The sequence below is a fragment of the Pseudomonas sp. EYE_354 genome, from assembly GCF_023148575.1.
Lineage (GTDB): Bacteria > Pseudomonadota > Gammaproteobacteria > Pseudomonadales > Pseudomonadaceae > Aquipseudomonas.
On record NZ_JAHXNQ010000002.1, the window covers coordinates 1 to 113,069 of the forward strand.

Annotated in this window: 107 protein-coding genes, 6 tRNA genes and 2 pseudogenes (1 of these 115 running past the window's edge); 48 read left to right on the forward strand and 67 right to left on the reverse strand. The window is 61.0% G+C overall.

Annotation, left to right across the window (positions count from 1 at the left end; translation table 11 throughout):
- Positions 1-387: 387 nt before the first annotated feature.
- The 6 genes from KZX66_RS02635 to KZX66_RS02660 form a co-directional block, all read right to left on the reverse strand.
- Positions 388-463: transfer RNA gene (locus KZX66_RS02635), tRNA-Gly, on the reverse strand.
- A 3-nt stretch (positions 464-466) separates the two neighbouring features.
- Positions 467-542 (reverse strand) — tRNA-Glu (locus tag KZX66_RS02640).
- Between the two features lie 103 nt (positions 543-645).
- Positions 646-721 (reverse strand) — tRNA-Gly (locus KZX66_RS02645).
- 3 nt (positions 722-724) lie between these two features.
- Positions 725-800 (reverse strand) — tRNA-Glu (locus KZX66_RS02650).
- Positions 801-904: 104 nt separating this feature from the next.
- Positions 905-980: transfer RNA gene (locus KZX66_RS02655), tRNA-Gly, on the reverse strand.
- Between the two features lie 3 nt (positions 981-983).
- A tRNA-Glu gene (locus KZX66_RS02660) sits at positions 984-1,059 on the reverse strand.
- 370 nt (positions 1,060-1,429) lie between these two features.
- On the opposite strand from KZX66_RS02660, the gene KZX66_RS02665 reads away from it, so the two are divergent.
- Complete coding sequence (locus tag KZX66_RS02665) at positions 1,430-2,188, forward strand: hypothetical protein (protein ID WP_248076045.1); 759 nt, start codon at positions 1,430-1,432, stop codon at positions 2,186-2,188.
- A 115-nt stretch (positions 2,189-2,303) separates the two neighbouring features.
- A complete protein-coding gene (locus KZX66_RS02670; protein WP_248076054.1) occupies positions 2,304-3,116 on the forward strand; it encodes an alpha/beta fold hydrolase in 813 nt (270 codons plus the stop codon).
- 36 nt (positions 3,117-3,152) lie between these two features.
- Here the strand turns inward: KZX66_RS02670 and KZX66_RS02675 are convergent, their stop codons facing one another.
- The 3 genes from KZX66_RS02675 to KZX66_RS02685 form a co-directional block, all read right to left on the reverse strand.
- A complete protein-coding gene (locus tag KZX66_RS02675; protein WP_248076065.1) occupies positions 3,153-5,120 on the reverse strand; it encodes a methyl-accepting chemotaxis protein in 1,968 nt (655 codons plus the stop codon).
- A 115-nt stretch (positions 5,121-5,235) separates the two neighbouring features.
- Entirely contained in the window at positions 5,236-6,648 is a 1,413-nt protein-coding gene (locus tag KZX66_RS02680; protein WP_248076067.1) for a PLP-dependent aminotransferase family protein, read from the reverse strand.
- Between the two features lie 201 nt (positions 6,649-6,849).
- On the reverse strand, positions 6,850-7,611 hold the full coding sequence (locus tag KZX66_RS02685; RefSeq protein ID WP_248076070.1) for an SDR family oxidoreductase: 762 nt from the start codon (positions 7,609-7,611) through the stop codon (positions 6,850-6,852).
- A gap of 227 nt (positions 7,612-7,838) precedes the next feature.
- Here KZX66_RS02685 and KZX66_RS02690 point away from each other — a divergent pair, with 227 nt between their 5' ends.
- Positions 7,839-8,846, forward strand: a complete 1,008-nt coding sequence (locus KZX66_RS02690) for an NADP-dependent oxidoreductase (RefSeq protein WP_248076073.1) — start codon at positions 7,839-7,841, stop codon at positions 8,844-8,846.
- A gap of 40 nt (positions 8,847-8,886) precedes the next feature.
- Here the strand turns inward: KZX66_RS02690 and pyrF are convergent, their stop codons facing one another.
- Positions 8,887-9,585 (reverse strand): orotidine-5'-phosphate decarboxylase, encoded by a 699-nt coding sequence (gene pyrF / locus KZX66_RS02695; protein WP_248076075.1) that lies wholly within the window; start codon positions 9,583-9,585, stop codon positions 8,887-8,889.
- 259 nt (positions 9,586-9,844) lie between these two features.
- On the opposite strand from pyrF, the gene KZX66_RS02700 reads away from it, so the two are divergent.
- Both KZX66_RS02700 and KZX66_RS02705 read left to right on the forward strand, forming a co-directional pair.
- A complete protein-coding gene (locus KZX66_RS02700; protein WP_248076076.1) occupies positions 9,845-10,609 on the forward strand; it encodes a response regulator in 765 nt (254 codons plus the stop codon).
- The gene (locus KZX66_RS02705; RefSeq protein ID WP_248076100.1) at positions 10,609-11,649 is read left to right on the forward strand and encodes an ATP-binding protein; all 1,041 of its coding nucleotides are present in this window, start codon (positions 10,609-10,611) and stop codon (positions 11,647-11,649) included. The genes KZX66_RS02700 and KZX66_RS02705 overlap by 1 nt, the downstream gene beginning before the upstream one ends.
- Here KZX66_RS02705 and KZX66_RS02710 read toward each other — a convergent pair.
- The 9 genes from KZX66_RS02710 to KZX66_RS02750 form a co-directional block, all read right to left on the reverse strand.
- Positions 11,646-12,707 carry an AI-2E family transporter gene (locus KZX66_RS02710; protein ID WP_248076106.1) on the reverse strand — a complete coding sequence of 354 codons (1,062 nt, stop codon included), beginning with the start codon at positions 12,705-12,707 and terminating at the stop codon, positions 11,646-11,648. The two genes, KZX66_RS02705 and KZX66_RS02710, sit on opposite strands and share 4 nt — an antisense overlap.
- Before the next feature lie 72 nt (positions 12,708-12,779).
- Positions 12,780-13,598 carry a DUF4892 domain-containing protein gene (locus KZX66_RS02715; RefSeq protein ID WP_248076109.1) on the reverse strand — a complete coding sequence of 273 codons (819 nt, stop codon included), beginning with the start codon at positions 13,596-13,598 and terminating at the stop codon, positions 12,780-12,782.
- Positions 13,599-13,712: 114 nt separating this feature from the next.
- Entirely contained in the window at positions 13,713-14,567 is an 855-nt protein-coding gene (locus KZX66_RS02720; protein ID WP_248076112.1) for an alpha/beta fold hydrolase, read from the reverse strand.
- The gene (locus tag KZX66_RS02725; RefSeq protein ID WP_248076115.1) at positions 14,564-15,367 is read right to left on the reverse strand and encodes an alpha/beta hydrolase; all 804 of its coding nucleotides are present in this window, start codon (positions 15,365-15,367) and stop codon (positions 14,564-14,566) included. The genes KZX66_RS02720 and KZX66_RS02725 overlap by 4 nt, the downstream gene beginning before the upstream one ends.
- Before the next feature lie 97 nt (positions 15,368-15,464).
- Entirely contained in the window at positions 15,465-15,908 is a 444-nt protein-coding gene (locus KZX66_RS02730) for a hotdog fold thioesterase (protein WP_248076127.1), read from the reverse strand.
- Positions 15,909-15,938: 30 nt separating this feature from the next.
- Complete coding sequence (locus tag KZX66_RS02735; RefSeq protein WP_248076130.1) at positions 15,939-17,591, reverse strand: AMP-binding protein; 1,653 nt, start codon at positions 17,589-17,591, stop codon at positions 15,939-15,941.
- Between the two features lie 84 nt (positions 17,592-17,675).
- Positions 17,676-18,125 carry a phosphohistidine phosphatase SixA gene (gene sixA / locus KZX66_RS02740; RefSeq protein ID WP_248076145.1) on the reverse strand — a complete coding sequence of 150 codons (450 nt, stop codon included), beginning with the start codon at positions 18,123-18,125 and terminating at the stop codon, positions 17,676-17,678.
- The gene (locus KZX66_RS02745; RefSeq protein WP_248076147.1) at positions 18,122-18,469 is read right to left on the reverse strand and encodes a DUF4389 domain-containing protein; all 348 of its coding nucleotides are present in this window, start codon (positions 18,467-18,469) and stop codon (positions 18,122-18,124) included. The genes sixA and KZX66_RS02745 overlap by 4 nt, the downstream gene beginning before the upstream one ends.
- A gap of 10 nt (positions 18,470-18,479) precedes the next feature.
- Positions 18,480-19,505: an NAD(P)H-dependent glycerol-3-phosphate dehydrogenase gene (locus KZX66_RS02750; protein ID WP_248076155.1), complete on the reverse strand. Its 1,026-nt coding sequence runs from the start codon at positions 19,503-19,505 to the stop codon at positions 18,480-18,482.
- A gap of 195 nt (positions 19,506-19,700) precedes the next feature.
- On the opposite strand from KZX66_RS02750, the gene KZX66_RS02755 reads away from it, so the two are divergent.
- The 5 genes from KZX66_RS02755 (at position 19,701) to fabB (ending at position 26,647) form a co-directional block, all read left to right on the forward strand.
- Positions 19,701-21,821: a TonB-dependent receptor gene (locus tag KZX66_RS02755; protein WP_348983786.1), complete on the forward strand. Its 2,121-nt coding sequence runs from the start codon at positions 19,701-19,703 to the stop codon at positions 21,819-21,821.
- Position 21,822: 1 nt separating this feature from the next.
- Complete coding sequence (locus KZX66_RS02760) at positions 21,823-22,752, forward strand: ABC transporter substrate-binding protein (RefSeq protein ID WP_248076157.1); 930 nt, start codon at positions 21,823-21,825, stop codon at positions 22,750-22,752.
- Positions 22,749-24,650, forward strand: coding sequence for an ATP-binding protein (locus tag KZX66_RS02765; protein ID WP_248076163.1), 1,902 nt, complete (start codon positions 22,749-22,751; stop codon positions 24,648-24,650). Before KZX66_RS02760 ends, KZX66_RS02765 begins: the two co-directional genes overlap by 4 nt.
- Before the next feature lie 249 nt (positions 24,651-24,899).
- Positions 24,900-25,415, forward strand: coding sequence for a 3-hydroxyacyl-[acyl-carrier-protein] dehydratase FabA (gene fabA / locus KZX66_RS02770; RefSeq protein ID WP_010211704.1), 516 nt, complete (start codon positions 24,900-24,902; stop codon positions 25,413-25,415).
- 11 nt (positions 25,416-25,426) lie between these two features.
- Positions 25,427-26,647, forward strand: a complete 1,221-nt coding sequence (fabB, locus tag KZX66_RS02775; protein WP_248076179.1) for a beta-ketoacyl-ACP synthase I — start codon at positions 25,427-25,429, stop codon at positions 26,645-26,647.
- 145 nt (positions 26,648-26,792) lie between these two features.
- Here the strand turns inward: fabB and KZX66_RS02780 are convergent, their stop codons facing one another.
- A complete protein-coding gene (locus tag KZX66_RS02780; protein ID WP_248076191.1) occupies positions 26,793-27,815 on the reverse strand; it encodes an amidohydrolase family protein in 1,023 nt (340 codons plus the stop codon).
- A 140-nt stretch (positions 27,816-27,955) separates the two neighbouring features.
- Here KZX66_RS02780 and KZX66_RS02785 point away from each other — a divergent pair, with 140 nt between their 5' ends.
- Positions 27,956-28,372, forward strand: a complete 417-nt coding sequence (locus tag KZX66_RS02785; RefSeq protein WP_248076193.1) for an OsmC family protein — start codon at positions 27,956-27,958, stop codon at positions 28,370-28,372.
- 63 nt (positions 28,373-28,435) lie between these two features.
- Complete coding sequence (locus tag KZX66_RS02790; protein ID WP_248076203.1) at positions 28,436-29,302, forward strand: pirin family protein; 867 nt, start codon at positions 28,436-28,438, stop codon at positions 29,300-29,302.
- Positions 29,303-29,357: 55 nt separating this feature from the next.
- Here KZX66_RS02790 and KZX66_RS02795 read toward each other — a convergent pair whose 3' ends face one another.
- From KZX66_RS02795 to KZX66_RS02810, 4 genes are all read right to left on the reverse strand, one after another.
- Positions 29,358-30,086, reverse strand: a complete 729-nt coding sequence (locus KZX66_RS02795; RefSeq protein ID WP_248076207.1) for a dienelactone hydrolase family protein — start codon at positions 30,084-30,086, stop codon at positions 29,358-29,360.
- A 66-nt stretch (positions 30,087-30,152) separates the two neighbouring features.
- A complete protein-coding gene (gene htpG, locus KZX66_RS02800) occupies positions 30,153-32,057 on the reverse strand; it encodes a molecular chaperone HtpG (protein WP_248076210.1) in 1,905 nt (634 codons plus the stop codon).
- Between the two features lie 89 nt (positions 32,058-32,146).
- Entirely contained in the window at positions 32,147-32,599 is a 453-nt protein-coding gene (locus KZX66_RS02805; protein ID WP_248076213.1) for a PaaI family thioesterase, read from the reverse strand.
- Positions 32,596-33,072 carry a PaaI family thioesterase gene (locus KZX66_RS02810; protein WP_248076215.1) on the reverse strand — a complete coding sequence of 159 codons (477 nt, stop codon included), beginning with the start codon at positions 33,070-33,072 and terminating at the stop codon, positions 32,596-32,598. Before KZX66_RS02810 ends, KZX66_RS02805 begins: the two co-directional genes overlap by 4 nt.
- Positions 33,073-33,229: 157 nt before the next feature.
- Here KZX66_RS02810 and KZX66_RS02815 point away from each other — a divergent pair, with 157 nt between their 5' ends.
- Entirely contained in the window at positions 33,230-33,481 is a 252-nt protein-coding gene (locus KZX66_RS02815; RefSeq protein WP_010211724.1) for a hypothetical protein, read from the forward strand.
- A 104-nt stretch (positions 33,482-33,585) separates the two neighbouring features.
- Here KZX66_RS02815 and KZX66_RS02820 read toward each other — a convergent pair whose 3' ends face one another.
- The 11 genes from KZX66_RS02820 to sdhC all read right to left on the reverse strand — a co-directional run bounded on the left by KZX66_RS02820 (position 33,586) and on the right by sdhC (position 47,613).
- On the reverse strand, positions 33,586-34,323 hold the full coding sequence (locus KZX66_RS02820; protein WP_248076217.1) for a DUF599 family protein: 738 nt from the start codon (positions 34,321-34,323) through the stop codon (positions 33,586-33,588).
- A gap of 228 nt (positions 34,324-34,551) precedes the next feature.
- Positions 34,552-35,865 carry a branched-chain amino acid transport system II carrier protein gene (gene brnQ / locus KZX66_RS02825; protein ID WP_248076219.1) on the reverse strand — a complete coding sequence of 438 codons (1,314 nt, stop codon included), beginning with the start codon at positions 35,863-35,865 and terminating at the stop codon, positions 34,552-34,554.
- 363 nt (positions 35,866-36,228) lie between these two features.
- Positions 36,229-37,110, reverse strand: a complete 882-nt coding sequence (gene sucD / locus KZX66_RS02830; RefSeq protein ID WP_084381139.1) for a succinate--CoA ligase subunit alpha — start codon at positions 37,108-37,110, stop codon at positions 36,229-36,231.
- Entirely contained in the window at positions 37,110-38,276 is a 1,167-nt protein-coding gene (gene sucC, locus KZX66_RS02835; protein ID WP_003233235.1) for an ADP-forming succinate--CoA ligase subunit beta, read from the reverse strand. The genes sucD and sucC overlap by 1 nt, the downstream gene beginning before the upstream one ends.
- 204 nt (positions 38,277-38,480) lie before the next feature.
- Positions 38,481-39,917, reverse strand: coding sequence for a dihydrolipoyl dehydrogenase (lpdA, locus tag KZX66_RS02840; protein ID WP_248076221.1), 1,437 nt, complete (start codon positions 39,915-39,917; stop codon positions 38,481-38,483).
- A gap of 108 nt (positions 39,918-40,025) precedes the next feature.
- Positions 40,026-41,246, reverse strand: coding sequence for a 2-oxoglutarate dehydrogenase complex dihydrolipoyllysine-residue succinyltransferase (gene odhB, locus KZX66_RS02845; RefSeq protein WP_248076223.1), 1,221 nt, complete (start codon positions 41,244-41,246; stop codon positions 40,026-40,028).
- A 44-nt stretch (positions 41,247-41,290) separates the two neighbouring features.
- Complete coding sequence (locus KZX66_RS02850) at positions 41,291-44,122, reverse strand: 2-oxoglutarate dehydrogenase E1 component (protein ID WP_248076225.1); 2,832 nt, start codon at positions 44,120-44,122, stop codon at positions 41,291-41,293.
- A 262-nt stretch (positions 44,123-44,384) separates the two neighbouring features.
- Positions 44,385-45,089 (reverse strand): succinate dehydrogenase iron-sulfur subunit, encoded by a 705-nt coding sequence (locus KZX66_RS02855; protein ID WP_003172807.1) that lies wholly within the window; start codon positions 45,087-45,089, stop codon positions 44,385-44,387.
- A gap of 11 nt (positions 45,090-45,100) precedes the next feature.
- On the reverse strand, positions 45,101-46,873 hold the full coding sequence (gene sdhA, locus KZX66_RS02860; protein WP_248076227.1) for a succinate dehydrogenase flavoprotein subunit: 1,773 nt from the start codon (positions 46,871-46,873) through the stop codon (positions 45,101-45,103).
- Positions 46,874-46,876: 3 nt separating this feature from the next.
- Entirely contained in the window at positions 46,877-47,245 is a 369-nt protein-coding gene (sdhD, locus tag KZX66_RS02865) for a succinate dehydrogenase, hydrophobic membrane anchor protein (protein WP_044273013.1), read from the reverse strand.
- Positions 47,239-47,613 carry a succinate dehydrogenase, cytochrome b556 subunit gene (sdhC, locus tag KZX66_RS02870; protein WP_003172804.1) on the reverse strand — a complete coding sequence of 125 codons (375 nt, stop codon included), beginning with the start codon at positions 47,611-47,613 and terminating at the stop codon, positions 47,239-47,241. Before sdhC ends, sdhD begins: the two co-directional genes overlap by 7 nt.
- 365 nt (positions 47,614-47,978) lie before the next feature.
- On the opposite strand from sdhC, the gene gltA reads away from it, so the two are divergent.
- Complete coding sequence (gene gltA / locus KZX66_RS02875) at positions 47,979-49,268, forward strand: citrate synthase (RefSeq protein WP_034137560.1); 1,290 nt, start codon at positions 47,979-47,981, stop codon at positions 49,266-49,268.
- A gap of 183 nt (positions 49,269-49,451) precedes the next feature.
- Here the strand turns inward: gltA and KZX66_RS02880 are convergent, their stop codons facing one another.
- From KZX66_RS02880 to KZX66_RS02890, 3 genes are all read right to left on the reverse strand, one after another.
- Complete coding sequence (locus KZX66_RS02880; protein WP_248076229.1) at positions 49,452-51,110, reverse strand: cation acetate symporter; 1,659 nt, start codon at positions 51,108-51,110, stop codon at positions 49,452-49,454.
- Entirely contained in the window at positions 51,107-51,418 is a 312-nt protein-coding gene (locus tag KZX66_RS02885) for a DUF485 domain-containing protein (protein ID WP_003190001.1), read from the reverse strand. Before KZX66_RS02885 ends, KZX66_RS02880 begins: the two co-directional genes overlap by 4 nt.
- Before the next feature lie 216 nt (positions 51,419-51,634).
- Positions 51,635-52,486, reverse strand: a complete 852-nt coding sequence (locus tag KZX66_RS02890; RefSeq protein ID WP_248076230.1) for a glycine betaine ABC transporter substrate-binding protein — start codon at positions 52,484-52,486, stop codon at positions 51,635-51,637.
- A gap of 331 nt (positions 52,487-52,817) precedes the next feature.
- Here KZX66_RS02890 and KZX66_RS02895 point away from each other — a divergent pair, with 331 nt between their 5' ends.
- Positions 52,818-54,371: a glycosyl hydrolase family 17 protein gene (locus KZX66_RS02895; RefSeq protein ID WP_248076232.1), complete on the forward strand. Its 1,554-nt coding sequence runs from the start codon at positions 52,818-52,820 to the stop codon at positions 54,369-54,371.
- Positions 54,372-54,414: 43 nt separating this feature from the next.
- Here KZX66_RS02895 and KZX66_RS02900 read toward each other — a convergent pair whose 3' ends face one another.
- Positions 54,415-54,783 carry a hypothetical protein gene (locus KZX66_RS02900; protein WP_248076234.1) on the reverse strand — a complete coding sequence of 123 codons (369 nt, stop codon included), beginning with the start codon at positions 54,781-54,783 and terminating at the stop codon, positions 54,415-54,417.
- A gap of 237 nt (positions 54,784-55,020) precedes the next feature.
- Here KZX66_RS02900 and KZX66_RS02905 point away from each other — a divergent pair, with 237 nt between their 5' ends.
- Both KZX66_RS02905 and KZX66_RS02910 read left to right on the forward strand, forming a co-directional pair.
- Positions 55,021-56,319 carry a serine/threonine protein kinase gene (locus KZX66_RS02905; RefSeq protein ID WP_248076237.1) on the forward strand — a complete coding sequence of 433 codons (1,299 nt, stop codon included), beginning with the start codon at positions 55,021-55,023 and terminating at the stop codon, positions 56,317-56,319.
- Positions 56,312-57,100: a VacJ family lipoprotein gene (locus KZX66_RS02910; RefSeq protein WP_248076240.1), complete on the forward strand. Its 789-nt coding sequence runs from the start codon at positions 56,312-56,314 to the stop codon at positions 57,098-57,100. The genes KZX66_RS02905 and KZX66_RS02910 overlap by 8 nt, the downstream gene beginning before the upstream one ends.
- Before the next feature lie 54 nt (positions 57,101-57,154).
- On the opposite strand, the gene KZX66_RS02915 is transcribed toward KZX66_RS02910, so the two are convergent.
- On the reverse strand, positions 57,155-58,069 hold the full coding sequence (locus KZX66_RS02915) for a DUF808 domain-containing protein (RefSeq protein WP_248076243.1): 915 nt from the start codon (positions 58,067-58,069) through the stop codon (positions 57,155-57,157).
- Positions 58,070-58,204: 135 nt separating this feature from the next.
- On the opposite strand from KZX66_RS02915, the gene KZX66_RS02920 reads away from it, so the two are divergent.
- Positions 58,205-58,810 (forward strand): TetR/AcrR family transcriptional regulator, encoded by a 606-nt coding sequence (locus tag KZX66_RS02920; RefSeq protein ID WP_248076245.1) that lies wholly within the window; start codon positions 58,205-58,207, stop codon positions 58,808-58,810.
- Between the two features lie 67 nt (positions 58,811-58,877).
- Here the strand turns inward: KZX66_RS02920 and KZX66_RS02925 are convergent, their stop codons facing one another.
- Positions 58,878-59,318: a heme-binding protein gene (locus tag KZX66_RS02925; RefSeq protein ID WP_248076247.1), complete on the reverse strand. Its 441-nt coding sequence runs from the start codon at positions 59,316-59,318 to the stop codon at positions 58,878-58,880.
- A gap of 267 nt (positions 59,319-59,585) precedes the next feature.
- Here KZX66_RS02925 and gcl point away from each other — a divergent pair, with 267 nt between their 5' ends.
- The 9 genes from gcl to KZX66_RS02970 all read left to right on the forward strand — a co-directional run bounded on the left by gcl (position 59,586) and on the right by KZX66_RS02970 (position 70,350).
- Positions 59,586-61,361, forward strand: coding sequence for a glyoxylate carboligase (gcl, locus tag KZX66_RS02930; protein WP_248076249.1), 1,776 nt, complete (start codon positions 59,586-59,588; stop codon positions 61,359-61,361).
- 10 nt (positions 61,362-61,371) lie between these two features.
- The gene (hyi, locus tag KZX66_RS02935) at positions 61,372-62,154 is read left to right on the forward strand and encodes a hydroxypyruvate isomerase (protein WP_248076250.1); all 783 of its coding nucleotides are present in this window, start codon (positions 61,372-61,374) and stop codon (positions 62,152-62,154) included.
- A 177-nt stretch (positions 62,155-62,331) separates the two neighbouring features.
- Positions 62,332-63,222, forward strand: a complete 891-nt coding sequence (locus KZX66_RS02940) for a 2-hydroxy-3-oxopropionate reductase (protein WP_248076252.1) — start codon at positions 62,332-62,334, stop codon at positions 63,220-63,222.
- A 117-nt stretch (positions 63,223-63,339) separates the two neighbouring features.
- Positions 63,340-64,620 carry a glycerate kinase gene (locus KZX66_RS02945; protein ID WP_248076254.1) on the forward strand — a complete coding sequence of 427 codons (1,281 nt, stop codon included), beginning with the start codon at positions 63,340-63,342 and terminating at the stop codon, positions 64,618-64,620.
- Positions 64,610-66,025: a pyruvate kinase gene (gene pyk, locus KZX66_RS02950; protein WP_248076256.1), complete on the forward strand. Its 1,416-nt coding sequence runs from the start codon at positions 64,610-64,612 to the stop codon at positions 66,023-66,025. Before KZX66_RS02945 ends, pyk begins: the two co-directional genes overlap by 11 nt.
- A 50-nt stretch (positions 66,026-66,075) precedes the next feature.
- Positions 66,076-66,951 (forward strand): urea transporter, encoded by an 876-nt coding sequence (locus KZX66_RS02955; RefSeq protein ID WP_248076258.1) that lies wholly within the window; start codon positions 66,076-66,078, stop codon positions 66,949-66,951.
- A gap of 31 nt (positions 66,952-66,982) precedes the next feature.
- The gene (locus tag KZX66_RS02960) at positions 66,983-67,807 is read left to right on the forward strand and encodes an ion transporter (protein WP_248076260.1); all 825 of its coding nucleotides are present in this window, start codon (positions 66,983-66,985) and stop codon (positions 67,805-67,807) included.
- A gap of 95 nt (positions 67,808-67,902) precedes the next feature.
- Positions 67,903-68,907, forward strand: coding sequence for a sulfate ABC transporter substrate-binding protein (locus tag KZX66_RS02965; protein ID WP_248076262.1), 1,005 nt, complete (start codon positions 67,903-67,905; stop codon positions 68,905-68,907).
- Between the two features lie 246 nt (positions 68,908-69,153).
- Positions 69,154-70,350, forward strand: a complete 1,197-nt coding sequence (locus KZX66_RS02970) for an MFS transporter (protein ID WP_248076263.1) — start codon at positions 69,154-69,156, stop codon at positions 70,348-70,350.
- Positions 70,351-70,371: 21 nt separating this feature from the next.
- Here KZX66_RS02970 and KZX66_RS02975 read toward each other — a convergent pair.
- Positions 70,372-70,707 (reverse strand): annotated as a pseudogene (locus tag KZX66_RS02975) (type II toxin-antitoxin system HicB family antitoxin); the annotation flags it as partial.
- Between KZX66_RS02975 and KZX66_RS02980 the strand changes: the two are divergent.
- Positions 70,707-70,901 (forward strand): annotated as a pseudogene (locus tag KZX66_RS02980) (LysR family transcriptional regulator); the annotation flags it as partial. The pseudogenes KZX66_RS02975 and KZX66_RS02980 overlap by 1 nt on opposite strands.
- A 24-nt stretch (positions 70,902-70,925) precedes the next feature.
- On the opposite strand, the gene phnN reads toward KZX66_RS02980, so the two are convergent.
- On the reverse strand, positions 70,926-71,498 hold the full coding sequence (phnN, locus tag KZX66_RS02985; RefSeq protein WP_248076264.1) for a phosphonate metabolism protein/1,5-bisphosphokinase (PRPP-forming) PhnN: 573 nt from the start codon (positions 71,496-71,498) through the stop codon (positions 70,926-70,928).
- A gap of 428 nt (positions 71,499-71,926) precedes the next feature.
- On the opposite strand from phnN, the gene KZX66_RS02990 reads away from it, so the two are divergent.
- A complete protein-coding gene (locus KZX66_RS02990; RefSeq protein ID WP_248076265.1) occupies positions 71,927-72,202 on the forward strand; it encodes a DUF6124 family protein in 276 nt (91 codons plus the stop codon).
- A 205-nt stretch (positions 72,203-72,407) separates the two neighbouring features.
- Here KZX66_RS02990 and KZX66_RS02995 read toward each other — a convergent pair whose 3' ends face one another.
- The 10 genes from KZX66_RS02995 to ccmA form a co-directional block, all read right to left on the reverse strand.
- A complete protein-coding gene (locus tag KZX66_RS02995) occupies positions 72,408-72,803 on the reverse strand; it encodes a hypothetical protein (protein ID WP_248076266.1) in 396 nt (131 codons plus the stop codon).
- A 15-nt stretch (positions 72,804-72,818) separates the two neighbouring features.
- Positions 72,819-74,003 carry a c-type cytochrome biogenesis protein CcmI gene (gene ccmI, locus KZX66_RS03000; RefSeq protein ID WP_248076267.1) on the reverse strand — a complete coding sequence of 395 codons (1,185 nt, stop codon included), beginning with the start codon at positions 74,001-74,003 and terminating at the stop codon, positions 72,819-72,821.
- The gene (locus tag KZX66_RS03005; protein WP_248076268.1) at positions 73,996-74,469 is read right to left on the reverse strand and encodes a cytochrome c-type biogenesis protein; all 474 of its coding nucleotides are present in this window, start codon (positions 74,467-74,469) and stop codon (positions 73,996-73,998) included. The genes ccmI and KZX66_RS03005 overlap by 8 nt, the downstream gene beginning before the upstream one ends.
- Positions 74,466-75,002: a DsbE family thiol:disulfide interchange protein gene (locus tag KZX66_RS03010; RefSeq protein WP_248076269.1), complete on the reverse strand. Its 537-nt coding sequence runs from the start codon at positions 75,000-75,002 to the stop codon at positions 74,466-74,468. The genes KZX66_RS03005 and KZX66_RS03010 overlap by 4 nt, the downstream gene beginning before the upstream one ends.
- Positions 74,999-76,987: a heme lyase CcmF/NrfE family subunit gene (locus KZX66_RS03015; protein ID WP_248076271.1), complete on the reverse strand. Its 1,989-nt coding sequence runs from the start codon at positions 76,985-76,987 to the stop codon at positions 74,999-75,001. Before KZX66_RS03015 ends, KZX66_RS03010 begins: the two co-directional genes overlap by 4 nt.
- 3 nt (positions 76,988-76,990) lie before the next feature.
- Positions 76,991-77,446, reverse strand: a complete 456-nt coding sequence (gene ccmE / locus KZX66_RS03020) for a cytochrome c maturation protein CcmE (RefSeq protein WP_248076273.1) — start codon at positions 77,444-77,446, stop codon at positions 76,991-76,993.
- Positions 77,443-77,619: a heme exporter protein CcmD gene (gene ccmD / locus KZX66_RS03025; protein ID WP_248076275.1), complete on the reverse strand. Its 177-nt coding sequence runs from the start codon at positions 77,617-77,619 to the stop codon at positions 77,443-77,445. The genes ccmE and ccmD overlap by 4 nt, the downstream gene beginning before the upstream one ends.
- The gene (locus KZX66_RS03030; protein ID WP_248076277.1) at positions 77,616-78,371 is read right to left on the reverse strand and encodes a heme ABC transporter permease; all 756 of its coding nucleotides are present in this window, start codon (positions 78,369-78,371) and stop codon (positions 77,616-77,618) included. Before KZX66_RS03030 ends, ccmD begins: the two co-directional genes overlap by 4 nt.
- Positions 78,372-78,455: 84 nt before the next feature.
- The gene (gene ccmB / locus KZX66_RS03035) at positions 78,456-79,124 is read right to left on the reverse strand and encodes a heme exporter protein CcmB (RefSeq protein WP_248076281.1); all 669 of its coding nucleotides are present in this window, start codon (positions 79,122-79,124) and stop codon (positions 78,456-78,458) included.
- Positions 79,121-79,756 (reverse strand): cytochrome c biogenesis heme-transporting ATPase CcmA, encoded by a 636-nt coding sequence (gene ccmA, locus KZX66_RS03040; RefSeq protein ID WP_248076283.1) that lies wholly within the window; start codon positions 79,754-79,756, stop codon positions 79,121-79,123. The genes ccmB and ccmA overlap by 4 nt, the downstream gene beginning before the upstream one ends.
- Before the next feature lie 199 nt (positions 79,757-79,955).
- On the opposite strand from ccmA, the gene KZX66_RS03045 reads away from it, so the two are divergent.
- A complete protein-coding gene (locus KZX66_RS03045) occupies positions 79,956-81,533 on the forward strand; it encodes a flagellar hook-length control protein FliK (protein ID WP_248076287.1) in 1,578 nt (525 codons plus the stop codon).
- Positions 81,530-81,859: an EscU/YscU/HrcU family type III secretion system export apparatus switch protein gene (locus KZX66_RS03050; RefSeq protein ID WP_248076289.1), complete on the forward strand. Its 330-nt coding sequence runs from the start codon at positions 81,530-81,532 to the stop codon at positions 81,857-81,859. The genes KZX66_RS03045 and KZX66_RS03050 overlap by 4 nt, the downstream gene beginning before the upstream one ends.
- Positions 81,860-81,869: 10 nt before the next feature.
- On the opposite strand, the gene glp is transcribed toward KZX66_RS03050, so the two are convergent.
- Both glp and moaB read right to left on the reverse strand, forming a co-directional pair.
- On the reverse strand, positions 81,870-83,096 hold the full coding sequence (gene glp / locus KZX66_RS03055) for a gephyrin-like molybdotransferase Glp (RefSeq protein ID WP_248076292.1): 1,227 nt from the start codon (positions 83,094-83,096) through the stop codon (positions 81,870-81,872).
- Entirely contained in the window at positions 83,080-83,619 is a 540-nt protein-coding gene (gene moaB / locus KZX66_RS03060; protein WP_248076294.1) for a molybdenum cofactor biosynthesis protein B, read from the reverse strand. Before moaB ends, glp begins: the two co-directional genes overlap by 17 nt.
- Positions 83,620-83,695: 76 nt before the next feature.
- On the opposite strand from moaB, the gene mobA reads away from it, so the two are divergent.
- A complete protein-coding gene (gene mobA / locus KZX66_RS03065; RefSeq protein ID WP_248076296.1) occupies positions 83,696-84,298 on the forward strand; it encodes a molybdenum cofactor guanylyltransferase MobA in 603 nt (200 codons plus the stop codon).
- An 80-nt stretch (positions 84,299-84,378) separates the two neighbouring features.
- Complete coding sequence (locus KZX66_RS03070) at positions 84,379-84,600, forward strand: YgdI/YgdR family lipoprotein (RefSeq protein ID WP_010211805.1); 222 nt, start codon at positions 84,379-84,381, stop codon at positions 84,598-84,600.
- A gap of 55 nt (positions 84,601-84,655) precedes the next feature.
- Here KZX66_RS03070 and KZX66_RS03075 read toward each other — a convergent pair whose 3' ends face one another.
- From KZX66_RS03075 to KZX66_RS03085, 3 genes are all read right to left on the reverse strand, one after another.
- The gene (locus KZX66_RS03075) at positions 84,656-85,546 is read right to left on the reverse strand and encodes a pseudouridine synthase (protein WP_248076914.1); all 891 of its coding nucleotides are present in this window, start codon (positions 85,544-85,546) and stop codon (positions 84,656-84,658) included.
- Positions 85,547-85,618: 72 nt separating this feature from the next.
- Positions 85,619-85,954, reverse strand: coding sequence for a hypothetical protein (locus tag KZX66_RS03080; protein WP_010565034.1), 336 nt, complete (start codon positions 85,952-85,954; stop codon positions 85,619-85,621).
- Between the two features lie 74 nt (positions 85,955-86,028).
- Positions 86,029-86,265 (reverse strand): glutaredoxin family protein, encoded by a 237-nt coding sequence (locus KZX66_RS03085; protein ID WP_248076299.1) that lies wholly within the window; start codon positions 86,263-86,265, stop codon positions 86,029-86,031.
- A gap of 143 nt (positions 86,266-86,408) precedes the next feature.
- Between KZX66_RS03085 and KZX66_RS03090 the strand changes: the two genes are divergently transcribed.
- Entirely contained in the window at positions 86,409-88,145 is a 1,737-nt protein-coding gene (locus KZX66_RS03090; protein WP_248076301.1) for a monovalent cation:proton antiporter-2 (CPA2) family protein, read from the forward strand.
- On the opposite strand, the gene KZX66_RS03095 is transcribed toward KZX66_RS03090, so the two are convergent.
- The gene (locus KZX66_RS03095) at positions 88,132-89,340 is read right to left on the reverse strand and encodes an ammonium transporter (protein WP_248076303.1); all 1,209 of its coding nucleotides are present in this window, start codon (positions 89,338-89,340) and stop codon (positions 88,132-88,134) included. The two genes, KZX66_RS03090 and KZX66_RS03095, sit on opposite strands and share 14 nt — an antisense overlap.
- A gap of 346 nt (positions 89,341-89,686) precedes the next feature.
- On the opposite strand from KZX66_RS03095, the gene KZX66_RS03100 reads away from it, so the two are divergent.
- The 8 genes from KZX66_RS03100 (at position 89,687) to KZX66_RS03135 (ending at position 98,473) form a co-directional block, all read left to right on the forward strand.
- Positions 89,687-90,001 carry a YqjD family protein gene (locus tag KZX66_RS03100; protein WP_248076305.1) on the forward strand — a complete coding sequence of 105 codons (315 nt, stop codon included), beginning with the start codon at positions 89,687-89,689 and terminating at the stop codon, positions 89,999-90,001.
- A gap of 4 nt (positions 90,002-90,005) precedes the next feature.
- The gene (locus KZX66_RS03105) at positions 90,006-90,395 is read left to right on the forward strand and encodes a phage holin family protein (protein ID WP_248076308.1); all 390 of its coding nucleotides are present in this window, start codon (positions 90,006-90,008) and stop codon (positions 90,393-90,395) included.
- Complete coding sequence (locus tag KZX66_RS03110) at positions 90,392-90,733, forward strand: hypothetical protein (RefSeq protein WP_248076310.1); 342 nt, start codon at positions 90,392-90,394, stop codon at positions 90,731-90,733. Before KZX66_RS03105 ends, KZX66_RS03110 begins: the two co-directional genes overlap by 4 nt.
- A gap of 92 nt (positions 90,734-90,825) precedes the next feature.
- Positions 90,826-91,989 (forward strand): EAL domain-containing protein, encoded by a 1,164-nt coding sequence (locus KZX66_RS03115; protein ID WP_248076312.1) that lies wholly within the window; start codon positions 90,826-90,828, stop codon positions 91,987-91,989.
- A gap of 71 nt (positions 91,990-92,060) precedes the next feature.
- Positions 92,061-93,392, forward strand: coding sequence for a deoxyguanosinetriphosphate triphosphohydrolase (locus tag KZX66_RS03120; protein WP_248076314.1), 1,332 nt, complete (start codon positions 92,061-92,063; stop codon positions 93,390-93,392).
- A 169-nt stretch (positions 93,393-93,561) separates the two neighbouring features.
- Positions 93,562-93,963, forward strand: a complete 402-nt coding sequence (locus KZX66_RS03125; protein ID WP_248076316.1) for a response regulator — start codon at positions 93,562-93,564, stop codon at positions 93,961-93,963.
- Between the two features lie 248 nt (positions 93,964-94,211).
- Positions 94,212-94,829, forward strand: a complete 618-nt coding sequence (locus KZX66_RS03130; protein ID WP_248076318.1) for a response regulator transcription factor — start codon at positions 94,212-94,214, stop codon at positions 94,827-94,829.
- An 8-nt stretch (positions 94,830-94,837) separates the two neighbouring features.
- Positions 94,838-98,473: a transporter substrate-binding domain-containing protein gene (locus KZX66_RS03135; protein WP_248076320.1), complete on the forward strand. Its 3,636-nt coding sequence runs from the start codon at positions 94,838-94,840 to the stop codon at positions 98,471-98,473.
- A gap of 29 nt (positions 98,474-98,502) precedes the next feature.
- On the opposite strand, the gene KZX66_RS03140 is transcribed toward KZX66_RS03135, so the two are convergent.
- Positions 98,503-98,985 (reverse strand): GAF domain-containing protein, encoded by a 483-nt coding sequence (locus KZX66_RS03140; protein ID WP_248076322.1) that lies wholly within the window; start codon positions 98,983-98,985, stop codon positions 98,503-98,505.
- On the reverse strand, positions 98,982-99,872 hold the full coding sequence (locus tag KZX66_RS03145) for an ATP-binding protein (RefSeq protein ID WP_248076324.1): 891 nt from the start codon (positions 99,870-99,872) through the stop codon (positions 98,982-98,984). The genes KZX66_RS03140 and KZX66_RS03145 overlap by 4 nt, the downstream gene beginning before the upstream one ends.
- Before the next feature lie 162 nt (positions 99,873-100,034).
- On the opposite strand from KZX66_RS03145, the gene KZX66_RS03150 reads away from it, so the two are divergent.
- Complete coding sequence (locus KZX66_RS03150) at positions 100,035-102,344, forward strand: response regulator (protein WP_248076327.1); 2,310 nt, start codon at positions 100,035-100,037, stop codon at positions 102,342-102,344.
- On the opposite strand, the gene KZX66_RS03155 is transcribed toward KZX66_RS03150, so the two are convergent.
- The 3 genes from KZX66_RS03155 to msrB all read right to left on the reverse strand — a co-directional run bounded on the left by KZX66_RS03155 (position 102,298) and on the right by msrB (position 103,776).
- Positions 102,298-102,774: a MarR family transcriptional regulator gene (locus KZX66_RS03155; RefSeq protein ID WP_248076330.1), complete on the reverse strand. Its 477-nt coding sequence runs from the start codon at positions 102,772-102,774 to the stop codon at positions 102,298-102,300. The genes KZX66_RS03150 and KZX66_RS03155 overlap by 47 nt on opposite strands.
- Positions 102,771-103,256: a glutathione peroxidase gene (locus KZX66_RS03160; protein WP_248076333.1), complete on the reverse strand. Its 486-nt coding sequence runs from the start codon at positions 103,254-103,256 to the stop codon at positions 102,771-102,773. The genes KZX66_RS03155 and KZX66_RS03160 overlap by 4 nt, the downstream gene beginning before the upstream one ends.
- A 127-nt stretch (positions 103,257-103,383) precedes the next feature.
- Positions 103,384-103,776, reverse strand: coding sequence for a peptide-methionine (R)-S-oxide reductase MsrB (msrB, locus tag KZX66_RS03165; RefSeq protein WP_248076335.1), 393 nt, complete (start codon positions 103,774-103,776; stop codon positions 103,384-103,386).
- Between the two features lie 202 nt (positions 103,777-103,978).
- Between msrB and KZX66_RS03170 the strand changes: the two genes are divergently transcribed.
- Positions 103,979-105,190: a pyridoxal phosphate-dependent aminotransferase gene (locus KZX66_RS03170; RefSeq protein WP_012723006.1), complete on the forward strand. Its 1,212-nt coding sequence runs from the start codon at positions 103,979-103,981 to the stop codon at positions 105,188-105,190.
- Positions 105,191-105,493: 303 nt separating this feature from the next.
- Positions 105,494-106,381 (forward strand): protease HtpX, encoded by an 888-nt coding sequence (gene htpX, locus KZX66_RS03175; protein WP_248076337.1) that lies wholly within the window; start codon positions 105,494-105,496, stop codon positions 106,379-106,381.
- 138 nt (positions 106,382-106,519) lie between these two features.
- Here the strand turns inward: htpX and KZX66_RS03180 are convergent, their stop codons facing one another.
- Positions 106,520-107,191, reverse strand: a complete 672-nt coding sequence (locus KZX66_RS03180; protein ID WP_248076339.1) for a thiopurine S-methyltransferase — start codon at positions 107,189-107,191, stop codon at positions 106,520-106,522.
- Positions 107,192-107,296: 105 nt separating this feature from the next.
- On the opposite strand from KZX66_RS03180, the gene KZX66_RS03185 reads away from it, so the two are divergent.
- Entirely contained in the window at positions 107,297-108,064 is a 768-nt protein-coding gene (locus tag KZX66_RS03185; protein WP_248076341.1) for a class III extradiol ring-cleavage dioxygenase, read from the forward strand.
- A gap of 70 nt (positions 108,065-108,134) precedes the next feature.
- Here KZX66_RS03185 and KZX66_RS03190 read toward each other — a convergent pair whose 3' ends face one another.
- On the reverse strand, positions 108,135-109,808 hold the full coding sequence (locus KZX66_RS03190; RefSeq protein ID WP_248076343.1) for a DEAD/DEAH box helicase: 1,674 nt from the start codon (positions 109,806-109,808) through the stop codon (positions 108,135-108,137).
- A gap of 422 nt (positions 109,809-110,230) precedes the next feature.
- On the opposite strand from KZX66_RS03190, the gene KZX66_RS03195 reads away from it, so the two are divergent.
- Entirely contained in the window at positions 110,231-111,022 is a 792-nt protein-coding gene (locus KZX66_RS03195) for a crotonase/enoyl-CoA hydratase family protein (RefSeq protein WP_248076345.1), read from the forward strand.
- Between the two features lie 51 nt (positions 111,023-111,073).
- Here the strand turns inward: KZX66_RS03195 and KZX66_RS03200 are convergent, their stop codons facing one another.
- Positions 111,074-111,829: a spermidine synthase gene (locus KZX66_RS03200; protein WP_248076348.1), complete on the reverse strand. Its 756-nt coding sequence runs from the start codon at positions 111,827-111,829 to the stop codon at positions 111,074-111,076.
- Between the two features lie 123 nt (positions 111,830-111,952).
- Between KZX66_RS03200 and KZX66_RS03205 the strand changes: the two genes are divergently transcribed.
- A protein-coding gene (locus tag KZX66_RS03205) for a 3-deoxy-7-phosphoheptulonate synthase class II (RefSeq protein WP_248076350.1) crosses the window boundary here: on the forward strand, positions 111,953-113,069 show its 5' portion. It continues 230 nt past the right edge of the window; only the first 1,117 of its 1,347 coding nucleotides appear in the window; the start codon lies at positions 111,953-111,955; its stop codon lies beyond the right edge, outside the window.

A 113,069-nucleotide genomic window follows, 5' to 3' on the forward strand; every position in this document is an offset into this window, starting at 1 on the left:
GGGATATCAGCCATTTTTTGATGCACCGATACAACTGGATTCGACCGCACCAATTTAATGGTGGGCTGCCACCGGCTCAGGCCGAAAAAAAACTTAACGTCGTGTCCGGGATTAGTTGACCACTACAATTCGGGCGTGCCGAACTGTCGTTTCTGAGAGTGCCATCGCGAGCTCCTGAACAGAGTCAGGGCCACATGCTCATCTCGTTGCGCAAACTGCTCCAGCATCAAACCGATTCGGTACGCGTCAGGATTCTGGACTCAATCCTGGACTTAAAAGCACCGGATATTGCTGGATTTCAGTGGTTCCCGCCGGAACGAAAAAAGGGCCTAAAGGCCCTTATTTCAATCACTTACAGAATTCAGTGGAACTCTGTAGCGCAATATTTGGAGCGGGAAACGAGACTCGAACTCGCGACCCCGACCTTGGCAAGGTCGTGCTCTACCAACTGAGCTATTCCCGCATATGGCGTCCCCTAGGGGACTCGAACCCCTGTTACCGCCGTGAAAGGGCGGTGTCCTAGGCCACTAGACGAAGGGGACACGCTACTGAAATACATGGTGTGTATTTCAGTGCCCAGAGACCGCATCCGAAGACATGGTCCTGGTTTCACTCAATGCCGCCCGAAGGCAACACTGCTTAAAATGGAGCGGGAAACGAGACTCGAACTCGCGACCCCGACCTTGGCAAGGTCGTGCTCTACCAACTGAGCTATTCCCGCAAATGGCGTCCCCTAGGGGACTCGAACCCCTGTTACCGCCGTGAAAGGGCGGTGTCCTAGGCCACTAGACGAAGGGGACACGCTACTGAAACACATGGTGTGTATTTCAGTGCCCAGAGGCCGCATCCGAAGACGTGGTCCTGGTTTCACTCAATGCCGCCCGAGAGCCACACTGCTTAAACTTGGAGCGGGAAACGAGACTCGAACTCGCGACCCCGACCTTGGCAAGGTCGTGCTCTACCAACTGAGCTATTCCCGCATATGGCGTCCCCTAGGGGACTCGAACCCCTGTTACCGCCGTGAAAGGGCGGTGTCCTAGGCCACTAGACGAAGGGGACACACGTACAACATTCACTACTCAAGGCGTTTCGCTGTGTGCTTTACGCTTTAAGTGGCGCGCATTCTATGGATGGATTGGGACATCGTCAACCCCCAAGGATAAATTTATTAAAATCAATGACTTCCCCCGGGTTTACTGGCCTGCCTGGGCATTCTGCACGCCCAGGCCCTGGCGCCTATATTCTGGCGCCCGACAAGACGCTATAGTTCGCCCCGGCAAATGATGGCAATGTGCATCTACGCAGGGATCGCCTACTAATATAGAAGAAACTACCTGGGCAACTGGTCGATCGGTCCTATCCGATCGCCGGTCCAGTCACTACACTCCACTGTAAACCCTACAAAGAGGTCACACCGGTGACACCACTCATGATCACCCTGCTGGTAATAGCCGGGATTGCAATACTGATCGCCATTGGCTACATGAACCACGTGGTGGAAAACAACAAGCTGGAAAAGCAGCGCACTCAGATCGAACTCCATGATCGGATGCGTCGTTGCGGTGAAATCACCGAGACCTTTCCAGGCCAGTTGATGACGCCGGCACTCAAATTGTTGCTGACCCGCCTGGAGCTCAACGTCAACCAGCGCTTATTGAACCTCAACAAAAACAGCGCGCCGCTCAAGGCACGGATCACTGAGCTCAATACGCTGGTGGCTCAGGGCGAATCCATTCCGGTGAACAACCCGCCGGCGCCGATTCAGACCGAAGCCAAGGCCAAGGACGTGCGCTTCCTGCTCGAAGCCTTGCACGGCCAGGTCACCCGCGCTGCCCAGGACGGCTTCCTGCCCTCCAACGAAGCCAAGCATTGGATCAAGGAAATTCGCCATATCCTGGTCCTGCTGCACATCGAGTTCTTCAACAACCTCGGCCAGCACGCCCTGCAAGAAGGCCAGCCGGGCCAGGCGCGCCTCGCTTTTGAACGTGGCGTACAGTACCTGCGCAAACAAACCGAGCCGGTGCTGTACAGTGCACAACTGCAGTTGCTCGAAGGCCAACTGGCCCGCGCCAACTCCACGGTTCTGGCCAACAGCAAACAGGCAGTCGAAGAGGTCAGCGAACTGACCGAGGGCATGAAGGCCGCTGACGCCGACGCTGAGTGGAAAAAGAAAGTCATCTACGACTGATCAGCACCCCTCCTCTGGCGAACGCTGTTCGCCAGATGCCATCACTTTGCACCTATCCCCCCGCCCGCGACTCGCGTAAAAAAGTGCCCTCACTCCGTGAAGTTAGAGGCTTGCCATGCCTGTCGTCATGATTGATGGACAACCGCTGCATTACGTCGACCAGGGCACCGGCCCGGCCGTCCTCCTGGGCTCCAGCTACCTGTGGAGCCGCGATATGTGGGCGCCTCAAATTGAAGCCCTGGCGCAACAGTACCGTGTGATCGTGCCCGAGTTGTGGGGCCATGGCGAATCAGGCCCGTTGCCCTCGCAAACCCGCTCCCTCGACGACCTTGCACGCCAGGCACTGGCCCTGCTGGACCAACTGGACATCGCGCAAATCAATCTGGTGGGGCTCTCGGTCGGCGGCATGTGGGGCGCACGCCTGGCGCTGCTGGCGCCTGAGCGGGTCAACAGCCTGGTGCTGATGGACACCTACCTCGGGGCCGAGCCCGACGAGACGCGCCACTACTATTTCTCACTGTTCAAGACTATCGAAGACGCCGGCGCCATCCCCGAGGCATTGCTGGACGTGATCGCGCCGATCTTCTTCCGCCCCGGCATAGACCGCGAATCGGCGCTGTATCAGGATTTTCGCCGGTCCTTGCAGGGCTTTCCCCGAGACCGCCTGCTCGACAGCATCGTGCCATTGGGCCGATTGATCTTCAGTCGCGAGGATGTACGGGAGCAACTGCCGCGCCTGGACACCGATACCACATTGGTGATGTGCGGCGAGCAGGATAAACCCCGCCCACCGGCCGAGTCGCAGGAGATGGCCAACTTGATTGGCTGCGCACTGACGCTGATCCCGGACGCGGGGCACATCTCAAGCCAGGAAAACCCGGACTTCGTCAACGAAGCCTTGCTGACGTTCCTCGCCAACCACGCCTGACCGCCCTCCCCTGTGATCGCCGCGCCTTCGCGGCCGTCACAGGCGGAAGTGCCCCACCATGCCCTTGAGCTCTGCTCCCAACTGCGCCAACTGGATGCTCGACGCGGCATTGCCCTGCATGCTCAACGCCGACTGATCGGCGCTGGCACGGATACTGGTGACGCTGCGGTTGATTTCCTCAGCCACCGAGCTTTGCTCCTCGGCAGCGGCGGCGATCTGCTGATTCATCTGCTGGATCAACGACACTGCCGCGGCGATGCTGCCCAACGCACTTTCGGTTTCCAGCGCATCACTGACCGCCAGCTTCACCAACTCGCCACTTTGTTGGATCTGCTGCACCGACGACTGCGCCGCGCTGCGCAAAGTGCTGACCAGCCGTTCGATTTCTTCGGTCGATTGTTGAGTACGCTTGGCCAGTGCCCGCACTTCATCGGCGACCACAGCAAAACCACGGCCCTGCTCACCGGCACGGGCGGCTTCGATGGCGGCGTTCAGCGCCAATAGGTTGGTCTGTTCGGCCACGCTTTTGATCACGCCCAACACGGTGCCGATGTTCTGGATCTCGGCGCTGAGGCTCTCGATGCTCGCACTGGCACTGCTGCTGGAATTGGCCAGCAACTCAATGCGCTGCAAGCTCTGGCGCACCACCTGCTGGCCGCTGTCGACCTTGTCGTCCGCCGTCTGCGCGGCCTGCGCGGCTTGTTCGGCGTTGCGCGCCACGTCGTGCACGGTGGCGGTCATTTGGTTCATCGCCGTGGCCACCTGCTCGGTTTCTTCCTTTTGGCTGCTGACCTCGACATTGGTCTGTTCGGTGACGCTGGACAGCGAATGCGCCGAGCTGGCCAGTTGCTCGATACCGGCTTGCAGCCCGCTGACCATCTGGCTCAAGCCGTTGCCCATCTGCTGCATCGCGTGCATCAACTGGCCGATTTCATCAGTGCGACTGACCTCCATGCGTCCGCTCAGGTCACCGGCGGCAATGTGCTGCGCGACCGCGATCACGCTGCGTAGCGGCGCAACGATCAGACGTGTGATCACCCAGGCCGCCATCAGCCCAACCAGCAGTGCCAAGGCCGACGACCCGATGATCAACATCGCGCTTTTTTTCAGTTGCGCCTGCATCGACAGGTCTTCAGCCTCATAGGCCTGACTGACCCGACTGACCACCTGCTCCGCCCGGTCATGCAATTGCTTGTAGACCACTTTCTCTTGCGCCAACAGGCCGGTGTATTCCCCCAGTTTCTCGCCGAAGGCGGCGATATGCCCCGAGACTTCGTTGAGCACCGTCTGGTAGCCAGGATCCTTCACCGCCGTCTTCAACTGCTCGACCTGCGCCAGCGCCTGGTCGGCCTGCTCGATCTTGCCTTGCTCGGCCTCTTGCGCATCTGCCCTGCGGCTCTGGTTCAGACGCACATGGGCCTCGTTCATGGCCTGCAACATCAAGCGTGAGACCTGACTGACCTGCCCCGCTTGCTCGATAAACTCAGCGCCTTCCTTGCCCTGGCTCTCCTTGAGGCCATAGGTGCCATCATCCGCCAGCCCAGCCTGCAACACGTCGAGGTTATTGGCCACGCTGGACACCGACCAACTGGCCATTTCCAGCGCCAGGTCCTTGGTCTGGCTCAACTCCACAAACTCATCGAACGCCTTGCGGTACGCAGCCAGGGCCTGTTCGACCTCGGCCATCACCGGGCCATTCGCAGCAGACTGGACCTTGAGACTGGCTGCCTGGGCCGCCAGGGCGTCCACGCTTTCATGCAGCGCATCGACCGCCTTGGGGTCGGCATGCAACGCATAGTCCTGCTCGATCAGGCGCACCTTCATCAAGCCGCTGCTGAGCGCGGACATGGCCTTGAGGCCTTCGAAGCGCTGACCAACGGTTTGCAGGGACCACACGCCGATCGCCGCGACCAAGGCCGTCAAAAGCAGCACCAAGGTGAAGCCCAAGCCCAGTTTTTTTGCCATACCGAGGTTGGCAAAACGTCGTTGCACGCCCGAAATCATTGCACTTGACCCCTCTTGCAATGGCAGATGCCATCAAGCCCGATAGACAAGACACGAGATTCGCAACGACCAGCCCCTGAGCACAAGGCGTTGACGCCGCAATAACGGCAAAAAGCTACACGCTCGTCGTTTTCAGAATGGTCGAGGTCGATCTGGCGGGTCCCATGGTCCGGAACAGTTCCAAGGCCCGCTGATCAGTAGCATAGGCCACATTGATGCGCAGCCACTGGCTGGGTTCGCCGGTCGGACTGAATAACGCCCCAGGCGATAACAACACCCCCAGTCGCCGGGCACACGCTTGTAGACGCGAAAGCTCGCCCCCAGGGGGTCGCGCCCACACCAGCATGCCGCCGGCCGGTACAGCAAAGACCTCCCACTCTTCGTCATCGAGCACCTGCAAGGTAGCAGCCATGTCCGTACGCAGCCGTTTACGCAGGCGCTGCACCCATTTGCGGTACGTGCCATTGGCCAGCAGCGTGGCGACCACCGCCTCGGCAAACCGCGAGGTACCGAAGCCGGTCAAGGTCTTGAGGCTGACCAATTGGGTGATAATCGCCGTGCTCGCGCAGAGATAGCCGACGCGCAAGGCACTGCTCAAGGTCTTGGAAAAACTCGCGATATAGATCACACGATCGTCCTGGGCCAGCGCCGACAGCCGCGTGCAACTGGCGTGCTGCAAATCACCGTAGACGTCCTCTTCAATGATCAGGAAGTTATCGCGACGCGCCAGCTCCAGCAAACGCTCAGCGACCGCGCGACACAGGCTGGTCCCGGTAGGGTTGTGATAAAGACTGTGGATGAACAGACATTTGGGCCGATGCTGCTGCAACAGTGCCTCCAGCACCGACAGGTCCGGCCCGCCTCGGGTGCGCGGCACTGACAAGAGGTGCACGCCCTGGAACGTCAGTTGCCGATAGAGGTTGCCATAGCCCGGGGTTTCAACCACCACGCTGTCACCCGCTCTGAGTAACGTACGTATCAGCAGGTCCTGAGCATGGCTGGCACCTGCGGTAGTGAGGATGCGGTCCAGGCTGGTGGCGATGTGAATCCGGGTCAGGTGCTTGAGCAGTTGCTCGCGCAGCACCGGCAGACCCAGGGGGGTGCTGTAGTTGAACAGCCCAGCGGTGTCGGAACGGGCCACTTCACGGATGGCGTAGCGGATGTCATCGCTTTCATGCCAGGCATCCGGCAACCAGCCGCAGCCAAGTTTCAACTCTCCCAACGGGTTATCGGCAAAGGCGCCCCACTCCCGTTCCGCGCCTTCGTACCAGTGGCCCTCGGTCTGGACCGACGGTTGGGCCACCACAAACCCCGCCCCCGGCCGCGGAGCCAGCAGCCCCTGGGCAACCATCCGTTCAAATGCCTCGATCACGCTGGATTGACTGAGCAGGTTATCCAGCGCCAACTGCCGGATGGACGGCAAGCGAGTGCCGGGGCTCACCCCGTCCTTGCGAATCCACTCCGCCACTGCACTGACGATTTGCTGCACCACCGGTACAAGGGCTTGTCGATCAATCCCTAAATCCATGAGCCACTCACTTCAACTGTCTGATTTCAACCCGAAGAGTTAAGCACAGAAGCCCGTGGAGACCGCTGGTGAAAACTTATTAAATTATTGATTTTATTGAGTTATTTACCTGGTGATACACATTCGATCGCAGCGTTTTGCCAGCTTTGGAAACGCCCCACAGCACGCCAATCCTTTTCGAATGGTGTGGGGCGCAAGGTCCTAGATCGCCGTCGCACCACCGTCCACCGCCAGGGCATGCCCAGTGGTAAACGCGGCCCCGTCGCTGCACAGATACAGCACGGCACTGGCGATTTCCTCGACCTTGCCGATCCGCCCAACCGGGTGCATGGCTGCGGCGAACTCGGCCTTGCGCGGGTCCGCTTCATAGGCGCGGCGGAACATATCCGTGTCGATCACCGCCGGGCAGACGGCGTTCACGCGGATCTTCTTCTTTGCGTACTCGATAGCCGCCGACTTGGTCAGGCCGATCACTGCGTGCTTGGAGGCCGCATAAATACTCATCTTCGGCGCAGCCCCCAGGCCGGCCACCGACGCCGTGTTGACGATGGCACCGCCGCCTTGGGCGAGCAGCAGCGGCAGTTGGTACTTCATGCACAACCACACCCCCTTGACGTTGACGCCCATGATCGCGTCGAACTCATCCAGGCTGCCGTCCGCCAGCTTGCCCTTCTCGATTTCTATCCCCGCGTTATTGAACGCGTAGTCCAGGCGACCGTAGGCACTGAGCGTCTGAGCCATCATTTGTTGCACATCCGCCTCCAGGGTGACGTTGCAGCGCACAAACAGCGCCTCGCCACCGGTTTGCTGGATCATTGCGACGGTGCCTTCGCCCCCCGCCACATCCAGATCAGCAACCACGACCTTCAGGCCTTCAGCGGCGAACGCCAACGCAGTGGCGCGGCCAATACCGGCAGCAGCGCCAGTCACCAGGGCGACCTGGCCGGAAAACGTCATGCTCATGGGGGATGTCCTATGGAGGAAAGTGCGGTGGATCGAGTCTAGCCAACGTCGGGACGCGCGCGTCAGCACTATCAAAAGGCCAGTTAGCGTTGTATGAATGGGAGTGATAAGGCTACCCGGCTCACTATCAACGGGGCCTATCGACCAGCATTCGCCCCTTGCACTGACCTTGCTCAGCGCTCCGTGAAGGTCTATCACTCATGACTCATTTCTAAAGAGTCGCTGCCATGACCGCCCAGACCAACCGCCAATTCCTGCTCGCCAAACGCCCGGTCGGCGCGGCCACACGGGATACCTTCACCTACCAGGAAGTGCCGGTCGGCACGCCACAGGATGGGCAGGTGCTGGTACGCAACGAATATCTGTCACTCGACCCGGCCATGCGCGGCTGGATGAATGAGGGCAAGTCCTACATCCCGCCCGTCGGCCTTGGCGACGTGATGCGTGCGCTGGGGGTAGGCCAAGTGATTGCCTCCAAAAACCCGGCATTCGCGGTCGGCGACTACGTCAACGGCGCCCTCGGGGTGCAGGATTACTTCGTGGGTGAGCCGCGCGGTTTCTACAAGGTCGACCCGAAACTGGCGCCTCTGCCGCGCTACCTGTCGGCATTGGGGATGACCGGCATGACCGCCTACTTCGCGCTGCTGGAAACCGGCGCACCCAAAGCCGGCGAAACGGTGGTGATTTCCGGCGCGGCCGGAGCCGTCGGCAGCATTGCCGGGCAAATCGCCAAGCTCAAGGGCTGCCGCGTGGTCGGCATTGCCGGTGGTGCGGACAAGTGCAAGTTCCTGGTCGATGAACTGGGCTTCGACGCAGCCATCGATTACAAGAGCGAAGACGTGCCCGCCGCCCTCAAGCGCGAATGCCCTAAAGGGGTGGACGTGTATTTCGATAACGTCGGTGGCGACATCCTCGACGCCGTGCTCAGCCGTCTGGCGTTGAAGGCACGGGTGGTGATTTGCGGTGCCATCAGCCAGTACAACAACAAGGAAGCGGTGAAAGGCCCGGCCAACTATTTGTCACTGCTGGTGAACCGTGCGCGGATGGAAGGCTTCGTGGTGATGGACCACGCGGCGAACTTTGCCGCTGCCGGGCAGGAAATGGCCGGCTGGATGGCGCAAGGCAAGCTCAAGAGCAAGGAAGATATCGTGGAGGGGCTGGAGACGTTCCCGGAGACGTTGATGAAGTTGTTCAACGGCGAGAACTTTGGGAAGTTGGTGCTGAAGGTCAGCTAAACACAGCCAATGTGGGAGCGGACTCCCACATTGTGCTTGATCAGGCGATCTCGGCCACGACTGCCGCCAACGCCTTCGCCGGATCCGCTGCCTGGCTGATCGGACGGCCGATCACCAGGTAGTCGGAGCCTGCGTCCAATGCCTGGCGCGGGGTCAGAATACGGCGCTGATCATCCTGGGCGCTGCCCGCCGGACGGATCCCCGGCGTCACCAGTTGCAGCGATGGATGGGCGGTTTTCAACGCCTGCGCTTCCAACGCCGAACACACCAGGCCATCCAGGCCGGCTTTTTGCGCCAGGGCCGCCAAGCGCAGCACCTGCTCCTGGGGTTCGATGTCCAGGCCGATGGCGGCCAGGTCTTCGCGCTCCATGCTGGTCAGCACGGTCACACCAATCAGCAGGGGCTTGGGGCCGCTGCGCTGTTCCAGCACTTCGCGGCAGGCAGTCATCATGCGCAGGCCGCCGGAGCAGTGCACGTTGACCATCCACACGCCCATCTCGGCGGCCGCCTTGACCGCCATCGCGGTGGTGTTGGGGATATCGTGGAATTTGAGGTCGAGGAACACCTCGAAGCCTTTGTCACGCAGGGTGCCGACGATTTCCGCGGCACAACTGGTGAACAGTTCCTTGCCGACCTTGACCCGGCAAAGCTTGGGGTCCAACTGGTCAGCCAGCTTCAGTGCGGCGTCACGGGTGGGGTAATCCAGGGCGACGATGATAGGAGTCTGGCAGACGGACATTGGAATGGGCTCTCAGGCAAGTCGAAATCGGCGCGGATTGTAGCGCAAGCGGCGCCGTTGCGGGATCCGATGATCGGTAAATACTGACCAACCGCCATCAGGCCTGTATTTATAACAATTATTTCAAAGCCGATACATTCACGACATCCCCCCAACACGCACGAACGCTAGCCTCCCTGGCACGACCCACCGACCAGCACTTCCAGCCATGGGGCTGGGCGCCTATGCTGACCGCAACAATCAGGCAGATGATCGCACTATGCAGACCCCTCTTGTCCCAGTGAAAGACGAGCAAAAAGGCGCGGTAATCGCCGATGACAAACGCTGGAACACCCGTGCGCTGATCGTCGATGACGATGTGCCGATCCGCGAACTGCTGATCGACTACCTGGCCCGCTTCAATATTTTTGCCACGGGCGTGACCGACGGCGCCGCGATGCGCCTGGCCATGCAAGCCGACACTTTTGATGTCGTGGTACTCGACCTGATGCTGCCGGGCGAAGACGGCCTGTCGATATGCCGCTGGCTGCGCGCGGAGTCGGACATTCCAATCCTGATGCTCACCGCCCGCTGTGAGCCCACCGACCGCATCATCGGCCTGGAGCTGGGCGCCGACGACTACATGTCCAAGCCGTTCGAACCGCGCGAGCTGGTGGCACGCATCCAGACCATCCTGCGCCGCGTGCGCGATGACCGCACCGAGCAACGCGCCAACATCCGCTTCGATAATTGGCGCCTCAACAGCGTGCTGCGCCAGCTGGTGGCCGACGATGGCCTGGTGGTGCCACTGTCCAACGCCGAATTTCGCCTGTTGTGGGTGTTTATCGAGCGCCCGCGCCGGGTATTGAGCCGTGAACAATTGCTCGATGCGGCCCGTGGTCGTTCCATCGAAGCCTTTGATCGCAGCATCGACCTGCTGGTCTCGCGCCTGCGCCAAAAACTGGGGGATGACCCCAAGGCCCCGCAGTTGATCAAGACCGTGCGCGGTGAGGGCTACCTGTTCGACGCGCGGGATATCGGTTGATGCGGGCCCCCTTCAACACACTGTTCGGTCGGCTGTTTGGCGTGTTGCTGGTGGCGATTGTGCTGGCCCATGCATTGGCGTTCTTCTGGTTTCACCATTACGGGCACCCGCCTCCGCCGCCGCCCCCCGAGCGGTTTATCGAGCTGCCGGACGGAAGCATGGCGCCGATGCGCGAGAAGCATTCACGGCCCTGGTTCGGCGGGCCGGTGGTGCCCCTGACGTTTCAATTCGTCTCACTGATCATCGCAGCCTGGTACGGCGCCAAACTGCTGAGCCGGCCGATCCAACGCCTCAGCGAGGCGGCGGAGCGTTTAAGCCTCGACCTCAACAGCCCGCCCCTTGATGAGTCGGGCCCGCGGGAGGCGCGGCAGGCGGCCTCGACTTTCAACCTGATGCAAAAGCGCATTCGCGAACAGGTCAGTCAGCGCGCGCGCATGCTCGGCGCCGTGTCCCACGACCTGCGCACCCCGCTGTCACGCCTCAAGCTGCGCCTGGAACAGATCGAGGACACCAAGCTACAGGGCCAGATGCGCCAGGACCTCGACGACATGATCGGCATGCTCGATGCCACCCTGAGCTATTTGCACGAACAGCGCACCAGCGAAACCCGGCACTGGCTGGACGTGCAGGCGCTGGTGGAGTCGATGAGTGAAAATGCCCAGGACCAGGGCTCGGACGTGCAGGTGGCCGGCACCTGCGTGCCCTTGCAGGTACAACCGATGGCCCTGCGCTCATGTTTGAACAACCTGATCGACAACGCCCTGCGCTACGCCGGCATGGCACGGATCGAACTTGCCGATAGCCGCGAAGCCCTGGTTATCCGCGTGATCGACCACGGACCAGGGATTGCCGCCGACAAACGCGAGGCGGTGTTCGAACCCTTTTTCCGCCTGGAAGGCTCGCGCAATCGCAATTCCGGCGGCGTCGGCCTGGGCATGACCATTGCCAAAGATGCCGTGGAACGCCTGGGCGGCCGCCTGAGTTTGGAAGAGACCTCAGGCGGCGGTCTGACGGCGGTGATGTGGCTGCCGAGGGCTTAAAGGGTTTTATCTTCCCGGCGGCCCTGGGCATGGGTGGCGCTCCAATCCGTCAGCAGGCTGTAGGCCACCGCCAATAGGGTTGGGCCAATAAACAGGCCGATAAAGCCAAAGGCGATCAAACCGCCGAACACCCCGAGCAACACGATCACCAGCGGCAGGTTGCCGCCACGGCTGATCAGGTACGGTTTAAGCACGTTGTCCACGCCGCTGATGATGAAGGTGCCCCAAACCCCCAGGAACACCGCGTAGGTGTAATCGCCCTTCCACGCCAGCCAGGCCGTGGCCGGGATCCACACCAGCGGCGGCCCCATGGGGATCAGGCTGAGCAGGAAGGTCACGATCCCCAGCACCAGCGCGCCCGGTACACCGGCGATCAGAAAGCCGATCAGCGCAAGCACGGCCTGGGCGGCAGCCGTGCCGATCACACCGTTGACCACCCGCTGTACGGTCCCGGCCACCAGTTCGATGTAGTAACCGGCGCGGTCACCGATCAGGCGCTCCAGCAGACGGTGGACGAACATCGCCAAACGCGGGCCATCGCGATAGAAAAAGAACACGAACACCAGGCTCAGGGTCAGCTCGAGGATGCCCCCGCCGATCTGCGCACTGCGCGCCAGCAACCAGTTGCCCACCTGGCCCAGGTAAGGTTTGAGGCTGACCATCAATGCCGCGCCCTGCTGGTCGATGCTGTCCCACATGCCGACCAGGCGCTCCCCGACAAAGGGGATCGAGCCCAGCCAGGTCGGTGCCTCGGGCAGGCCGTCGACCTGAATGTCCTTGATCAACGCCACGACGTCACGCACGTGGTCCGCCAGGTTGAACCCCAGCCATACCAACGGCAACGCCACCAATAACATCCAGCCCAGGGTGAGGATGCCGGCGGCCAGGGACTCACGGCCGCCCAGCCAACGTGTCAGCAACACCATCAGCGGCCAACTGGCAAACGCCAGTACCGCGCCCCAGAACAGCGCCGACCAGAACGGCGCCATCACCCAGACGCTGGCACCAAAAAGCACCAGCAGCAGGATTTGCACCAGCAGGCGATCGTTATTGAGCATGGGGTTTCTCGAGAAGAAGGCTGTAGGAAGATAGCTTAGGCGAACGGCACGGGTCCGTTCGCCTTGCAGGGGTCAGCGTATCAGATGCAGGTGCAGACCTTTGGTTTCAGCGCTGCCGGTTTCCAGACGCGCAGCGCGCACGCCGCTGTCGACCAGGGCCTGGCGCCAGGCTTCGGCTGTCGGGCCGGTCAAGCTGATGCGAGAGGTGGTGTCGAGGTTCAAGCCACGGGAAATCAAGGTGACCCAGGTCGCATCAGGCTCGCCGCCCAACGCGGGAAAGTCCAGCTCGCCCGTGCTTTTCAACTCGCGCAACAGGGTTGCCGAGGTGGGGAGCAGGTCGCCCAGCGGCGCGCTGGCATCCAATTGCTCCACATGCAGGTAGGCACGGCGGTTGCCGCGGGTGATGCCGTACAGCGCGATCAGGGAATTGTCCTGCGGTGCGGCCAGACGCAGCAGCAGGTATTCCTGCTGACCGTCGGCACCGACCAGTTTGGCATTGCCGAAAATCTCGTTGGCCCACAGGCTGCTTTCGCCACAGTCACGGGCCTTGCACCAGAACAACAGTTGCGCCCCCTTGGCCTGCAACGCTTCGCGGGTGGCGGTAAACGCCGCCTCGGAGCTGTGCTCGGAGGGCATCTCGTAGGTGATCGCCGTGGCTTGGCCGCGCGCGGTGGCTTGGCCTTCATAGCGCAGTTGGCCGCTGATCTTGCGAATCGCGCCCATGGGGTAGATGCGTTCTTTTTCTTCGGCGGGGCGGTAATCGACGATTTGTGCGTCGATCTGACGGGCCACGGAGGGCAGGTCCTGACTACCCGGTACGTCGGCAGCGAAGACCAATGGGCTGAGAAGGCTCAGCCCGAGGATACGGATACATCCATTGCGCACGCTCATAAGCTCAACGCGCCCTGGCCATTGGAGGTCACGGCAGCGTTGAGCGCGTGGTTGAGATTGTTCATGGTTGACTCCCTTTCAATCCGCCCAGCCTCGGCAGTTGACCGCCCCAAGTCAAGGCGCGAAGAAGAACCGATTGAAACAGTCTGCAACAAGCACGGCGCCGGGCTCATCATTGAGGTGTAAATGATGGCCGCCTGGCAGCGTCGCGACGGTAAAGGGTAGTTGGGAAAGCAATTCGGGATGTTTCGCCAACATGCCATCGGCCGCCACCACCAACTGCGTAGGGCACGCGACACGCCGCACGAAAGCCATGGCTTGTTCGTCGGTCAAACGCACCGGCGAAGCCAGGGTCAGACGGCTATCGGTACGCCAGGTATACCCCTCCGGCACCGGCATCAAACCGCGTTGGGCCAGCAGTTCGGCGGCTTCACGACTGACGGCCACCAAACCTTTCATGCGTGCTTCAACCGCGCGATCCAGGGTGTTGTAGACCGGCTTATGCTTGCCTTGCAGGTTCAATTGCGCCTGCAGCGCCATGCCCAGACGCTCCGCCGCGTTCTCGCCGCTGGCCGTCGGGGGGATGACACCGTCGATCAAACCGAGGTGCGTCACCCGTTCCGGCATGGCGCCGGCCAGCACCAGGGAAACGATGGCGCCAAGGGAATGACCAAGTAATGCAAAACGTTTCCAACCCAGTTGCTCAGCCACTTGAAGCACATCAAAGACATAATCCCACAAGGCATAACCGGCTCCCGCAGGACGATGCGCCGAATGCCCGTGCCCCGCCATGTCCAATGCCACGATGCGCAGGCCCCGCAGCTTCGGCGCCAGACGCGCAAAGCTGTTGGCGTTGTCCAGCCAGCCATGCAGGGCAATCACCGGCAAACCGTCTTCGGGGCCGAACAGATGCGCGGCCAATTCGATGTGAGGCAGGCTCAGGCGGACTTCTTCTACCGGCGTGCTCATGCGCAACTGCGCTCACGGAGTTGCCAGCGGGCGAACAGGTTCTTGATCAACGCGGCGGTGTCCTGAGGGCGCTCGAGAGGGAACATGTGCCCGCCCGGCATGGTGAGCATTTCGCCCATGGGCAGGCGGTCCACGCCGCTGGCATGGTGACGCATCACCACACGGCTCTGGCGCCCGCGCACCACCGCCAGCGGCACCTTCAACTGGCGCACCTGGCCCGGGCTGGTATGGGGTACACCCCGGTAGATACTGATTTCGGTGGCCGGATCGAAGCGCAACCGCAGGCGATCGCCCGCCTGGTAAAGACCATGTTGCAGGTAGGCCTCGAAGCATTCCGGGTCGAAGCCACGGAACAGGGTCTTGCCGGCAAAATAACTGCGTGCAGCGTCAAGGTCACTGAACTCCTCACGACGGCCCAGGGTGCGTCCGGCCGGGGTGAGACGATCGATAAAACCGAAGCGTTTGGCGGCGCGGATCACCCAGCGATCGGCGCGGGTCAGCACGGGTGAATCAAGCATCACCACCCCGCGATACAACTGCGGGCAGCGCAACGCCGCATGCAGATGCAACACGCCTCCCAGGGAGTGACCCACGCCCCACACCGGTTCTGGCTGTTGCTCCAGATGGTGGATCAACTCATCCACCAGGTTCTGCCAGTTGTCGTCCACTGGAAACCTGGGGTCGTGACCGTGCTGCGGCAGGTGAGCCACTGCGTATTCCGGAGCCAGGGCGGCAAACAACTTGCCGTACGTGGCCGAAGGGAAGCCATTGGCGTGAGCAAAAAACACGTGCTGCGACATACCGGACCCATCTGCAAAAACAAAAGTGGATTGTCACCAGGCCTGGCCAACCCGGCAATGACTGTAACTGCCAGGAATGATGACACTCACGCCGCGCCTATCGCGCCGGCGGGTTCTCGCCCAGCGGCACCACCGCCATGGTCAGGCGCGACACGCAGTTGGTCTTGCCATCCTCGGTGGTCAAGCGAATGTCCCACACCTGCGTGGTGCGGCCGATATGAATCGCCTTGGCCACCGCCGTCACCCGCCCGCTGCGCACACCACGCAGGTGATTGGCATTCACCTCCAGCCCCACGCAATAGAACTTGCTGGGATCAATGCACAGGTAAGCGGCCGTGGAGCCGACACTCTCGGCCAGCACCACCGAGGCGCCACCATGCAACAGGCCGTAGGGCTGATGGGTGCGGTGATCGACCACCATGCTGGCGGTCAGGGAATCGTCGTCGAAGCTTTCAAAGCGGATATCCAGCAGTTCACCGATGGTGTTTTTCTGGGCCGCGTTTAGCTGTTCGATATTCGGTTGGGTGCGCCACAGGCTCATACGATTGTCCTTGTCGGTTTTATGATGAGCCTAATCCTGCCACACAACGGTCTCGGAACGCTCGCTCCACACCGGCAATTGTGCGCCGTAAGTCGACTCGATGATGGCGCGCCTGATTTTCAGGGTCGGTGTCAGAAAGCCGTTTTCCACCGCCCAATTGTCCTTGACCACCACCAACTGGCGCAGACGTTCGTGTTTATCCAGCCCTTGGTTGACCTGTTCCAGCCAGCGTTCAAGGCTGTTGCGTACGGCTTGTCGGTCATCGCCGCCCACCGTCGCCAGCACGCACAACGCGATGGGCGCGACAAGGCCATCGCCCACCACGCACACCTGCTCAATGTGCGCGTGCTCGGCCAGGCGGTTCTCGATCGGTGCCGGGGCGACGTATTTGCCCTTGCTGGTCTTGAAGATTTCCTTGAGGCGTCCCGTCAGGCGCAAGCGGCCGTCGGCGTCCTGCTCGCCTTTGTCGCCCGTACGCAGGAAGCCATCGGCAGTGAGTGTTTCGGCGGTTTTCTCCGGGTCCTTGAAGTAGCCAAGCATGGTCGCACCGCTGCGCACCTGCACTTCGCCCGACGCGTCGATCCGCACCTCGACGCCTGGGCACGGCATGCCGATCCAACCGATTTTCTGCTGGCCGGGCCGGCACACGTGTGAGTAGCCGCAACTCTCGGTCATCCCGTACACCTCCAGCACATCCAGGCCCAGGCGCAGATACCAGCGCAGCAGCGCTTCGGGAACCGGTGCCGCGCCCGACAGCGCAATGCGCAACGCGTCCAGCCCCAGACCGGCCAGCACCTTATGGCCCACGCGCTTGCCGATAAACGGCAAGCTCAGCAGGGTATCGAGGCGTTTCTGCGGGATCCTGGCGTACACGCCCAGCTGGAATTTGGTCCAGATGCGCGGCACGCCGAACAATGCTGTCGGCCGCGCCCTGCGCAAGTCCGTCAGAAAGGTCTCCAGGCTCTCGGCGAAAAACACGGTTTGCCCGGTATAGATCGAGGCCATCTCCACAAACATCCGCTCCGCCACGTGGCACAGCGGCAAGTACGACAGCAGCCGGTCACCCTCCCCCAGGCCAAACAGCTCTGTGCCATAGGTGGCGGCAAAACCCAGGGCGCCGAAGCTGTGCATGACACCTTTGGGCAGGCCGGTGGTGCCGGAGGTGTAGATGATGGTGGCAAGGTCGCCAGCGTCAGGTGCGGGGTTGTCGTTGATCGGCGCGCAGGCTTGCAGATCGGTCCAGCTGAAGTCGAACGCGCCTGGCGGACACAGCGGCAAGCCTATCGTAGGTAATCCGTGCGGTACGCCAGGGGCCATGGCCGGCCAGTCATCAAGTTTGCCGACGAGCACCAGCGCCGCTTCGGAATGATTGAGTACGTGAGCGACGGATTCAGCGGTGAGGTTGGGATAGAGCGGAACCGAGACATGCCCGGCCATCCAGATCGCCAGGTCAGCAATGATCCAGTGCGCGCAGTTTTTCGAGATAAGGGCAATGTGCGAGCCCTGGGGCAACGCCTGGGCGCGCAGCCAGTGCGCGGCGCAACGGGCCTGGTGCGCTGCATCCCCCCAGGAAAGCGCCTGCACTTGGCCGCCGCCAATGGGCTGCACCAGAAAAGGCTGGCGCGGATGTCGCGCCTCACGTTCGAAGAAAACCTGCAACGGCAAACGGACTGCGACAGACATGGGGCGCGCTCCTTTGTGGTCCACCATAGCCAACCAAGCACTTGCTTGGTTGACTATATAGCACACACAACGCCGCGCGCACGCCTATGGGTTCTTCACACTCACCAGGCTCATCAGCCCCGCCAGCGGGAAGTCACCCTCCAGTTCCGCCAGGCTGGCAGTGAACATCGGTTGCGGCTGGCGCTGATGACCATGCTGCAAAAAGCTGATCAGGCTGCCGACCAAGGGTTGATGACTGACCAGCAGCACAGTGTCGTCGGTGTCGAGCTGTTGCAGCACCTGCAGCGGGTTGCCGTCGGGCGTGAGCCACGCCACCGTGCGGATCTCAGGTTCAAACCCCAGCGCCTCGCGCACCAGTTGCGCGGTCTGCTGCGCCCGCACATACGGGCTGGCAATGATGGCGCTCAGGGGTTGACCGATCAGGTGCGCGGCACTGCGCAACACCTCGCCACGGCCATGCTCGGTCAGGTTGCGCTCGGCGTCGGTACGGGCATGCCCTTCGGCCTCACCGTGGCGCAAGATCCACAGTTTCACAGTTTCGGCTCTTCATCACGCACCGGGTGCGGCGCCGGCGGTACGCTGTGGGCGGGCTCGCCCTCGGGCGCGCGCGGGGTTGGCCAGTCGGCGAACGGCCAAGGCTTTTGCTCGCTATGAAAACTGCCGAAGCGTCCGATCTGGGCAAGAAACTGGCTGAGGCTGTCGCCAACGTTCATCAGGCCCAGGTTCGGTGCCCCGTAGACCAGACGGTAGATCAACTGCACCACAACCAGTGCACCGAGCAGGAACTGCGCGACTTGCCACACCAGGGCAAACACCAGCATCCACAGAATGCGCAGCACAATGGATTCGTACTTGGGGGCTGCTTTGGGGTCGTTCATGACGCGTTCCTCAGTTGAAACCACTGGTGGAAATAAAGTCGACATCGGTTTTCGGTTCGGCGCGCATCAGCAGCTCGATGACCTGATTCAACGTGCGCCCTTCAAACAGGATCGCGTGCAGCCCGGCGACCAGCGGCATGTACACCCCCACTTCCTGGGCCTTGGCCTTGAGCACTTTGAGGGTGTTGACCCCCTCGGCCACTTCACCCAGGCGCGTCACCGCGTCTTCAAGGCTCAAGCCTTGGCCGAGTGCGAACCCCACCTGATAGTTGCGGCTTTTCGGCGACGAGCAGGTGACGATCAGGTCGCCCACGCCCGCCAGCCCCAGGAAGGTCATCGGGTTGGCACCCTGGTTCACCGCGAAACGGGTCATTTCTGCCAGCGCGCGGGTAATCAGCATACTTTTGGTGTTTTCGCCCATGCCCAGGGCCACCGCCATCCCGGCGATGATCGCGTAGACATTCTTGAGCGCCCCACCCAGCTCGACGCCGAAACGATCGCCGCTGGCATAGACGCGAAACGTGCGGCCATGCAGCACGGCTTGAACGCGCTCGCACAAGGCTTCGTCTTCGCTGGCGACCACCGTGGCGGTGAGCGCATGCTCAGCCACTTCCCGCGCCAGGTTCGGCCCCGACAGCACGCCAATGCGCGCCTTGGGGGCGATTTCTTCAAGAATTTCACTCATCAGCTTGAAGGTCTGTGCCTCGATGCCCTTGGTCAGACTGACCAGCATTTTGCCCGCCAGGCGGTCGGCGTGAGGCGCCAGCACCGAACGCAACGCACTGGACGGCAGCGCGACAAAGCACAGGTCGCTGGCAGTCAACGTGGCCTGCAGGTCGGTCACCGGCTCGACCGCCGGATGAATCTTGATGCCTTTCAGGTAACGCGGGTTCTCCCGATGCACACGAATGGCCTCGGCCTGCTCGGGATCGCGCATCCACTGGCGCACCACATGGCCATTCTCGGCCAGCAGGTTAGCCACGGCGGTACCAAAACTTCCGCCTCCCAGGACCGCAATAGGGCGCTGTTCAGTCATATGCAATCCGTTAATCCATACCAGTGGCGATGGCGGCATTATACGGGCCGACCCGCTTGCGGCCAGCCCCCGTGTCAATTCGTGCGTCTGTCGGAAAATGCCATGCCTGTGTGAAGTAATTGCAAGGGCGGCGACTGGCAAATGGCCGCGCCTCAGTTAACATGGGCGGCTATTCGTCATTATCAAGGCCGTGTCGTGCATTTGGGCCCTCCTCCCCGTTCATCTCTGTTGCTGATGCTGCTGTGCAGTGGTGCCGTGCTGGCCGACGACCTGTTCCTCGAAGCCCAGCCACTGCCGCAGGTATTGACCGCCACGCGGCTCAAGCAATCGGCGGCCGCCGTGCCCGGCAGCATGACCGTGATCGACAGCGAGCTGATCAAGGCCAGCGGCGCTCGGGACATCAGCGAACTGCTGCGCCTGGTGCCGGGCATGATGGTCGGCTACACCACCGGCAACCAGGCGGCGGTGAACTACCACGGCACCAGCGCCAGCGACGCACGACGCATGCAGGTGTTGATCGACGGTCGCTCGGTGTACCGCGCAGGCCTGGCCACCGTCGACTGGAGCGACATTCCAGTGGCCATGGAAGATATCGAGCGCATCGAAGTCTTTCGCGGCCCCAACACCGTCAGCTACGGCGCCAATGCCTTGATGGCGGTGGTGAATATTCTCACGCGTTCCCCGGCTAACAGCCACGGCTCTCGGGTAAAGGTCATTCGCGGCGAACGCGGGATCAACGACTTTTATGCCAGCCAGGGCGTGGGTTGGGACACCGGTGATTTGCGCCTGTCGCTGTCCGGGCAACAAGACGACGGTTTTGACAGCGATGCCGCCGGTGCCGACCGTCGTGACGGCCGGCGCCTCAACCGCTTCAGCCTGGCGGTGAGCCAGACACTGAACACGCAGCAGAGCATCGACATGCAACTGGACGCCAAGGAAGGTACCAACCAGCGCCCGTATACCTACACCCCGGTTTTCGCCGGGATTACCGAAGGCGGCAACAACTCAGACGTCAGTGCCAAAGACTACGCGGGCTCGCTGCGCTGGAACTTCGACTTCAACCCCGAACACAGCCTGTATATCCAGGGTTCAGCGCAACAGTGGGACCGCCGGCAGATCTGGAAAGCCTGCGACGCCAAGGTGTCGTTCAGCCCCGAGCTGACTCAGTTGTGGCAAATCAACCCCAACTACGCCGAATTGCTCGCCCGGCATATGGACACCTACAGCCAGGGCACGGCGCCGCCGGGCAGCGCTGCCGAACAGGCGCTGGCCAACCAGGTGCTTGACCAATGGCGCAATGGCGCCAACCAGAGCGTGTGCGGCGACATCGACCAGAGCACCCGTGAAAGTCGCTACGACCTGGAAATCCAGGACACCCTCAGCCTGTCCGACAGCCTGCGCCTGGTCAGCGGCATGAACTACCGCTACGACCGCGCCGACTCGGACACCTACTTCAACGGCACCCTGGACGACACCACCTGGCGCCTGTTCGGCCAACTGGAATGGCGCGCCAGCGAGCATTGGCTGCTGCAAGGCGGCGCCATGTTCGAGGACACGCACCTGAGCGGCCCCTCGCTGACACCACGGGTGGCGGTCAACTACCTGATCAACCCGCGCCACGGCCTGCGCGCGGTGTACTCCGAGGCGATCCGTTCGCCGGACATGTTCGAGAACAATGTCAACTGGAGCTACCGCGTCACCAACCTCAGCTCCCCCGCCTACGGGCAGGGCTCCGGGCAGTACTTCGTAAAGACCCGCGGCCCGGGCAACCTCGACAAAGAACTGATGCGCTCGCGGGAATTAGGCTACAACGGGTTCTTTGCCGACATCGGATTGAACATGGACGTGAAGCTGTTCTACGACGAAATCACCGACATGATCAGCTCGCCGCTGCGCAACAACCAGTACATTGCCAGCAACGCCAACAGCGCGCGGTTCACCGGGGCCGAGTCGCAGTTCGACTGGCGCGTGAGCAACGCCGACCGCCTGCGCCTGACCTACGCTTATGTCGACGCCACCTCCAGCAACCCGCGGGACAAAGCGCAAACCGCACGCAACAGTGGCTCGGCCGGCTGGCTGCGTGAATGGGGTCAGGGCTGGTCAAGTGCGCTCTTCTACTATGGCGACGACGCGCTCAATCAATATCGCTTCGAACGGGTCGACCTGCGGGTGGCCAAGCGCATTGCCTTGGGCAAAGCCAACGTGGAGCTGGCCGGCATGTTGCAACAACGTCTGGACAATCAGCCCACCACATGGGCCGATAACAATTACGACCATCGCCATGTGCTCTACTTCAGCGCGGAGTTAGAGTTCTGACATGGACACCCCGTCACGGATGACCTTCGTCCTTATCCATACGCTCTGGCGACGCGTCGTGGTGCTCGCGTGCCTGCTGCTGGCGACACCGGCATGGAGTGCCGACATCCTGCTCACCGCCGCCGAAGACGGTGCCGGGGTGCAGGCCTTTACCCGCGCCCTGGCCGAACAACGCCCCGAAGACCGCATCACGTTCAAGCCCCTCAGCGACTTGCCCTCCCCCAACGGATTGCCGGCCCAAACGCGCCTGATCTTGCTGGACCTGCCGGGACTCGACTGGCGACTGCGAGATCCCCTGGGCCCACCGACCCTGGTGCTGCGGATCAGCCGGCTGCAGGCCCACCAGCGCCCAGGGGCTTTGCAGCATGCGCGCATAAGCCTGTTATGGAGCGACCCTCCCCTGGCGCGCCAACTGCAACTGATCAACCGCATCCTGCCTCAGGCGCGGCGCGTCGGCGTGCTCTATGGCGCAGAAAGTGAATTCCTGCTGCCCGAGCTGCGCCAGCATGCAGCCGCGTTGCAACTGGAAATCGTGCCCCAGCGCTGGGACAACACCAATGACAGCCGTGCGCTGCAAACCCTGTTCAGGAACAGCGACGTTTTGCTCGGCCTGGACGACCCGCAACTGTACAACCCGAAAACCGCGAAAAACCTGCTGCTCAGCAGCTACGCCCAGCAGTTGCCGCTGGTGGGGCCCAACGCCGGTTTTGTGAAGGCCGGCAGCCTGGCCAGCACCTACAGCGACCAGTCTGACTGGCTGGCGGTACTCGACCGTCTGCTGGACCACCCGCCGGCCACTTGGCCACGGGCGCTGTACCCCGAGCACTTCAAAGTCGTGGGCAACCCGCAAGTCGCGCGCTCACTGGGCATTGAAGAGGTCGACGAAGCCAGCGTCGCCGCCCGATTGGCCGAAGGAGAAAAACGCCCATGACCTTGCGCCGTCGCTGGGATATCAACACCCGCACGCAGCTCATTACCTTGGGCCCGGCACTGCTGCTGACGTTGCTGTTGATCAGCTTCTTTACGTTCGTGCGTATCCAGGACCTGCGCCAGGAACTGGACCATACCGGTCAGTTGATCGCCAACCAGTTGGCCCCCGCCACCGAGTATGGGGTGATTTCCGGCAACAACGACGTCCTCGAGAGCCTGCTGCGCGCCACCCTGGCCACGCCCCATGTGCGTTTCCTGGAGATTCAGGACGCCACCGAAAACATCCTGGTCTACGTCGAACAGCCATCGGAAAAACATGATAGATCGCTGTCGGTAAAAGTATTCCAGGCCCCGATTCGCTTGCAGCATATCCAGCTGGGCAATGACTTTTTCCAGGACAACCTCAACGAACCCAAGGCACCCCGCGCCGATTACCTGGGCCGGGTGATCGTCGGCATGTCCAACGACGCCTTCAGCCAGCGCCAACAGGAGATCCTGTTTAAAGCCGCGATCCTCGCGCTGTTCGCCTTGCTGTTTACCTACCTGCTCGCCCGGCGCCTGGCCGCGAGCCTGTCGCAACCGATCAGTGCCATGGGCCATGCGGTCAAGGCGATCCAGCAAGGCGACTACAAGACGCCACTGCCGATTGTGGATGACTCCGAGCTGGGCGACCTCTCCCGGCATATCAATAACCTCGCCGAAGGCCTCAACCAGGCCAGCCGTGAGCAGCAGCAAGCCATGGCGCAGTTGATCCAGACCCGCGAAGAGGCCGAGCGCGCCAACAACGCCAAGTCGGACTTCCTGGCCATGATGAGCCACGAGCTGCGTACGCCGATGAATGGCGTGCTGGGCATGCTGCAATTGCTGGAAACCACCGAGATGACGGAGGAGCAGACCGAATACGCGGCGCTGGCTTCTGAGTCCACCGAGCATTTGCTCAAGGTGATCAACGATATCCTCGACTTCTCACGCATCGAACGCGCCGCGCTGGAGCTGGAACATATTTCGTTCAATCTGGCCGACCTGATCAACAGCTGTGCCCAAGCCTTTCAGCACAGCGCCCAGCAGCGTGGGCTGGCGCTCGATCTGACGATTGCGCCAGGCATGGACGCCTTGCGGGTGCAGGGCGACCCCACACGTATCCGCCAGATCCTGGTGAACCTGATCGGCAATGCCCTGAAGTTCACCGAACACGGCACGGTCAGTGTCGAGCCCCAATGGCAGCCCCTTGACCATGAGCTGGTGTGGTTCACCTGCGCGGTGCGCGACAGCGGCATCGGTATTTCCGCCGAGCGCCTGGAATTGATGTTCGACGCGTTTCAGCAGGCCGACAGTTCCATTTCAAGACGTTACGGCGGGACCGGCCTGGGCCTGCCCATCGCCCGCACGCTGGCCGAACGCATGGGCGGCACCCTGCGCGCCCAGAGTGAAGAAAGTCGCGGTTCAGTGTTCACCCTGGAAATTCCCCTGGCCATTGACCAGCACAGCCTGCCCGCGCTCGCCTCCAACACGGACGGCAAAGCCGGCGCCGGCAATGGCCGCCACGTACTGCTGGTGGAGGACAACCCGGTCAACCGCACAGTGGTGGAAGCCATGCTGCGCAGCCTGGGTTTCGAAGTGAGCCTGGCCGTCGACGGTGCCGAGGCAATCCGCAGCGCCGAGAGCCTGATTTTCACGGCGATCCTGATGGACTGCCGGCTGCCGCTGGTTGACGGTTACGAGGCAACTCGGCAGATTCGCCAACTACCGGGCTGCGCCGATCTGCCGATCATCGCGCTGACCGCCAATGCGTTGCAGGGCGACCGCGAAGCCTGCCTGGCAGCAGGAATGAACGATTACCTGGCCAAGCCGTTCAAACGTACGGATTTGCAGCAAATACTGCAGCGTTGGGTGCAGTAGCGCCGCGCCATCAGCCAACTGCGACTGGCGTGAAAGGCGAAAGTGCGGCAGTCTTAGGCACCCGAACGGGCCTGCAAAGAGGCCCGGTTTAACATTTCAGTGAACAAGTGTACATTCAGTGCCTTGAAGCTGTGACTTTCACTACAACGCAATAGTCTATGTGTAGGCTGCCGACATGAGGCATGAACGCTTCATTCGGTTCGGGAAGATCTACCCTACCCTGCCGCATGGGATTATTGAGGAGCTCGCATGACCAAACAAAACGCCTTTACTCGGGAAGACCTGCTGCGCTGCAGTCGCGGTGAGCTGTTCGGCCCAGGTAACGCGCAACTGCCCGCCCCGAATATGCTGATGGTGGACCGCATCACCCATATCAGCGAAGAGGGTGGCAAGTACGGCAAAGGTGAATTGGTCGCCGAGCTGGATATCACCCCGGACCTGTGGTTCTTCGCCTGCCATTTCGAAGGCGATCCCGTGATGCCAGGTTGCCTGGGCCTTGACGCCATGTGGCAGCTGGTGGGTTTCTTCCTCGGCTGGCAAGGCCTGCCGGGCCGCGGTCGCGCCCTGGGTTCGGGCGAAGTGAAGTTCTTTGGCCAGGTCCTGCCGACCGCCAAGAAAGTCACCTACAACATTCAAATCAAGCGCGTCCTCAAGGGCAAGCTGAACCTGGCCATCGCCGATGGTTCGGTGAGCGTCGACGGTCGCGAGATCTATACTGCCGAAGGCCTTCGGGTCGGCGTATTCACTTCCACTGACAACTTTTAAGGGTTATCCGCATGCGCCGCGTCGTTATCACTGGTCTGGGCATCGTTTCTTGCCTGGGCAATGACAAAGAGACCGTCACCGCTAACCTGCGTGCAAGTCGCCCTGGCATCCGCTTCAACCCGGAATATGCCGAAATGGGTCTGCGTAGCCAGGTTTCCGGCTCCATCGACCTGCCCCTCGAAGAGCTGATCGATCGCAAGATCTATCGCTTCGTCGGCCACGCCGCCGCCTATGCCTACCTGGCGATGAAAGACGCGATCGCCGATTCCGGCCTGAGCGAAGACCAGGTATCGAACGTACGCACCGGCCTGATTGCCGGCTCGGGCGGCGCATCGACCCTGAACCAGATGGAAGCGCTGGACATCCTGCGCGAAAAAGGCGTGAAACGCGTCGGCCCGTACCGTGTCACGCGGACCATGGGCAGCACCGTTTCGGCCTGCCTGGCCACGCCGTTCAAGATCAAGGGCGTCAACTACTCGATCTCCTCCGCCTGCGCCACCAGTGCTCACTGCATCGGTACCGCGGTAGAGCAGATCCAGTTGGGCAAGCAGGACATCGTATTCGCCGGCGGCGGTGAAGAAGAGCATTGGAGCCAGTCGTTCCTGTTCGACGCCATGGGCGCACTGTCCACCGAATACAACGAGACCCCGGAAAAAGCCTCCCGCGCCTACGACGCCAAGCGTGACGGTTTCGTCATCGCCGGCGGTGGCGGCATGGTGGTGGTCGAGGAGCTGGAACACGCTCTGGCCCGTGGCGCCAAGATCTACGCGGAAATCGTCGGCTACGGCGCCACTTCCGATGGCTACGACATGGTTGCGCCAAGCGGTGAAGGCGCCATCCGCTGCATGCAGATGGCGATGTCCACTGTGGATACCCCAATCGACTACCTGAACACCCACGGCACTTCGACCCCGGTCGGCGATGCCAAGGAAATGGAAGGCGTGCGTGCGGTATTCGGCGACAAGGCTCCAGCCATCAGTTCCACCAAAAGCCTGTCCGGTCACTCCCTGGGCGCCGCCGGCGTTCACGAAGCGATCTACTGCCTGCTGATGATGGAAGGCAACTTCATGGCTGGCTCGGCCAACATCGACGAGATCGACCCGGTCGTCGCCGATATGCCGATCCTGACCAAGACTGTAGAAAACGCCAAAATCGACACCGTGATGAGCAACAGCTTCGGCTTCGGTGGCACTAACGCCACCCTCGTGCTGAAACGCTGGCAGGGCAAGTAAGACCTGTAGCTTGATCTTCTAGAAGGCCCCGACTGGTTCGGGGCTTTTTATTGGGTGGCTGAAAGCAAGGCCAGGATAGCCTCACACCGAACGCCGCGTCCGGCACCCTCGACAGCCCTCGGCACTTCAGCGCGTTTACGCAGGATCAACGCGCCGCCCCATCGGGAGTGACCTTAGGCAGGATCGCCAGGAAATTATCCCGTGCCACTTTCTGCGCAACGTCTTGCGGCAGTGCGTCGAGGAAAGGCTCAAAGCGGCGCATCTCCTTACCCAGTTTATTGAACCGCCCTACCACATCCGATCCCAGCATAAAGCGCTCTGGGAAGCGCTCTACCAGCTTTACCCACTCAGGCCGGGGCTTGCCGGCTTCATCCAGCAAATACGGCGTGAGCATGCTCCACGACAGGTCGATGTACAGATTGGGATAAGCCTGCAGCAGTCGGTCGAGGGTGGGCAACAAAAAGTCCATCTGCACCTGATGCCGGTGGATTTCCTTGCTGGTGCCGGCATGGGCCCAGATAAAACGGGTATGCGGGTGATTGCGCAGGGGCTCCTCGATTTCGGCCAGGTACAGCGGGTTGCGCTCGCGCTTGGAGGTGATGTTGGAATGCACCATCACCGGCAGGTCGTTTTCGGCGGCCAGATGATAAATGCGCGTCATGGCTTCGTTGTTGGCGCGCGGGGTGTCGCCGGAGGTCAGAGCGGTGAGGTCATCGTGACGGGTAAAGACTTCACCAATGCCCTGCCACAAGCCAGGATTGAGGTCGAGCATGCGCTGGATATGCGCAGCAGAGTTCTTATCGTTGGGGTTAAAGCCGGACAGGAACGGATGAAAGTGCCGACGCTGCTCAGGGGTGAGCTTATTCACGGCAGCGGCGACGATCACGTCGGTGGCGCTGTACCAATAGGCGTCGGCGTCGTCACCGGCGTAATAACGCGGACGCTTGGGTTCGTCTTCGTGCCATTTCTTCGCGACAGGAATGCCGGAGATCATCACGTGCTCAATGTGGTTGTCGGCCATCGCCTTGAGCAACTTGTCCATGCCGGCGGTTTCCTGGAAGAAATCCACGTAATGCAGGTGGGCATCGCTGTAGGCATAGTCGCGGGCCTGTACGGCCAGGCTGCTAGAGGCGAGCAACAGGGCAAGCGTGAGGCGAGTCCAGGGCACGGTAAAACCTCGATAAGGGCTGAGACAGGTAGACCTTGTGCGCCCTGCCGGGGTTCATCCAGCAAAAAACGCGGAACACCTAAGTGCCAGCATGCTCTATAACTTCATGACCTTCATCCTGCCATCCCGTGAGGTTTGCCATGCCTGTTACCGTGAATACGCTGAATGCTGAAAACTTCCGCCACAGCCTCAACATTGATAATCACGAACTGTTTACCGACTTACCCAAAAGCCTGGGCGGCGACGATTCGGCGCCCTCGCCCCACGATTACTTCGATGCCGCGCTGGCGTCCTGCAAGGCCTTGACCGTCAAGCTCTACGCACAAAAGAAGAATATCCCGCTTACCGGCGTCACCGTGGAAGTCACCCACGACGCGGCCGAAGAGCTAAAAGGCAAATACAAACTCAACGTCAAACTGACCCTCAAGGGCGTGCTCACCGACGAGCAACGCAATGAACTGCATCGCGTTGCGGACAAGTGCCCGGTGCACAAATTGATGACCACCGCCGAGATCAGCATTGACACCAAACTGTCGGAAGGCCCTTTCAGCCAATAGCGGCAAGCTCTCGTCAAGCGGGTTATGCTCAGCAGCATCCAACCCGCTCAGACTGGACGCACCATGACCACACCCACCGTGATCCGCCCTCGCCAGGAAGACGTTGAAGGCCAACCGATCCTGCGCCCTTTGCCGTCGCGAGAATGCCGCGCCGTCGGGCCCTTCGTGTTTTTCGACCATATGTTGAGCACCCGCTACGCGCCGGGCAGCGGCATGAATATCCGCCAACATCCGCACATCGGTCTCTCGACCCTGACGTATCTGTTCGAGGGCGCCTTGCAGCACAAGGACAGCCTGGGCTCCGATCAGGTGGTAGAGGCCGGCGATGTGAGCTGGATGACCGCTGGCGCCGCCATTGCACATGTCGAACGCACACCCGAGGCGCTCAAGGCACGCGGTTTCAACCTGCACGGTCTGCAAGTCTGGCTGGCGTCGCCCAGGGATCACGAGACGGGCCCGGGGCATTACAGCCACCACCCCGCGGCAAGCCTGCCGACCAGCGACAACCTGGGTGTGCGGATTTGTATGATTGCGGGCAGTGGCTTTTGTCTCAAGTCACCCGTGCCGGTGCTGTCGCCCACCTTATATGCCGACGTGCAGATGCAGACAGCCACTACGCTGCTGATCCCGGATGAGCATGAGGAACGGGCGGTGTATGTGCTGGACGGCAACGCACAGCTCGACGGCGAACCGCTGGAGGTGCATAGCCTGGTGGTACTGCCGAGCGGTCAGGAGATGACGTTGTTTGCCGACTCCGACTGCCATCTGGTGGTGTTTGGCGGCGCGCCGCTGGATGGACCGAGGCGGATCAATTGGAATTTTGTGGCGAGTGATCCGTTGAAAGTCGACGAGGCTCGGCGGCGTTGGGCCGCGGGGGAATGGCCGAAGGTGCCGGGTGAAACCGAGAGAATTGAGCTGCCTGTGAGATAGCTATCGCAGGCAAGCCTGCTTGCCCGCGATAACCTCGAGACAGGCGCTGAAAAAATCAGCCCTTGAACACTTCATCCAGCAGGTTATGCATCGACTGGAAGGCCCGTGCAGCGACCTTCGCGTTGTACATCATTTTGCCCGGCACATTCGCGTCGGGGTCGGTGAAGGAATGCACCGCGCCGCCGTAGCTGAGCAACTGCCAATCCACACCCGCCGCGTTCATTTCATCTTCAAACGCCGGCAGTTGCTCCTTGGACACCAGCGGGTCGGACGCGCCATGCAGCACCAGCACCGAGCCCTTGATGCGCTTGGCATCCGCAGGGTTCGGCGTGTCGAGGGTGCCGTGGAACGACACGGCGGCTTTCAACGGCGCGCCGGTACGGGCCAGTTCCAGGGCGCAGCAACCGCCGAAGCAGAAGCCGAAGGTGGCCAGCCTGGAGGTGTCGACAGCCGCTTCGGTCTGACCTTGCAACTGCTCAAAAGCAGCCTGCATACGCTTGTTCAGCATGGGGCGGTCATTCTTCAACGGCATCATCGCCGCACCGGCTTCATCGCCATTGGCGGGGCGCACGGTTTGGCCGTACAGGTCGGCGATCAGCACCACGTAGCCTTTGCCGGCAACGGTCTTGGCGATCTCTTCGGCACCCGCACTCACGCCCATCCAGTTCGGCGCCATCAGCAAGCCCGGCAAAGGCCCCTTGTGGCTCGCGTCGAACGCCAGGCGGCTCTCATAGGACTGGCCATCAATCTGATAGACCACGGAACGCACAGTGACTTGGCTCATCATTTTCTCCAGTTGAGGTGCAGTAAAACGAAAAAACCCGCCGAGGCGGGTTTTTCTACAACGGTGTTAAACCGACAGTTCAACCAACAGCTTGTTCAGTCGGCGCACATAGGCGGCCGGGTCCTTGAGGCTGTCACCGGCGGCCAGGGCCGCCTGGTCGAAAAGGATGTGCGACAAGTCGCCAAAACGCTCTTCGCTCTGCTCACCGTCGAGTTTTTCGATCAGTGGGTGAGCCGGGTTGAATTCGAAGATCGGCTTGGAATCCGGCACCTTCTGGCCGCTGGCTTCAAGGATCTGACGCATCTGCATGCCCAGGTCCTGTTCACCGATGGCCAGGATCGCCGGCGAGTCGGTCAGACGGTGGGAAACCCGCACTTCGCTGACAGCATCGCCCAAGGCAGTCTTGATCCGCTCAACCAGGCCCTCTTTGGCCTTGGCGGCCTCTTCGGCTTCTTTCTTCTCTTCTTCGGAGTCCAGGTTACCCAGGTCCAGGTCACCACGGGCCACGTCGACGAAGGTCTTGCCGTCGAACTCGCTGAGGTAGCTCATCAGCCACTCATCGATACGGTCAGTCAGCAGCAGCACTTCGATGCCTTTCTTGCGGAAGACTTCCAGGTGTGGGCTGTTCTTGACCTGGGCGTAGGTTTCGCCGGTCAGGTAGTAGATCTTGTCCTGACCTTCCTTGGCGCGGGCCAGGTACTCGGCCAGGGACACCACCTGCTCGCCTTCTTCGCCCTGAGTGGACGCAAAACGCAGCAGACCGGCGATTTTTTCCTTGTTGGCGAAATCTTCCGCCGGGCCTTCTTTCATGACCTGGCCAAAGTTTTTCCAGAAGCCTTTGTATTGCTCAGGCTCGTTCTTCGCCAGTTTTTCCAGCATGTCGAGTACGCGCTTGGTCAGCGCCGACTTCATGGAATCGATGATCGGATCTTTCTGCAGGATTTCCCGCGACACGTTCAGCGACAGGTCATTGGAGTCGACCACGCCCTTGATGAAACGCAGGTACAACGGCAGGAAGGATTCTGCCTGGTCCATCACGAACACGCGCTGTACGTAGAGTTTCAGGCCTTTAGGCGCTTCGCGCTGGTACAGGTCGAACGGAGCACGGGCCGGCACGTAGAGCAGCGAGCTGTATTCCAGCTTGCCTTCGACCTTGTTGTGGCTCCAGCTCAGCGGGTTTTCGTAGTCGTGACCGATGTGTTTGTAGAACTCCTGGTATTCCTCGTCCTTGATCTCGGTACGCGGACGGGTCCACAGAGCGCTGGCACGGTTGACCACTTCCCACGCCTGGGCAGGTGCTTCTTCACCTTCGGCCGCGGCCTGTTCTTTAGGCAGCTCGATCGGCAGTGCAATATGGTCGGAGTACTTCTTGATGATGTTGCGCAGGCGCCAGCCATCGGCGAATTCGTCTTCGCCGTCTTTAAGGTGCAGCACGATGCGGGTACCACGGTCAGCCTTGTCGAGGGTGGCGATTTCAAACTCGCCCTCACCTTTGGACGCCCAGTGCACGCCTTCGCTGGCGTCGAGGCCGGCGCGACGGCTAAAGACTTCAACCTTGTCGGCCACGATAAAGGCCGAGTAGAAACCCACGCCGAATTGGCCGATCAGGTGCGAGTCTTTCTTCTGGTCGCCCGACAGGTTCTTCATGAAGTCGGCGGTGCCGGATTTGGCGATGGTGCCCAAGTGGGTAATCGCGTCTTCGCGGCTCATGCCAATGCCGTTGTCTTCGAGGGTGACGGTCTTGGCGTCCTTGTCGAAGCTCACGCGGATCTTCAGTTCAGCGCCGCCTTCCAGCCATTCAGGCTTGGACAGGGCTTCGAAACGTAATTTGTCGACAGCGTCAGAGGCGTTCGAGATCAATTCACGAAGGAAAATTTCCTTGTTGGAATACAGCGAATGGATCATGAGGTGCAGCAGTTGCTTCACCTCGGTCTGGAAGCCCAGGGTTTCCTTTTGAGTTTCCACACTCATGGTCATCAAACTCCAATTGGATGGCAGTGGCCGCCCCCGAAAGGGTTGGCGGCGGGTTGTCATCAAAGTTGGGGGCTAAGACCAGGATTTCAAGGGCACACCGCTTCCTCGATTTTGAAATGCGCACGGGCGGTGGCAATCGGTTCCGCCGGGGTGCTTTGCCAGGCAGTGATCGCCACATTCGCCACCCGTCGACCCTGGCGCCATACCTGGCAGGTGGCGTAGGTGTCGCGAAACTGGCCGGCACGCAGGTAATCCAGGGAGAAGTCGATGATTTTCGGCAGGCCCGGCGTGCCGGTGAATACCAGCAGATGCAACGCCGCCGACAGCTCCATAAAGCTGGCAATCACCCCGCCATGCAGCGCCGGCAATATGGGGTTACCAATGTTGTCCTTGTTGGCAGGCAGACGAAACAGCAACTCATCGCCCACGCGGGTGCACTCGATGCCGATCAGCTTGGCGTAGGGGATCAGCTCCAGCAGCGCCCCGTAGTCGCCGCGTTCATGGGCCTGTTCGAGACGGCTCTTGAATCGATGCGTCATGCCTGCTCTCCCTTGATGACGCTGCCCAGGCCTTGGGTACCCTTGAGGCGCTTGCCCATGCGCATAAACGTGCCGACTACATGGGCAATAGGCTGTTGCGGGTCATCCTGGTAGGCGACACCACGGGTGAAGATCACGTCGGGCGTCACTCGATAGCACTGGGCGAAGCCGTAGACCGGTTTGTGGGGTTCGGCGGCATGCATGTAGTCGACGCGCAGATCGAGCGTCGGGCAGACCTCGAACTCCGGCAGCACACACAAAGTGGCCATGCCGCAGGCGGTGTCCATCAGCGAGGTCAGCGCCCCGCCGTGGATCACGCCGGACTGGGGATCGCCGACGATGGCCGGGCTGTAGGGCAACACCAGGGTCATGCCCTCCTCGCTCGCCTCATGAACACTGATACCCAGCACCTGGCAATGGCGCAGTGCCGATACAAAGCGAATGGCACGCTCTAACAGTGGGTTTTCGGTCATTGTATCCAGACTCTTTTAAGTGATGACTCGCGGAGTAGACCGTGCGAGTGAAAGTTCCTTGAAGCGCGCTGTTTATATATCTGCGTAATAAAAGGAACTAAAGCTTGGACCCCACGCTCGAAAGGCCAGTAGATATCTTCAATAAGGAGAAACACCCATGCGCAAGACTTTAGCTATTTCCATGATGCTGGCCGCTGCCCTCGGTCTGGCTGCCTGCGACAAAAAATCCGAAGACAAAGCCCAAGACGCTGCTGCACATTCCGAGCAAGCTCAGAAAGATATGGCGAAGGCTCAGGATAAAGTGAACGACGCTGCGAAAGAAAACGCCGATGCTGCCAAAGCTCAGGCTGAATCGAACGAAGCCGCCGCAAAAGAAGCAGCCCCAGCGACTCCTGCCACCGGTTCTTGATACCGGGGTTTGAAATAGCCTGGCTGCAAAAAGAAAGCCCGCTTACATAGCGGGCTTTACTTTGTCTGCTGTTTTTATTCAGCGCACTAATCCACCAAGGCGCACTAAGCGGCTTCTTTGGCGGTATCGGGCAGCGGCGTATCCGTCTGCGTATACACCATCACTTGCAGTACGTCGGAATGAAACTCGCGACGATACAGCACCAACACCACCCCCGCGCTCATCAACATGAACAACCAGGGACTCACAAACCACGCCAACATGGTCATGCCGAAGTAATAGGCGCGCAGACCGAAGTTGAACTGGTTGGCCGCCATGGAAATCACCCGTGCCGCGCGCAACGCAAACGCCTTGCGCTCCTGTTCCGACACATGCCGCTCCCCGATCATCGGCGCCGATCCCACCAGCACCGCTGCAAAGTTGTACTGACGCATGCACCAACTGAAGGTGAAGAAGGCGTAGACGAACACCAGCGCCAGGCATAGCAGCTTGATTTCCGACATGCCCTGGGAGGCCTGTTGCACCATGGGGATATCCGCCAACAACGACACGGCCCGCTCGGACGCGCCGAGTACGGTGAGAATACCGGCGAGGATGATCAGGGTACTGGAGGCGAAGAACGAGGCATTGCGCTCCAGGTTACCAATCACGCTGGCGTCGGCGATACGGTTGTCCCGCAGCAGCATGCGGCGCATCCAGTCTTCGCGGTACAGATGCAGCACACTGGCCAGACAGGCCGTATCCCGGGCTTTCCAGGTGGCATAACGGGTGTAACCGCCCCAACACAGGACGAACCAGAGGGCGGCAAGCAGGTGGATCTGATTGGTTTCGACGAACGACATGCGGGTCCTATGACAAAAGATGGTGTGTGGCCTACGCGGTCAACATGTGCTGGCGTGCCCACGAAGGCTGGGAGTCAGTTTACCAATCTGGCACTGATACAGCGCATTTGCGAGCCTGCCCGCTCCACACCTACCGAGTTTCAACTTTAGAAGCGTGTCATCTATTAAGCATAAAAAATGCCCCGTATCGATTGATACGAGGCATTTCTGTGCAACCTTGAGCACGTGTTAAGCGATTGCTTCGCTACGCTTGCCGAGCATACGGTCAATCACCAAGGCCACCACCAGGACCATCACCGAAGGCACCAGCCACGCCAGACCTTGTTCGCTCAACGGCAGGTGCGCCAACTGCGATGGCAGCCAGTCAGCCAGGCCCGCGCCCTTGAGCGCATCGATGCAGCCGAAGATGAACGACACCAGCATCACCGGACCAACGATACGACCCTGCTCCTGCCAGAAGTCTTTGCAGAAGCTCAGGGCCACCAGCACGATGCACGGCGGGTAGATCGCAGTCAGCACCGGGATCGAGAACGCGATCAGCTTGGTCAGGCCCAGGTTGGACACGAACAGCGAGAACAGCGCCAGAATCACCACCAGGCTCTTGTAGGACAACGGCAGGATGCGGCTGAAGTACTCCGCGCAGGCACACGTCAGGCCCACGGCGGTCACCAGGCACGCCAGGGAAATCAGCACCGCCAGGAAACCGCTGCCCAGGGAACCGAAGGTGTATTGCACGTACGCGTGCAGCACCGCAGCGCCGTTGCTCGCACCGGCGGCGACGGCATGGCTGCCCGCCCCCAGCCGGAACAGACTGATATACACCAGGGCCAGGCCCACACCGGCAATCAGACCGGCGATGATGGCGTAGCGCGTGATCAGCTTAGGAGATTCGACGCCGCGGGAACGGATCGCGTTGACGATCACGATACCGAAGACCAACGCGCCGAGGGTGTCCATGGTCAGGTAGCCATTGATAAACCCCTGGGAGAACGGCGCGGCGACGTATTCAGGCGTCGCGACACCCACTTCACCGGCCGGCAGAGCGAACGCCGCAATGCCGAGGATGGCCAGGGCAATAATCTTCAGCGGCGCCAGAAAGCGACCCACTGTATCCAGCAGGCGCCCCGGGTACAGCGACACAAAAAACACCACCAGGAAATACACCGAGCTGTAGAGGAACAGCGCCAGCGGGCTTTCGCCGGTCAGCGGGGCCAGGCCCACTTCGAAGGACACGGTCGCGGTACGCGGGGTAGCGAACAGCGGCCCTACCGCCAGATACGCCGCCGCCGCCAGCAAGCCACCGGCGATCTTGCCGATGGGGCTGCTCAACGCGTCCATACCGCCACCGACCTTGGCCAGCGCGATCACCGTGACCACCGGCAAGCCCACGGCGGTGATCAGGAAGCCCAGCGCTGCCATCCAGACATGAGGCCCGGACTGCAAACCCACGATAGGCGGAAAGATAATGTTGCCGGCGCCCACGAACAGGGCAAAGGTCATAAAGCCCAACGCCAGGATGTCCTGGCTTTTCAACACTTTCATTTAAGGAAATACCACACTACTGAATCGGAATTTAGAGAGGGATTCCCTATGGATGAGGGAAATACTGCCGGCCCTTGTGGGGACCGACCGGTCTGGCGCGCAGCGGCCTTTTGGGATGCGGGCGCATAAAGAGGCGGCTAGGGTACAGAATTGAGCTGACAAACGCACTGTTGCGGGGCGCACTGTCCGATAAGCGACATCTCTATGTCGCGTTTTTGTAAGAGCAGTGGCAAGCTTTAAGCGGCACGACTGGCCGCACTGTGTTGTCTTGCAGCTAAAGCTTGCCGCTTACAGCTGCCCTTAAACGCACAAAGGCCACCCGAAGGTGGCCTTTGTGTGTGAAGCGTCAGTTAAGCGCGAGGCTTACTTGACAGCCCAACCGGTCAGTTCGGCCAGGGCCTTGCCGATGTCTGCCAGCGAACGCACGGTTTTTACACCGGCGTCTTGCAGCGCAGCGAATTTCTCGTCTGCAGTGCCTTTGCCGCCGGAGATGATTGCGCCAGCATGGCCCATGCGCTTGCCCGCAGGGGCAGTCACACCAGCGATGTAGGAAACAACCGGCTTGGTCACGTGTGCCTTGATGTAGGCAGCCGCTTCTTCTTCAGCCGAACCGCCGATCTCACCGATCATAACGATCGCTTCGGTCTTCGGGTCTTCCTGGAACAGCTTCAGGATGTCGATGAAGTTGGAGCCCGGGATCGGGTCACCGCCGATGCCGACGCAAGTCGACTGACCGAAACCGGCATCAGTGGTCTGCTTCACAGCTTCGTAGGTCAGGGTGCCGGAACGGGAAACGATACCGACTTTGCCTGGCAAGTGAATGTGACCAGGCATGATGCCGATCTTGCATTCGCCTGGAGTGATCACGCCTGGGCAGTTAGGGCCGATCAGGGTAACACCCAGCTCGTCGCACTTAACTTTAGCGTCCAGCATGTCCAGGGTAGGAATGCCTTCGGTGATGCAAACGATCAGCTTGATGCCGCCGAATGCTGCTTCCAGGATCGAGTCCTTGCAGAAAGGAGCTGGAACGTAGATCACGCTGGCGGTAGCGCCAGTTTGAGCAACAGCATCTTTCACGGTGTTGAACACTGGCAGGCCCAGGTGCTCGGTACCGCCTTTGCCTGGTGTTACACCACCAACCATCTTGGTGCCGTATTCGATGGCTTGCTGGGTGTGGAAACTACCTTGCGAACCGGTAATACCCTGGCAGATAACTTTGGTGTCTTTATTGATCAGGACGCTCATTATTTGCCCTCCGCAGCTTTGACAACTTGTTGAGCAGCGTCGGTCAGGCTGGTAGCCGCGATGATGTTCAAACCGCTTTCTGCCAGTACTTTAGCGCCCAGTTCAGCGTTGTTACCTTCAAGGCGAACAACAACCGGGATTTTAACGCCGACTTCTTTCACTGCACCGATGATGCCTTCGGCAATCATGTCGCAACGAACGATGCCGCCGAAGATGTTGACCAGTACTGCAGCGACGTTGGAGTCGGACAGGATGATCTTGAACGCTTCGGTAACGCGTTCTTTGGTAGCACCGCCGCCCACGTCGAGGAAGTTGGCTGGCTTGCCGCCATGCAGGTTGACGATGTCCATGGTACCCATGGCCAGGCCAGCACCGTTGACCATGCAACCGATGTTACCTTCCAGTGCTACGTAGTTCAGTTCGAACTTGGCAGCATGCGCTTCGCGCGGATCGTCCTGCGACGGATCGTGGAAAGTCTTCAGCTTAGGCTGACGGTACATGGCGTTGGCGTCGATGTTGATCTTGGCGTCGAGGCAGTGCAGATCGCCGTCAGCCTTGATCACCAGCGGGTTCACTTCCAGCAGGGCCAGATCGTGATCCTGGAACAGTTTGGCCAGACCTACGAAGATCTTGGCGAACTGGGCAACTTGCTTGCCTTCCAGGCCCAGCTGGAAAGCCAGCTCGCGACCCTGGAATGGCTGAGCGCCAACCAGTGGATCGATGGTGGCTTTCAGAATTTTTTCTGGGGTTTCGTGAGCGATTTTCTCGATGTCCACGCCACCTTCGGTGGAAGCCATGAACACGATGCGACGGCTCGAACGGTCAACGACAGCGCCCAGGTACAGCTCTTTAGCGATATCAGTGCACGATTCAACCAGGATCTTGGTGACTGGCTGGCCATTGGCATCAGTCTGGTAAGTCACCAGACGCTTGCCCAGCCACTGCTGTGCGAAGGCCTTGGCGTCTTCTTTGCTGCGAACCAGCTTAACGCCGCCCGCTTTACCGCGACCACCCGCGTGGACCTGGGCTTTGACAACCCACTCGGTGCCACCGATTTTGTCGCAAGCTTCTGCTGCTGCTTCCGGGGTGTCTACTGCGTAGCCCTTGGAAACTGGCAGGCCGTATTCAGCGAACAGCTGCTTACCCTGATACTCGTGAAGATTCATGCTTTTTACCGTCTTCGTTAGGTACTGCGCATTCGGCGCTGCGCTCATTATGAGTGCCGCGCCACCTGTGACTGCTGCTTGCGCAACTTGCAGGGCTTATGGCCCATAAAGCTGCGCAAGGCTGCGTCCAGCGGATATTCCGCGGTGAGTCTTGCGCGCAAGGCTCACGACGGGCAACTCCGCCGTGGTTTCTTATTATCTCGCTTAGCGCTTCTTGCGGTTGGCGATGTGGATGGCGCCGCCATTCACTGCCAACGCTGCTTCGTGCAACGCTTCGGACAGGGTCGGATGGGAGAAGACCATCATGCCCAGGTCCTCGGCACTGGTGCCGAATTCCATACCGATTGCGCCTTGCTGAACCAGTTCTGCAGCGCTCGGGCCAATCACGTGGACGCCCAATACGCGGTCAGTCTTGGCATCAGCGATGACTTTGACAAAACCACCAGTGTCGTTGGCTGCCATGGCACGGCCAGAAGCGGCAAACGGGAAGGTGCCGACGTTAACTTCAACGCCTTCAGCTTTCAACTGCTGTTCGTTCTTGCCGACCCATGCAATTTCCGGGTGGGTGTAGATGACCGATGGGACCAGGTCGTAGTTCATCTGGGTTTTGTGGCCCTTGATGCGCTCGACAACCATGATGCCTTCTTCGGACGCCTTGTGCGCCAGCATCATGCCGCGAACCACGTCACCGATGGCGTAGACGCCAGGCACGGTGGTCGCGCAGTGATCATCAACGTGGATGAAACCACGCTCGTCGATGTTCACGCCGCTGTCAGCTGCCAGCAGATCGGTGGTCACTGGACGGCGACCAACGGCTACGATCAGCTTGTCGAAGGTGATGGTCTGTTCGCCATCCTTGTCGGTGTAGGTCACGACCACTTCTTCGCCGTTAACCTTCGAACCCGTCACGCGAGCGCCCAGCTTGATGTCCAGACCTTGTTTGGTCAGGGTCTTATAGGCTTCTTTGGACACGGCAGTGTCGGCAGCCAGCAGGAAGGTGTCCAGAGCTTCCAGTACGGTGACTTCCGAACCCAGGCGGGACCATACCGAACCCAGTTCCAGGCCGATCACGCCAGCGCCGATCACGCCCAGACGCTTAGGCACTGCCTGGAATTCCAGGGCGCCGGTCGAATCGACGATCACGTTCTGGTCAACAGGAGCTGGTGGAATGTCGATTGGGCGCGAACCTGGCGCCAGGATCACGTTCTCGGCTTCGATAACTTCGACCGAACCGTCTGGCTTGGTGATTTCGACTTTCTTGCCGGCCAGCAGTTTGCCGTGGCCTTGCAGGGAAGTTACGCCATTGGCCTTGAACAAGGTCGCAACGCCGGAGGTCAGGCCTTTAACGATGTTGGCTTTACGGCCAACCATTGCCGGCACGTCCATGGTCACGCCGGCGTGGTTGATGCCGTGGATGGCAAAGCCGTCCTGCGCTTCGTGGAATTTCCAGGAGCTGTCGAGCAGCGCCTTGGAAGGAATGCAACCAACGTTCAGGCAAGTACCGCCCAGTGCCAGTTTGCCTTCCTTGTCGGTGTATTTTTCGATGCAAGCAGTCGAGAGGCCCAGTTGTGCGGCCTTGATCGCGGCAACATAGCCGCCAGGGCCCGCACCAATCACTACAACGTCAAATTTCTGTGTCATAAAAAGGTTCCCTTTTTAGCTGCAAGCTAGAAGCTGCAAGCGACAAGTTGAAGCACCGATCGCTCGTTTTGAGCTTGGAGCTTGCAGCTTGAAACTTGCAGCTGCTTTTTAGATATCCAGAAGGAGACGAGCCGGGTCTTCCAGCAGGTTCTTGATGGTTACCAGGAAAGTCACGGCTTCTTTACCGTCGATCAGGCGGTGATCGTAAGACAGTGCCAGGTACATCATTGGGCGGATCACGACTTGACCATTGATGGCCATCGGACGCTGGATGATGTTGTGCATGCCCAGGATCGCGGCCTGTGGTGGGTTGACGATCGGGGTCGACATCATCGAACCGAAGGTACCACCGTTAGTGATGGTGAAGGTACCACCGGTCATCTCGTCGATAGTCAGCTTGCCGTCACGGGCTTTCTTACCGAAACCGGCAATGCCGCCTTCGATTTCAGCCAGGCTCATCAGCTCGGCGTTACGCAGAACCGGAACCACCAGGCCACGGTCGCTGGACACGGCAACACCGATGTCGGCGTAGCCATGGTAAACGATGTCGCCGCCGTCGATGGAAGCGTTGACTGCCGGGAAGCGTTTCAGCGCTTCGGTAGCGGCTTTGACGAAGAAGGACATGAAGCCCAGGCGCACGCCGTTATGGGACTTCTCGAACAGATCCTTGTACTTCGAACGCAGCGCCATGACTTCGGTCATGTCGACTTCGTTGAACGTGGTCAGCATCGCCATGTTCGACTGTGCTTCTACCAGGCGCTTGGCCACGGTGGCACGTACACGGGTCATCGGCACGCGCTTCTCGGTACGGTCGCCGGCGGCGAACACTGGCGCAGCGGCCGCTGGAGCGGCAGCCTTGGCAGGGGCAGCAGCAGGAGCGTTTTTCTTGGCTTCAACAGCGGCAACCACGTCTTCCTTGGTCACGCGGCCGTCTTTGCCAGTGCCTTTGATGGAAGCCAGGTTGATGCCGTTTTCTTCAGCCAACTGACGAGCAGCCGGTGCGGCGATTGGGTCTTCGCCGCCCGCAGCCGGAGCAGCGGCTGGAGCCGAAGCGGCGGCAGGTGCAGCCGCGGCAGGCGCTGCTGCAGCGCTGCCCTCTTCAATCGAACCCAATACCTGGTTCGACAGGACGGTAGCGCCTTCTTCGGCGACGATTGCGCCCAGCACGCCGTCAGCTTCAGCCAACACTTCCAGAACGACTTTGTCGGTCTCGATGTCGACGATCAGGTCGTCACGCTTGACGGCCTCACCTGGTTTCTTGTGCCAGGTGGCAACGGTGCCATCGGCAACCGATTCCGGGAATGACGGGGCTTTGATTTCGATAGCCATTATCTGTGGGTCCTTAAAATTCGGTTTCAGTCAGCGCGAAGGCGTTAAACAGTGAAAGCATCTTGCAGCAGTTTTTCCTGCTGCTCGGCGTGCATCGACGCATAACCACAAGCAGGTGCAGCAGAAGCATCACGACCGGCGTATTCCAGGCCCAGGGCCTTGTTGTGGTTGCCGATGCTGCGACGCAGGTGATGCTGGCTGCTGTACCACGCGCCCTGGTTCATCGGTTCTTCCTGACACCACACTACGTTAGTGAGGTTGGTGTAAGGCGCAATGATCTCCATGAGGTCATCTTCCGGGAACGGATAAAGCTGCTCGATACGCACGATGGCGATGTCGTCGCGGCCTTCGGCACGGCGTTTTTCCAGCAGATCGTAGTAGACCTTGCCGCTGCACAGGATCAGGCGAGTGACCTTGGCTGCGTCCAGTGTGTCGATTTCTGGAATAACGGTCTGGAACGAACCTTCGGCCAGATCTTCCAGGGTCGAGATGGCCAATTTGTGACGCAACAGCGATTTCGGGGTCAGCACTACCAGTGGCTTGCGCAGCGGGCGGATCACCTGGCGACGCAGCAAGTGGTAGATCTGGGCCGGGGTCGTCGGCACGCACACCTGGATATTGTGCTCGGCGCACAGTTGCAGGTAACGCTCCAGACGGGCCGAGGAGTGCTCAGGACCCTGACCTTCATAACCGTGTGGCAGCAACATGGTCAGACCGCACAGACGGCCCCACTTGTGCTCGCCGCTGGTGATGAACTGGTCGATAACCACTTGGGCACCGTTGGCGAAGTCGCCGAACTGGGCTTCCCAGATCACCAGTGCGTTAGGCGTGGTGGTGGAATAACCGTATTCGAACGCCAGTACGGCTTCTTCGGACAGGAACGAATCGTACAGATCGAAACGTGGCTGGCCTTCGTACAGGTTCTGCAACGGGATGTAGGTGCCCGCATCTTTCTGGTTGTGCAGCACGGCATGACGGTGCGAGAACGTACCACGGCCGATGTCCTGGCCGGTCATGCGGATCGGGTGACCTTCGAACGCCAGGGTCGCGTACGCCATGGTTTCGGCGTAACCCCAGTTGATCGGCAGGCCACCGGCTTGCATCTTCTGACGGTCTTCGTAGATCTTCGCAACCTGGCGCTGTACCACGAAGCCTTCCGGAATTTCCAGCAGCTTGGCGGACAGTTCCTGCAGGGTCTTGAGGTCGAACGAGGTGTCGTGACGCGCGGTCCAGGTATGACCCAGGTACGGGCGCCAGTCCACGAACAGCTCTTTGTTCGGCTCTTTGACCAGGCTTTTTACTACGTGCAGGCCATTGTCCAGCGCGTTGCGGTATTCATCGATTTTCGCCTGAACACGCGCGTCATCCAGGATACCGGCCTTGGTCAGGCTCTCGGCATACAGCTCACGGGTGGTGCGCTGCTTGGTGATCTGCTGGTACATCAACGGCTGGGTGCCACTTGGTTCGTCAGCTTCGTTGTGACCGCGACGGCGGTAGCAAACCAGGTCGATCACCACGTCACGCTTGAACTGCATGCGGTAGTCGACAGCCAATTGGGTCACGAACAACACAGCTTCCGGATCATCGCCATTCACATGGAGGATCGGCGCCTGGATCATCTTGGCAACGTCGGTGGCGTACTCGGTGGAGCGCGCATCCAGCGGGTTGCTGATGGTGAAGCCAACCTGGTTGTTGATGACGATGTGAACGGTACCGCCGGTCTTGAAGCCGCGGGTCTGCGACATCTGGAACGTTTCCAGGACCACGCCTTGACCGGCGAATGCCGCGTCACCGTGGATGGAAATCGGCAGAACTTTTTCACCGGAGGTGTCATTACGACGATCCTGGCGAGCACGGACCGAACCCTCGACCACTGGAGAAACGATTTCCAGGTGGGATGGGTTGAAGGCCATGGCCAGGTGAACTTCACCGCCTGTGGTCATGACGTTGGACGAGAAGCCCTGGTGATATTTAACGTCACCGGAACCCAGCTCGACCTTCTTCTTGCCTTCGAACTCGTCGAACAGCTCACGCGGGTTCTTGCCGAAGGTGTTGACCAACACGTTCAAGCGACCACGGTGAGCCATGCCGATCACGATTTCCTTGGTGCCGTAGGAACCGGAACGCTGGATCAGCTCGTCGAGCATCGGGATCAGGCTTTCGCCGCCTTCCAGACCGAAACGCTTGGTGCCCGGGTATTTGGTACCCAGGTATTTTTCCAGGCCCTCGGCTGCGGTGACGCGCTCAAGCAGATGGCTGCGTACGTCGGCCGACAGCACCGGACGGCCACGCACACCTTCCAGACGATGCTGGAACCAGTGGCGTTGCTCGGAATCGGTGATGTGCGTGAATTCAGCGCCGATGGTGCGGCAATATGTCTGCTGCAACGCTTCGTGAATTTCGCGTAGGCTCGCTTCCTCTTTGCCGATGAACAGGTCGCCGGCACGGAAGGTCGTATCAAGATCGGCATTGGTCAAGCCGTAATGATTGATCGACAGGTCAGCCGGTGCAGGACGCTTCCAGAGCCCCAGCGGGTCAAGCTGGGCAGCCTGGTGGCCACGCATACGGTAAGCCTGGATCAGTCGCAGTACTTCAACTTGCTTCTTCTCGTGCTCACTGCTCACGCTGCCGGCGGAAACCGGTTGGGCGCGGCGCTGGTTCTTTGCCAGCAGCACAAACTGATCGCGAATTGTTGCATGCGATACATCGGTGGCAGCGTTGCCGTCTGAAGACAACGTCTGAAATTTGGTGCGCCATTCTTCTGGCACAGCGTTAGGGTCGTGCAGGTAGAGCTCATAAAGCTCTTCCACATAGGCAGCGTTACCACCTGAAAGATAGCCGCTGTTCCACATGCGCTGCATCACGCTTTCTTGCATGCTTGGTCACCCTCGATTTGGGGACACCACCGGCGAAAACACCGAGTTTGCTTGCAAAAGGCCAAGTGCAGCGACCAAAACAAGCCACTTAGGATCACGCTGATAGTTCGGGTACCAACCCGAATGCCCCTGCTTGTCTCATTTCTTCAAAATAAGAGCCGCGGCTTTGTAAGTCGCTGCTCAAGTTAAAACTACGGCGCCGGTTGAAGCCTGCGCCGCAGCATTTACGGGCACAACGGTCCTGCTTTTACTGCAACGTCAGTTACACGCCGCTTTGCAGCAACATGTTACGGATGTGACCAATGGCCTTAGTCGGGTTCAGGCCTTTGGGACAAACGTTGACGCAGTTCATGATCCCGCGGCAGCGGAATACGCTGAACGGGTCATCCAGCGAAGCCAGACGCTCGGACGTCTTGGTGTCGCGGCTGTCTGCCAGGAAGCGGTACGCTTGCAGCAGTGCAGCTGGACCCAGGAATTTGTCCGGGTTCCACCAGAAGGACGGGCACGAGGTCGAGCAGCAAGCGCACAGGATGCACTCGTACAGACCGTCGAGCTTCTCGCGCTCTTCCGGGGACTGCAGACGCTCGATGGCCGGAGCCGGCGTGTCGTTCTGCAGGAACGGCTTAACTTTCTCGTATTGCTTGTAGAAGATGCTCATATCGACGACCAGGTCACGGATAACCGGCAAACCTGGCAGAGGACGAACGATCAGCTTGTTGCCTTTAACCACGGCCGACAGCGGCGTGATGCACGCCAGGCCGTTTTTACCGTTGATGTTCATGCCGTCGGAACCGCACACACCTTCACGGCAAGAGCGACGATAGGAGAAACCTTCGTCCTGCTCTTTGATCAGTGCCAATACATCGAGCACCATCAGGTCTTTACCGCCGGTATCAACCTGGAATTCCTGCATGAACGGCGCAGCGTCCTGATCAGGGTTGTAGCGATAAACACTGACTTTCAACATGGCAGTCACCCTTAGTAAGTCCGAATTTTCGGTTCAAACGTCGGAACCGTCTTCGGCGAGAAGTTCACAGCACGCTTGGTTACGCGCTTGTCACCCGGGAAGTACAGGGTGTGGCACAACCAGTTTTCGTCATCGCGATCTTCAAAGTCTTCACGGGCGTGGGCACCACGGGATTCTTTACGAACCTCGGCAGCGATCGCAGTCGCTTCAGCCACTTCCAGCAGGTTTTGCAGTTCAAGGGCTTCGATACGAGCGGTGTTGAACGCCTGGCTCTTATCGTTGATCTTGACGTTGGCGATGCGCGTGCGCAGGTCAGCCAGTTGGGCGATGCCCTTCTGCATGTACTCACCGGTACGGAACACACCAAAGTAGTTCTGCATGCAGCTTTGCAGCTCGCGACGCAGGGTAGCCACGTCTTCGCCATCGGTTCGCTCGTTCAGAGCGTTCAGACGCGCCAGGGCAGCTTCAATGTTGGCGTCGGTAGCGTCGTCGTATTCGATGCCGTCGGTCAGCGCCTTTTCCAGGTGCAGGCCGGCCGCACGACCGAATACCACCAGGTCGAGCAGCGAGTTGCCGCCCAGGCGGTTCGCGCCGTGTACCGATACGCAAGCCACTTCGCCTACCGCGAACAGGCCGTGGATGATCTCGTCCACGCCTTCGGCATTCTGGGTGATCGCCTGGCCATGAATGTTGGTCGGCACGCCGCCCATCATATAGTGGCAGGTCGGAACAACCGGAACCGGAGCCAGTACCGGGTCAACGTGAGCAAAGGTCTTGGACAGCTCACAGATACCTGGCAGGCGGCTGTGCAGCACTTCCTCGCCCAAGTGATCGAGCTTGAGCATCACGTGGTCACCGTTCGGGCCACAGCCGTTGCCGGCGATAATCTCTTTAACCATGGAACGGGCAACAACGTCACGACCGGCCAAGTCTTTGGCGTTCGGCGCATAACGTTCCATGAAACGCTCGCCGTGCTTGTTGATCAGGTAACCACCTTCACCACGGCAACCTTCGGTCACCAGTACACCGGCGCCGGCGATGCCGGTTGGGTGGAACTGCCACATTTCGATGTCTTGCACCGGTACGCCGGCACGCAGTGCCATGCCGACGCCGTCACCGGTGTTGATCAGGGCATTGGTGGTCGATGCGTAGATACGGCCTGCACCGCCCGTCGCCAGCACGGTAGCCTTGGCGCGGATGTAGGTGGTTTCACCGGTTTCGATGCAGATGGCAATCACACCGACGAATGCGCCGTCAGCGTTCTTCACCAGGTCCACCGCGTAGTACTCGTTCAGGAACGTGGTACCGGCTTTCAGGTTGCCCTGATAAAGGGTGTGCAGCAGCGCGTGACCGGTACGGTCGGAAGCAGCGCAGGTACGGGCAGCCTGGCCACCTTTGCCGTAATCCTTGGACTGACCGCCAAATGGACGCTGGTAGATACGACCTTGTTCGGTACGGGAGAACGGCAGACCCATGTGGTCCAGCTCGAACACCGCCGCCGGGCCTTCCTGACACATGTATTCGATAGCGTCCTGGTCACCGATGTAGTCGGAACCCTTGACGGTATCGTACATGTGCCAGCGCCAGTCATCGTTCGGGTCGGCGGACGCGATGGCGCAGGTGATGCCACCCTGGGCCGACACGGTGTGGGAACGCGTCGGGAATACCTTGGTGATCACGGCAGTCTTGTGACCGCCCTGGGCCAGTTGCAGCGCAGCGCGCATGCCGGCACCGCCGCCACCAATAATAATGGCGTCGAAGGAAATAGTTGGAATGTTAGCCATGGATCAGATACCCCAAAGAATCTGCACACCCCAGACGAAGTAAGCGAACATCGCGACGCCGCATACTGCCTGGAAGAGAAAACGCACTGCGGTCGCGGACTTGCCCAGCGCCATTGGCGTGAGGTAGTCGGTCGCGATGGTCCACATGCCGACCCAGGCGTGAGCGCCCAGGGCTACAAGGGCCAGCAGACTGAAGATGCGCATGGCATTGTGGGAAAACAGGGCATGCCATTGCTCATAGCCGATGCCCGGATTGGCCACGAGGTATCCGATCAGGAAAATGAAATAAGCCGCGAGAACGACCGCAGACACACGCTGTGCCATCCAGTCATAGAGGCCCGAACGCGACAGATTCGTTACGCTGGTTACCATATCCAAACTCCTGCCAGAACGATCAGCACCACGGAAATGGCGATGATGATTTTCGAGCCCAGGCGGCCGCCTTCCAGCGTCTCGCCAATGCCCATGTCCATGATCAAGTGGCGCACGCCGGCTACCAGGTGATACAGCAGAGCGGACAAGAGACCCCATGCTACGAACTTGGCCAGCGGACTGGTCAAGCATGCCTTCACCTCGGCGTAACCTTCCTCGGAACCCAGGGATTTGCTCAATGCATAAAGCATGATGCCCAAGCCCAGGAACAGGATGATGCCGGAAACACGGTGCAGGAACGACGTAACGCCGGTGATGGGGAGTTTGATGGTCCTTAGGTCTAGGTTTACAGGTCGTTGGCTATTCACGGCTTTTTTTCACACTGAAGAGCCCCTAACAATCAGGGCAAAGTTGTTGGGGAGTGCGACTGGTCAGGTAAGCACCACCCAGGGAGTGCGACCCCCAATGAAAGCAAGCCCAAAAGCCCTTGGCGGTCGGTGGCCGAGTATAGACAGTTAGGTTACTAATGACAACGCGCGCACCTCACCCTAATAGCGGATTGCGCTGGCGGGATAAAAGGCGTAAATGGCAGGCAATTTCGAGGAAAAAGTACGGTTAAAGCCTTCTGGGGCAAGACTTTAGGCAAATTGACATCTGAATTTATCTCACTATAGTGGTGCGGGCCCTGCGTGGGGGGTCTGTCTGATGATTTGAAGCATAAATAGGAGGCCACATGGCTGACAAAAAAGCGCAGTTGATCATCGAGGGCGCAGCCCCCGTCGAGCTGCCCATTTTAACCGGCACCGTTGGTCCCGATGTTATCGACGTACGGGGCCTGACGGCCACGGGCCGTTTCACTTTCGACCCAGGCTTCATGTCGACCGCCTCTTGCGAGTCGAAGATCACCTATATCGACGGCGACAATGGCATCCTGCTGCATCGGGGCTACCCGATCGAGCAACTGGCTGAAAAGTCGGACTATCTGGAAACCTGCTACCTGCTGCTAAATGGCGAACTGCCAACAGCCGAGCAAAAAGCCCAGTTCGTCAGCACTGTGAAGAACCACACCATGGTTCACGAGCAGTTGAAGACGTTCTTCAACGGCTTCCGTCGCGACGCCCACCCAATGGCCGTCATGTGCGGCGTGGTCGGCGCCCTGTCGGCCTTCTATCACGACTCCCTCGACATCAATAACCCGCAGCATCGCGAAATTTCCGCGATCCGCCTGGTTGCCAAGATGCCGACCCTGGCCGCAATGGTTTACAAGTACTCCATGGGCCAGCCCATGATGTACCCGCGCAACGACTTGACGTACGCGGAAAACTTCCTGCACATGATGTTCAACACCCCGTGTGAGATCAAACCGATCAGCCCGGTGCTCGCCAAGGCCATGGACCGGATCTTCATCCTCCACGCCGACCACGAACAGAACGCCTCGACCTCCACCGTGCGCCTGGCAGGCTCTTCGGGTGCCAACCCGTTCGCCTGTATCGCCGCCGGCATCGCTGCACTGTGGGGCCCTGCCCACGGCGGTGCGAACGAAGCCGTATTGACCATGCTCGATGAAATCGGCGATGTCTCGAACATCGACACCTTCATCGCCAAGGCCAAGGACAAGAACGATCCGTTCAAGTTGATGGGCTTCGGTCACCGGGTCTACAAGAACCGCGACCCACGCGCCACCGTCATGAAACAGACCTGCGACGAAGTGTTGAAGGAACTGGGCATCAAAAACGATCCGCAACTCGAACTGGCCATGCGCCTGGAAGAGATCGCCCTGACCGACCCGTACTTCATCGAACGCTCGCTGTACCCGAACGTCGACTTCTACTCGGGGATCATCCTCAAGGCGATCGGCATTCCAACCAGCATGTTCACCGTGATCTTCGCCCTGGCGCGGACCGTGGGCTGGATCTCCCACTGGAAAGAAATGCTCTCCAGCCCGTACAAGATTGGCCGCCCGCGCCAGCTGTACACTGGCTACGAGTCGCGTGACATTACCAAGCTGGAAGATCGGCACTAAAACGCAGCCAAATAAAACGGCCTCTTGATGAGGCCGTTTTTTTGGGCTGCGTTTTAGTGAACTGAAAGCGCCAAGCCACAAGCCGCAAGCAAAAAAATATCCCTGCATCTCTACAGGGATATCTCTCTACACAACACCACTTCTAACTTGCAGCTTGTAGCCAGTCGCTTGCAACTGCCTCAATCAATGACTCACCGCCCCACTCGCCCCCAGGCCAGTCTGCGAACGCACAAACTGCGGGAAGTACAGCGCACGCTCTTTCTCTGCCGCCGCCGACTTGTCGGTGATGGAGAAGAACCAGATGCCGACGAATGCAATGATCATCGAGAACAGCGCCGGGTACTCGTACGGGAAGATGGCTTTTTCGTGGTGCAAGATCGACACCCAGATGGTCGGGCCCAGCACCATCAAGCCCACGGCACTGATCAGGCCCAGCCAGCCGCCGATCATGGCGCCACGGGTGGTGAGGTTTTTCCAGTACATGGAAAGCAGCAACACCGGGAAGTTACAGCTGGCGGCAATGGAGAACGCCAGGCCCACCATGAACGCGATGTTCTGGCTCTCGAACAGGATGCCAAGACCAATCGCCAGTACTGCCAAGGCGATGGTGGTGATCTTCGACACGCGAATCTCGTCCTTATCGTTGGCCTTGCCTTTCTTGATCACACTGGCATAGAGGTCATGGGACACCGCCGACGCACCGGCCAGGGTCAAACCGGCAACCACCGCCAGGATGGTGGCAAACGCCACGGCCGAGATGAAGCCCAGGAAGATACTGCCACCCACCGCGTTGGCCAGGTGCACCGCTGCCATGTTGTTACCGCCCAGCAAAGCGCCTGCAGCATCCTTGAAGGCCGGATTGGTGCTGACCAGCAGGATCGCGCCGAAGCCGATGATAAAGGTCAGGATATAGAAGTAGCCGATGAAGCCAGTTGCATACAGCACGCTCTTACGCGCTTCCTTGGCGTCGCTTACAGTGAAGAAGCGCATCAGGATGTGCGGCAGGCCCGCGGTACCGAACATCAGTGCCAGGCCCAGGGAGAACGCGGAGACGGGGTCTTTCACCAGGCCGCCGGGGCTCATGATCGCTTCACCTTTAGGGTGAACCTTGATCGCCTCGGAGAACAGCATGTTGAAGTCGAAGTTGACGTGTTTCATGACCATCAGGGCCATGAACGACGCGCCGGACAACAGCAGCACCGCCTTGATGATCTGCACCCAGGTGGTCGCCAGCATGCCGCCGAACAACACGTACATGCACATCAAGATGCCGACCAGGATCACCGCTACGTGGTAGTCCAGACCGAACAGCAGTTGGATCAGCTTACCGGCGCCGACCATCTGCGCGATCAGGTAGAACGCCACCACCACCAGGGAGCCACAGGCCGACAGGCTGCGGATCTGGGTTTGCCCGAGGCGGTAGGACGCCACGTCGGCAAAGGTGTATTTACCCAGGTTACGCAGGCGCTCAGCGATCAGGAACAGAATGATCGGCCAGCCCACCAGAAAGCCGATCGAGTAGATCAGACCATCATAGCCAGAGGTGTACACCAGCGCGGAAATCCCCAGGAAGGACGCCGCCGACATGTAGTCACCGGCAATGGCCAGACCGTTCTGGAAACCGGTGATCTTGCCGCCGGCTGCGTAGTAATCGGCCGCCGACTTGTTACGCTTGGAAGCCCAGTAAGTGATGCACAGGGTGGCACCGACGAATGCGATAAACATCAGGATGGCCGAGATGTTCAGCGGTTGCTTATGCACTTCACCGGTCAATGCGTCCGCCGCCCAAACGGCAGGAGCAAAAAGCGAAGCGCCGAATACTGCCAGTAGACGACGGATCATTGCGCAGCCTCCTTGAGAATCGCATTGTTCAGATCGTCAAACTCGCCATTGGCCCGACGCACGTAAATGCCGGTCAGAATGAAAGCGGACACAATCAACCCGACGCCCAAGGGAATGCCCCAGGTAATCGACGAACCGGGGCTGATTTTGGCCCCCAGTACTTGTGGCCCGTAGGCGATCAACAGGATGAAAGCGGAGTAAAGCCCTAGCATGATTGCCGAGAGAATCCAGGCGAATCGTTCCCTTTTTCTCACCAGCTCCTTGAAACGCGGGCTGTTTTGAATCGAGAGGTAAATGCTGTCGTTCATTGTTTTTATCCTCGCAGCACAGCTTTTTTATTATTGGAACATAGCCACTGTATGCGGCTGCGGAACTGGTTCCAGACGACCTTAGTAGTAGAACCACATGACGGTTGCCGCCAACATTGAACTGATTAAATTGACGGCCCCTTGCCCTGAAACGACAAAACCCGCCTGGCGCGAACGCCAGACGGGCTTGTAAGGTGCTGTTTAGAGCGTTGTACGTTATTTAGCGGTCCACTCAGCCACACGCTCAGGGTGCTTGGCAACCCAGTCCTTGGCCGCCGCGTCAGGCTTGGCGCCCTCCTGGATAGCGAGCATGACTTCGCCGATTTCGTCCTTGGAGGCCCACTGGAACTTCTTCAGGAAGGCCGCGACTTCCGGCGCTTTCTTCTCCAGGCCCTTGCTGCCGATGCTGTTGACGGTTTCAGCAGCGCCGTAAATCCCTTTTGGGTCTTCCAGGAAACGCAGTTTCCACTTGGCGAACATCCAGTGCGGCACCCAACCGGTGACGGCGATGGATTCCTGCTTGTCTTCTGCGCGGGTCAGCTCGGCGATCATTGCGGCGCCCGAACTGGCTTGCAGCTTGTAATCGAGGCCGTACTGCTTGATGGCTTCGTCGGTCTTGAGCATCACGCCTGAACCGGCGTCGATGCCGACGATTTTATTCTTGAAGGTGGTGTCGGTTTTGAGGTCTTCGATGGACTTGGCCTTGACGTACTCCGGCACGATCAAGCCGATCTTGGCATCCTTGAAGTTGGGGCCGTAGTCGACCACCTTGTCCTTGTTCTTGGTCCAGTACTCGCCGTGGGTCACGGGCAGCCAGGCCGAGAGCATGGCATCGAGCTTGCCGGTGGCCACGCCCTGCCACATGATCCCGGTGGCGACCGCTTGCAGTTTCACGTCATAACCGAGCTTTTGCTTGATCACTTCCGCCGCCACGTGAGTGGTGGCAACGCTGTCCGACCAGCCATCCACGTAGCCGATGCTCAGGGTTTTGCTGTCGGCACTGGCCAGTGTGGAGCTCATCGCAACTACCAGAGTGGCAGCTGCGCCCAAGAGTCGTCGCATCTTCATCGTACTTCCCCGAAAGTGCTGCGCCCGACGGATGTCGAGCGACGTCAACCTGTTGTTATGTGGTGCACCGCGCCCCCCTCACGCGCATCGATCCGGTGGCTGCGACATCAGTGGAATGCTGACACTTCGATCATCAACCTCACGAGGCCAACGTCCTGCTCTGGCAGCGACCTTATACAAGCAAGAAACGACATCACATCGCCAGCAGCGCATTTCTGCGAACATGGCGTCAAAATTCCGCCCGAACTTTGCATGTCAAAATCATGCAGCCCCACTGGCAAGGGGCAAATCCGGGTAAGATGCGCGCCTTTGCTCCCCAGATAAGCCGACCATGCCCGCGAATGCCCGCTTCCCTGCCCTGCCCTATTTCTTCGCTCTGATCCTTGGCCTGCTGGCCCTTGTCGGCTACTGGTATGGCCTCGGCCGGCCGGTGGTGCTGCCGGACGTCGCCAGCGCCAGCCACAAGCTGCAATGTGCCTCCTACACCCCGTTCGACAAGGACCAATCCCCCTTCGACCAACCGTTCACCCTGCGCCCCGCACGCATGGACGCTGACCTGGCCCTGCTGGCCACCCGCTTTGAATGCATTCGCACGTACTCCATGACCGGCCTGGAAGCCCTGCCGGCGCTGGCGCGCAAGCACGGGTTGAAATTGATGATCGGTGCCTGGGTCAGCAGCGACCCGGTCGCAACGGAAAAAGAGGTCGACCTGCTGATCACTTCGGCCAACGCCAACCCCGATGTGGTCACTTCGGTGATCGTCGGCAACGAGGCCCTGCTGCGCAAAGAAGTCACCGCCTCGCAATTGGTGCGGCTGATCCAAAAAGTCAAAAGCCAGATCAAGCAGCCGGTGACCTATGCCGATGTGTGGGAGTTCTGGCTGCAACACCCCGAAATCGCCCCGGCGGTGGATTTCCTGACCATTCACCTGCTGCCGTACTGGGAGGATGACCCGTCCGGCATCGACCAGGCCCTCAAGCATGTGGGCGATGTGCGCCAGACCTTCGGTAACAAATTCGCGCCCAAGGATGTGCTGATCGGAGAGACCGGCTGGCCGAGCGAAGGCCGTCAGCGGGAAACCGCGGTGCCGAGCCGGGTCAACGAAGCCAAGTTCATGCGCGGCTTCGTGGCCATGGCCGAGGCCAATGGCTGGCACTACAACCTGATCGAAGCCTTCGACCAGCCATGGAAACGCGCCAGTGAAGGCGCGGTCGGCGGTTACTGGGGGCTGTTCGATGCCGATCGCCAGGATAAGGGCATCCTCGCCGGGCCGGTGACCAACGTGCCGTACTGGCCGCTGTGGCTGGGCGTCGGGGGCATCATTGTGTTGGCTACGTTGACGCTGGGGGGGCGCGTGCGCAGTGCGCGCAACGCTATTGCGCTACCCCTGCTCGGTGCCGTCGCCGCCTGTTCCATCGGAACCTGGGCGGAACTCACCCGCGTCACCGCCCGCTTTAATGACGAATGGGCGTGGGCTGGCGTGCTGGTGGCGTTGAATCTGCTGGTGCTGGCTCATGCCGCGTTGGCATTGAGCGCCCGGGAAGGTTGGCGCGAGCGGGCCTTCAACTGGCTGGAGCAACGTGCGGGTTGGCTGGTGGCGATCGCCGGTTTTGCCGGTGCGGTGATGATGCTGGCGTTGGTGTTCGACCCACGATATCGCAGCTTCCCAAGTGCGGCGCTGGTGCTGCCAGGCTTGGTATATCTGCTTCGCCCTGTGAGCGGGCCGCGACGGGAGATCGCGCTGCTGACCTTCATCATTGGCGCCGGCATTGCGCCGCAGCTGTATCGCGAAGGGTTATTGAACCAGCAGGCTTGGGCTTGGGCGCTGGTCAGTGTGTTGATGGTCGCAGCCTTGTGGCGATGCTTGCGGATGCACAAGGCTTAAGACCCCATCAGCGCATGCCCCCTCCCACACTGGCAATGCGCTCTCATGTGGCGGGGGGCTTGCGCACCAACCGTAACCCCGCAATCACCACCGCAAACACCGCAAACGTGGTGTTGTACAACGCCAGCGCGGGCAAACCAAAGACCATCGCCAACACCGCCAGCCCCCATCCCGCCCGCCCCGGCACGAAAAACCCGAGCACCGCGGTGATCAACGCCGCCCAGCCCAGCACCTTGAAGTGAATCATCAACCCAAGGTTCCCACGCAGTTGGCATTCCCAGCGGCTGGCCTCGTCCACGCAAATGCCCACCCAGCGGCCATCCTCCATAAAGCCGTAGCGCGCGCCATAACTGGCGGCGAGCCATAACGGCAAGGCAATAAGCAGCAAAATCAGCGGCAAACGACGGGACATGGAGGTACTCCGATAGGCAAAAACGGCGCCCAGCTTAATGCTCCGACGGCCGTTAGCAAGGGACATACACACAATTAGTGTTCATAGATGCGTGGCAAAGTGTATCGTCTGGCTACTATTACCCCGATTCCGACGTTATTTTCCGACTTTTCGTGCCGTGTACTGGCACTTCGGACGTTACGCGGTGGTCATAGCCTGCGAACTTCATCAAGCACGTTTCCTCTTAGGGATTAAGTCATGCTCCGTTCCTTGCGCTGTGCTGCCTTACTGGGCAGCCTTTTTTTGAGTGCGTCAGCACTGGCGGTCGACATCGACCAAGCCAGCTATGGCTACCCTTTGACCAACCCGTTCGAAGCGACCATCGCGACCACCCCGCCTGACCTTCGGCCAAAATTGCCAACCGACGACGAGATCAACCAGTCCGACTACACCCTCAACATGCGCCCCGAGCGCGAGTTCAGCCTGCCGGACAACTTCTGGGCGGTGAAAAAGCTCACCTACCGCATCGCCAAGCAGGATCGCGCCGCGCCGCTGATCTTTCTGATCGCGGGCACCGGTGCGCGGTTTGACAGCAGCATCAACGAATACCTGAAAAAACTGTACTACCAGGCCGGCTACCACGTGGTGCAACTGTCGTCGCCCACCAGCTTTGACTTCATCGCCTCCGCATCGCGCTTCGCCACCCCCGGCATCAGCCAGGAAGACGCCGAAGACATGTACCGCGTGATGCAAGCGGTGCGCGCGCAGAACGCTTCGCTGCCGGTGACCGACTTCTACCTCACCGGCTACAGCCTGGGTGCGCTGGATGCGGCCTTCGTCAGCAAACTGGACGAGACCCGTCGCAGCTTCAACTTCAAGAAAGTGCTGCTGCTCAACCCGCCGGTCAACCTCTACACCTCGATCAGCAACCTCGACAAACTGGTCCAAACCGAGGTCAAGGGCATCAACAACACCACCACCTTCTATGAACTGGTGCTGAACAAGCTGACCCGCTACTTCCAGCAAAAGGGCTACATCGACCTCAATGACGCCCTGCTCTACGACTTCCAGCAATCCAAGCAGCACCTGACCAACGAACAGATGGCCATGCTGATCGGCACCTCGTTCCGCTTCTCGGCAGCCGACATCGCCTTTACCTCGGACTTGATCAACCGCCGCGGCCTGATCATTCCGCCCAAGTATCCGATCACCGAAGGCACCAGCCTCACGCCGTTCCTCAAGCGTGCGCTGCAATGCGACTTCGACTGCTACCTCACCGAGCAAGTGATCCCGATGTGGCGCGCGCGCTCCGACGGTGGCAGCCTGCTGCAGCTGGTCGATCAGGTCAGCCTGTACGCCCTCAAGGACTACCTGCACGCCAGCCCGAAAATCGCCGTCATGCACAACGCCGACGACGTGATCCTGGGCCCGGGCGATCTCGGCTTTTTGCGTAAAACCTTCGGCGATCGCCTGACCGTCTACCCGCTGGGCGGCCACTGCGGCAACCTTAATTACCGCGTCAACGCCGACGCCATGCTGGAGTTCTTCCGTGGCTAAATATCTTTTGCTGCTCGCCGCGCTGATGTGCGCAGGCGTCGCCAATGCCGACAACAGCAAGGCTCACGAACCGGTCACGGTCGGCGCCGATGGCTTCAAGGAGCCGCTGACCAAGCTCAAGTTCAACCCAGGCCTGGACCAGCGTGAATTCGAGCGTTCGACACTCACCGCGCTTAACGTGTATGACCCGCTGGAAGCGTGGAACCGTCGTGTGTACCACTTCAACTACCGCTTCGACCAATGGGTGTTCCTGCCCGTGGTCAACGGCTACACCTACGTTACGCCAAGTTTCCTGCGGACCGGCGTGAGCAACTTCTTCAACAACCTGGGCGATGTGCCCAACCTGTTGAACAGCCTGCTGCAACTCAAGGGCCACCGTTCACTGGAAACCACCGGGCGCCTGCTGCTCAACACCACCGTCGGCATCGCCGGCCTGTGGGACCCGGCCACCGCCATGGGCCTGCCACGCCAGAGCGAAGACTTCGGCCAGACCCTGGGCTTCTATGGCGTACCCGGCGGCGCGTACCTGGTGCTGCCGATCTTCGGCCCATCAAACCTGCGCGACACCGGCGGCCTGCTGGTGGACTACACCGCCGAATCCCAGATCAACTTCCTGAACGTCTCCGAAGTCAGCTCCAACCACCCGGAAATCTGGGCCCTGCGCGCGGTGGACAAGCGCTACCAGACCAGCTTCCGCTACGGCCAGATGAACTCGCCGTTCGAGTATGAAAAGGTCCGGTATATCTACACCGAATCGCGCAAGTTGCAGATTGCCGAGTAAACAACGCGCACAAAAAAGGCCATTCGAATGAATGGCCTTTTTTATACCTGCCATTTAAGCCCTGAGGGTCTTCCAAACCTTGCCGAGGCCACTGACCACCGCCAGCACCACCGCTCCGGCAATGATCCCCGCCACAGCATTGAGCACCGTCGGCATCAACCACGCCACCGCACCCGCGCTCTGGCTCACCGTCTCGATCCAGTGATGCACCACCGGCACGCCGTGGGTGAGGATGCCGCCGCCGACCATGAACATCGCCGCCGTGCCGATCACCGACAGGCTCTTCATCATGTACGGCGCCGCGCGCAGGATGCCGCCGCCGATGCTGCGCGCCACCTGGCCAGGCTTCTGCGTGAGCCACAGGCCCAGGTCATCGAGCTTGACGATGCCGGCCACCAGCCCGTAAACGCCGGCCGTCATCACGATGGCGATCCCCGACAGCACGATCACCTGCTGCATCAGGGGCGCATCGGCCACAATACCGAGGGTGATGGCGATGATTTCGGCCGAGAGGATGAAATCGGTGCGGATCGCGCCTTTGATCTTGTCCTTTTCGAAGGCCACCAGATCGACCGCTGGGTCGGCCACCGCTTCGACCAAGTGCGCATGTTCGGCCTGGTCTTCGGACTTGCTGTGGAGAAATTTATGCGCGAGCTTTTCGAAACCTTCGAAACACAGGTAGGCGCCGCCGAGCATCAACAGCGGCGTTACCGCCCAAGGGGCAAATGCGCTGATCAACAGGGCCGTCGGCACCAGAATCAGTTTATTGACGAACGAGCCCTTGGCCACCGCCCACACCACAGGGATTTCCCGATCGGCGCGTACGCCTGACACCTGCTGGGCATTAAGCGCCAGGTCATCGCCCAGCACGCCGGACGTTTTCTTCGCGGCCACTTTTGTCATCAGGGCGACGTCATCGAGTACTGCGGCGATATCGTCAATCAACACCAACAAGCTGCTTCCTGCCATGAATCGGGCATCCGTATAAAGAAAGATGGCGCGAGCATAACGCGGCGCAAAGCTTTGCGGGCACATTGTTGAGGCTCGCGGATAGCCGGTGCTACCATGCGCAACCGCCGGTCTTGGCAAGGAAGTTCCTGGTTTATGAGCAGCATTCGCGAGCGCAACAAAGAAAAAATCCTGCGGGCGGCCAGCGAGGAGTTTGCCGACAAGGGCTTCGCCGCGACCAAAACCAGCGACATTGCCGCCAAGGCCGGGCTGCCTAAGCCCAACGTTTACTACTACTTCAAGTCCAAGGACAACCTCTACCGCGAGGTGCTCGAAAGCATCATCGAGCCGATCCTGGCCGCGTCCACGCCCTTCAACCCCGAGGGCGAGCCCAATGAAGTGCTGAGCAACTACATCCGCTCGAAAATCCGCATCTCCCGTGACCTGCCGTTCGCCTCCAAGGTCTTCGCCAGCGAAATCATGCACGGCGCCCCGCACCTGAGCGCCGATCAGATCGAACAGCTCAACGTCCAGGCCAAGCACAATATCCAATGCATCCAGAGCTGGGTGGACCGCGGCCTGATCGCAACGATCGACCCCAATCACCTGATGTTCAGCATCTGGGCCGCGACCCAGACATACGCCGATTTCGACTGGCAGATTTCGGCCGTGACCGGCAAGCCCAAGCTGGACGAAGCGGATTATGAAGCGGCCGCGCAGACGATCATTCGTTTGGTGTTAAAGGGGTGTGCGCCGGACTGATAGTCGGCACGGTCAACACGGTGGGCGGGCGCTTGCCGCCGATGCCGCCCTCACCGTCACCCAATGCTCAAGCCGACACCCCAGCATCCGCCAACAACCCCACCCCCTCGATCGCCGTAATCGCGCACTGCTCGTCAATGTCCGAGGTATCGCCGCTGATTCCGATCGCCCCCAGCACCACGCCGTCCTGATTGCGGATCAACACGCCACCCGGTGCGGGCACCACGCTGCCCTGCCCCAGGCTGTTCAACGCGGCGATAAATGCCGGGCGCTGATGGGCGTCCAGCGCCAGCAAACGTGAGCCTTTACCCAACGCAATCGCACCCCAGGCCTTGCCGATGGCGATTTGCGGGCGCAGCAGGCTGGCGCCGTCTTCCCGTTGCAGGGCGATCAAGTGGCCGCCGCCGTCCAGCACCGCGATGGTCAGCGGCGCGGCAGCCATGGTGCGCCCTGCGGCGAGGGCCTGGTTGGCCAGTTGGGTGGCGAGTTTCAAGGTTAACGCGCTCATGGTGCCGTCCTTCTTTTGTTATTGGGAATGCGATGGAGGTCTGTCTGATCAGATGCCCGATCAAACAAATAGAACACAATCAAACTATATTTTGTATACAATATTTTCACACAAATGCTCCATACGTCGAAAAAGCCTGGCAAAAATGCCCTCCGACGAACGTCAATGCACAAGAATAAAATCCATTGACCTGCGACGCTCGCCGTGAATACACTTTGCCAGGACACCACTTGTATACAATTACAAAACGCAAGAGGCACCAAAAACATGAGCAAAATGAGAGCAATCGAAGCCGCCGTCCTGGTTATGCGCCGTGAAGGCGTGGACACCGCCTTCGGCATCCCAGGCGCCGCGATCAACCCGCTGTACTCGGCCTTGCAGAAGGTGGGTGGCATCGATCACGTCCTTGCTCGCCACGTTGAAGGCGCCTCGCACATGGCCGAGGGTTACACCCGCACCAAGGCCGGCAACATCGGCGTGTGCATCGGCACCTCGGGCCCGGCGGGCACCGACATGGTCACCGGCCTGTACAGCGCGTCGGCCGACTCGATCCCCATCCTGTGCATCACCGGGCAAGCCCCCCGTGCGCGCATGCACAAGGAAGACTTCCAGGCCGTGGACATCACCAGCATCGTCAAGCCGGTGACCAAGTGGGCGACCACCGTGCTCGAACCCGGCCAGGTGCCCTACGCCTTCCAGAAAGCCTTTTATGAAATGCGCTCCGGCCGCCCCGGCCCGGTGCTGATCGACTTGCCGTTCGACGTGCAGATGGCCGAGATCGAATTCGACATCGACGCCTACCAGCCACTGCCCCTGGCCAAACCGCTGGCAACCCGCATCCAGGTGGAAAAAGCCCTGGCCCTGCTTGACGCCGCCGAGCGCCCGCTGCTGGTCAGCGGCGGCGGCGTGATCAACGCCGACGCCAGCGAACTGCTGGTTGAATTCGCTGAACTGACCGGTATCCCCGTGATTCCGACCCTGATGGGCTGGGGCACCATCCCCGACGATCACCCGCTGATGGTGGGCATGGTCGGCCTGCAAACCTCCCACCGTTATGGCAACGCGACGCTGCTCAAGTCGGACGTGGTGCTGGGGATCGGCAACCGTTGGGCCAACCGCCACACCGGTTCGGTGGAGGTCTACACCGAGGGGCGTACCTTCATTCACGTCGACATCGAACCCACGCAGATCGGCCGCGTGTTCACCCCGGACCTGGGTATCGTGTCCGATGCCGGGGCCGCGCTGACGATGTTCATTGAAGTGGCCCGCGAGTGGAAAGCCGCCGGCAGGCTCAAGGATCGCAGCGCCTGGCTGCACGACTGCCAGCAGCGTAAAGCCACCCTGCACCGCAAGACGCACTTCGACAACGTCCCGGTCAAACCCCAGCGTGTGTACGAAGAGATGAACCAGGTGTTCGGCAAAGACACCTGCTACGTGAGCACCATCGGCCTGTCGCAGATTGCCGGCGCGCAATTCCTGCACGTGTATAAGCCGCGTCACTGGATCAACTGCGGCCAGGCGGGCCCCTTGGGTTGGACCATCCCCGCCGCGCTCGGCGTGGTCAAGGCCGACCCGAGCCGCAAAGTGGTGGCGCTGTCCGGCGACTATGACTTCCAGTTCATGATCGAAGAACTGGCCGTGGGCGCGCAGTTCAAGCTGCCCTACATCCACGTGGTGGTGAACAATTCCTACCTGGGCCTGATCCGCCAGGCCCAGCGCGGTTTCGAAATGGACTACTGCGTGCAGCTGTCTTTCGACAACCTCAATGCCCCGGAACTCAACGGGTATGGCGTTGACCATGTTGCCGTCGCCGAAGGCCTGGGTTGCAAGGCCCTGCGCGTGTTCGAGCCAGGCCAGATCCAGCCGGCGTTGCGCAAAGCCCAGGCCATGATCGAAGAATTCAAGGTGCCGGTGATCGTTGAGATTATTCTGGAGCGCGTGACCAATATTTCCATGGGCACCGAGATCAACGCCGTCAACGAATTCGAAGATCTGGCCCTGGTCGGCAACGATGCGCCGACCGCCATTTCCCTGCTCGATTAAGGAGAACCCTATGCCGCGCTTTGCCGCCAACCTGTCCATGCTGTTTACCGAACAGCACTTCCTTGCCCGCTTCAAAGCGGCCGCCGATGCGGGTTTCCAAGGGGTCGAGTACCTGTTCCCCTACGAATTCAGCTCCGCCGAAATCAAGGCACAACTGGATGCCAACGGTCTGACTCAGGTGCTGTTCAACCTGCCGGCCGGGGACTGGGCCAAGGGCGAGCGCGGTCTGGCGTGTCACCCGGATCGGGTCGAGGAGTTCCGCGCCGGGGTCAAGCTGGCCATCGCCTACGCCCAGGTACTGGGCAACACCCAGATCAACTGCCTGGCGGGGATTCGTCCGGCCGGGGTGGACGACGCCACCCTGGAAAAGACCTTTGTCGCCAACCTCAAATACGCCGCCGACAAGCTGCAAGCGGTGGGCATCAAGCTGGTGATGGAAGCGATCAACACCCGAGACATTCCGGGCTTTTACCTGAACAACACCGCACAAGCCCTGTCGATTCGCGAGCAAGTGGGCAGTGACAACCTGTTCCTGCAATACGACATCTATCACATGCAAATCATGGAGGGCGACCTGGCCCGCACCATGGCCGCGCACCTGGGTGAGATCAACCACATCCAACTGGCGGACAACCCGGGGCGCAATGAGCCAGGCACCGGTGAGATCAACTACCGCTTCCTGTTCAAGCATCTGGACCGTATCGGCTATGCGGGTTGGGTCGGCTGCGAGTACAAGCCGTTGACCACTACCGAGGCCGGACTTGGATGGCTCAAGACCCACAACGCCATCTGACAAACACCACACAAAACCACCCGGTGGGAAGCGGCTTGCCGTGGTGAGGGGCTTGTCCCCCGACGGGTTCACCGCCGACCTGATGGTGCTGCCCCGCAGCCCTGCGCAGGCGGTGCGACAAGCCCGCCCACCGCAGCAAGCCCAGCGCTCACAGAGAATAAAAAGAGGATTTTCATCATGGCTAAAATCGGCTTTATCGGCACCGGCATCATGGGCCAACCCATGGCCGCGAACCTGCAGAAAGCAGGTCACCAACTGTTCCTCTCCGAACATCACGGCAAGGCCCCGGCTGAATTGATCAGCGCCGGCGCCGTGGCCCTGGCCAGCCCGCAGCAGGTGGCCCAGGAAGCCGAGTTCATCATCGTCATGGTGCCCGACACCCCGCAGGTCGACGACGTGCTGTTTCGCACCGACGGGGTGGCCGCCGGCCTGTCGCCGAACAAGGTGGTGATCGACATGAGCTCGATCTCCCCCACCGCCACCAAAGCGTTTGCAGCCAAGATCAACGAGCGCGGCGCGCACTACCTCGATGCACCGGTGTCCGGCGGTGAAGTCGGCGCCAAGGCCGGCACCTTGAGCATCATGGTCGGTGGCGAAGCGCAGACCTTCGAGCGCGCCCTGCCGCTGTTCCAGAGCATGGGCAAGAACATCACCCTGGTCGGCGGTAATGGCGATGGCCAGACCGCCAAGGTCGCCAACCAGATCATCGTCGCGCTGAACATCCAGGCGGTGGCCGAAGCCCTGCTGTTCGCCGCCAAGAACGGCGCCGACCCGGCCAAGGTGCGTGAAGCGCTGATGGGTGGTTTTGCTTCGTCGAAGATTCTGGAAGTGCATGGCGAACGCATGATCAAGGGCACCTTCGATCCGGGCTTTCGCATCAACCTGCACCAGAAAGACCTCAACCTGGCCCTGGCCGGCGCCAAGGAGCTGGGGATCAACCTGCCGAACACCGCGGGCACCCAGCAAGTGTTCAGCACCTGCGCCGCAATTGGCGGTGGTAACTGGGACCACTCGGCGCTGATCAAGGGCCTGGAGCATATGGCGAACTTCTCGATTCGCGATAACTAACCCCCTGATGTGACACGCGGCGCCTGTGGGAGGGACGTGCCCCCTGCCACAGGCTGGTCGCCTTTCACTGCCAAACGTGATGCACCTCTAATAACAAAAATTCACGGGAGCCCGCTTATGTCGGTCGATCCGCAGCACCTGCTTCGCGAGCTGTTTGCCACCGCCATCGATGCCGCCCACCCCCGGCAAGTCCTTGAACCTTTTCTGCCCGCCGACCGCAGCGGCCGCGTCATCGTGATCGGTGCCGGCAAAGCTGCAGCAGCCATGGCGCTCGTGGTCGAAAACGCCTGGCAGGGCGAGGTTGCGGGGCTGGTGGTCACCCGCTACGGCCACGGCGCGCCGTGCAAAAAAATTGAAGTGGTCGAAGCCGCGCACCCGGTGCCCGATGCCGCCGGCCTGGCCGTGGCCACCCGCGTATTGGCGTTGATCAGTAACCTCAGCGAAAACGACCGCGTGATTTTCCTGCTTTCCGGCGGCGGTTCGGCCTTACTGGCCCTGCCGGCCGAAGGCATCACCCTGGCCGACAAACAGACCGTCAACAAAGCCCTGCTCAAATCCGGTGCAACCATCGGCGAGATGAACTGCGTGCGCAAGCACCTCTCGGCAATCAAAGGCGGCCGGCTGGCCAAAGCGGCCTGGCCGGCGACGGTGTACACCTATGCGATCTCCGATGTTCCAGGCGACCAGGCCTCGGTGATCGCCTCCGGTCCGACCGTTGGCGACCCGAGCACCTCACAACAGGCGCTGGCGATCCTCAAGCGCTACGGCATCGACGCCCCGGCATCCGTGCGCAGTTGGCTGCAAAACCCTGCCTCGGAAACGGTCAAACCGGGCGACCCGGTGCTCGCGCGCAGCCACTTCCAGTTGATCGCCCGCCCCCAGCAATCCCTGGAAGCGGTGGCCGTCAAAGTGCGCCAGGCCGGGTTCAGCCCGCTGATCCTCGGCGACCTGGAAGGCGAAGCGCGGGACGTGGCCAAAGTGCACGCCGGGATCGCCCGACAAATCGTGCAGCACGGCCAGCCGTTGGCGGCGCCGTGCGTGATTCTCTCCGGCGGTGAAACCACCGTCACCGTGCGCGGCAATGGGCGTGGCGGGCGCAACGCCGAGTTCCTGCTGAGCCTCACCGACAGCCTCAAGGGCCTGCCCGGCGTCTATGCCCTGGCCGCTGACACCGATGGCATCGACGGCTCGGAAGACAACGCCGGCGCGATCATGACCCCGTGCAGCTACACGCGTGCCGAAGCCCTGGGCCTGAACGCCAGCGATGAGCTGGACAACAACAACGGCTACGGCTATTTCGCCACGCTCGACGGTTTGATCGTCACCGAACCGACGCGCACCAACGTCAACGATTTCCGCGCCATCCTGATCCTTGAGACTGCCAACCATGACGCCTGACAAGAAGGTCAAAATCCTCGCCACCCTGGGCCCGGCCACCGACGGCATCGATGACATTCTCGATCTGGTGCAAGCCGGGGTGAATATCTTCCGCCTCAACTTCAGCCACGGCGAGCACGCCGATCACGCCCAGCGTTATCACTGGATCCGTCAGGTGGAGCGCCAGCTCAATTACCCGCTGGGCATTCTGATGGACCTGCAAGGGCCGAAACTGCGGGTCGGGCGTTTCGCCGGGGGCAAGGTGCAACTGGTACGCGGTCAGGCGTTGCGCCTGGACCTGGACGACACCCCCGGCGACCCGCGCCGGGTCAACCTGCCTCACCCGGAGATCATCGCCGCCCTGGAGCCGGGCATGGACCTGCTGCTTGACGATGGCAAATTGCGCCTACGGGTGGTCACCAAGCACGCCGATGCCATCGACACCACGGTGCTCAACGGCGGCGAATTGTCTGATCGCAAAGGCGTGAACGTCCCACAAGCGTTGTTGAAAATGAGCCCACTGACTGCCAAGGACCGACGAGACCTGAGCTTCGGCCTGGACTTGGGTGTGGATTGGGTGGCGCTGTCGTTCGTGCAACGCCCCGAGGATATCCGCGAAGCCCGCGAGTTGATCGGCGACAAAGCGTTTCTGATGGCCAAGATCGAAAAACCTTCGGCCGTGCAACACCTGCGGGAAATCGCCGAATTGAGCGACGCGATCATGGTGGCCAGAGGCGACCTGGGCGTGGAAGTACCGGCCGAGAGCGTGCCGCAGATCCAGAAAGACATCATCCGCACCTGCCGCCAATTGGGTAAGCCGGTGGTGGTAGCCACGCAGATGCTCGAATCCATGCGCTTCTCGCCTGCGCCGACCCGTGCCGAGGTGACTGATGTGGCCAACGCGGTGGCCGAAGGTGCGGATGCTGTGATGCTCTCGGCCGAAACCGCCTCGGGCGAGTACCCGCTGGAAGCCGTGCAGATGATGAGCAAGATCATCCGCCAGGTGGAGCGCGGGCCGGATTACCAGGCGCAGTTGGATGTCAGTCGGCCCAAAGCGGACGCCACCGTATCCGACGCCATCAGCTGTGCGATCCGCCGCATCAGCAGCATCCTACCGGTGGCGGTGCTGGTGAATTACAGCGAATCCGGCAGCTCCAGCCTGCGTGCCGCGCGGGAACGGCCGGTGGCGCCGATCCTCAACCTCACGCCGAACCTGTCCACGGCACGGCGCTTAAGCGTGGCGTGGGGCGTGCATTCGGTGGTCAATGATCGGCTGCGCCAGGTGGACGAGGTGTGTTCCACCGCACTGGAAATCGCCCAGGCCCAGGGCATGGCACAGCGCGGGGATACGTTGGTGATTACCGCCGGAGTGCCGTTCGGGCAGCCGGGGTCGACCAATTCGCTGCGTATCGAGACGTTGATTTAGCGCCTGTAGAGCCCCCACGGGGGCCAACTCGGCCTCACTGAATAGCCACCATGCACAACCCGACCTGCCCCGACTGGGCCGAAGCGCTGCTCAACGGCTTCAGCCAGATTTTCCTCCAGCGCCACCCGCTGTGCGGCCTGCTGTGCCTGCTGGCCATTCTGATCAGCGCCCCGGCCTTGCTTGGCGGGGCGCTGCTGGGCGGTATGGCGGGCTTGCTCACGGCCCAACGTCGGGGCTACCCCAAAGGCGAGCGCCAGGCCGGTTTATATAGCTACAACGGTGTGTTGCTGGGTTTATTGATTGGCCAGCACTTTGCTTGGTCGGCCTTGCTGCCGCCGCTGATCCTGGCGTGCGGCGGCTTGAGTGCGATCCTGACGCGGCACTGGCTCAAACACGCGGCACAGCCCGATGACCTGCCCGCCTACACCGCGCCATTTGTCGGCCTGGGCTGGTTGCTGCTGAGCAATGCCGCGCCCCAGACCTTGGCGCCCAGCGCGCCCGACACCCTGGCGTGGCTCGGCGCGCCCTTTATGGGCCTGGCGCAAATCATCCTGCTGGACCAGCCACTGGCGGGCGCGCTGATCGCCCTGGGCCTGTGGCTGGCCAACCGTCGCGCCGCCGTGTGGGCCCTGATCGGCGCCGCCTGCGGCGTGCTGCCCGGCCTGTGGCTGGATGACAGCAACGGCGCGCTGCTTGGCCTGCACAGCTACAACCCGGCCCTTGCGGCCGTGGCCCTGAGCCAGACGCGTCGCCAACCCTGGCTGCCGCTGCTGGGCATTCTGCTGGCCATCGGGCTTACACCAGGTTTTGCCGCCCTGCACCTGCCGGCGCTGACCGCGCCGTTTGTCCTCGCCTGCTGGCTGGTGCGCGCCGGCCGCCGAGTGCTTCAGAAACCGCGCATGGACAGCCCCTTCGAATCCCCCTAGGCTTGCTCGATCTTCGATTCGAGCGGGCTTTATGGACAGCAACAACGACTGGCGTCAGCGACTCTACGTCATGGTTTTTCAGAGCGACACCGTCGCCGGGCGACGCTTTGACGGCATCCTGCTGTTGATCATCCTCGCCAGCCTGGTGATCGTGATGCTCGACAGCATCGACCAGATCCACCAGAACTACGCCGATGTGCTGGCCTACATTGAATGGGGCTTTACGCTGATCTTCCTGATCGAGTACGGGCTGCGCCTGTATTGCTCGCCCAAGCCGCTGCGCTACGCCTTCAGTTTCTACGGGCTGGTGGATTTACTGGCCATCGTGCCCGGTATCCTTGCCCTGTATTACAGCGACGCGCAGTACCTGTTGATCATCCGGATCATCCGCATGCTGCGCATCTTTCGCGTGCTCAAACTCAGCCCGTACCTCAAGCAAGCCAACTACCTGATGGCGGCGCTGCGCGGCAGCAAGCAGAAGATCGTGGTGTTCCTGGTGAGCGTATGCACCCTGGTAACCGTGTTCGGCACCTTGATGTACGTGATCGAAGGCCCGCAGCACGGGTTTACCAGCATTCCCAAGGGCATCTACTGGGCGATCGTGACGCTCACTACCGTGGGCTTTGGCGATATCGTGCCGAAGACGCCGCTGGGCCAGGTTATTTCGTCACTGGTGATGATCACCGGTTACTCGATCATCGCCGTGCCCACCGGAATTTTCACCGCCGAACTGGCCAGCGCCATGCGCGGTGAGCAGCTGCAAGTCGACTGCCCGGTATGCAAGAAAAACAGCCATGAACCCAGCGCGGCATTCTGTTCGCGCTGTGGCAGCAACCTTTTTAAGAAAGTGGAATAAGCAAAGTTCTTTTTAATCTTTAAGCGACTATGGCACCCCGGCTATAGTCGCTGGCAAAAGGCCTTACCCTTCTCTGAAACAACAAGGAATGAGCAGTGAAAAAACTCGTTAGCGCCACTCTCCTGGCCGCCGGCCTTGCCCTGGCGGGCGCCGCGCACGCCGCACCGGTCACCCTGCTCAATGTCTCCTACGACGTGATGCGCGATTTCTACAAAGACTACAACGCCGCCTTCCAGAAGCACTGGCAAGCCGAGCACCCGAACGACAAGCTGACCTTGCAGATGTCGTTCGGCGGTTCCAGCAAACAAGCGCGTTCGGTGATCGACGGCCTGCCGGCCGACGTGATCACCATGAACATGGCCACCGACATCAATGCCCTGGCCGACAACGGCAAACTGGTTCCGGACGACTGGGTCACCCGCCTGCCGAACAACAGTGCACCGTTTACCTCCGCCACCGTGTTTATCGTGCGCAAAGGCAACCCAAAGGCACTGAAAGACTGGCCCGACCTGCTCAAGGATGGCGTACAGGTGATCGTGCCCAACCCGAAAACCTCGGGTAACGGCCGCTACACCTACCTGTCGGCCTGGGGCTATGTGCTCAAGAACGGTGGTGACGAAGAGAAGGCCAAGACCTTTGTCGGCAAACTGTTCAAACAGGCACCGGTGCTCGACACGGGCGGTCGTGCGGCCACCACCACGTTCATGACCAACCAGATCGGCGACGTGCTGGTGACCTTCGAAAACGAAGCCGAAATGATCGCCCGTGAATTCGGCCGTGACCAATTCGAAGTGATCTACCCAAGCGTCTCCGCCGAAGCCGAGCCGCCCGTGGCGGTGGTCGACAAAGTGGTCGACAAAAAAGGCACCCGCGTAGCTGCTGAAGACTACCTGAAGTACCTGTGGTCGCCAGAGGGCCAGGAAATCGCCGCCAGCAACTATCTGCGCCCACGTGACCCGAACGTGCTGGCCAAGTACACCGACCGCTTCCCGAAAGTCGACTTCCTGTCGGTGGAGAAGACCTTTGGTGACTGGCGCACCGTGCAGAAGACCCACTTCAATGACGGCGGCGTGTTCGACCAGATCTACTCCGGCCAATAACCGAACCAGCCCGCTCACTGGCGTGAGCGGGCCCATTTGCCCCAGGCTTTTCCCTCCCACACCTGTGGCGCCCCCCCCTTTCCCCGCAGAAAAACAGCCCGAGCCATAATCCGCGGGTTTGCTGTCTCAATAGTTGTATCTGAATGTATCATCACCCGGCATAAGTGATATCACCACAAACGGCCTACTCGCCGCCGGGCCTTGTCTTTACTCTCGCCGCATCTTCCTTCGCTTTATGAGAACACCATGAACGCCACTTCCCACGCCACAACCACCATGACTCGAGGCATGGTGATGCTGTTTGCGTTTTGCTGCGGCGCGATCGTCGCCAATATCTACTACGCCCAGCCGATCATCGAGCTGATCGCCCCGGACATCGGCCTCACACCGGCGATGGCCAGCCTGATCGTGTCGTTGACGCAGATCGGCTATGCCTTGGGCCTGTTCTTCCTGGTGCCACTGGGTGACCTGCTGGAAAACCGCAAGCTGATGATCCTCACCACCGTCGTGGCGATTGCCAGCCTGTTGGGCGCGGCATTTACCGCGCAGCCGAACCTGTTTTTGCTGGTGTCGCTGCTGATCGGCTTCAGCTCGGTGTCGGTACAGATCCTGATCCCGCTGGCCGCGCACCTGGCGCCCGCCGAAACGCGCGGCCGGGTGGTGGGCAGCATCATGGGTGGGCTGCTGCTCGGTATTTTGCTGGCACGGCCGGTGTCCAGCGTGGTGGCGGATCACTTCGGCTGGCGTGCAATGTTCATCGCCGCCGCTGCATTGATGGCGTTTATCAGCGTGGTGCTGATGCTCACCATACCCAAGCGCCAACCGGATCACAGCGCCAGCTATGGCCAATTGCTGCGCTCCCTGGGCACCCTGCTGCGTGAACAACCACTGCTGCGCCAACGCGCGTTTTACCAGGGCTGCCTGTTCGCCACCTTCAGCCTGTTCTGGACCGCCGCCCCGCTGGAGTTGGTGCGCAACCACGGCCTGAGCCAGACCCAGATCGCCCTCTTCGCCCTGGTGGGTGCCATTGGCGCCATCGCCGCGCCCATCGCCGGGCGCCTGGCCGACGCGGGCCATACCCATCGCGCCTCGCTTTTGGCGATGCTGTTCGCGGCGCTGAGCTTCCTGCCGGCCTTCATACACCCGCTGTACAGCGTGATCGGCCTGGCGGTGACCGGCGTGGTCCTGGACTTCTGCGTGCAGATGAACATGGTGCTTGGCCAACGCGCCATCTACGCCCTCGACGCCAACAGCCGCAGCCGCCTCAACGCGCTGTACATGACCAGCATTTTCATCGGTGGCGCCTTCGGCTCGGCGATTGCCAGCAGTGTGTATGAACACGGCGGCTGGCTGGGGGTGATGGTGGTGGGCAGTGCGTTGCCGCTGGTGGCATTGCTGCGGTTCCTCAGTGTGTCGCGGCGCACCGCGGCGGCAGTGGCCTGACTCACCGCCCCAGAGCGCTCCTCACGAACGAACCAACTTCTCCAAAGCCGCGTCCGCCAGAAATGACGAGCGGCTTTTGACCTTGTGCTCCCGCACGTATCGGTCGATGCGCTGAATGACATAACCGGGCAAGGTCACGTTGACCTTCTCGGTCCTGCCCAGATAGGGCGAAATGTCCAACTCCAGCATGCCCCAGCCCATCCCGGCGTAGTCTTCGTGCGCATGATGCCTGGCGACCGAGGTTGGCATCGGAATCACCCCGCCCTCTGCGGCGATCTCTTGCAGCAGGATGTGCGCAATTTCCACGGCGGCGTTGTACGCCTCTTCAAAACTGTCCCCGGCCGTGGCTGCGCCCGGGGATGGGTCAACCCGCCGTGTCCAAGAGCATCGCGCACCTGGAGACGCGCCTGGCGGTACGGTCAGTCATGCGCTCCACGCGGGGCCTGACCCCGACCGAAGCGGGCCTGGCATTTTTCGACAAAGCCAGGGGCGCCATCGATCAAGCCAACGAGGCCGATGAGGCTGCACGCGGTGCCGGTGGTGGGTTGTCGGTGTGACGATCATCCATCGTCTGTTCACGCGCAGGCCGAGTGCCCCTGGTCCAGACAGCACAGCAAACGCTCGACCGTGTGTTGCAGCGGCCCGGAGTTATCCAGCACGAACAACCCGCCGCCATTGGCCGCGATCAGTTGCTCGGTGAACCGCGCATTGCGCGCCAGGCGTTCCTCGATATCCGCCAGCGACTCACGCCCGCGTGCGATCAGGCGCTGGCGTAACACGGCTTGATCCACCGTCAGCAACAGCACCAGACACGTTGGGTAACGCTCGCGGGTTTGCGCCAGGTGCCCACGGGAACCGTTGACCAGCACGTCTTCCCCGGCGGCGAGCCAATCGTCAACCGCCTTGGGAATGCCGTAGCACAGTCCGTTGGCCTGCCAGCTCAGGGCAAATGCACCCTCGGCCTCCATCACGGCAAACTGCGCCGGGCTCACGCCCTGGGCGGCTTCACCTACCGCCTCGGCCGAACGGGTAATCACCCGGCGCACAATGCGACAGCCGCGCTCGGCCAAACGCGGGCGCGCGGCGTCCAACAGGCTGTCCTTGCCCGAACCCGAGGGCCCGATGAGATAGATCAACCTGCCTGACATCGACACACTCTCTTTGCTTGTTTGCACACGTTTTCGCCCACTATGCCGGTTTGCTCGACACCGCTGAGTATATCCGGCAACCCCTCTGCAGCCAGACTGGCGGTGGCCACCTTACCGGGAACGCGTGAGCCATGACAGCTGTGGGCTGTTAGGACCTGCCCTACACAGCTTTCGGCTTGCGTCCGATCAAGCTCACCGCTAACCTTCGCGGGTCGCTGCAAAATCAGCGAACGGGTGTGGTAGCCCGGTTCCTTCATAGATCCCCAAAACGCTCGAGGGCGTTTTTTTGTGCGGGCTGCTTTGTGGCGGCTGTGCATGGGAGGCTTCGGCCTGCCGGGTTTCTATGACCGGTCTACCACCCCGTGTGCAGTCGCCTCCTTATATCGTGTGGTAGCGAGATGGAGGTGCTCATTCATAGGAGCTTCGCCATGAAAAAAGTTACTCCAAATCCCCCACCATCCGCCTCGGATGACACCCCACTAACCCCATCCAACATCATCTTTACCCTCCGCCCCGGTCTCAGCACCGAATCTGCCCTGAGCAATGCCAGCGAAATGCTGGAATCGGCCACTGCCTGTGCGTACGACTGTGCCGAGCACTTGGAAGGCGTAAGCCGCAAGCGGGTGCTGGCGGTGGTGCAGATGGTGGAAATTGCACAGTTGTTGGTGGATGAGGCGCTGGAGCGAGCGTGTCCGGTAGCCTGATACCCCGGTGAACCCGGTGGGAAGCCGGCTTGCTGGCAATGACCGTCGGTCTCTGCACAATTCCCGGTGAACGAAAACCCCATGGGCAACCGGCCTGTTGTGGTGAGCGGGCTTGCCCCGCGCTGGGCTGCGAAGCAGCCCTGAAAACCATGCCCCCGGTTAGAAATATAAACATTAAAAAAGGCGACCCTCAGGTCGCCTTTTGTCATTGCGCGTACTGCTTGCTCAACCCCGGGGGTACGCCCTGCACGTCGGTGTCTTCCCATGGGCCGTTCGGGCTGATGGAGCGGCTCCAGCCGTTGCTCCAGCGGTAATAGGTGCGCTGGCGGTAGAAGGTGTCCGGCTGGTCGTCGAGCACGTAGACCTGCATCTTGCCATCCCAATGGCTGGCGGCGCCGGGCGGCGGGGCGAAGGTCGGCGATTTGGTCGGTAGCGGTTTTGGCGCCGGAGTGACCGGGCCGGAAGGTTGTTTGCTCGGCTGGGTCGACGGGCCCGACGGCGGGATGGTCGGACCGGTAGGGCCAGGCGGTGGCCGATGGACCGCACAGGCACTCAGGCCTAATACGAGGCTGAGCAGGGTGATACGTGCGAATGCGGTCATGGGCGTTTCCTCGAATTACGGGTCCGGACTGTCGATGGTCAGTTGCTGCTGCGCGGTGGTGCTGCTGGCCAGGGGTTGGCTGCGGCCGATCCATTCGCCCTTGGTCGGCTGACCGGCCCGGGAGATGCGCGCAACGAGTTGGACTTCGGGGAAGTTGGACAGTTTCAACTGCGGCATCATTGCGTCGGCATCGCCCAATTCGACGGTGATCGGCAGCTCGGCAACGGTGACACGTTTGACCGCCAACGGAGCCGGCGGGCCGCTGACGGCGCGGGCGAAGATGAACACGCTGTCGCTCGGCAGGGCTTTGGCCTTCACGTCGGCGGCCAGGTCCACGCGAACCTTCATCACCGCTTTGGGTGCGACAGTGCCACCGCTCTCTTTGAGCTTTTGCGTCGCGCGGTCGATGCCGCCCTGCAGGGCGGCGCGGGAGTTGTCTTGCGGCGGCAACTGCGCCAGCAGACGGCCCCAGTAATCAATCGCGTCCTGATAGCGCTGGCCTTCAAACGCGGCAATCCCCAGCAACCCCAAGCTGGTGACTTCGTTCGGGTCGAGCTTCAAGGCTTCATCGGTCAGCGCCTGGACTTTTGGCGACCACTGTTTGTTGTCGGCAAAGTACTGCGCCTGGGCCCATTGGCCGAGCAGTTCCGGCTGGCGACCCGCCAGGGCGACGGCGCGTTCGAAAACCTTGGCCGCATCAGCCGAGCGGTCCTGGGCCATGTAGGCACGGCCGAGGAAGTACAGGCCTTCGGCCGAGTCCGGCTGGGCCGCAGCGGCGCGCTCCAGACGCTGGGTCATGTCTTGCAGGGACACCGGTGGCTGGGAGAATTCGCGGGTCAGTTCGACCTTGTCGCTGGCGCCGAAGTGCAGGTACATACCGAGGCCGAGCACCGGCACCAACACCGCGGCGAGCAATGGCAGCGGCTTGCCCAGGCGTGATTCGCGGGGTTTTTCCAGCCCTTCGGTATCGGCGAGCAATTCGCGGGCGGCTTCGGCGCGACCGGTGTCCAGTTGCGCGGCATTCAGGACGCCTTCGTCCTGCTGCACTTGCAGTTCGGCGACGCGTTCTTGATACAGCGCCACGTTCAGCGCGGTGCGATCCTCTTCACGCTGGGCACGACGGCCGCGCAACACGGGGATCAACAGGAAACTCAGGGCAATCAGAAGCAGCAAGCCGGCTGCGAGCCAGAAATCAATCATCAGTCTTGGTGTCCAGCAAATGGTCGAGGCGTTTACGCTCTTCAGGGGACAGCGCGTCGCTGCCGTCGGCCGGCGCGGCGCGACGGCGGCGCACGATCACCGCCATCACCCCCACACCGGCCAGCAGCAGTCCGGCGGGGCCGAACCAGAGCAGCGCGGTCTTGCCGGTGAGCGCCGGTTTGTAGCGCACGAAATCACCGTAGCGATCGACCATGAAGTCGATGATCTGCTGGTTGTCCTTGCCCTCCCCCAGCATGCGAAAGATCTCTTTGCGCAGGTCGGCGGCGATGGGTGCGTTGGAGTCGGCAATGTCCTGGTTCTGGCACTTGGGGCAGCGCAGCTCCTTGGTCAACTCGCGAAAGCGCTCGCGCTCGGCGTCATTGGCAAACTCGTAGGTGTCGATGGCCGCCTGGGCGACGCCGGCCAACCCCACTGCCAGCACGGCAGCCACTAACAAACGCTTCATGGCTTGGCCTCATCGACCAGCGCCTGGTACTTGGCCGCCAGTTGTTCACGCCAGACCACCTCGTCGATCACGCCGACGTACTTGTCGCGGATCACGCCCTTGGCATCGATAAAGAAGGTTTCCGGGGCGCCATACACGCCCAGGTTCAAGCCCAGGTTGCCGTCTTCGTCGCGGATGTCCAACTGGTACGGGTTGTGAAACTCCGCCAGCCACTTCAAGGCCGCGGCGTTGTCGTCCTTGTAGTTGATGCCGTAGATCACCACGCCTTTTTCGGCCAGCTTGTTCAGCACCGGGTGCTCGACACGGCAGGAGATGCACCAGGTGCCCCACACGTTGACCAGTGCCGGTTTACCCAGCAGGTCGGCGCGGGTCAGGCGCTTGTCGCCCTGCACGTTGGGCAACGCAAACTCGGGGAATGGCTTGCCGATCATGGCCGAGGGCAGCTCGGCCGGGTCCAGGTACAGGCCGCGATACAGAAACACCGCGACCACCAGGAACAGGGCCAGCGGCAAGACCATCAACCAACGTTTCATACCGATGCTCCTTGCAAACCGAGGGCTTCACGCACCCGGCTCTTGACCTTGACCCGATAACGCCGATCCAACGCGGCCAGCAGCCCGCCGAAGCCGGTGAGCAAGCCGCCGAACCAGATCCAGCGCACAAACGGTTTGACATGCACGCGCACCGCCCAGGCGCCCTCGCCCAACGGTTCACCCAAGGCCACGTAGAGGTCACGGGTGAAGCCGGCGTCGATGCCGGCTTCGGTCATCATTGAGCTCTGCACGGTGTACAGGCGTTTTTCCGGGTGCAGCACGGCGATTTCCTGACCGTTGCGCACCACGCGCACGGTGCCTTTGTCTGAAGTGAAGTTCGGCCCTTCATAGTGCTTGGCGCCTTCGAAGATGAACTGGTAACCGGCCAGGTCCATGGACTCGCCCGGTGCCAGGCGCAGGTCGCGCTCGGCGCTGTTCTGGCTCGACAGCACCACGCCCAGGGCGCACACGGCGATGCCGATGTGGGCGATCTGCATGCCCCAGTAGCTGCGGGTCAGGGTCGGCAGGCCTTTGATCAGGCCTTTGTGGCGGGTTTTGTCAGCGATATCGCGCACACCGGCCAGCAGCACCCAGGCGGCGAGCAGGAAGGTGGCGAGCACCGCCCAGTTGAAATCGCCATAGGCCACGCCGGCGATCACCGCCAGGGTCACGCTGCCCAGCAGCACCGGCATCAACATGCCGGCCAGCCATTTCACCGGGGTGTCTTTCCAGCGCACCAGCACTCCGACCGCCATCACCCCCATCAACAGGCCCATCAACGGGATAAACAACGCGTTGAAGTACGGCGGGCCGACGGACAGTTTGGCGCCGCTCAAGGCATCCAGCACCAGCGGGTACAGCGTGCCGAGCAGGATCATCGAAGCCGCCACCACCAGCACCAGGTTATTGCCCAGCAACAGGGTTTCCCGCGACCACAGGTTGAAGCCCACCTGACTCTTGACCACCGGCGCGCGCAGGGCGAACAGGGTCAGCGAACCGCCCACCACAAACAGCAGGAAAATCAGGATGAACACGCCGCGCTCAGGGTCGGAGGCAAACGCGTGAACCGAGGTCAGCACGCCCGAACGCACGAGGAAGGTGCCGAGCAGGCTGAGGGAAAACGCCGCGATGGCGAGCAACACGGTCCAGCTTTTGAACACGCCGCGTTTTTCGGTGACGGCCAGCGAGTGAATCAGCGCCGTGCCCACCAGCCACGGCATGAACGAGGCGTTTTCCACCGGGTCCCAGAACCACCAGCCACCCCAGCCGAGTTCGTAGTAGGCCCACCACGAGCCGAGGGTGATGCCGATGCCGAGGAAGGCCCACGCCACGATGGTCCACGGCCGCGACCAGCGCGCCCATGCTGCGTCAAGACGCCCGCCCAGCAAGGCGGCGATGGCGAAAGCGAACGCCACGGAGAAACCGACATAGCCCATGTACAGCATCGGCGGGTGCACGATCAGGCCGATGTCTTGCAGCAAGGGGTTGAGGTCATGCCCGTTTGCCGGGATCTGCGGCAGGATGCGGGTGAACGGGTTGGAGGTCATGATCAGGAACAGCAGGAAGCCGATGCTGATCATGCCCATCACCGCCAGCACCCGCGCCAGCATCACTTGCGGCAGCTGACGCGAGAACACCGACACGGCAAAGGTCCAGCCGCCGAGAATCAGCGCCCAGAGCAGCAACGAGCCTTCGTGGGCGCCCCACACGGCGCTGAACTTGTAGTACCACGGCAGCGCGCTGTTGGAGTTATTGGCGACGTAGGCGACGGAAAAGTCGTCGGTCATAAAGGCGTAGGTCAGGCAGCCAAACGCGAACAGCAGGAACGCGAACTGGCCCCAGGCGGCCGGCTGCGCCAGGCTCATCCACAGGCGGTCACCGCGCCAGGCACCGAGCAGCGGCACCACGGCCTGCACAATGGCAAAGCACAGGGCGAGGATCATCGCCAGCTGGCCCAGTTCGGGAATGAACAATGCGGACATCATCACTTAGCCCTCCTTCGCGGGGGTTGGCGCGGATTGACCGCTGTCTTTGAGGGCCTTGGTGACTTCCGGCGGCATGTATTTCTCATCGTGCTTGGCCAGTACTTCATCGGCCACCACCACGCCGTCGGCGTTGAGCTTGCCCAGGGCGACGATGCCCTGGCCTTCGCGGAACAGGTCCGGCAGGATGCCGCGGTACGTAATGGTCACCGCCTTGTTGAAGTCGGTGACTACGAAGGTCACGTCCAGGGAGTCGCCGGAGCGCTTGAGCGAGCCCTTCTCCACCATGCCGCCGGCGCGGATGCGCGTGTCCAGCGGGGCTTCGCCGTTGGCGATCTGGGTCGGGGTGTAGAACAGGTTGATGTTCTGCTGCAAGGCGCTCAAGGCCAGGGCCACGGCAATGCCGACGCCGGCCATGATGGCGAGGATGATCAACAGACGCTTTCTACGCAGCGGATTCACTTTTCGGTCTCCCGGCGCAGACGACGCGCCTCTTGTTGCAGGTAACGCTTGCGGGCCAGGATCGGCGCGGCGACGTTGAGGGCCAGCACCGCCAGGCAGATGCCATAGGCCGTCCAGACATACAGACCATGGTGGCCCATGGCGAGAAAATCGCTGAAAGAAGAGAAGCTCATCCACGCGCTCCCAGGCAGGTTTGCACTTCGGCCTTGACCCAACTGGCGCGCGCTTCACGCTTGAGCACTTCAAGGCGCATGCGCATCAGCAATACCGCCCCGAAGAAGCAGTAGAACCCCAGCACCATCAACAGCAGCGGCGCCCACATTTCCACGGGCATCGCCGGTTTTTCGGTGAGGGTGAAGGTGGCGCCCTGGTGCAGGGTGTTCCACCACTCCACCGAGTATTTGATGATCGGGATGTTGATCACGCCGACAATCGCCAGCACCGCGCAGGCCTTGGCGGCGCTGTCACGATTGCTGATCGCGTTGCCCAGGGCAATCAGACCGAAGTACAGAAACAGCAGAATCAGCATGGACGTTAGTCGTGCATCCCACACCCACCACGAGCCCCAGGTGGGTTTGCCCCAGATCGCACCGGTGACCAGCGCCACGGCGGTCATCCACGCGCCGATGGGCGCCGCGCATTGCAGGGCCACGTCGGCCAGTTTCATTTTCCACACCAGACCGACGATGCCGCACACCGCCAGCATCACGTAGCAGGACTGGGCCAGCATCGCGGCAGGCACGTGGATATAGATGATGCGAAAGCTGTTGCCTTGTTGATAATCCGGCGGCGCGAAGGCCAGGCCCCAGACCAGGCCGATGCCGATCAGCAGCACGGCGAAGAGGCTCAGCCACGGCAGCAGTCTGCCACTGATGCCGTAAAACCATTTGGGTGAGCCGAGCTTGTGAAACCAGGTCCAGTTCATTGCTGTTTCTCACGGTTGCTTCTCGTCATTGCGAGAAGCGTAGGGTCTTTACTGACAAAACGTATAACGCTCGGTCAGACCTCATTATTCGCCGACGCTGATCTTCAGGCCGGCCGCTATAGCAAAGGGTGTCAGGGTTACCGCCAGGGCGGTCAGGCTGCCAAGCCACAGGAGGTAACCGGTCGCCGGCATACCCATAAGCGCGGCCTGCAAGGCACCGCTGCCCAGGATCAATACCGGGATGTACAACGGCAGAATCAGCAGGGCCAGCAACAGGCCCCCGCGCTTCAACCCCACGGTCAACGCTGCGCCCACCGCCCCCAACAGGCTGAGCACTGGCGTGCCGAGTAACAGACTCAGCAGCAGGATCGGCAGGCATTCAACGGGCAGGCCCAGCATCATCGCCAACAGTGGCGAGAGCAACACCAGCGCCAGGCCGGAAAACGCCCAGTGTGCCAGCACCTTGGCCAGCACCAGAAGTGGCAGGGGGTGCGACGAAAGGACCCACTGTTCCAGGGAGCCGTCTTCGAAATCACTGCGAAACAGCCCGTCCAGCGAGAGCAGAACCGATAAAAGCGCCGCCACCCACACCAGTCCCGGGGACAAGGTTTGCAACAGTTTAGTCTCGGGGCCGACCGCCAGCGGGAACAGCGCAATCACGATAGCGAAGAACACCAGCGGGTTGGCCAGTTCAGCCGGGCGACGGCACAACAGCCGCGCTTCGCGGGCGAGCAACAGGGCGAACACACTCATGCCGCCCACCGCCCCAGGTCCAGCTCACGGTAACCGGCAGGCAGGCGAACCAGGGTGTGGTGGGTGGTGAGCAGGACCGTGCCGCCCTGCTCGCAGTGCCGTGCCAGGTGCTCTTCCAACTGCGCAACGCCCTGTTTGTCCAGGGCGGTGAACGGTTCGTCGAGGATCCACAGCGACGGCCCCGGCAAGTACAGGCGCGCCAGGGCCACGCGGCGCTGTTGGCCGGCGGACAGGGTGTGACAGGGGACGTCTTCAAACCCCTTGAGGCCCACGGCGGCCAGCGCCTGCCAGATGGCGTCGCGCGGGGCGGGGTGATGCAGGGCGCTGAGCCAGCTGAGGTTTTCTTCGGCGGTGAGCACGTCTTTGATGCCAGCGGCGTGGCCGATCCAGATCAGGTTGCGCGCAAGCTCAGTGCGTTGTTCGGTGAGCGGTTTGCCGTTGAGGCGCACCACGCCGGCCGTGGGTTGCATCAACCCGGCCAGCAAGCGCAGCAGACTGGTCTTGCCGCTGCCATTGGGCCCGCTGACCTGCACCATGTCGCCGCCCGCCAGCCGCAGTTCGAGGTGTTCGAACAGCAGGCGCAGGTCGCGTTCACAGGAAAGCGCTATGGCTTCAAGAAGAGGGCTGGTCAAGAGATCGCGGGCCTTTACGGTTCAAGTCGGCGGTGCAGCGGCCGTTAAAGAAAGATGCACAATAACGGCTTTGGCGACCGATTTTAGAGAGCTGGATCAAATAGTTGTGAGGTTTTTACCGCTCTCTTTGCAGACGGGCGGCATTATACATGCGATGCCCTACGCTAAAGAGGGCAATTTCCCAGAGACGATGCGCACGATGACCGGCGAGATCAACCTTCCCACACTTGCTCCCACACCGACGGCCGGGCAAAGCCCTGCGCCTGCCACGGGAGCCTTGCTGAAACTGCTGGAGCCGCAGATCGGGCTGATCGAGCCGGGGAAAACCGCGAACGCCGAAGTCATCGCCCTCAAACAAGGCGGTGAAGCTTTTCAGTTACTGCTCAAGTTGACCCTCGACGGCGGCCGCCAGACCCTGGTGCAGGCCAGCAGTGCCCAGCCATTGCCGCTGGGGAGCAATGTGGCGGTGAGCCAGACCCCGGCGGGTAACCTGACCCTCAGCTTGCAGCAGGCCCTGAGTGCCAATGTGGCGGCCCTGACCCGTATCGACACAGAACGGATGCCGGTGGGCACGTTGTTGCAGGCCAAGGTGCTGACCACCCAGATGCTGCCCCAGGGCACCACGCAACCGGCGATCTACCGCTCGCTGGTGACCGTGCTCAACAATGCGCAGGCGGGGGCGACGCTGACCGTGGAAAGCCCCCAGCCGTTGCGCGTGGGCAGCCTGCTCAGTGCCGTGGTGCAGAACGCGCAAACCCTGAGCTTTGTGCCGTTGAGCGGGCTTAAGGATCAATTGGCCGTGACGCAACAACTGGCCACCCAGCAAAGCCGCCAAGGCTCGCTGGATGCGGTCTTCACGGCGTTGCAGAACCTGCCCCGCGGCGACAGCACCTCGGCCGACCTGCGCGCCGCAGCGGATCGCTTGCTCGCCGCCCTGCCCGACCTGGACCAAGTGAGCAACCCCAAGGTGCTGGCCCAAGTGATCCAGAACAGCGGTGCGTTTCTGGAAGCCAAATTACTTGCCGGACAAAACCCGCAGGTACCACCGTTGGACATGAAAGGCGCGCTGCTGCGCCTGGTCGCTGATTTGCTGCCGGCCCTGCCCACCACCACCAACCTGAATGCGATCCTGGCCGCCAATACCCTGGCCCAGGTGATGCCGAACTTCGTGCGCAGCCCGCTCAATACCCTCGGCCAGGTCAGCGCACGGCAAGCGCCGGTGAGCTTCCCGCTGCCCGAGCGGCTGATGGCGAAACTGGAAGGCGAAGGCGATCTGGAAAACCTGCTGCGCCTGGCCGCCGGGGCGATTTCGCGCTTGCAGAGCCACCAACTGTCGAGCCTGGAGCAGACCGGCACCACCGCCGATGGTCGCCTGCAAAGCACCTGGCAATTGGAAATCCCCCTGCGTACCCTGCAGGACATCGTGCCGCTGCAGGTCAAGTTCCAGCGCGAAGAACCGGCGCAGGACAAGGACCAGCCTGAACGCAAAACCAACAAAGACCCCAAGCACATGCTCTGGCGCGTCGAACTCGCGTTCGATATGGAGCCGCTGGGGCCATTACAGGTCCAGGCGCAACTGACCCAGGGCAAACTGTCCAGCCAGTTGTGGGCTACGCGTCCCTTCACTGCCAGCTTGATCGAAAGCCACCTGGGCAACCTGCGCGAGCGCCTGGTCACATCGGGCCTCAACGTCGGCGACCTGGACTGCCACCTGGGCACCCCGCCACGCGGGCCGAAAACCGGACTGGAGCAACGTTGGGTGGATGAGACCGCATGAAAAACACCGAATCGTCACGCCAGGCCATTGCCCTCAAATACGACGGACAACAGGCCCCGACCCTGACCGCCAAGGGCGACGATGCCCTGGCCGAAGCGATCCTCAAGCTGGCACGGGAAAACGAAGTGCCGATCTATGAAAACGCCGAGCTGGTAAAGCTGCTGGCGCGCATGGAACTGGGGGACAGCATCCCGGAGGAGTTGTACCGCACCATCGCCGAGATCATTGCGTTTGCCTGGACGTTAAAGGGCAAGTTCCCGGTGGGCTATGACCCGGATGCCGCGCCGGTGGAACGCGATGTGACCGAGCGCGGCGACGACTACTGACTGTCTGTCATCAGTTCAAGACTTCGCTGAGGGGAATGAAGTTGACGCGATCACCGACCGTGAGCGTGGTCCCTTCCACCACCTCCACCAACCCCTCGGCCCAGGCCGCGCTGCGCAGCACCCCGGAGCTCTGGTTGCGGTAGATGATCGCCTGGCCCCGCTCGATGCGCCCACGCAAGTACTCGCGACGGTTGCCCGGTTTGGGCCAGTCGAAGCCCACCGGCACCTCGAAACGCAGCGGCTCGACCTCTGCCACGCCCTGACGGCGCAGGATGTACGGCCGCGCCAACAGCGCAAAAGTGACCAGGGTCGAGGCTGGATTGCCTGGCAGGCCGATCACCGGCACGCCGCGAAAATGGCCGACGGTCAGCGGTTTGCCGGGTTTGATGGCGAGCTTCCACAGGGCCAGTTCGCCCTCTTCGCGCAGGGCGATACCGAGGAAATCCGCTTCGCCCACCGACACACCGCCCGTGGACAGGATCAGGTCCACGCTGCCCAGGCTCGCCAGGCGCGCGCGGGTCTGCTCCAGGTCGTCCGGGAGAATCCCGGCATCGATCACTTCACATCCCAGACGCGCGAGCCATGAGCACAGCAGGCGGCGGTTGCTGTTGTAGATCTGGCCCGGCCCCAGGGGCAAGCCAGGCTCAACCAGCTCATCGCCGGTGGACAACACCGCCACGCGCACACGGCGCACCACGTCCAACTTGTCGCGGCCCAAGGAGGCGGCAAGGCCGAGTTCGATCGGGCCCAGGCGCGTGCCGGCCGACAGCACAGATTCACCGACGGTGGTTTCCTGGCCCTGGGGGCGGATGTTCTGGTGGGCGTGCAACGGCTGGGTAAAGCTCACACGCTCATCGGCGTGAACCGCCGCGTTTTCCTGCATCTCTACGCAATCGGCGCCCTCCGGCACCGGCGCGCCAGTGAAGATACGCGCACAGGTCCCCGCCGCCAGAGGCTGGGGGGCGTTACCGGCGAAGATGCGCTGGCTCACCACCAGCGGCTCGCCGGTCCAGTCCGCCAGACGCAGGGCGTAACCGTCCATGGCACTGTTGGGCCAGGGCGGCAGGTCGAGGGTGGAGACCAGGTCCTGCGCCAAGACCCGGCCGTCACACTCGGCCAGGGGCAAGGCGTGCCGCTCTTGGATCGGCGCGGTTTCGGCCATCGCCAGCAGCTGCTGCAGCGCTTGTTCTACCGGCATAAGGGCGCCGGTCTTGCCGGGCTTACCCACGGGATTCACACGGTGCGGCCTGTTTCAGGTGCGGTACGAAATTGCACGGGCGGTGACGGTTGTCCAACTGCTCGGCCAGGATGCCGTCCCAGCCGGTGCGCACGGCATTGGTGGAGCCCGGCAGGCAGCAGACCAGGGTGCCGTTGGCCAGGCCGGCCAGGGCGCGCGATTGCACAGTGGAGGTGCCGATATCGGCCACGGAGATCTGGCGGAACAGCTCGCCAAAACCGTCGACCTGCTTGTCCAGCAGGCAACTGACCGCTTCAGGAGTGCTGTCACGGCCGGTGAAGCCGGTACCACCGGTGATCAGCACCACCTGCACCACGTCTTCGGCGATCCAGTGGGCCACTTGGGCGCGGATTTTGTAGAGGTCGTCCTTGAGCAGCACGCGCTCGGCCAGGGTGTGGCCGGCGGCGCTCAGGCGGTCGACGAAGACCTGGCCCGAGGTGTCGGTGTCCAGGGTGCGGGTGTCGCTGACGGTCAATACAGCGATGTTCAGGGGTACGAAGGGCGCATCTGCCTTGGCTTTCATGGCACGGTCCGGTTGTCGAAGGATCAGCCCGGTGTTATATCACAGGCCCCTATTTACCTGCCGCAGCGGAACCGCCATGTCTCTGGATTCTTCGTCCTTGCCCTGCTCGATCTTGCTCTTGGCCGGTGGGCGCGGCCAGCGCATGGGCGGCCAGGACAAAGGCCTGCTCGCGTGGCGCGGCCAGCCGCTGATTGCCCATCTGCAGCGGCTGGTGCGACCGCTGACGGACGACCTGATCATCTCGTGCAATCGCAACCAGGCGCTGTATGCGCCCTATGCCGACCAACTGGTGGGCGACGACAACCTCGACTTCCCCGGCCCGCTTGCCGGCATCCGCGCCGGATTGGCCGCTGCGCGCCATGACCATCTGCTGATACTGCCGTGCGATGTGCCGTATATCGACGCTCAACTCTTGGCCGACCTGCGCGAAATCGCGCAGCGCCATCCACGGCTGCCGGTGATGGTGCGCCATGGTGAGTTCTGGGAACCCTTGATCTGCATCATCCCCACCCTACTGCGAAACGCGGTAGAGCAGGCGTGGCACGCCGGCGAACGCAGCCCGCGCAAGATCTTCCTGCAACTGGGCGGCATGGGCCTGGAGTGCCCGGCCGATGATCCGCGCCTGGCCAACCTTAATACGCCTGAGCTGTTGCACCCAAAGTCTGACGTGTCAGAATGAACCTTCGCACAAGGAACTTTGGCGACGTCTTACACGTCTCAAGGTCAGCACTCAAAAGTATTCTCTCGGAGACAACACCCATGACTCAACGGACCATCGCCGCTCTCATGCTTGCACTGGGCCTCGCCACCCTCGCCGGTTGCGCCTCGCCTACAGTGATCACCCTGAATGACGGTCGCGAAATCCAGGCTGTCGACACCCCGAAATACAATGAAGATTCGGGTTTCTACGAATTCGAACAACTTGACGGCAAGCGCACCCGCATCAACAAAGATCAGGTTCGCACCGTTAAAGACCTGTAAGTCTTAGCGTTTACCCTCAAGGCCCGCCTCGCGCGGGCCTTGTCGTTTGTGGGGTTTACCAATCGAGGGTGATTGCGCTGCGAAAGCTGCGTTGCTGCCCGGTGACCGGGTCGATAAACCGCACGCCTTGGGCCAGCAGCTTGAGGGGGTTGGCGTAATCGTCCACCGCGTCCTTGATCACATCCGGGTAGAACGGGTCATTGCAGATGCTCGCGCCGAGGGCGGTCATGTGCACACGCAGTTGGTGCTTTTTGCCGGTCACGGGGGACAGGCCGTAGCGCCACAGCTCGCCGTTTTTTTCGCGCACCTGCACCGCCGTTTCGGTGTTGGCCACGCCCTCGCCTTCGCGCATGCGGAAAAAGGGTTCGCCCTCCACCAGACGGCTTTTGTGCACCAGGGGGAACGTCAACCCTGGCAGGGCCGGGGCGATGGCTTCGTAGAATTTGTCGATGCGGCGTGTGGGAAACAACTGCTGATACGCGGCGCGGCTGGCCGGGTTGGCCGAAAACAGCACGAGCCCGGCAGTGTGCCGGTCGATGCGGTGCAACGGCACCAGTGAAGGGTTGTCCAGGCGGCGAATAAGGCGACGCAGCAGGGTTTGCTCGACGTACTCGCCAGCCGGGGTCACGGGCAGGAAGTGCGGTTTATCCGCCACCACCAAGTGGTCATCGGCGTACAGGATGGTCTCCTTCACCGGGATCACTTTTTCGTTCGGCACTTCGCGAAAGTAATAGATGCACAGGCCTTCCTTGTAAGCCAAGTCCTGGCGGATCGGCTGGCCGTTGATATCCAGCACCCGGCCACGGGCGATGCGGTCCAGCCAGTGTTCGCGACTGATCGCCGGGAAGTGTTCGCACAGGCAATCAAGTACCGTCGCCCAAAGACCGGGGGGCAGGTACAGGGTGCTGGCCTGATGCTGTGACGCGGAAAAACCGGAAGTGGACATGCCGATGCTCGAAGCCTTGAAAAACCGGCGGGCATTATCCCGCATGAAGCGGGATTCGGCCTAGGGCGGATATCAGGCCTTGGCCAGTTCCGCCCGCAGGATTGGCGAAGCACTCGCGGCCTCGGTGAATTCCTTGAGCCAGCGCAACACGTCCACCGCTTCCCAGCGGCCCGGATCGTACAAGGCGTAGAGCAAGCCCTGGTAACCCACCACATCCAGTTGCTTGTGGTAACCGGCGCGCTGGAACAGGGCTTCGATCTCGGCAAAGCAGGTATTGAAGTGCACTTTGTTAAATGGCGTCTTGCCTTCCGTGACCAGACCATCGAGGCGCAGCTCGTTCACCGCGTCGCGCACGACGTCGGCGGACATGCGATTGACGCTGCTTTTCAGTTGTTCAACATTCACCACGGGCGTTCCCTCTATTCAATCGCTGTACAAACATACAGTAACGTAATATTTGGAAACCCGCCATCGCCTAAACCTCAGAGAAGGAAGGCGACAACCTGCTCCGTGTCGAACGGCCAATCCAGTTCGGCACCGGTGTCTACCCGGCGCAGCACCGGAATCCTTAGGCCGTAGGCTTCAAACAAGGCTTGGGAATCTGCGATATCCACCAACTCCACCAGCAACCCGTGTTCGACGAGCGGCATGATTTCAGCTTCTGCAAGCTCACACAGATGGCAGCCCAAGGTGGTGAACAACTGGCATTCTGGAGGCATGGCGAAACACCTGGTCAGGAATAGGCGTCCATTTTAGGCCGACTCATTATCCCTGGCGAGCCGATAAACCCTGATCCAGGTCAGCATGGCCTATAACTGATTCAGCGATTCTCGCGGCTTTTTACCTGCCGCCTGCAACGGAGATGCGTGTGTTTGCCAACCTGCTGATCATTCTGGCCTCATCCCTGGTGGTGATTGCGCTGTTTCGCCGGCTGCAACTGCCCCCCGTGCTGGGCTACCTGTGTGTGGGCCTGGCTGTGGGGCCCACCGCGCTGGATTGGGTGAATGACAGCGAAGCGTTACCCGACCTCGCTGAACTGGGTGTGGTGTTCCTGCTGTTCTCCCTGGGCCTGGAGTTCTCCCTGACCAAGATGCTGGCCCTGCGCCGCGTGGTCTTTGGCCTGGGCAGTTTGCAAGTGCTGGGGTGTGCGGCGCTGCTGGGGGGCTTGTTGATGGCCCTGGGGGTGGCACCGGGCATAGCGTTGCTGCTCGGTGCGGGGTTGGCGCTGTCGTCCACGGCGATCGTCAGCAAGGAGCTGACCAGCCTCGGGGAAATTTTCAGCAGCCATGGGCAGAATGCGATTGGCGTACTGCTGTTTCAGGACGTAGTCGCCGTGTTGCTGCTGACATTGGTCCCGGTGTTTGCCGGCCACAGCGACCAGGTCTGGTACCTGGCCTTGCCGCTGACCCTGGGCAAAACCGTGGTGCTGTTCGTTGGCCTGCTGCTGGCCAGTCGCTGGTTATTGCCGCGTCTGTTTAAGGAAGTGGCCGCGTCCCGTTCCGCAGAGCTGTTTGTGCTGTTGGCACTGGTGATCGTCTTGCTCACCGCCTGGTTGACCCACCTGCTCGGCCTGTCGCCGGCCCTTGGCGCGTTTCTGGCCGGCATGCTGCTGGGGGAAAGCCATTATCGCCACCAGATCGAAGCGGACATCCGACCCTTTCGCGACATTCTGCTGGGCCTGTTTTTTGTCAGCATCGGTATGCTCATCGACCTGCAGCTATTCCTCAGCCACGGCCTGTTGATTCTCGGCCTGACCCTCACGCTGATGCTGGTCAAGGGTGGCGTGGTCGCCCTACTGGTCAAGCTGCGCGGCAGCGACAGTGAAACCGCCTGGCGCAGCGGCCTGGCCCTGTCCCAGGGCGGTGAGTTCTGTTTTGCGCTGATGGCGCAGATGCAGCAAAGCCGGCTGATCCCGGACCAGTTCAATGGCTTGCTGCTGGCCGCCACCTTCTGCTCGATGTTGCTGACCCCGCTGCTGTTGCGCGCCGCGCCGGCCATCGCCCTGCGCCTGCACCGCAAACCCAACCAGCAAGTGCAATTGGAGCAAATCACTGCGCTCAACGCTCAGCTACACGGCCATGCGGTGATCTGTGGCTACGGCCGTGTCGGCCAATCCATCGGGCGTTTTCTGCGCCACGAGGGGCAAGCGTTCATCGCCCTGGATGACGACCCCGAACGTGTACAGGAGGCCGCGACCGAGGACAGCAGCGTGCATTACGGCGACTGTCGTCGAGGCGCCCTGCTCAGCGCGGTGGGCCTGGAACGCGCGCGCCTGGTGGTGATTGCGGTGGACAACAGCGATGTGGCCCTGGTGGTGCTCAAGGAAGCGCGTCGCATCAACGCCCAGGTACCGATCCTGGTGCGCACGCGCGACGACAGCCAGTTGGCCGAACTGAAAGCCGCGGGCGCCAGCGAAGTGGTGCCCGAGTTGCTGGAGTCGAGCCTGATGCTTGCCTCCCACGCCTTGATTCTGCTGGGCCTGCCGGACCAGCAGGTACAGGCGCGGGTCGATCAAGTGCGGCACTCGCGCTATCGCCTGCTGCACGGCTTCTACACACACACGGATCACGATGAAGAAACGCCGATCAATCCTGACTGACCGCGCCGATCTTATGGATCGACAGATCCGCGCCGTAATACTCCTGCTCCTGGCTCAGGCGCAGCCCGTGCACGCGCTTGATCACGCCGTACACCAGCAGTCCACCGCCAAACGCCACCGCCACGCCCAGGCCGGTGCCAATCAACTGGCTGATCAGGCTCACACCGCCCAAGCCGCCGAGCGCCGTCTGGCCAAAGATGCCGCAGGCAATCCCGCCCCACACGCCGCACAGGCCATGCAGTGGCCATACCCCCAGCACATCGTCGATCTTCCAGCGATCCTGGGCCGCGATGAAACACCACACGAACAGCCCGCCGGCGACCACACCGGTGACCAGCGCGCCCACCGGGTGCATCAGATCGGAACCGGCGCATATCGCCACCAGCCCTGCCAGCGGGCCGTTGTGCAGGAAGCCGGGGTCATTGCGCCCGATCACCAGCGCGGCGACGGTGCCACCGACCATGGCCATCAGCGAATTGACCGCCACCAGGCCGCTGACACCACTCAGGGTCTGCGCACTCATCACGTTAAAACCGAACCAGCCGACGATGAGGATCCACGACCCAAGCGCCAGGAACGGAATACTCGACGGCGCAAAGGCCACCAGCCGCCCTTCGCGGTAGCGCCCGTTGCGCGGGCCCAGCAGCAACACCGCCGCCAGCGCCAGCCAGCCACCCATGGCGTGCACCACCACCGAACCGGCGAAGTCATGGAAACTGGCGCCGAAGGTGGCAAGCAGCCAGGCTTGCACGCCGAAATTGCCGTTCCACACCATGCCTTCGAAAAACGGGTAGATAAACGCCACGATCAACGCCGTGGCGCACAACTGCGGAGCGAACTTTGCACGCTCGGCGATACCCCCGGAAATAATCGCCGGGATCGCTGCGGCAAACGTCAGCAAGAAGAAGAATTTCACCAGGCCATAACCGTGGTCGGCACTGATCACGGCCGCCGGTTGCATGAAGCTCACGCCGTAAGAGATCCAGTAGCCTATAAAGAAATAAGCCAGCGTGGAGATGGCGAAGTCGCTGAGGATCTTGGACAGGGCATTGACCTGGTTTTTCTGGCGCACGGTGCCGACTTCAAGAAACGCGAAACCGGCGTGCATGGCCAGCACCATGACCGCACCGATCAGAATAAACAGGGTGTTGGAGCTATGGACGAGGGTGTCCACCGCACTTTGCAAATTTTCCATGGAGGTTGGCAGGCCTGCATTAAAGGCAAAAAGCACCAAAGCGGTTCAAGCCAGGGTTGCGCGCACTAAATTGGCACTTGCGGCACCATCCCTCTTTAGAGGATGTGAACCGCTTTAGGGCAGCGATCAACACAACAGGCCGCGGCCGACAGGGTTTTTCCGCGAGTTTGAGTTATTTAAGGTAAGGTTTTTGAGGGCTTGTGGCCTTACCGCCCGGATTCAGCGCAGACCTCGGGGCCTGCGCACCAAGGCAAAGCAAAAGCTGTACCAGACAATTGCACTGAACCTTCACCGATGCCGGTGACTCGAAACCACACGTACAGATCAGCCCATCACGGAGATAACCATGGCCAGAAAAACAGCACAGACCGCCCAAGAAATACTGATGGCGGATTTTCAAACCCTGGTCAGTGACACCGAAAAGTTGCTCGATGACACCGCGATTCTGGCCGGTGACCAGGCCGACGAGCTGCGCAGCAAGATTCATGAGAGCCTGCTCAAGGCCCGTGAAACCCTGCAACTGACCGAAGACTCGCTGCGCGAACGCAGCCAGGCAGCGATCACTGCCACTGAAGATTATGTGCAGGCCAACCCTTGGCAGTCGGTGGGTATTGCCGCCGGCGTGGGCTTTCTGATCGGCCTGCTGGCCACAAGGCGCTAACACTATGGCTATCGGCGAAAACGGCTCGTCCACGGGCACAAGCTCCACTTCACGACGCCTGGGCGCAGCCGTTCTTGGCTTGCTGCACAGCCACGTCGAACTGTTCGGCATCGAATTGCAGGAGCAGAAGGCACGCACTGTGAGCCTGCTGTTGTTCGCAGGCCTGGCACTGGTATTCGCCCTGCTGTTGCTGGTGGGGTTGTCGACGCTGGTGATGATCCTGGTATGGGACACCGGCTACCGCCTGACCGGGATCATCTGCCTGTGCGTGTTCTACAGCCTGGCCGCCGCGTTTTGCGGGGTGCGGCTCAAGGCCGCGGTGTTCGATGAATCCACGCCTTTCCATGCCACCCTCGAAGAGCTGGCCAATGACCGGGAGCGCCTGCTGCCATGAGCCTGACTGAGATCCCGCAAAACACTTCGCGGCGAGAAATGCGCAAGGCCTTGATCCGCCTGCGCATGGAAATGCACCGCCAGGAAATCCGTCACGAGTCCCAGCAGTTGATGGCGCCGCTGCACAAAGTGCGCGACATGCGCCACAACTGGCAAGACAGCCTGGGCATCAAGCACGCGCCGCTGTGGGGCGTGGCGGCGGTAACGCTGATGGGCTTCTTTACCGGCAAGGGCGCCAAGGGCGGCAGTATCAGCAGCCTGACGCGTCTGGTGCGCCTGGGCGCGGGTTTGATCCCACTGATCAAACTGGCGATGGCCGGCAGTTCGCGCAAAGGTTAAGCACTGCTGGCTGCATTCTTGCAGACAGAATCGGCCCGGCCCTCGTCAGCGAGGGCCGGGCCTTTTTTCGCTATGTCTCTTAAGGAGGTTCCGTGATCGACGGGCAACCGCTCGCCTGTTTCCAGCCGTTCATCGATACCGCCACCGGCCGTATTGCCGGCGTTGAGGCCCTGGGCCGGCTGCGCCAGGCTGACGGCCGTTTGCAGTCCGTGGGCCCGCTGTTCGCCGACCCGCGTACACCGGGCGTGGCCTTGCGCCGCCTTGACCGGCAGATCCGCGACAATGCCTTGAGCCGCCTGCATGAAGCGCCCGAAGACTGGTTCCTGAGCCTGAACATTTCGCCGCGCTGGATCACCCGTCTGCGCCCGGGCCAGGCACTGCCGAGCTTGCAGCAGGTGCAGGCCAACGGTGTCGACCCGCAACGCATCGTGTTCGAGATCACTGAACTGGGCGGCGACATCCAGCGCCTGGCCGAGGTGGTAGCGCGCTATCGCGAGGCCGGTGCGCGCATCGCCATCGACGACTTCGGTGCCGGTTACTCCCAGCTTGACCGGGTGCTCGCGTTGCAACCGGACATTCTCAAACTGGATATGCGCCTGTTCCAGGCCGCCGCCCGAGGCGGGCCAAGCAGCGACGTGGTGCGGGCGCTGGCGCAGATGGCGGAAAAGACCGGTTGCTGGATCATTGCCGAAGGCGTGGAAACCGAAGCGCAACTGAGCTTTGCCCTGGAATGCGGTTCACGCTATGTGCAGGGCTATTTATTTGCCCAGGCGCAACTGGACCTGTTCGCCACCGATACGTTCGTAGCGCAGTTCGCCCACCTGCGCACGATGTACGTCCAACAGAAGCTGGCCGAACGCGGACGCATCATGCACCTGCGCGAGCAACTGACCGAACTGATGAAAATCCTGCAAACCTGGGCCCAGGGCCATGCGCCACTCTCCTTGTTGCCGCAACTGCCGGATTTCCCCTGGCTGCTGCGCTTTTACCAGTGCGACCGGCATGGCACGCAACTGACGCCCAACTTCGAATGGCGCCAGGACGCCTGGCAAACCGACAGCCGCTACCTGGGCCATAACTGGTCGTGGCGCCCGTACTTCTACCACCTGCTGGCCGAAGGCTGGGACGAGCGGCGCCTGACCCTGTCCTCCACGTATCGCGATGCCACCACCAACCAGTACTGCCTCACCGCCGGACAATTCTTCGATAACGGTCAGCGCTTGCTGTTAATCGATATCGACGCGGCTGGTCTGTAGATTTTTGCTTGCCCCGCCCAGTCTTAACCGGGAAGCTGGGAGGGTCATTCACCGCACGGAGAGTACCCGCCTTGGATTGGCCCACCCTGCTGAACCGCGAACGTCTTGGAAAACCCCTGCATAGCCCGGAAGAATTGGGCCGCAGCCCGTTTCACAAAGACCACGACCGCATTATTTTCTCCGGCGCGTTCCGCCGCCTGGGCCGCAAGACCCAAGTGCATCCGGTGTCGAGTAACGACCACATCCACACACGCTTGACCCACTCCCTGGAAGTCAGCTGCGTGGGCCGCTCCCTCGGCATGCGTGTGGGCGAAACCCTGCGCAGCGCCCTGCCCGACTGGTGCGATCCCAGCGATTTGGGCATGGTGGTGCAATCGGCCTGCCTGGCCCATGACATCGGCAACCCACCTTTCGGCCACTCTGGCGAAGACGCTATCCGGCACTGGTTCCAACAGGCGGCCGGGCGTGGCTGGCTGGATGATATGAGCAGCGCCGAGCGCAATGACTTCCTCAATTTCGAAGGCAATGCACAAGGTTTTCGGGTGCTGACCCAGCTGGAATACCACCAGTTCGACGGCGGTACGCGGCTGACTTACGCCACGTTGGGCACCTACCTGAAATATCCCTGGAGCGCCCGCCACGCCGACTCCCTGGGCTACAAAAAACACAAGTTCGGTTGCTACCAGAGCGAACTGCCGATCCTCGAACAGATCGCCCACAAACTGGGCCTGCCGCAACTCGAGGAGCAACGCTGGGCCCGTCACCCCCTGGTCTATCTGATGGAGGCCGCCGACGACATCTGTTATGCCCTGATCGATCTGGAAGATGGCCTGGAGATGGACCTGCTGGAATACGCAGAGGTCGAGTCTCTCCTGCTTGACCTGGTGGGCGACGACCTGCCACAGACCTATCGGCAGCTGGGGGCGTCGGACTCGCGCCGGCGCAAGCTGGCGATCCTGCGCGGCAAAGCCATTGAGCACCTGACCAACGCCGCGGCACGCGCGTTTGTCGAGCAGCAGGACGCCTTGCTGGCGGGCACACTGCCCGGCGATCTGGTGGAGCACATGCACGGTCCAGCCAAACGCTGCGTGCTGGATGCAAAAGACATGGCGCGTAAGAAAATCTTCCAGGACAAACGCAAGACCCTGCATGAGATCGGGGCCTACACCACGCTGGAGATTCTGCTGAACGCCTTCTGTGGTGCGGCACTGGAACAGCATGGCGGGCGCACGCCGTCGTTCAAGAACCGGCGCATTCTCGACCTGCTTGGGAACAATGCGCCCAACCCCGAATGGCCATTGCACACATCGTTCCTACGCATGATCGATTTTATCGCAGGCATGACCGACAGCTATGCCACCGAGATGGCGCGGGAAATGACCGGGCGTTCAAGCCCTCAATAACGGTCCTGATCAAGCCCTCTGCGCCCTGAAGCGAATAGCCCTACAAAGGGAACAGAGCGGCCTGATCGAATTCGCACAGATCCCCGGAGAATAATCGCGCACGCTCCGGGCCCCCTGGCGAACCGCTTCACGCCCTCTCCATCGACGCTTGACTCACCGTGTGCTTTCTATGCCCAACTATCCCCTTCGTATCCTGTTGGTGGAGGACCATCCCTTCCAATTGCTGGCCACCCAGTGCCTGCTTAGAAGCTTTGGCTTCGAGCGGCTGACCCCTGCGGAAAACGCCGAACAAGCGATCCATTTGATGACGCTGGCAGACACCCCCTTTGACGTCCTTCTATGCGACCAATGCCTGCCCGACCTGCCCGGGCTTGAGCTGATAGAGATCGCCAGCCGCCGAGGTTTTATCACCACCGCGATCCTGCTCAGCGGGCTGCCCTCGGCAGAACTTTCAAACTTACTGACTCAGGCATTGACGCGCGACCTGCCGCTGCTGGGTTACTTGCCAAAACCTTTGAACAAAGATGAGCTTTTATATTTGATTCGCCCACTAAGTTCGTTATCGACGTAGGACTTTAAACCTACTAGCCCGTCGAAAAACTCCCGCCCTTCCCACATATAGTCTTTAGCACCGAAATTTAGCTATCCCTGCGCACATCACGCACACATCGCCTCAGAAAGCCTTATAGACGGGTAAGCCGTTACCTTTTTTTTCGTAGGACCTTTCCTGTTTTATATCTGCCCCCCTCGTACTCATGCTCCACTACCCGCTTCTGAGCTAATGTGCCCGCTTTATTTGCACCTGCATGGAATGTGACTATGAACACCGTTTTTATTATCGACGATCACCCGGTTATAAGGCTTGCCATCCGCATGCTACTGGAACACGAAGGTTACAAAGTAGTCGGAGAGACAGATAACGGATGCGACGCCATTCAAATGGTGCGCGAGTGCCTGCCGGACTTGATTATTCTGGATATCAGCATTCCGAAACTGGATGGGCTCGAAGTGCTCTGCCGATTCAACGCAATGAACACCTCAATGAAAACCCTGGTGCTGACAGCTCAGTCCCCCACGCTATTCGCCACGCGCTGCATGCGCTCCGGCGCCGACGGTTATGTGTGCAAGGAAGGCGACCTGAGCGAGCTGCTGAGCGCAATCCGCGCCGTACTATCCGGTTATAACTATTTCCCGAGCCAGGCGTTGACTACCGCCGGTGTCGATTGCCGGGAACTCGAACTGTTCAAGGCGGTTAACGACCGCGAACTGATGGTATTGCAACTTTTTGCCCAAGGCCGCACCAATAAGGAAATTGCCAAAGGCATGTTTCTGAGCAATAAAACAGTCAGCACTTATAAAAAGAGGCTCATGCAAAAACTTCAAGCCAAGTCCTTGGTAGAACTTATCGAGCTGGCAAAACGAAACGCGCTAGTGTGAGAAAGCGGATGCCCAGGTGTATAAAGGACTATCTGATTATATTGAGCACCGGCTTGTGCTTCAGTGCCGCTGTGCCCGCGCAATTGCAATCGGACGCGGAGCATTTCAACTTACTGAGTCGTGCAGGCTCGGTGCAACTGGAAACCCACCTGAACAAGGCCCAGCGCCAGTGGCTGCAAAACAAGCGCGAACTGGTATTAGGCACGGCGTCACCCGACTACCCTCCTTTTGACTTCACCTCCAGCAGGCGCGACTACGAAGGGCTCACCGCCGACTATGCTGGCCTGTTGACCAAGGCGTTGGCCGTGCCGGTAACGGTAGTGCGCTATCCCTCTCGAGAGGCTGCGATCCGCGCCCTTGAAAACGGCGATATCGATTTGCTCGGCTCCTCCAATGGCTTCGAGGCGGCCAACCCCAACCTGGCATTGTCGGAGCCGTATGCTGTAGACCAGCCGGTGTTGGTCACCCGTGAAGGCGAAACCCGCAGCCTCAGTGATGGCCTGGCCGGTATGCGCCTGGCGCTGGTCTATCACTACCTGCCGTTGGACGAGGTGGAAAAGCTCTACCCCGACGCGACCATCCGCGCCTACCCCTCTTATCAAAACGCCCTGAATGCGGTGGCATTCGACCAGGCCGACGTGTTTCTGGGCGATACCATTTCCACCCATTACATGATCAACAAGGGCTACCTGAAAAACGTTCGCATGGCCACCTTCGGCAAGCATGAGGCCTATGGATTCAGTTTTGCCATATCCCAGCGTCAGCGCACGTTGTTGAGTATCGTCAATACCGTATTGATGGCCGTGCCCATCAATGAACGGGAAGCGATCGCCAAACGCTGGAGCGCCGGCAGCGCTATCTTGCTGACCGACCAGAAGCTGCAACTGACCCCACGCGAAGAGCGCTGGCTCAAAGACAATCCGGTGCTCAAGGTGACCGTCAACGAAACCTATGCACCGCTGACGTTCTTCGATGCCGATGGTAACTTTCGCGGCATCACCGCTGACCTGCTGGAGCTGATTCGCCTGCGTACCGGGTTGCGCTTCGACGTCCAGCGCGGCCGCAACGTGGAGACCATGATCGAGCAAATCGAGGCGGGCAAGACCGATATCATTGGCGCGATCGTCCCCAGCGTCGAGCGGGAAGCGCAACTGAACTTCAGTCGTCCCTACCTGGAAAACTCCTACGTGATGTTGACGCGCAAGGAAAACCAGGCGCCCACCGACCTGGAAGAGATGGAAGGCAAGCGCCTGGCGATCACCCAAGGCAGCCCGTTGAAAAAGTTCCTGCGTGACAATTTCCCAAAAATTGAACTGGTGGAAACCGGCGATACCTTCAAGTCGACCGAGCTACTGGTAAAAGGCGATGTGGACGGCGCCGTCAACACCCTGGTGGTCGCCAACTACTTCCTCTCGGCGCAGATGTTCCAGGACAAGCTTCAAATCAGCTTCAGCATCGGTACGATGCCGGCCACCTTTGCCCTGGCCACATCACGCAGCGCGACCGAGCTCAGCTCGATACTCGACAAGGCCCTGCTCAGCATCGCGCCGGACGAACTGGGGGTCATCAACAGTCGCTGGCGGGGCTACCGCGCCGACTCCGAGAGCTATTGGCGCGACTACCACCAACTGATCGCCCGCATCATCATGGGCACCGGGCTGCTGCTGCTGATTTCCCTGACCTGGAATGCCTACATGCGCCGCCAGATCAAGCACCGGAAGATGGCCGAACGCGCCCTCAACGACCAGTTCGAATTCATGCGCGCCCTGGTCAATGAAACCCCGCACCCGATTTACGTACGAGACCGCAACGGCCTGCTGCAGACCTGCAACGACAGCTACCTGCAGGTGTTCGGGGTCAGGCGTGAGGACGTGATCGGCAAAACCGCGATGCAAGTCAGCACCGCCCTTGCCGAAGAAGCGGCGCAATACCATACCGACTATCAACGCGTAGTGGCCGAAGGCGCCCCGCTGATCCTGGACCGAACCCTGCATATTCGCGAAAAAAAACTCACGATCTACCACTGGATCCTGCCGTACCGCGACTCCGACGGCGAGGTGCAAGGCATTATCGGGGGCTGGATCGACATCAGCGAGCGCCGCCAACTGTTCGACGAACTGCGCGCCGCCAAGGAGCGTGCCGACGAGGCAAATCGGGCCAAGAGTACCTTTCTGGCCACCATGAGCCACGAAATACGCACACCAATGAACGCCGTGATCGGCATGCTGGAGCTGACGCTCAAGCGCGCGGACCAGGGTCACCTCGACCGTCCGGCCATCGAAGTGGCCTACAACTCAGCCAGGGACCTGCTGGAACTGATCGGCGATATCCTCGATATCGCGCGTATTGAATCCGGCCGCCTGAGCCTGGCGCCGGAACGCGTGAACCTGCGGGAGGTGATCGAGTCCGTGGTGCGGGTGTTCGACGGCCTTGCACGCCAGAAAACCCTGAGCCTGCTGCTGGAATTCAAGCCCGAGCTGGATAACACCGAGGTACTGATAGACCCGCTGCGTTTCAAGCAAGTGCTGTCAAACCTGGTCAGCAACGCCATCAAGTTCACCGAACGCGGCCAGGTGAAAATCAAGGTAGCGGTGTTACCCACCCAAACGCCGCAACAGGTCGAAATGAAACTGGTGGTGGAGGACACCGGCATCGGTATCAGTCGCAATGACCAGGTACGCCTGTTCGAACCCTTTGCCCAGGCCGACAATGCCGGACAGTTGGCCAGGAGTGGCGCGGGCCTGGGGCTGGTGATCTGCCGCAGCCTGTGCAGCATGATGGGCGGACAACTGAGCCTGAGCAGCGTGCCGATGGTGGGCACGCAAGTGCATGTCAGCCTGAAGATGACTCGTCTGCAACCGTTGCTCGTCACCGATGAAATCAAGCCCGAGACAGCCGCGACCACCCCTGTGCTCAATGTGCTGGTCGTGGACGATCACCCGGCAAACCGCCTGCTGATGTGCCAGCAGCTCGGTTACCTCGGTCACCAGTTTACGGCCGCGCAAAACGGCGCGGCAGGCTTCCAGGCCTGGCGCCAGGCGCACTTCGATCTGGTGATCGCCGACTGCAACATGCCAATCATGAACGGCTACGAATTGAGCCGTTCGATACGCGAATACGAGCAGCGCGAACACCTTACGCCATGTGTGGTGCTGGGCTTTACCGCCAATGCCCAGCCCGAAGAGAAGCAGCGCTGCGCCCAGGCAGGTATGGACGACTGCCTGTTCAAGCCGATCAGCCTGACGGCGCTGGAACGGCAATTGGCGCAAATCAGCCCTCAAACGGCTGGCCCGATGCTTGACCTCGGCAAGTTCGAGGCCATGACCGGTGGCGATCCCCAGATGAACCGGCGCCTGCTGGAGGAGCTGCTGAGCAGCAGCCGACACGACCGGCAGGAACTCCTCGCACTGATGGCGACGCAGGCGACGCCCGAAGCGATTATCGAGCAAGCCCACAAGATCAAGGGCGCCGCCCGCATCGTCAGAGCCCACTCAGTGGCTTCGCAATGCGAAGCCGTTGAACAGGTATGTGCCCGCGGCGATGCCCCTGCCTTGATCGAAGCCGCTGTGAGGTCTCTGGAAAAACTGATGCTGGAACTGGAACGGGTGCTGCACCAGCAACTGCGGGAAATGGACGCCAGATAGGGGCGGACGCAGCGCCGCCCCTGTTTGGATCAGCAGTCGGTCAAGCGCAGAAAAATCGCCGCCAGTTGTTCGATGCCCGCCTGGTCCTGCGCAGTAAAGCGGGCCAGCGAAGGGCTATCGAGGTCAAGGACGCCAATCAGTTGGCCATTCTTGACCAGCGGCACGACCAGCTCACTGTTGGATGCGCTGTCACAGGCGATATGCCCGGGAAATTCATGCACATCTTCCACCCGCTGGGTTTGTCGCGAGGCCGCAGCCGCACCGCACACGCCTCGCCCAAACGGGATACGCACACAGGCGATCTGGCCCTGGAACGGGCCGAGCACCAGCTCTTCATTGCGATTGAGGTAAAAACCTGCCCAGTTCAAGTCGTCCAATTGGTTGAACAGGAAGGCGGAAAACTGTGCACTGTTGGCGATGAAATCTCGCTCATCGGCCAACAGCGACTCCAGTTGCGCACAGAGCATGGCGTAGCCATCCAGGCCGGCGCCTGTTTGTTGTAAATCGATCACGGTTGACGCTCCAGCAGTTTGAGGCCCACCCAGTAACGGGCGAATTGATACGCGCAGCGGCCATTGCGGTTGCCGCGCCCGGTGGCCCAGCGCACGGCGAGAATATCGAGCGTTTCATCACGCTGCCATTGCAGACCGGCCTTGGCGGCCAACTCGCCGATCCAATGCGCCACCACCTCCAGGAAGTGCTCCTGGGTAAACGGGTAGAACGACAACCACAAACCAAAGCGGTCCGACAGGGCAATTTTGTCTTCCACCGCCTCGCTTGGGTGCAATTCGCCGTCCACGCGCTTCCAGTTGTCGTTGTCGCTCTGGTTTTCCGGAACCAGATGGCGGCGGTTGGACGTGGCATACAGCAGCACGTTTTCCGGTGCCTGTTCCAGGGAGCCGTCCAGCACACTCTTGAGCACGCGGTAGTCGCCTTCACCGGCCTCGAACGACAGGTCGTCACAGAACAAAATGAAACGCTGCGGCAGCTTGAGCAGTTGCTCGACCACACGCGGCAGATCGGCCAGGTGGTCACGCTCGATTTCGATCAGACGCAAACCCGCCTGGGCATGCTGGGCCAGCAAGGCACGGACCATGGAGGATTTACCGGTGCCACGCGAGCCCCACAGCAACGCATGGTTGGCGGGCAGTCCATCGAGAAATTGCTGGGTATTGCGTGCCAGTGTTTCACGTTGCTTGTCCACGCCGATCAGGTCGGACAGGCGCATATCCAGGCTGACGTCCAGCGGCAACAGGAAACCGCTGCGGCCCTCACGTTGCCAGCGGGCGGCCAGGCACTGATGCCAGTCGATGGCCTGGCGTGGCGCCGGCAGCAAGGGCTCCAGGCGAGCGAGCACTGCATCAGCGCGCTCCAGAAAGGCATTCAATCGAGAATCCACACTTATTCCTCTGGCAAGTTCCTGCAAAAGATGGCGTATTGGCAACCCTGCGACAGGCCGCATGGGCCGCGTAAACAACGATTCATGCCGGGCAAGCGAGAGCGTGCGGATGTTCAGCTATGCTTGCCGGGCGAAGGGAAACGTAAAGTGGTTCAACACTCGATGGATATCAAGTTCGCCCACCGCTTGTCTTATAAACAAGCCCGATTGACTGTGCTGGTCGGTTTCGTCTTGGGAACCCTGCTCAGCCTGATCCAAATCGGCATTGATTATGCCAGCGAAGACGCATCCATCAACCGTGAAATTCGCTCGCTGATCGAAATCAGCCATAACCCCGCGTCACGTATCGCCTACAACATCGACGCCGAACTGGCCCAGGAACTGACCCTCGGGCTGTTGTCCTCCCCCGCCATCACCCACGCACAGTTGATCGATAACAACGGCGTGGTACTGGCCGACGTAGACAGACCGCGCAAAGAAAGCCCCTATCGGCCGATCAGCGACTTCTTGTTCGGCGCCACCCGCCAGTTTGAAGACCCGTTGTTTCTGAGCCACATGCCCAATGAGTCCCTTGGGGTGCTGCGTCTTGACGTCGACACCTACGCCTTTGGTAGTCGCTTCCTGCGCCGCGCCGAGATCACGCTGCTCAACGGCTTTGTGCGCAGCCTGTTGCTGACCGGCATCTTGCTTGGCCTGTTTTACGTAATGCTGACCCAACCGCTGGTGCGCATTATCGGCGAGCTGAGCACACGCAGGCAGACGCGCCTGGACTGCCCACCGGGGCATGAACACGATGAAATCGGGGTGTTGGTCAACGTCGCCAACCAGCAATTCGACACCCTGGAGACGGAAATCCAGCAGCGTCGCCACGCCGAAGACCGACTTACGGAATACCTCGGGCAATTGGAAAATATCGTCTCCGCGCGCACCCTGGAGCTTAAGGCCAGCAACCAACGCTTGAGCCAGTCCAACGATGAACTGGAAGCCGCCAGAATGAATGCGCTGGGCATGGCCCAGGCCCGGGCGGCGTTCCTGGCCAACATGAGTCACGAAATTCGCACCCCGCTCAACGGGCTGCTGGGCATGATCGCGCTGTCGCTGGACAGCCCATTGAACGCCGAGCAGCGCCAGCAACTGTCCATCGCCCATGACTCGGGCAAAGTGCTGGTGGAGTTGCTCAACGATATCCTCGACCTGTCCAAATTCGACGCCGGCCAGTTGGAGCTGGAGCACATCCCGTTCGACCTGGGCGCGCTGGTGGAAGACACCGCCAACCTGTTGTCGCAGAACGCCGCGCCCAGCGTCGAGCTGACGTGCCTGATCGACCCGCAGTTCCCGGCGCAAGTGCTGGGTGACCCGACCCGCGTGCGGCAGATCGTCAGCAACTTGCTGTCCAACGCGCTGAAGTTCACGCGCTTTGGCCGGGTGGATGTGCGCCTGCGTACCCACGACGGCGGGGTGCGCATTGAGGTCTGCGATACCGGGATCGGCATTGCTCAGGACGCCCAGGTAAAAATCTTCCAACCGTTCACCCAGGCCGGCGCCGGTATCACTCGCCAGTTTGGCGGCACCGGCCTGGGCCTGGCGCTCACGCATAACCTGTGTGAAGCGATGAAGGGGCGCTTGAGCATCAGCTCGGAGGTGGGCTTTGGCAGCCAGTTCTGCGCGGACTTGCCATTGCCGACCCATTCGCCTGCGGTTGCGCCCCCACCGCTCACCGGTACGGTCATGATCATCGCCAATGCCGGCGGCGGCCTGACGGAGCTGCTCACGGCCCTGTTGCCCAGTTGGGGGCTGACGCCGCATTGCTTCACCATGGATGACGACCTGAGCGGGCAAACACCTGACCTGTTGATGACCGATTGCCCGGAATGCCTGTTCCGCATTCGGCCGGGCATTACCGCGCCCATCTTGTTGGTGACGGCCTACGGCAATTTCATGCCCAGCGAAGAAGTGGCGGCCCTGGCACCGCTGCAGCAACAAGCGCGCCCTTTGAGCCGCAATGCGCTGTACCAGATCCTGCAGCGCAACTTGCGCACCGAGGCTCACCCGGTGCTTGACCCGATCCAGCTGGACGCCGCGCCGCTTGCGCATCGGGCGCGCATCCTGCTGGTGGAGGACAACCCGGTCAACCAGTTGGTGGCCAAGGGCATGCTCAGCAAGCTGGGCTGCGAAGTGATCGTGGCCGCCCACGGTGGCGAAGCACTCAAGCTCCTCGAAGAACAACGCTTCGACATGGTCTTGATGGACTGCAACATGCCGGTGATGGACGGCTACGAGGCCAGCCGGCAGATTCGCCGCAGCGGGCGCTGGCCGGACCTGCCGATTGTCGCGGTGACGGCCAACGCCTTGTCCGAGGAGCGCGAGCGTTGCCGGGCGGCGGGGATGAACGATTACCTGGCCAAACCGTTTCGCCGGGAAGAACTCAACGCGCTGCTGGACCTGTGGGTGCCGACGACGACAGCGCTCTGACCTGCGCCAGCAATTGATCCAGGCCGTCGCGCAGAGCATCGGCCTGGTTCAGGTCGACGCCGCTGTCGCACAGCAGGCGGGTCTTCAGGGCGTAGGCCTGATCGCGCAATAGCACGCCGGCTTTACTCAACCCAAGGTGCACTTCGCGCTCATCCTGGGTGCTGCGTCGGCGCGCCACCCAGCCCATCTGCTCCAGCCGCTTGAGCAATGGGGTCAACGTGCCCGAGTCGAGCATCAAGCGCTCACCCAAGGCCTTGACCGTCGGTTGCGCCGGGGGCAGGTGGTGCCATTCCCACAGCACCAGCATCACCAGGTATTGCGGATACGTGAGGCCCAATTGATCAAGCATCGGCTTGTAGGCGCGGGTCACCGCGCGTGACGCCGCGTAGAGCTTGAAGCACAGCTGGTTGTCCAGGGCCAGGTCGGTCATTTGAGCAGGGCTTCAATCTCTTGGGTCAGGTCCTGAGGCTTGGTGGTCGGACCAAACCGCTTGACCACCTGACCATCGCGGCCGACGAGGAACTTGGTGAAGTTCCATTTGATGCCCTGGGTGCCCAGCACGCCCGGTGCTTGTTTTTTCAGCTGCACAAACAGCGGGTGCGCCCCACTGCCGTTGACGTCGATCTTCTTGAACAGCGGGAAAGTGACACCGAAGTTCAGCTCGCAGAACTCAGAAATAGCCCCTTCGTCACCGGGTTCCTGCTTGCCGAATTGGTTGCAGGGAAAGCCCAGCACCACCAGGCCCTGATCCTTGTATTGCTGCCAGAGTTGCTCAAGGCCCTTGTATTGCGGGGTGAAGCCACACTTGCTGGCGGTGTTGACGACCAACACGGCCTTGCCGGCAAAATCGGCCAAGGTCTTTTGCTCACCCTTGATGGTGGTGCAGGGGATGCTCAGCAGGTTGTCGCTCATGGCGGTGCCTCGATGAAGGGGAAGGAGCAAAACCATAGCGGGCAATTCAATTGTGTGCAATTTAATTACCTGGAGTGATACCCCGCTATAGATCACCCCCGCACAGTTGCACAGGGGCAGCCCTGGGCTAGCGCGGCACCAGGTCCAGGCACACCGAGTTGATGCAATAACGCAGGCCGGTCGGCGGTGGGCCGTCGGGGAACACATGGCCCAGGTGCGCATCGCATTTGGCGCAGGTGACTTCGGTGCGGATCATGCCGTGGCTGACGTCACGGATCTCGATCATCGCGCTGTCGGCAATCGGCTCGTAGAAGCTCGGCCAGCCACAGCCCGAGTCAAATTTCGCCTTGGAATCGAACAGCGGCTCGTTACAGCAAATACAGTGGTACACGCCATCGGTCTTGGTACCGTTGTACTTGCCGCTGAACGGCCGCTCGGTGCCTTTGAGGCGGCACACGTTGTACTGCTCCGGATCGAGCATAGCCTTCCACTCATCAACGGTTTTCTGCAACTTGTCCATCGCTACACCTCGGCAACTTAAAAAGCCTGATCTGTGTCTTTTCCATGGATCAGGCGGCACGTATGATTGCGCCTCTTCAAAACGCCAGTCTGGCACCCGCGCTATCGGCATTCAAACGTATTTATGGGTGCGGGCCTCGCAGGACTCACAGTACGGTAGTGTCCACGCCGTCTGGATCGTTCATTTTCAGGATCACATCGCCATGCAGGTCAGCAAATCGAACAAGCTCGCCAACGTCTGCTACGACATTCGCGGCCCAGTGCTCAAGCACGCCAAGCGCCTGGAAGAGGAAGGTCACCGCATCCTCAAGCTGAACATTGGCAACCCGGCGCCCTTTGGTTTCGAAGCGCCGGACGAAATCCTCCAGGATGTGATCCGCAATCTGCCCACCGCCCAGGGCTACAGCGACTCCAAAGGCCTGTTCAGTGCGCGCAAGGCGGTGATGCAGTACTACCAGCAGAAACAGGTGGAAGGTGTCGGCATCGAAGACATCTACCTGGGCAATGGCGTGTCCGAGCTGATCGTGATGTCCATGCAGGCCCTGCTCAACAACGGCGACGAAGTCCTGGTGCCGGCACCGGACTACCCGCTGTGGACCGCAGCCGTGACCCTGGCCGGCGGCCACCCGGTGCATTACCTGTGTGACGAAGGCGCCGACTGGTTCCCGGACCTGGCCGATATCAAGGCCAAGATCACCCCGAACACCAAGGCCCTGGTGATCATCAACCCGAACAACCCGACCGGCGCGGTGTATTCCAAAGAAGTGCTGCTGGGCATGCTCGAACTGGCACGCCAGCACAACCTGGTGGTGTTCTCCGACGAGATCTACGACAAGATCCTCTACGATGACGCCGTGCACATCTGCACCGGCTCCCTGGCGCCGGACCTGCTGTGCCTGACCTTCAACGGGCTGTCCAAATCGTACCGCGTGGCGGGTTTCCGCTCCGGCTGGATCGCCATTTCCGGTCCCAAGCACAATGCGCAAAGCTACATCGAAGGTATCGACATGCTGGCCAATATGCGCCTGTGTGCCAACGTGCCGAGCCAGCACGCGATCCAGACGGCCCTGGGCGGCTACCAGAGCATCAACGACCTGATCCTGCCCCAAGGCCGCCTGCTGGAACAGCGTAACCGTACCTGGGAACTGCTCAACGCGATTCCGGGCGTCAGCTGCGTAAAACCCATGGGCGCGCTGTACGCCTTTCCACGGATCGACCCAAAAGTCTGCCCGATCCTCAACGACGAAAAGTTCGTGCTGGACTTGTTGCTGTCGGAAAAACTGCTGGTGGTCCAAGGCACGGCGTTCAACTGGCCGTGGCCGGATCACTTCCGCGTGGTGACTTTGCCGCGCGTGGATGACCTGGACATGGCCATTGGTCGTATCGGCAATTTCCTCAAGTCCTATCGCCAGTAGTGGAAATCGCGCTGTACGACCGAGATTCGGTCGTACAGCGATTATCTGGCAACACTTCTCTGCTCATCGCCCACCGCCGCAGCCCGCTTACCCTCAATTGCCTGCGCGCCCCAGTAGTTACGGGGCCTAAAGGCAACTGGAGGTTGATCACGGGCGGCATTGCGTGTAAGAAAATCCCTTCAAGACTGTACATTAAGGCTGTAGGACACAGTTTGAAATAGTCGCCCGGTTGAATCACCCAAGGCCGCACCTTATATACCCCGCAGTAAGCGACATATTAAGCATGAGGAGAACTCTACAACCATGATGCGCATTCTGCTGTTCTTGGCCACTAACCTGGCGGTCGTGCTGATTGCCAGCGTCACCCTGAGCCTTTTCGGTTTCGACGGGTTCATGGCGGCCAATGGGGTTGATCTGAACCTCAATCAGCTGCTGATTTTCTGTGCGGTCTTTGGTTTTGCCGGCTCGCTGTTCTCGCTGTTCATCTCCAAGTGGATGGCGAAAATGAGCACCAGTACCCAGATCATCACTCAACCGCGCACCCGCCACGAACAATGGCTGATGCAAACCGTGGAGCAGTTGTCCCAGGAAGCAGGCATCAAAATGCCCGAAGTGGGGATTTTCCCTGCCTATGAGGCAAACGCCTTCGCCACGGGCTGGAACAAGAACGACGCCCTGGTGGCCGTGAGCCAAGGCCTTCTGGAGCGTTTTTCGCCCGACGAAGTAAAAGCGGTACTGGCGCACGAAATCGGCCACGTCGCCAATGGCGACATGGTCACCCTGGCACTGGTGCAGGGCGTGGTGAACACCTTCGTGATGTTCTTTGCGCGGATCATCGGCAACTTTGTCGACAAGGTGATCTTCAAGAACGAAGACGGCCGTGGTATCGCCTACTTCGTGGCGACCATCTTCGCCGAAGTGGTGCTGGGCTTCCTGGCCAGTGCGATCGTGATGTGGTTCTCGCGCAAACGTGAGTTCCGCGCAGACGAAGCCGGTGCACGCCTGGCAGGCACCAACGCAATGATCGGCGCGCTGCAACGCCTGCGCTCCGAACAAGGCCTGCCGGTGCATATGCCCGACAGCCTGACCGCCTTCGGTATCAACGGCGGCATCAAACAGGGCCTGGCTCGCATGTTCATGAGCCACCCGCCGCTGGAAGAGCGTATCGACGCATTGCGTCGTCGCGGCTGATAGCGCTTGCAACCAGAGAAGGGGCGACTGAGTCGCCCCTTTTTTTGCGCGTAAAAAACACCGCTGTTGTGGCGAGCGGCTTGCCCGCGCCGGGCTACGTAGCAGCCCCAATACCAAAGACCGCCGCCGCATCAGGCGTCAGGCAACGATCGGCCGATCCTTTGACAGTCGATAAGCACGCTCATCCAGACGCGTGACGCCATCCTGCACGAACTTCCAGCTCTCGCCCAAGATATCCTGCTCATCGATCACCTGCAGGCTCCAGTGCGCCCCCAGCAGCAGTTTCACTTCCTCATCCGACACGGCAAACGGCGGGCCGGCCTTTTGCGTCTGGTCGTAGTCGAGGGTAATGAGCAACCCCTGGCAGCCAGGCCGCAGGAGGTTGTTCAAATGCTCGGTGTACTGCGCGCGCATCAGTGGCGGCAAGGCAATCAAGGCGGCGCGGTCATAGAGCGCCGTGCAATCGGCCAACGCCTGCGCATCCAGCGCAAAGAAATCACCGCACCACAGCTCAATGGAATCCGCCTGGTACACCTGGAACGGTCCGCACCGGGTAATTCGCGGCGTCAGGTTTTGTTCATCGAAGAATGCCACCACCGCCTGCTCCGACAACTCGACACCGAGCACACGGTGCCCCTGGCTGGCCAGCCACATCAAGTCCAGGCTTTTGCCACACAGCGGCACCAGCACCTTGGCGTCTTCGGCCAGCGCCAGCGATGGCCAGTGCCGTGACAGGTACGGGTTGACCTCGGGCAGGTGAAAGCCGATTTGATTGCGCGCCCAGCGCTCCTGCCAAAATTTGGGCTCCATGGAACCACCTCCGAAAATTCGATCAAATAGCGCTAAAACTTATATTAGATTTTGATCAATGAACTGAATGAAGATGGGGCCATGTTAACGTTCAGGACCCCGCTTATGCTCCCCAGCCTGTTTATCTCTCACGGCTCGCCGATGCTCGCCCTGCAACCCGGCGCCAGCGGGCCGGCGCTGCAACGTTTGGCGGCGCAACTGCCCCGGCCGAAGGCGATTGTCGTGGTCTCGGCTCATTGGGAAAGCAGGGAACTGCTGGTCAGCGGCAGCGCCGCACCCGAAACCTGGCACGACTTCGGCGGTTTCCCTCGCGAGCTGTTTGCCGTGCAGTACCCGGCACCGGGCGACCCGCACTTGGCGGCCGAGATTGTGGAGCGGTTGCACGCCGATGGCCTGGCAGTGCGAGTCGATGACACGCGCCCGTTCGACCATGGCACCTGGGTGCCCCTGTCGCTGATGTACCCGGCGGCCGATATCCCGGTGGTCCAGGTTTCCTTGCCCAGCCGCGTGGGCCCGGCCCTGCAAACCCGAATCGGGCACGTTTTGGCCGGCCTGCGCGAACACGGCGTGCTGCTGATCGGCTCCGGCAGCATCACCCATAACCTGGGGGAATTGGACTGGCACGCTGGGCCTGAAAGCATTGAGCCCTGGGCACGGGAGTTTCGCGACTGGGTGGTGGAAAAACTGGCGGCCGACGATGAAGCCGCGTTGCATGATTATCGTCGTCAGGCGCCTTACGCCGTGCGCAGTCACCCGAGCGACGAGCACCTGTTGCCGCTTTACTTTGCGCGTGGCGCCGGCGGTAAGTTCAGTGTGGCGCACCAGGGGTTCACCCTGGGTGCGCTGGGCATGGACATCTACCGCTTCGGCTGAACCCGACGCAAAAAAAATCCCCGAACCAGTCGGGGATTTTTTATGTGCGATCAATCAGCCCAAGGGCGGATCAATCTTCGCGGTAGCGACGCAGCTTGAGCTGCTTGCCGGCAACGCGAGTGTCTTTGAGCTTGGCCAGCAGTTTTTCCAGACCGTCTTCCGGCAGCTCCACCAGGGAGAAGCTGTCACGGACCTGGATGCGACCGATCGCTTCACGTGCCAGGCCACCCTCGTTGAGGATTGCGCCCAGCAGGTTCTTGGCAGCGATACCATCACGCGCACCCAGCGCGGTACGGCAACGAGCACGGCCTTCGGCCAATGGAACCGGAGCACGACGCTCACGATCGCCACGGTCCGGACGGTCGCCGGTACGCTCTGGACGATCACTGCGTGGCGCGCTGTTCGGAACCAGTGGACGCTCTTTCTCGATGGCTGCCAGGGTCAGGGCCTGACCATTGGTGGCTTTGCGCAGCAAAGCGGCAGCCAGGGCACGCGGGGTGCAACCGATATCGGCAGTCAGGCGGTCCAGCAGGTCGCCGTGGGTCGATTCAGCGTCAGCCACCAGAGGGGCCAGGCTGTTAGTCAGTTTCTTGATGCGTGCATCGAGAACAGCCTGGGCATCCGGCAGGCGCACTTCAGCGACTTTCTGACCGGTTACACGCTCAATCACTTGCAGCATGCGGCGCTCACGTGGCGTCACCAGCAGCAATGCACGACCTTCGCGACCCGCACGGCCGGTACGGCCGATACGGTGAACGTAAGACTCTGGATCGTAAGGCATGTCAACGTTGAACACGTGGGTGATACGCGGAACGTCGAGGCCACGAGCAGCAACGTCGGTCGCGACAACGATGTCCAGACGGCCATCCTTGAGGGAATCGATCACGCGCTCACGCTGGTTCTGGGCGATGTCACCGTTCAGCGCAGCGGCTTTGTAGCCTTTGGCTTCCAGGGCACTGGCCAAGTCCAGGGTCGCTTGCTTGGTGCGCACGAACATGATCAGGGCGTCGAAGTCTTCAACTTCCAGCAGGCTCAATACAGCCGAGGTCTTCTGGTCAGCGTGAACCAACAGGTGAGCCTGTTCGATCGCGGTAACGGTCTGAGTCTTGGTCTGGATTTTTACGTGCTCCGGATCGCGCAGGTGGCGTTCGGCAATGGCACGGATCGACTGTGGCAGAGTGGCCGAGAACAGCACGGTCTGACGGGTCGGTGGCAGCGACTTGAAGATGACTTCCAGGTCATCCATAAAGCCCAGCTTCAACATTTCGTCAGCTTCGTCGAGCACCAGGTGGTTAACGGTCGACAGGACTTTTTCGTCACGACGCAGGTGGTCGCACAGACGGCCCGGGGTGGCGACAACGATCTGTGCGCCATTACGGATGGCTTTCAGTTGTGGGCCCATAGGCGCGCCGCCGTAAACGGCCACAACGGTCACGCCTGGCATTTGCTTGGCGTAGGTTTCGAAAGCGGTTGCTACTTGCAGCGCCAACTCACGGGTTGGCGCCAGGATCAGGGCTTGCGGTTCGCGCTTGGCAGGATCGATGCAGTGCAGGATAGGCAGGGCGAACGCGGCGGTTTTACCGGTACCGGTTTGCGCCTGGCCAATCATGTCCTTGCCGGCCATGATGATCGGGATCGATTGCTGCTGAATCGCCGAAGGTTCTTCGTAGCCGGTCGCGATGACGGCAGCAAGAATGTTCGGGTTAAGATTAAAAGCGGCGAAGCCGCCGGTTTCCTGGGTCATGGGTCTGCCTCTAAGTGCATCCGCAAAGACCCATGCTCCAAAGCTGCGCATGCCGTGTTGAGACTCAAGAGTCGCCCTGGCTGCTTTGTCGGCGGGGATTTGCGAAAACGAATGAATGAAAAAGATTCGTCAAGGAAGAGTCCGCTGTGCGGACGTGCAGCCGAAGCTGACTTCGGGGAATTGCGCTACCTAAACGCGGCCCGGTTAAAGGCCGGCGCGCACTATACCGGAAATACCTGAAAAAGGGAGCTTTTTTTATCGCAAAGCGCCGATAAACCGCGCTGCGTCACAGTCTTTGCAGATAACACCGCCAGCGTCTATTTTTCAAAGGCCCGGCCCTGCGGGTCATAACGCTTAAACGTTTCACTCAACGTTCAAGACCTTTGGTCTGAAACCCTTCCCTGCGCCCGAGGGCACACCCGATGAATCAAGCCAGCAGCAGCCGCGTCAGCCGTGAACTCCAGGGCCATGTCCTGCTGTTGGGCCTGGACCGGGTGGCCAAGCGTAATGCCTTCGATCTGGATTTGCTCAATGACCTGAGCCTGGCGTATGGCGAATTTGATCGAAATGACCAGGCGCGGGTGGCCGTGGTCTTTGCCCATGGCGACCACTTCACCGCCGGGCTCGACCTCGCCAATGTAAGCGCGGTGATGGCTGACGGCTGGCAACCCCCTCTGGGCGGCTGCGATCCGTGGGGCGTGTTTGCCGGGCCCCGCGTGAGCAAACCGGTGATCGTTGCGGCGCAGGGTTACTGCCTGACCATTGGGATCGAACTGATGCTGGCGGCGGATATCAACCTGTGTGCGAGCAACACGCGCTTTGCGCAGATGGAAGTACAGCGCGGGATCTTTCCGTTTGGTGGCGCGACCTTGCGCTTTCATCAGATCGCCGGCTGGGGCAATGCGATGCGCTGGTTGCTCACCGGCGACGAGTTCGACGCCCATGAAGCCCTGCGACTCGGGCTGGTACAGGAAGTGATGGCCAGCGAAGACCTGCTGCCACGCGCCATTGAACTGGCCAGCCGGATCGCGCGCCAGGCACCGCTGGGGGTGCAGGCTACGTTGATGTCGGCGCGTTTGGCGCGCATGGAAGGCGAGACGGTGGCGGCCGCGGCGCTGCCGCCAATGGTGGATAAACTGTTCAACAGCGAAGATGCCAGGGAAGGCGTACGGGCGATGATCGAAAAGCGGCCGGGCGTGTTCAAGGGTATCTGAGGGGTATCGACGCCTCCGCGAGCTTGCTCGCGAAGGCGTCAGAACAGACCACTAAGTTGCTGGGCGAATCACCTTGATCAACGACTGCAACGAGTATCCAAGGCGCGGCGCCAGGGCTTCTGCGCGAGCAGAAAGCGCGTCCTGGTCCAACAGTTGATCCAGCTCCGACGGCACCAGCAGAATCACATTGCCCTCCTTGACCGGCAGTTCCCAGTAATGGCGATGGTACAACCCGCGCAGCAGGGCCGCCCCCAAGGGTTTGCCGTCGTCGGTGGCCCACTGGTTGATCACCAGCCAGCCGCCGGGGTTGAGCTTTTTCTGGCAGTTTTCCAGGAAGGTCCAGGCCAGGTGGCCGACACCGGGGCCAACATCGGTATAGAGGTCGACGAAAATCAAATCAGCCGGCTCAGCGGTTTCCAGCAACGCCAGGGCATCGCCAATGCGGATGTACAGTCGCGGATCATCATCCAGCCCCATGAACTCGATGGCCAGACGCGGCACATCGGGGCGCAGTTCGATCGCTTCGACGTCTTCGAGCGGCAGAAACTTGAGGCAGGCCTGGGTCAGCGTACCGGCGCCCAATCCGAGGAACAACGCGCTCTCGGGCTGCTCATGGCACAACGCGCCAATCAGCATCGCGCGGGTGTAGTCGTACTCCAGCCAGCTCGGGTCGGCGGTGAACACGCAGCTTTGCTCGATGGCATCGCCGAACTCGAGAAAACGGTAATCCGCCACTTCGAGCACACGGATCATGCCAAAGTCATCATGGACCTCGGCCAGCACGCGCTCGACACGCTCCTCTGTCATCACTGCTCCTAATGAGTTGCCGCACGGCAAAGGCGCGATTGTCGGCCAACCGGCAGCAGCAGGTCACGCACTAATTGCTGATAACATTGGCGCCCGACCGTCAATCAGCCAATCGAGTTCATGATGAGCCAACCCTGGAGCCCCGACAGCTGGCGCGCCCTGCCGATCCAGCAACAACCCCAGTACCCGGACGCCGCACACCTGTCCCAGGTGGAGCAGAGCCTGGCCAGTTATCCGCCGCTGGTGTTTGCCGGGGAAGCCCGCGAGTTGCGCCGTCAGTTTGCCGAAGTGACCCAGGGTCGCGCCTTCCTGTTACAAGGCGGCGACTGCGCCGAGAGCTTTGCCGAGTTCTCCGCCGCGAAAATCCGCGACACGTTCAAAGTGCTGCTGCAAATGGCGATCGTGATGACCTTCGCCGCGGGCTGCCCGGTGGTGAAAGTCGGGCGCATGGCCGGTCAGTTCGCCAAGCCTCGCTCGGCCAACGACGAAACCATCGACGGTGTCACCCTGCCCGCCTACCGTGGCGATATCGTCAACGGTATCGGCTTCGACGAAAAAAGCCGTGTGCCGGACCCGGAACGTCTGCTGCAGTCCTACCACCAGTCCACCGCCACCCTCAACCTGCTGCGCGCCTTCGCCCAGGGCGGTTTCGCCGACCTGCACCAGGTGCACAAGTGGAACCTGGACTTTATCGCCAACTCCGCCCTGGCCGAAAAATACAGCCAACTGGCCGACCGCATCGATGAAACCCTGGCATTCATGCGCGCCTGTGGCATGGACAGTTCGCCGCAACTGCGCGAAACCAGCTTTTTCACCGCCCACGAAGCGCTGCTGCTCAACTACGAGCAAGCGTTCGTGCGCCGCGACAGCCTGACCAACGACTACTACGATTGCTCGGCCCACATGTTGTGGATCGGCGACCGCACCCGTCAGTTGGACGGGGCCCATGTCGAGTTCCTGCGCGGGGTGAACAACCCGATCGGGGTCAAGGTCGGCCCGAGCATGAACCCCGACGACCTGATCCGCCTGATCGACATCCTCAACCCGGACAACGACCCCGGCCGCCTCAACCTGATCGCGCGCATGGGCGCCGGCAAGGTCGGCGACCACCTGCCGAACCTGCTTCGCGCGGTGCAGCGCGAAGGCAAGCAAGTGCTGTGGAGCTCGGACCCGATGCATGGCAACACCATCAAGGCCAGCAGCGGCTACAAGACCCGCGACTTTGCGCAGATCCTTGGAG

Excerpts from the sequence above, each read along its gene's own strand:
- KZX66_RS02665 (WP_248076045.1), top strand. The coding sequence starts at position 1,430 with ATGATCACCCTGCTGGTAATAGCCGGGATTGCAATACTGATCGCCATT.
- KZX66_RS02670 (WP_248076054.1), top strand. The coding sequence starts at position 2,304 with ATGCCTGTCGTCATGATTGATGGACAACCGCTGCATTACGTCGACCAG.
- KZX66_RS02675 (WP_248076065.1), bottom strand. The coding sequence starts at position 5,120 with ATGATTTCGGGCGTGCAACGACGTTTTGCCAACCTCGGTATGGCAAAA.
- KZX66_RS02680 (WP_248076067.1), bottom strand. The coding sequence starts at position 6,648 with ATGGATTTAGGGATTGATCGACAAGCCCTTGTACCGGTGGTGCAGCAA.
- KZX66_RS02685 (WP_248076070.1), bottom strand. The coding sequence starts at position 7,611 with ATGAGCATGACGTTTTCCGGCCAGGTCGCCCTGGTGACTGGCGCTGCT.
- KZX66_RS02690 (WP_248076073.1), top strand. The coding sequence starts at position 7,839 with ATGACCGCCCAGACCAACCGCCAATTCCTGCTCGCCAAACGCCCGGTC.
- pyrF (WP_248076075.1), bottom strand. The coding sequence starts at position 9,585 with ATGTCCGTCTGCCAGACTCCTATCATCGTCGCCCTGGATTACCCCACC.
- KZX66_RS02700 (WP_248076076.1), top strand. The coding sequence starts at position 9,845 with ATGCAGACCCCTCTTGTCCCAGTGAAAGACGAGCAAAAAGGCGCGGTA.
- KZX66_RS02705 (WP_248076100.1), top strand. The coding sequence starts at position 10,609 with ATGCGGGCCCCCTTCAACACACTGTTCGGTCGGCTGTTTGGCGTGTTG.
- KZX66_RS02710 (WP_248076106.1), bottom strand. The coding sequence starts at position 12,707 with ATGCTCAATAACGATCGCCTGCTGGTGCAAATCCTGCTGCTGGTGCTT.
- KZX66_RS02715 (WP_248076109.1), bottom strand. The coding sequence starts at position 13,598 with ATGAGCGTGCGCAATGGATGTATCCGTATCCTCGGGCTGAGCCTTCTC.
- KZX66_RS02720 (WP_248076112.1), bottom strand. The coding sequence starts at position 14,567 with ATGAGCACGCCGGTAGAAGAAGTCCGCCTGAGCCTGCCTCACATCGAA.
- KZX66_RS02725 (WP_248076115.1), bottom strand. The coding sequence starts at position 15,367 with ATGTCGCAGCACGTGTTTTTTGCTCACGCCAATGGCTTCCCTTCGGCC.
- KZX66_RS02730 (WP_248076127.1), bottom strand. The coding sequence starts at position 15,908 with ATGAGCCTGTGGCGCACCCAACCGAATATCGAACAGCTAAACGCGGCC.
- KZX66_RS02735 (WP_248076130.1), bottom strand. The coding sequence starts at position 17,591 with ATGTCTGTCGCAGTCCGTTTGCCGTTGCAGGTTTTCTTCGAACGTGAG.
- KZX66_RS02745 (WP_248076147.1), bottom strand. The coding sequence starts at position 18,469 with ATGAACGACCCCAAAGCAGCCCCCAAGTACGAATCCATTGTGCTGCGC.
- KZX66_RS02750 (WP_248076155.1), bottom strand. The coding sequence starts at position 19,505 with ATGACTGAACAGCGCCCTATTGCGGTCCTGGGAGGCGGAAGTTTTGGT.
- KZX66_RS02760 (WP_248076157.1), top strand. The coding sequence starts at position 21,823 with ATGGACACCCCGTCACGGATGACCTTCGTCCTTATCCATACGCTCTGG.
- KZX66_RS02765 (WP_248076163.1), top strand. The coding sequence starts at position 22,749 with ATGACCTTGCGCCGTCGCTGGGATATCAACACCCGCACGCAGCTCATT.
- fabA (WP_010211704.1), top strand. The coding sequence starts at position 24,900 with ATGACCAAACAAAACGCCTTTACTCGGGAAGACCTGCTGCGCTGCAGT.
- fabB (WP_248076179.1), top strand. The coding sequence starts at position 25,427 with ATGCGCCGCGTCGTTATCACTGGTCTGGGCATCGTTTCTTGCCTGGGC.
- KZX66_RS02785 (WP_248076193.1), top strand. The coding sequence starts at position 27,956 with ATGCCTGTTACCGTGAATACGCTGAATGCTGAAAACTTCCGCCACAGC.
- KZX66_RS02790 (WP_248076203.1), top strand. The coding sequence starts at position 28,436 with ATGACCACACCCACCGTGATCCGCCCTCGCCAGGAAGACGTTGAAGGC.
- KZX66_RS02795 (WP_248076207.1), bottom strand. The coding sequence starts at position 30,086 with ATGAGCCAAGTCACTGTGCGTTCCGTGGTCTATCAGATTGATGGCCAG.
- htpG (WP_248076210.1), bottom strand. The coding sequence starts at position 32,057 with ATGAGTGTGGAAACTCAAAAGGAAACCCTGGGCTTCCAGACCGAGGTG.
- KZX66_RS02805 (WP_248076213.1), bottom strand. The coding sequence starts at position 32,599 with ATGACGCATCGATTCAAGAGCCGTCTCGAACAGGCCCATGAACGCGGC.
- KZX66_RS02810 (WP_248076215.1), bottom strand. The coding sequence starts at position 33,072 with ATGACCGAAAACCCACTGTTAGAGCGTGCCATTCGCTTTGTATCGGCA.
- KZX66_RS02815 (WP_010211724.1), top strand. The coding sequence starts at position 33,230 with ATGCGCAAGACTTTAGCTATTTCCATGATGCTGGCCGCTGCCCTCGGT.
- KZX66_RS02820 (WP_248076217.1), bottom strand. The coding sequence starts at position 34,323 with ATGTCGTTCGTCGAAACCAATCAGATCCACCTGCTTGCCGCCCTCTGG.
- brnQ (WP_248076219.1), bottom strand. The coding sequence starts at position 35,865 with ATGAAAGTGTTGAAAAGCCAGGACATCCTGGCGTTGGGCTTTATGACC.
- sucD (WP_084381139.1), bottom strand. The coding sequence starts at position 37,110 with ATGAGCGTCCTGATCAATAAAGACACCAAAGTTATCTGCCAGGGTATT.
- sucC (WP_003233235.1), bottom strand. The coding sequence starts at position 38,276 with ATGAATCTTCACGAGTATCAGGGTAAGCAGCTGTTCGCTGAATACGGC.
- lpdA (WP_248076221.1), bottom strand. The coding sequence starts at position 39,917 with ATGACACAGAAATTTGACGTTGTAGTGATTGGTGCGGGCCCTGGCGGC.
- odhB (WP_248076223.1), bottom strand. The coding sequence starts at position 41,246 with ATGGCTATCGAAATCAAAGCCCCGTCATTCCCGGAATCGGTTGCCGAT.
- KZX66_RS02850 (WP_248076225.1), bottom strand. The coding sequence starts at position 44,122 with ATGCAAGAAAGCGTGATGCAGCGCATGTGGAACAGCGGCTATCTTTCA.
- KZX66_RS02855 (WP_003172807.1), bottom strand. The coding sequence starts at position 45,089 with ATGTTGAAAGTCAGTGTTTATCGCTACAACCCTGATCAGGACGCTGCG.
- sdhA (WP_248076227.1), bottom strand. The coding sequence starts at position 46,873 with ATGGCTAACATTCCAACTATTTCCTTCGACGCCATTATTATTGGTGGC.
- sdhD (WP_044273013.1), bottom strand. The coding sequence starts at position 47,245 with ATGGTAACCAGCGTAACGAATCTGTCGCGTTCGGGCCTCTATGACTGG.
- gltA (WP_034137560.1), top strand. The coding sequence starts at position 47,979 with ATGGCTGACAAAAAAGCGCAGTTGATCATCGAGGGCGCAGCCCCCGTC.
- KZX66_RS02880 (WP_248076229.1), bottom strand. The coding sequence starts at position 51,110 with ATGATCCGTCGTCTACTGGCAGTATTCGGCGCTTCGCTTTTTGCTCCT.
- KZX66_RS02885 (WP_003190001.1), bottom strand. The coding sequence starts at position 51,418 with ATGAACGACAGCATTTACCTCTCGATTCAAAACAGCCCGCGTTTCAAG.
- KZX66_RS02890 (WP_248076230.1), bottom strand. The coding sequence starts at position 52,486 with ATGAAGATGCGACGACTCTTGGGCGCAGCTGCCACTCTGGTAGTTGCG.
- KZX66_RS02895 (WP_248076232.1), top strand. The coding sequence starts at position 52,818 with ATGCCCGCGAATGCCCGCTTCCCTGCCCTGCCCTATTTCTTCGCTCTG.
- KZX66_RS02900 (WP_248076234.1), bottom strand. The coding sequence starts at position 54,783 with ATGTCCCGTCGTTTGCCGCTGATTTTGCTGCTTATTGCCTTGCCGTTA.
- KZX66_RS02905 (WP_248076237.1), top strand. The coding sequence starts at position 55,021 with ATGCTCCGTTCCTTGCGCTGTGCTGCCTTACTGGGCAGCCTTTTTTTG.
- KZX66_RS02915 (WP_248076243.1), bottom strand. The coding sequence starts at position 58,069 with ATGGCAGGAAGCAGCTTGTTGGTGTTGATTGACGATATCGCCGCAGTA.
- KZX66_RS02920 (WP_248076245.1), top strand. The coding sequence starts at position 58,205 with ATGAGCAGCATTCGCGAGCGCAACAAAGAAAAAATCCTGCGGGCGGCC.
- KZX66_RS02925 (WP_248076247.1), bottom strand. The coding sequence starts at position 59,318 with ATGAGCGCGTTAACCTTGAAACTCGCCACCCAACTGGCCAACCAGGCC.
- gcl (WP_248076249.1), top strand. The coding sequence starts at position 59,586 with ATGAGCAAAATGAGAGCAATCGAAGCCGCCGTCCTGGTTATGCGCCGT.
- hyi (WP_248076250.1), top strand. The coding sequence starts at position 61,372 with ATGCCGCGCTTTGCCGCCAACCTGTCCATGCTGTTTACCGAACAGCAC.
- KZX66_RS02940 (WP_248076252.1), top strand. The coding sequence starts at position 62,332 with ATGGCTAAAATCGGCTTTATCGGCACCGGCATCATGGGCCAACCCATG.
- KZX66_RS02945 (WP_248076254.1), top strand. The coding sequence starts at position 63,340 with ATGTCGGTCGATCCGCAGCACCTGCTTCGCGAGCTGTTTGCCACCGCC.
- pyk (WP_248076256.1), top strand. The coding sequence starts at position 64,610 with ATGACGCCTGACAAGAAGGTCAAAATCCTCGCCACCCTGGGCCCGGCC.
- KZX66_RS02955 (WP_248076258.1), top strand. The coding sequence starts at position 66,076 with ATGCACAACCCGACCTGCCCCGACTGGGCCGAAGCGCTGCTCAACGGC.
- KZX66_RS02960 (WP_248076260.1), top strand. The coding sequence starts at position 66,983 with ATGGACAGCAACAACGACTGGCGTCAGCGACTCTACGTCATGGTTTTT.
- KZX66_RS02970 (WP_248076263.1), top strand. The coding sequence starts at position 69,154 with ATGAACGCCACTTCCCACGCCACAACCACCATGACTCGAGGCATGGTG.
- phnN (WP_248076264.1), bottom strand. The coding sequence starts at position 71,498 with ATGTCAGGCAGGTTGATCTATCTCATCGGGCCCTCGGGTTCGGGCAAG.
- KZX66_RS02990 (WP_248076265.1), top strand. The coding sequence starts at position 71,927 with ATGAAAAAAGTTACTCCAAATCCCCCACCATCCGCCTCGGATGACACC.
- KZX66_RS02995 (WP_248076266.1), bottom strand. The coding sequence starts at position 72,803 with ATGACCGCATTCGCACGTATCACCCTGCTCAGCCTCGTATTAGGCCTG.
- ccmI (WP_248076267.1), bottom strand. The coding sequence starts at position 74,003 with ATGATTGATTTCTGGCTCGCAGCCGGCTTGCTGCTTCTGATTGCCCTG.
- KZX66_RS03005 (WP_248076268.1), bottom strand. The coding sequence starts at position 74,469 with ATGAAGCGTTTGTTAGTGGCTGCCGTGCTGGCAGTGGGGTTGGCCGGC.
- KZX66_RS03010 (WP_248076269.1), bottom strand. The coding sequence starts at position 75,002 with ATGAAACGTTGGTTGATGGTCTTGCCGCTGGCCCTGTTCCTGGTGGTC.
- KZX66_RS03015 (WP_248076271.1), bottom strand. The coding sequence starts at position 76,987 with ATGATGTCCGCATTGTTCATTCCCGAACTGGGCCAGCTGGCGATGATC.
- ccmD (WP_248076275.1), bottom strand. The coding sequence starts at position 77,619 with ATGAGCTTCTCTTCTTTCAGCGATTTTCTCGCCATGGGCCACCATGGT.
- KZX66_RS03030 (WP_248076277.1), bottom strand. The coding sequence starts at position 78,371 with ATGAACTGGACCTGGTTTCACAAGCTCGGCTCACCCAAATGGTTTTAC.
- ccmB (WP_248076281.1), bottom strand. The coding sequence starts at position 79,124 with ATGAGTGTGTTCGCCCTGTTGCTCGCCCGCGAAGCGCGGCTGTTGTGC.
- KZX66_RS03045 (WP_248076287.1), top strand. The coding sequence starts at position 79,956 with ATGACCGGCGAGATCAACCTTCCCACACTTGCTCCCACACCGACGGCC.
- KZX66_RS03050 (WP_248076289.1), top strand. The coding sequence starts at position 81,530 with ATGAAAAACACCGAATCGTCACGCCAGGCCATTGCCCTCAAATACGAC.
- moaB (WP_248076294.1), bottom strand. The coding sequence starts at position 83,619 with ATGAAAGCCAAGGCAGATGCGCCCTTCGTACCCCTGAACATCGCTGTA.
- mobA (WP_248076296.1), top strand. The coding sequence starts at position 83,696 with ATGTCTCTGGATTCTTCGTCCTTGCCCTGCTCGATCTTGCTCTTGGCC.
- KZX66_RS03070 (WP_010211805.1), top strand. The coding sequence starts at position 84,379 with ATGACTCAACGGACCATCGCCGCTCTCATGCTTGCACTGGGCCTCGCC.
- KZX66_RS03075 (WP_248076914.1), bottom strand. The coding sequence starts at position 85,546 with ATGTCCACTTCCGGTTTTTCCGCGTCACAGCATCAGGCCAGCACCCTG.
- KZX66_RS03085 (WP_248076299.1), bottom strand. The coding sequence starts at position 86,265 with ATGCCTCCAGAATGCCAGTTGTTCACCACCTTGGGCTGCCATCTGTGT.
- KZX66_RS03090 (WP_248076301.1), top strand. The coding sequence starts at position 86,409 with ATGCGTGTGTTTGCCAACCTGCTGATCATTCTGGCCTCATCCCTGGTG.
- KZX66_RS03095 (WP_248076303.1), bottom strand. The coding sequence starts at position 89,340 with ATGGAAAATTTGCAAAGTGCGGTGGACACCCTCGTCCATAGCTCCAAC.
- KZX66_RS03100 (WP_248076305.1), top strand. The coding sequence starts at position 89,687 with ATGGCCAGAAAAACAGCACAGACCGCCCAAGAAATACTGATGGCGGAT.
- KZX66_RS03105 (WP_248076308.1), top strand. The coding sequence starts at position 90,006 with ATGGCTATCGGCGAAAACGGCTCGTCCACGGGCACAAGCTCCACTTCA.
- KZX66_RS03110 (WP_248076310.1), top strand. The coding sequence starts at position 90,392 with ATGAGCCTGACTGAGATCCCGCAAAACACTTCGCGGCGAGAAATGCGC.
- KZX66_RS03125 (WP_248076316.1), top strand. The coding sequence starts at position 93,562 with ATGCCCAACTATCCCCTTCGTATCCTGTTGGTGGAGGACCATCCCTTC.
- KZX66_RS03130 (WP_248076318.1), top strand. The coding sequence starts at position 94,212 with ATGAACACCGTTTTTATTATCGACGATCACCCGGTTATAAGGCTTGCC.
- KZX66_RS03135 (WP_248076320.1), top strand. The coding sequence starts at position 94,838 with ATGCCCAGGTGTATAAAGGACTATCTGATTATATTGAGCACCGGCTTG.
- KZX66_RS03150 (WP_248076327.1), top strand. The coding sequence starts at position 100,035 with ATGGATATCAAGTTCGCCCACCGCTTGTCTTATAAACAAGCCCGATTG.
- KZX66_RS03155 (WP_248076330.1), bottom strand. The coding sequence starts at position 102,774 with ATGACCGACCTGGCCCTGGACAACCAGCTGTGCTTCAAGCTCTACGCG.
- KZX66_RS03160 (WP_248076333.1), bottom strand. The coding sequence starts at position 103,256 with ATGAGCGACAACCTGCTGAGCATCCCCTGCACCACCATCAAGGGTGAG.
- msrB (WP_248076335.1), bottom strand. The coding sequence starts at position 103,776 with ATGGACAAGTTGCAGAAAACCGTTGATGAGTGGAAGGCTATGCTCGAT.
- KZX66_RS03170 (WP_012723006.1), top strand. The coding sequence starts at position 103,979 with ATGCAGGTCAGCAAATCGAACAAGCTCGCCAACGTCTGCTACGACATT.
- htpX (WP_248076337.1), top strand. The coding sequence starts at position 105,494 with ATGATGCGCATTCTGCTGTTCTTGGCCACTAACCTGGCGGTCGTGCTG.
- KZX66_RS03180 (WP_248076339.1), bottom strand. The coding sequence starts at position 107,191 with ATGGAGCCCAAATTTTGGCAGGAGCGCTGGGCGCGCAATCAAATCGGC.
- KZX66_RS03185 (WP_248076341.1), top strand. The coding sequence starts at position 107,297 with ATGCTCCCCAGCCTGTTTATCTCTCACGGCTCGCCGATGCTCGCCCTG.
- KZX66_RS03190 (WP_248076343.1), bottom strand. The coding sequence starts at position 109,808 with ATGACCCAGGAAACCGGCGGCTTCGCCGCTTTTAATCTTAACCCGAAC.
- KZX66_RS03195 (WP_248076345.1), top strand. The coding sequence starts at position 110,231 with ATGAATCAAGCCAGCAGCAGCCGCGTCAGCCGTGAACTCCAGGGCCAT.
- KZX66_RS03200 (WP_248076348.1), bottom strand. The coding sequence starts at position 111,829 with ATGACAGAGGAGCGTGTCGAGCGCGTGCTGGCCGAGGTCCATGATGAC.